Annotated in this window: 87 protein-coding genes and 1 tRNA gene (2 of these 88 running past the window's edge); 63 read left to right on the top strand and 25 right to left on the bottom strand. The window is 71.4% G+C overall.

The window, feature by feature from the left end; genetic code table 11:
* The 11 genes in view from EDD92_RS10850 to EDD92_RS10800 are tightly spaced (at most 54 nt apart) and all read left to right on the top strand, a layout consistent with a single transcriptional unit that may run on beyond the window.
* Positions 1-589, top strand: partial view of a hypothetical protein gene (locus tag EDD92_RS10850; RefSeq protein ID WP_123964097.1) — the 3' portion only. It extends 98 nt beyond the left edge of the window; the window shows 589 of its 687 coding nt (coding positions 99-687); its start codon lies beyond the left edge, outside the window; the stop codon is at positions 587-589.
* Positions 590-599: 10 nt separating this feature from the next.
* Positions 600-953 carry a hypothetical protein gene (locus EDD92_RS10845; RefSeq protein ID WP_123964096.1) on the top strand — a complete coding sequence of 118 codons (354 nt, stop codon included), beginning with the start codon at positions 600-602 and terminating at the stop codon, positions 951-953.
* Positions 946-2,085 (top strand): hypothetical protein, encoded by a 1,140-nt coding sequence (locus EDD92_RS10840; RefSeq protein WP_123964095.1) that lies wholly within the window; start codon positions 946-948, stop codon positions 2,083-2,085. Before EDD92_RS10845 ends, EDD92_RS10840 begins: the two co-directional genes overlap by 8 nt.
* 27 nt (positions 2,086-2,112) lie before the next feature.
* A complete protein-coding gene (locus tag EDD92_RS10835; RefSeq protein ID WP_123964094.1) occupies positions 2,113-2,652 on the top strand; it encodes a phage baseplate assembly protein V in 540 nt (179 codons plus the stop codon).
* A 22-nt stretch (positions 2,653-2,674) separates the two neighbouring features.
* Entirely contained in the window at positions 2,675-3,010 is a 336-nt protein-coding gene (locus tag EDD92_RS10830) for a hypothetical protein (protein ID WP_123964093.1), read from the top strand.
* The gene (locus EDD92_RS10825; protein ID WP_123964092.1) at positions 3,007-3,396 is read left to right on the top strand and encodes a GPW/gp25 family protein; all 390 of its coding nucleotides are present in this window, start codon (positions 3,007-3,009) and stop codon (positions 3,394-3,396) included. Before EDD92_RS10830 ends, EDD92_RS10825 begins: the two co-directional genes overlap by 4 nt.
* Complete coding sequence (locus EDD92_RS10820; RefSeq protein ID WP_123964091.1) at positions 3,393-6,509, top strand: putative baseplate assembly protein; 3,117 nt, start codon at positions 3,393-3,395, stop codon at positions 6,507-6,509. The genes EDD92_RS10825 and EDD92_RS10820 overlap by 4 nt, the downstream gene beginning before the upstream one ends.
* Positions 6,506-10,285 (top strand): putative baseplate assembly protein, encoded by a 3,780-nt coding sequence (locus EDD92_RS10815; protein WP_123964090.1) that lies wholly within the window; start codon positions 6,506-6,508, stop codon positions 10,283-10,285. The genes EDD92_RS10820 and EDD92_RS10815 overlap by 4 nt, the downstream gene beginning before the upstream one ends.
* Positions 10,285-12,447, top strand: a complete 2,163-nt coding sequence (locus EDD92_RS10810) for a hypothetical protein (RefSeq protein ID WP_123964089.1) — start codon at positions 10,285-10,287, stop codon at positions 12,445-12,447. Before EDD92_RS10815 ends, EDD92_RS10810 begins: the two co-directional genes overlap by 1 nt.
* A 54-nt stretch (positions 12,448-12,501) precedes the next feature.
* Positions 12,502-14,055 carry a DUF6519 domain-containing protein gene (locus EDD92_RS10805; RefSeq protein WP_123964088.1) on the top strand — a complete coding sequence of 518 codons (1,554 nt, stop codon included), beginning with the start codon at positions 12,502-12,504 and terminating at the stop codon, positions 14,053-14,055.
* Complete coding sequence (locus tag EDD92_RS10800; protein WP_123964087.1) at positions 14,055-14,948, top strand: peptidoglycan-binding protein; 894 nt, start codon at positions 14,055-14,057, stop codon at positions 14,946-14,948. Before EDD92_RS10805 ends, EDD92_RS10800 begins: the two co-directional genes overlap by 1 nt.
* 30 nt (positions 14,949-14,978) lie before the next feature.
* On the opposite strand, the gene EDD92_RS10795 is transcribed toward EDD92_RS10800, so the two are convergent.
* The 4 genes from EDD92_RS10795 to EDD92_RS51035 form a co-directional block, all read right to left on the bottom strand.
* Positions 14,979-16,349 (bottom strand): M1 family metallopeptidase, encoded by a 1,371-nt coding sequence (locus EDD92_RS10795; protein WP_123964086.1) that lies wholly within the window; start codon positions 16,347-16,349, stop codon positions 14,979-14,981.
* A 77-nt stretch (positions 16,350-16,426) separates the two neighbouring features.
* On the bottom strand, positions 16,427-20,293 hold the full coding sequence (locus EDD92_RS10790) for a Pls/PosA family non-ribosomal peptide synthetase (RefSeq protein WP_123964085.1): 3,867 nt from the start codon (positions 20,291-20,293) through the stop codon (positions 16,427-16,429).
* A 260-nt stretch (positions 20,294-20,553) separates the two neighbouring features.
* On the bottom strand, positions 20,554-22,110 hold the full coding sequence (locus tag EDD92_RS10785) for an MFS transporter (protein ID WP_260326474.1): 1,557 nt from the start codon (positions 22,108-22,110) through the stop codon (positions 20,554-20,556).
* A complete protein-coding gene (locus EDD92_RS51035) occupies positions 22,107-22,526 on the bottom strand; it encodes a DUF3291 domain-containing protein (protein WP_260326473.1) in 420 nt (139 codons plus the stop codon). The genes EDD92_RS10785 and EDD92_RS51035 overlap by 4 nt, the downstream gene beginning before the upstream one ends.
* Before the next feature lie 545 nt (positions 22,527-23,071).
* On the opposite strand from EDD92_RS51035, the gene EDD92_RS10775 reads away from it, so the two are divergent.
* The 25 genes from EDD92_RS10775 to EDD92_RS10655 all read left to right on the top strand — a co-directional run bounded on the left by EDD92_RS10775 (position 23,072) and on the right by EDD92_RS10655 (position 63,138).
* Positions 23,072-24,364, top strand: a complete 1,293-nt coding sequence (locus EDD92_RS10775; RefSeq protein ID WP_123964083.1) for an NAD(P)/FAD-dependent oxidoreductase — start codon at positions 23,072-23,074, stop codon at positions 24,362-24,364.
* A gap of 40 nt (positions 24,365-24,404) precedes the next feature.
* The gene (locus EDD92_RS10770; RefSeq protein ID WP_123964082.1) at positions 24,405-24,671 is read left to right on the top strand and encodes an acyl carrier protein; all 267 of its coding nucleotides are present in this window, start codon (positions 24,405-24,407) and stop codon (positions 24,669-24,671) included.
* Positions 24,655-25,566: a thioesterase domain-containing protein gene (locus EDD92_RS10765; RefSeq protein WP_123964081.1), complete on the top strand. Its 912-nt coding sequence runs from the start codon at positions 24,655-24,657 to the stop codon at positions 25,564-25,566. Before EDD92_RS10770 ends, EDD92_RS10765 begins: the two co-directional genes overlap by 17 nt.
* A 70-nt stretch (positions 25,567-25,636) precedes the next feature.
* Entirely contained in the window at positions 25,637-32,629 is a 6,993-nt protein-coding gene (locus EDD92_RS10760) for a type I polyketide synthase (RefSeq protein ID WP_260326472.1), read from the top strand.
* 23 nt (positions 32,630-32,652) lie between these two features.
* Positions 32,653-40,743: a beta-ketoacyl synthase N-terminal-like domain-containing protein gene (locus EDD92_RS10755; RefSeq protein WP_123964080.1), complete on the top strand. Its 8,091-nt coding sequence runs from the start codon at positions 32,653-32,655 to the stop codon at positions 40,741-40,743.
* Between the two features lie 154 nt (positions 40,744-40,897).
* The gene (locus EDD92_RS10750; RefSeq protein ID WP_123964079.1) at positions 40,898-42,508 is read left to right on the top strand and encodes a PfaD family polyunsaturated fatty acid/polyketide biosynthesis protein; all 1,611 of its coding nucleotides are present in this window, start codon (positions 40,898-40,900) and stop codon (positions 42,506-42,508) included.
* Positions 42,505-44,640 (top strand): acyl-CoA dehydrogenase family protein, encoded by a 2,136-nt coding sequence (locus EDD92_RS10745; RefSeq protein WP_123964078.1) that lies wholly within the window; start codon positions 42,505-42,507, stop codon positions 44,638-44,640. Before EDD92_RS10750 ends, EDD92_RS10745 begins: the two co-directional genes overlap by 4 nt.
* Entirely contained in the window at positions 44,637-46,394 is a 1,758-nt protein-coding gene (locus tag EDD92_RS10740; protein WP_123964077.1) for an acyl-CoA dehydrogenase family protein, read from the top strand. The genes EDD92_RS10745 and EDD92_RS10740 overlap by 4 nt, the downstream gene beginning before the upstream one ends.
* A 7-nt stretch (positions 46,395-46,401) precedes the next feature.
* Entirely contained in the window at positions 46,402-47,211 is an 810-nt protein-coding gene (locus EDD92_RS10735) for a 4'-phosphopantetheinyl transferase superfamily protein (RefSeq protein WP_123964076.1), read from the top strand.
* A 140-nt stretch (positions 47,212-47,351) separates the two neighbouring features.
* Entirely contained in the window at positions 47,352-47,981 is a 630-nt protein-coding gene (locus EDD92_RS10730; RefSeq protein WP_185123984.1) for an RNA polymerase sigma factor, read from the top strand.
* A complete protein-coding gene (locus tag EDD92_RS10725) occupies positions 47,978-49,405 on the top strand; it encodes an aldehyde dehydrogenase family protein (RefSeq protein ID WP_260326471.1) in 1,428 nt (475 codons plus the stop codon). Before EDD92_RS10730 ends, EDD92_RS10725 begins: the two co-directional genes overlap by 4 nt.
* Positions 49,406-49,431: 26 nt before the next feature.
* Positions 49,432-49,926, top strand: coding sequence for a DUF4188 domain-containing protein (locus EDD92_RS10720; RefSeq protein WP_260326470.1), 495 nt, complete (start codon positions 49,432-49,434; stop codon positions 49,924-49,926).
* Positions 49,923-51,629, top strand: coding sequence for an acetyl-CoA carboxylase carboxyltransferase subunit alpha (locus EDD92_RS10715; protein ID WP_123964074.1), 1,707 nt, complete (start codon positions 49,923-49,925; stop codon positions 51,627-51,629). Before EDD92_RS10720 ends, EDD92_RS10715 begins: the two co-directional genes overlap by 4 nt.
* The gene (locus EDD92_RS10710; RefSeq protein WP_123964073.1) at positions 51,619-52,116 is read left to right on the top strand and encodes a biotin/lipoyl-containing protein; all 498 of its coding nucleotides are present in this window, start codon (positions 51,619-51,621) and stop codon (positions 52,114-52,116) included. Before EDD92_RS10715 ends, EDD92_RS10710 begins: the two co-directional genes overlap by 11 nt.
* A gap of 18 nt (positions 52,117-52,134) precedes the next feature.
* Positions 52,135-53,496, top strand: coding sequence for an acetyl-CoA carboxylase biotin carboxylase subunit (gene accC / locus EDD92_RS10705; protein ID WP_123964072.1), 1,362 nt, complete (start codon positions 52,135-52,137; stop codon positions 53,494-53,496).
* Positions 53,497-53,512: 16 nt separating this feature from the next.
* Positions 53,513-53,734 (top strand): helix-turn-helix transcriptional regulator, encoded by a 222-nt coding sequence (locus tag EDD92_RS10700; protein ID WP_030947744.1) that lies wholly within the window; start codon positions 53,513-53,515, stop codon positions 53,732-53,734.
* A gap of 86 nt (positions 53,735-53,820) precedes the next feature.
* Positions 53,821-54,285, top strand: a complete 465-nt coding sequence (locus EDD92_RS10695) for a cobalamin B12-binding domain-containing protein (protein ID WP_260326469.1) — start codon at positions 53,821-53,823, stop codon at positions 54,283-54,285.
* Positions 54,285-55,562 (top strand): methylaspartate mutase, encoded by a 1,278-nt coding sequence (locus EDD92_RS10690; protein ID WP_123964070.1) that lies wholly within the window; start codon positions 54,285-54,287, stop codon positions 55,560-55,562. The genes EDD92_RS10695 and EDD92_RS10690 overlap by 1 nt, the downstream gene beginning before the upstream one ends.
* A 358-nt stretch (positions 55,563-55,920) precedes the next feature.
* Complete coding sequence (locus EDD92_RS10685) at positions 55,921-56,865, top strand: transporter substrate-binding domain-containing protein (RefSeq protein ID WP_123964069.1); 945 nt, start codon at positions 55,921-55,923, stop codon at positions 56,863-56,865.
* Positions 56,866-56,966: 101 nt separating this feature from the next.
* Positions 56,967-57,866 carry a DMT family transporter gene (locus EDD92_RS10680; RefSeq protein ID WP_123970347.1) on the top strand — a complete coding sequence of 300 codons (900 nt, stop codon included), beginning with the start codon at positions 56,967-56,969 and terminating at the stop codon, positions 57,864-57,866.
* The gene (locus EDD92_RS10675) at positions 57,863-58,906 is read left to right on the top strand and encodes an aspartate-semialdehyde dehydrogenase (RefSeq protein ID WP_123964068.1); all 1,044 of its coding nucleotides are present in this window, start codon (positions 57,863-57,865) and stop codon (positions 58,904-58,906) included. The genes EDD92_RS10680 and EDD92_RS10675 overlap by 4 nt, the downstream gene beginning before the upstream one ends.
* Complete coding sequence (locus EDD92_RS10670) at positions 58,903-60,006, top strand: aspartate kinase (RefSeq protein ID WP_260326468.1); 1,104 nt, start codon at positions 58,903-58,905, stop codon at positions 60,004-60,006. Before EDD92_RS10675 ends, EDD92_RS10670 begins: the two co-directional genes overlap by 4 nt.
* Positions 60,007-60,011: 5 nt before the next feature.
* Positions 60,012-60,995: a TauD/TfdA family dioxygenase gene (locus tag EDD92_RS10665; protein ID WP_221268105.1), complete on the top strand. Its 984-nt coding sequence runs from the start codon at positions 60,012-60,014 to the stop codon at positions 60,993-60,995.
* Positions 60,996-61,125: 130 nt separating this feature from the next.
* Positions 61,126-62,130 (top strand): LuxR C-terminal-related transcriptional regulator, encoded by a 1,005-nt coding sequence (locus EDD92_RS10660; protein WP_123964066.1) that lies wholly within the window; start codon positions 61,126-61,128, stop codon positions 62,128-62,130.
* A gap of 111 nt (positions 62,131-62,241) precedes the next feature.
* Positions 62,242-63,138, top strand: a complete 897-nt coding sequence (locus EDD92_RS10655) for a LysR family transcriptional regulator (protein ID WP_123964065.1) — start codon at positions 62,242-62,244, stop codon at positions 63,136-63,138.
* 85 nt (positions 63,139-63,223) lie between these two features.
* Here the strand turns inward: EDD92_RS10655 and EDD92_RS10650 are convergent, their stop codons facing one another.
* Complete coding sequence (locus EDD92_RS10650; protein ID WP_123964064.1) at positions 63,224-64,099, bottom strand: LLM class F420-dependent oxidoreductase; 876 nt, start codon at positions 64,097-64,099, stop codon at positions 63,224-63,226.
* 353 nt (positions 64,100-64,452) lie between these two features.
* Here EDD92_RS10650 and EDD92_RS10645 point away from each other — a divergent pair, with 353 nt between their 5' ends.
* The 14 genes from EDD92_RS10645 to EDD92_RS10585 all read left to right on the top strand — a co-directional run bounded on the left by EDD92_RS10645 (position 64,453) and on the right by EDD92_RS10585 (position 76,601).
* Positions 64,453-64,905, top strand: coding sequence for a nuclear transport factor 2 family protein (locus EDD92_RS10645; protein WP_123964063.1), 453 nt, complete (start codon positions 64,453-64,455; stop codon positions 64,903-64,905).
* Between the two features lie 27 nt (positions 64,906-64,932).
* Positions 64,933-65,370, top strand: coding sequence for a nuclear transport factor 2 family protein (locus tag EDD92_RS51030; protein ID WP_260326467.1), 438 nt, complete (start codon positions 64,933-64,935; stop codon positions 65,368-65,370).
* Entirely contained in the window at positions 65,367-66,401 is a 1,035-nt protein-coding gene (locus tag EDD92_RS10640; RefSeq protein WP_260326465.1) for an ankyrin repeat domain-containing protein, read from the top strand. The genes EDD92_RS51030 and EDD92_RS10640 overlap by 4 nt, the downstream gene beginning before the upstream one ends.
* 24 nt (positions 66,402-66,425) lie before the next feature.
* Complete coding sequence (locus EDD92_RS10635) at positions 66,426-66,734, top strand: muconolactone Delta-isomerase (RefSeq protein ID WP_030947702.1); 309 nt, start codon at positions 66,426-66,428, stop codon at positions 66,732-66,734.
* A gap of 33 nt (positions 66,735-66,767) precedes the next feature.
* Positions 66,768-67,475 (top strand): EthD family reductase, encoded by a 708-nt coding sequence (locus EDD92_RS10630; protein WP_123964061.1) that lies wholly within the window; start codon positions 66,768-66,770, stop codon positions 67,473-67,475.
* Complete coding sequence (locus tag EDD92_RS10625) at positions 67,462-68,697, top strand: MFS transporter (RefSeq protein ID WP_185123983.1); 1,236 nt, start codon at positions 67,462-67,464, stop codon at positions 68,695-68,697. Before EDD92_RS10630 ends, EDD92_RS10625 begins: the two co-directional genes overlap by 14 nt.
* A gap of 19 nt (positions 68,698-68,716) precedes the next feature.
* Entirely contained in the window at positions 68,717-69,115 is a 399-nt protein-coding gene (locus EDD92_RS10620; protein WP_123964059.1) for a cupin domain-containing protein, read from the top strand.
* A 12-nt stretch (positions 69,116-69,127) separates the two neighbouring features.
* The gene (locus EDD92_RS10615) at positions 69,128-69,760 is read left to right on the top strand and encodes an NADPH-dependent F420 reductase (RefSeq protein ID WP_123964058.1); all 633 of its coding nucleotides are present in this window, start codon (positions 69,128-69,130) and stop codon (positions 69,758-69,760) included.
* The gene (locus EDD92_RS10610; protein ID WP_123964057.1) at positions 69,757-70,053 is read left to right on the top strand and encodes a hypothetical protein; all 297 of its coding nucleotides are present in this window, start codon (positions 69,757-69,759) and stop codon (positions 70,051-70,053) included. The genes EDD92_RS10615 and EDD92_RS10610 overlap by 4 nt, the downstream gene beginning before the upstream one ends.
* A gap of 105 nt (positions 70,054-70,158) precedes the next feature.
* Positions 70,159-71,547 (top strand): FAD-binding oxidoreductase, encoded by a 1,389-nt coding sequence (locus tag EDD92_RS10605; RefSeq protein ID WP_123964056.1) that lies wholly within the window; start codon positions 70,159-70,161, stop codon positions 71,545-71,547.
* 5 nt (positions 71,548-71,552) lie between these two features.
* The gene (mdlC, locus tag EDD92_RS10600; protein ID WP_123964055.1) at positions 71,553-73,205 is read left to right on the top strand and encodes a benzoylformate decarboxylase; all 1,653 of its coding nucleotides are present in this window, start codon (positions 71,553-71,555) and stop codon (positions 73,203-73,205) included.
* Between the two features lie 232 nt (positions 73,206-73,437).
* A complete protein-coding gene (locus EDD92_RS10595) occupies positions 73,438-74,283 on the top strand; it encodes a type 1 glutamine amidotransferase domain-containing protein (protein ID WP_123964054.1) in 846 nt (281 codons plus the stop codon).
* A gap of 30 nt (positions 74,284-74,313) precedes the next feature.
* The gene (locus EDD92_RS10590) at positions 74,314-75,993 is read left to right on the top strand and encodes a thiamine pyrophosphate-binding protein (protein ID WP_123964053.1); all 1,680 of its coding nucleotides are present in this window, start codon (positions 74,314-74,316) and stop codon (positions 75,991-75,993) included.
* A gap of 2 nt (positions 75,994-75,995) precedes the next feature.
* Positions 75,996-76,601, top strand: a complete 606-nt coding sequence (locus EDD92_RS10585; RefSeq protein WP_123964052.1) for a DJ-1/PfpI family protein — start codon at positions 75,996-75,998, stop codon at positions 76,599-76,601.
* A 40-nt stretch (positions 76,602-76,641) separates the two neighbouring features.
* On the opposite strand, the gene EDD92_RS10580 is transcribed toward EDD92_RS10585, so the two are convergent.
* The 4 genes from EDD92_RS10580 to EDD92_RS10565 all read right to left on the bottom strand — a co-directional run bounded on the left by EDD92_RS10580 (position 76,642) and on the right by EDD92_RS10565 (position 82,428).
* On the bottom strand, positions 76,642-78,003 hold the full coding sequence (locus tag EDD92_RS10580; protein ID WP_123964051.1) for a helix-turn-helix domain-containing protein: 1,362 nt from the start codon (positions 78,001-78,003) through the stop codon (positions 76,642-76,644).
* A 467-nt stretch (positions 78,004-78,470) separates the two neighbouring features.
* On the bottom strand, positions 78,471-80,570 hold the full coding sequence (locus tag EDD92_RS10575) for an ABC transporter ATP-binding protein (protein ID WP_185124510.1): 2,100 nt from the start codon (positions 80,568-80,570) through the stop codon (positions 78,471-78,473).
* Positions 80,567-81,448 (bottom strand): ABC transporter permease, encoded by an 882-nt coding sequence (locus tag EDD92_RS10570; RefSeq protein WP_185123982.1) that lies wholly within the window; start codon positions 81,446-81,448, stop codon positions 80,567-80,569. Before EDD92_RS10570 ends, EDD92_RS10575 begins: the two co-directional genes overlap by 4 nt.
* On the bottom strand, positions 81,445-82,428 hold the full coding sequence (locus tag EDD92_RS10565; RefSeq protein WP_123964049.1) for an ABC transporter permease: 984 nt from the start codon (positions 82,426-82,428) through the stop codon (positions 81,445-81,447). Before EDD92_RS10565 ends, EDD92_RS10570 begins: the two co-directional genes overlap by 4 nt.
* Positions 82,429-82,577: 149 nt before the next feature.
* On the opposite strand from EDD92_RS10565, the gene EDD92_RS10560 reads away from it, so the two are divergent.
* Entirely contained in the window at positions 82,578-84,290 is a 1,713-nt protein-coding gene (locus EDD92_RS10560; protein WP_123964048.1) for an ABC transporter family substrate-binding protein, read from the top strand.
* Here EDD92_RS10560 and EDD92_RS10555 read toward each other — a convergent pair.
* The 4 genes from EDD92_RS10555 to EDD92_RS10540 form a co-directional block, all read right to left on the bottom strand.
* Positions 84,233-85,510 carry a transposase gene (locus EDD92_RS10555; protein WP_260326460.1) on the bottom strand — a complete coding sequence of 426 codons (1,278 nt, stop codon included), beginning with the start codon at positions 85,508-85,510 and terminating at the stop codon, positions 84,233-84,235. The two genes, EDD92_RS10560 and EDD92_RS10555, sit on opposite strands and share 58 nt — an antisense overlap.
* A 3-nt stretch (positions 85,511-85,513) precedes the next feature.
* Positions 85,514-87,661, bottom strand: a complete 2,148-nt coding sequence (locus EDD92_RS10550; protein ID WP_123964047.1) for an AGE family epimerase/isomerase — start codon at positions 87,659-87,661, stop codon at positions 85,514-85,516.
* A 4-nt stretch (positions 87,662-87,665) separates the two neighbouring features.
* Positions 87,666-89,801 carry a glycogen debranching protein GlgX gene (gene glgX / locus EDD92_RS10545; RefSeq protein WP_260326459.1) on the bottom strand — a complete coding sequence of 712 codons (2,136 nt, stop codon included), beginning with the start codon at positions 89,799-89,801 and terminating at the stop codon, positions 87,666-87,668.
* Between the two features lie 264 nt (positions 89,802-90,065).
* Positions 90,066-90,153: transfer RNA gene (locus tag EDD92_RS10540), tRNA-Leu, on the bottom strand.
* 186 nt (positions 90,154-90,339) lie between these two features.
* Between EDD92_RS10540 and EDD92_RS10535 the strand changes: the two genes are divergently transcribed.
* The 3 genes from EDD92_RS10535 (at position 90,340) to EDD92_RS10525 (ending at position 92,976) form a co-directional block, all read left to right on the top strand.
* Positions 90,340-91,665, top strand: coding sequence for a M20/M25/M40 family metallo-hydrolase (locus EDD92_RS10535; RefSeq protein ID WP_123964046.1), 1,326 nt, complete (start codon positions 90,340-90,342; stop codon positions 91,663-91,665).
* 138 nt (positions 91,666-91,803) lie between these two features.
* Entirely contained in the window at positions 91,804-92,037 is a 234-nt protein-coding gene (chpH, locus tag EDD92_RS10530; protein WP_030947654.1) for a chaplin ChpH, read from the top strand.
* A gap of 141 nt (positions 92,038-92,178) precedes the next feature.
* Entirely contained in the window at positions 92,179-92,976 is a 798-nt protein-coding gene (locus EDD92_RS10525; RefSeq protein ID WP_123964045.1) for a chaplin, read from the top strand.
* Between the two features lie 114 nt (positions 92,977-93,090).
* Here EDD92_RS10525 and EDD92_RS10520 read toward each other — a convergent pair whose 3' ends face one another.
* Positions 93,091-93,279: a DUF5703 family protein gene (locus tag EDD92_RS10520; protein WP_005485166.1), complete on the bottom strand. Its 189-nt coding sequence runs from the start codon at positions 93,277-93,279 to the stop codon at positions 93,091-93,093.
* Positions 93,280-93,326: 47 nt separating this feature from the next.
* Between EDD92_RS10520 and EDD92_RS10515 the strand changes: the two genes are divergently transcribed.
* Positions 93,327-94,037: a hypothetical protein gene (locus tag EDD92_RS10515; protein WP_030947649.1), complete on the top strand. Its 711-nt coding sequence runs from the start codon at positions 93,327-93,329 to the stop codon at positions 94,035-94,037.
* A 203-nt stretch (positions 94,038-94,240) separates the two neighbouring features.
* On the opposite strand, the gene EDD92_RS10510 is transcribed toward EDD92_RS10515, so the two are convergent.
* Complete coding sequence (locus tag EDD92_RS10510; protein WP_123964044.1) at positions 94,241-96,685, bottom strand: helix-hairpin-helix domain-containing protein; 2,445 nt, start codon at positions 96,683-96,685, stop codon at positions 94,241-94,243.
* Positions 96,682-97,668, bottom strand: a complete 987-nt coding sequence (locus EDD92_RS10505) for an aldo/keto reductase (protein ID WP_123964043.1) — start codon at positions 97,666-97,668, stop codon at positions 96,682-96,684. The genes EDD92_RS10510 and EDD92_RS10505 overlap by 4 nt, the downstream gene beginning before the upstream one ends.
* Before the next feature lie 112 nt (positions 97,669-97,780).
* On the opposite strand from EDD92_RS10505, the gene EDD92_RS10500 reads away from it, so the two are divergent.
* Positions 97,781-98,836, top strand: coding sequence for an LLM class F420-dependent oxidoreductase (locus EDD92_RS10500; RefSeq protein WP_123964042.1), 1,056 nt, complete (start codon positions 97,781-97,783; stop codon positions 98,834-98,836).
* A 265-nt stretch (positions 98,837-99,101) separates the two neighbouring features.
* Positions 99,102-99,890, top strand: a complete 789-nt coding sequence (locus tag EDD92_RS10495; protein ID WP_123964041.1) for a ferritin-like domain-containing protein — start codon at positions 99,102-99,104, stop codon at positions 99,888-99,890.
* Position 99,891: 1 nt separating this feature from the next.
* On the opposite strand, the gene corA is transcribed toward EDD92_RS10495, so the two are convergent.
* Positions 99,892-100,890, bottom strand: a complete 999-nt coding sequence (gene corA / locus EDD92_RS10490) for a magnesium/cobalt transporter CorA (protein WP_185123981.1) — start codon at positions 100,888-100,890, stop codon at positions 99,892-99,894.
* A gap of 62 nt (positions 100,891-100,952) precedes the next feature.
* Here corA and EDD92_RS10485 point away from each other — a divergent pair, with 62 nt between their 5' ends.
* From EDD92_RS10485 to mshC, 4 genes are all read left to right on the top strand, one after another.
* A complete protein-coding gene (locus EDD92_RS10485; RefSeq protein WP_123964040.1) occupies positions 100,953-101,639 on the top strand; it encodes a histidine phosphatase family protein in 687 nt (228 codons plus the stop codon).
* A gap of 110 nt (positions 101,640-101,749) precedes the next feature.
* Positions 101,750-102,340 (top strand): DUF3090 domain-containing protein, encoded by a 591-nt coding sequence (locus EDD92_RS10480; RefSeq protein ID WP_123964039.1) that lies wholly within the window; start codon positions 101,750-101,752, stop codon positions 102,338-102,340.
* A complete protein-coding gene (locus EDD92_RS10475) occupies positions 102,304-103,134 on the top strand; it encodes an SCO1664 family protein (protein ID WP_123964038.1) in 831 nt (276 codons plus the stop codon). Before EDD92_RS10480 ends, EDD92_RS10475 begins: the two co-directional genes overlap by 37 nt.
* A 201-nt stretch (positions 103,135-103,335) precedes the next feature.
* Positions 103,336-104,565, top strand: a complete 1,230-nt coding sequence (mshC, locus tag EDD92_RS10470) for a cysteine--1-D-myo-inosityl 2-amino-2-deoxy-alpha-D-glucopyranoside ligase (RefSeq protein ID WP_123964037.1) — start codon at positions 103,336-103,338, stop codon at positions 104,563-104,565.
* Positions 104,566-104,691: 126 nt separating this feature from the next.
* Here mshC and EDD92_RS51025 read toward each other — a convergent pair whose 3' ends face one another.
* Complete coding sequence (locus EDD92_RS51025) at positions 104,692-104,991, bottom strand: hypothetical protein (RefSeq protein WP_260326457.1); 300 nt, start codon at positions 104,989-104,991, stop codon at positions 104,692-104,694.
* Between EDD92_RS51025 and EDD92_RS51020 the strand changes: the two genes are divergently transcribed.
* Positions 104,980-105,369, top strand: coding sequence for a hypothetical protein (locus EDD92_RS51020; RefSeq protein WP_260326456.1), 390 nt, complete (start codon positions 104,980-104,982; stop codon positions 105,367-105,369). The genes EDD92_RS51025 and EDD92_RS51020 overlap by 12 nt on opposite strands.
* A gap of 13 nt (positions 105,370-105,382) precedes the next feature.
* Here EDD92_RS51020 and EDD92_RS10460 read toward each other — a convergent pair whose 3' ends face one another.
* A complete protein-coding gene (locus EDD92_RS10460) occupies positions 105,383-107,104 on the bottom strand; it encodes a S8 family peptidase (protein WP_123964035.1) in 1,722 nt (573 codons plus the stop codon).
* A gap of 255 nt (positions 107,105-107,359) precedes the next feature.
* Between EDD92_RS10460 and EDD92_RS10455 the strand changes: the two genes are divergently transcribed.
* Entirely contained in the window at positions 107,360-108,316 is a 957-nt protein-coding gene (locus tag EDD92_RS10455; protein ID WP_123964034.1) for a superoxide dismutase, read from the top strand.
* Between the two features lie 44 nt (positions 108,317-108,360).
* On the opposite strand, the gene EDD92_RS10450 is transcribed toward EDD92_RS10455, so the two are convergent.
* From EDD92_RS10450 to EDD92_RS10420, 6 genes are all read right to left on the bottom strand, one after another.
* Complete coding sequence (locus tag EDD92_RS10450) at positions 108,361-109,341, bottom strand: PAC2 family protein (RefSeq protein WP_030947617.1); 981 nt, start codon at positions 109,339-109,341, stop codon at positions 108,361-108,363.
* 162 nt (positions 109,342-109,503) lie between these two features.
* Positions 109,504-110,175 (bottom strand): FadR/GntR family transcriptional regulator, encoded by a 672-nt coding sequence (locus EDD92_RS10445; RefSeq protein ID WP_123964033.1) that lies wholly within the window; start codon positions 110,173-110,175, stop codon positions 109,504-109,506.
* Between the two features lie 500 nt (positions 110,176-110,675).
* Positions 110,676-112,292 carry a glycerol-3-phosphate dehydrogenase/oxidase gene (locus EDD92_RS10435; RefSeq protein WP_123964032.1) on the bottom strand — a complete coding sequence of 539 codons (1,617 nt, stop codon included), beginning with the start codon at positions 112,290-112,292 and terminating at the stop codon, positions 110,676-110,678.
* Between the two features lie 52 nt (positions 112,293-112,344).
* Positions 112,345-113,886 (bottom strand): glycerol kinase GlpK, encoded by a 1,542-nt coding sequence (glpK, locus tag EDD92_RS10430; RefSeq protein WP_123964031.1) that lies wholly within the window; start codon positions 113,884-113,886, stop codon positions 112,345-112,347.
* A gap of 80 nt (positions 113,887-113,966) precedes the next feature.
* The gene (locus EDD92_RS10425) at positions 113,967-114,767 is read right to left on the bottom strand and encodes an MIP/aquaporin family protein (RefSeq protein WP_123964030.1); all 801 of its coding nucleotides are present in this window, start codon (positions 114,765-114,767) and stop codon (positions 113,967-113,969) included.
* A gap of 387 nt (positions 114,768-115,154) precedes the next feature.
* Positions 115,155-115,343, bottom strand: the end of a protein-coding gene (locus EDD92_RS10420) for an IclR family transcriptional regulator (protein ID WP_123964029.1). The gene runs 576 nt beyond the window's last position; 189 of the gene's 765 nt are visible here — the last part of the coding sequence; its start codon lies off the right edge, out of view; it ends in the stop codon at positions 115,155-115,157.

The raw sequence follows: 115,343 nt of genomic DNA, 5'->3' as shown, positions 1-115,343 counted from the left end.
CAACCCCGACACCCTGGAGCGCAGCATCGCCCCCCAGTCCGCCGGTGACAGTGGTGACGGTGGCAGTGGTGGGAAGGGAAGTGGGGACCGGAACGAGGCGCTTCGGCTCAAGGGTCCTGCCGAGGAGACCTGGAAGTTCACCGCCGAGATCGATGCCACCGATCAGTTGGAGATCGCGGCTCCCGACGGGATTCACCCCCAACTGGCCACCCTTGAAATGCTCGTGCAGCCGACGACCGCCCAACTGCGCGCCGCCAGCCGGCTCGCGCAGAACGGGACCATCGAGATCAGCCCGATCGAGATGCCGCTGACGCTGTTCACGTGGGGGAGCAAGCGGGTCATGCCCGTGCGGCTCACCGAGCTGTCCGTCAACGAGTCCGCCTTCGACGTGAATCTGAATCCGATCCGGGCCTCGCTGAGCATCGGCATGAAGATCCTCACGGTCAGTGATCTGCCCGCCGGGCACCGCGGTGCCGATCTGTACATGGCCCACCTCGCGCAGAAGGAACGGCTCGCCGCGGCCGCGCGCGGCGGGAGTCTCGGGGCCCTCGGGCTGCCGGGTGCCGACGTACTGAGTGGAAGGGGCTGAGCCCGACCTCATGGCTGACATCGAGTCCTACGAGAGTGCCCTCGGTTCCATACCGGGTGCCCACCCCTACCCCCGGACCAGCCGGTACCACGACGCCGAGATCGGCATCCACCGCCAGGACGACGGCACCGAAGTCCGTTACGCCAAGCGCCGGTTGCTGCCCCCGCTCGACGCCCAGGAGACCCAGGAACACGTCGTCGGCGCCGGTGAGCGGCCCGATCTGCTCGCCCAGCGCTCCTTCGGCGACCCCGGTCAGTGGTGGCGGATCGCCGACGCCAACCCCGTACTCGATCCACGGGAGTTGACGGACGAGGCCGGACGGGTCATCGACATCCCTGAGCCAGGAGGACACCGGCGTGTCTGAACAGCCCGTGCTGCGGGGGCCCGTCCACATCACGCTCCTCATGGGGCCGAAGCTCGTGAAGCCCGTGCCGGCCGAGGTGACCGAGGCGCTGCTGTCCGCGCAGATCACCGCCACCGCGGGGGAGAGGAGCGGCTTCCAGCTCGCTTTCGACCTCACCAAGACCGGGATCATCAACCAGCGGCTGCTGCCCGAGGGCTTCTTCGATCCGAAGACGCGGATCATCGTCACCGTCAGCGTCCGAGGTACCACCGACGTGCTCTTCGACGGGCTCGTCGTGCGCCAGGAGGTCGGTGCGAGCAACCAGCCCGGGCACTCCACCCTCACCCTCACCGGCGAGGACCTGACCCTGCTGATGGACCTCGAGGAGCGCACCGCCCGGTATCCCAACCTGCCGCCCTCCGAGCGGGTGCTGAGCATCCTTCGCCGGTACTCCGACTACGGCATCCGGCCCGACGTCTACGCCGAGAAGATCGCCCAGCCCCCGCACCAGGACCTGCGCGTCCACTACCAGACCGGTACCGACCTCCAGTACGTCACAGACCTCGCCCGCGCCAACGGCTACACCTTCTATCTGGAGCCCGGGCCCAACCCCGGCCAGTCCTCCGCCCGTTGGGGGCCGGAAATCCGCCTCGGCATCCGTCAGCACGCCCTCAACGTCAACATGGACGCCAATACGACCGTCGATCAGCTGACGTTTGCGTATGACGGGACTGCGCGAGAAGAGCCGCAGGCCCGTTGGCAGGATCCGGGGACCCGCGTGTCCACCCTCCTTCCCCAGCCGCCGATCAGTCCGCTGCGTCCGCCCCTCGGGCGCCGGCCCACCCCGGCCCTCAAGCGCAAGACCCTCTCCGGCACCGCCAAGCAGCAGCGCGAGCAGGCCGAGGCCGAGCTGCTCGCCCGGGCCGCCGTCTCCGCCGACGTCGTCTCCGGGTCGGGGTCGCTCGACGTCAACCGGCGCGGCTACATCCTGCAGCCCCGCCAGCTGGTCGGCGTGCGCGGCTCGGGACGGGCGTACGACGGCGACTACTACGTCAAGTCCGTCACGCACAACCTGCGCCCGGGGTCCTTCCAGCAGAACTTCACCCTCTCCAGGGAGGGCCTGGAAGCCCGCGACGACCGCGTCCAGCCGTAACACCTCATCACTCAGGAGCAGTTCAGCATGGCGGCAGCAGCCAACAACCGCTACCTCGGCAAGTTCCGCGGCCGGGTCGTCGACAACAACGACCCGCTGCGGATCGGCCGTATCACCGTCGAGGTCCCGGACGTGCTCGGCGACGAGCCGTCCACCTGGGCGCTGCCCTGCCTTCCGTTCACCGGGCCGGAGTCCGGGCAGTTCGTGGTGCCGCCGCCGGGGTCCGGTGTGTGGGTGGAGTTCGAGCAGGGGGATCCCAGCTTCCCGGTGTGGACCGGGTGCTGGTACGGGACTGCCGAGGAACTGCCGCCCGACGCGCGGCGCGCGCTGCAGGCGAACTCGCCCAGCAAACCGGTCGTCGTGCAGACACCGGGCGCGCACAAGATCGTCATGAACGACATCGCAGGGGCCGAGCAGGGGATTCTGCTGCAGGCCCAGGGCGGTGCCTACATCCGCATCACCAAGGAAACCGTGGTCATCGCCAACGGCGCAGGCGCCGAGATCCTGCTGCAAGGCGATCACGTGACCATCAACCAGGGCCAGTTGACCGTTCAGTCGAAGCGCTAGCAACAACGGGGGAGAAGAGAAGTTGTCCGGGAGTCTGCTCGACGCGAGCGCCGTGATCGGCTGCCCGCACGGCGGCCGCGTCACCGCCGCCACCACACCTTCCGGCGGCGTACGCATCGGGGGCGCCGCCGTCGCCACGGGCGCGCACAGCTACGTCGTCACCGGCTGCCCGCACACCGTCGCCCGGGCGCCCTCGCCTTGCGTGTCGGTCCGCTGGACCGCCGACGGCAGCGGCGTCACCGTCGACGGCGCGCCCGTGCTGCTCGACACCTCCGCAGCCCAGTGCTTCAGCGCGGCCTTCGTGCCGCAGGGACCGCCCGTGGTCCAGGCCGCACAGCGAAAGGTCACCGTCCGATGAGCCGCGTCACACGCCAACACCCGCGCACCGACCTCGCGTTCCCCTTCCGGGCCGACCGCCGCGGCCGCACCGCGCACGCAGGCCACGCCGCGCATGTCCACGACCTGATCGAGCAGCTGCTGTTCACCAGCCCGGGGGAGCGTGTCATGCGCCCCGACTTCGGCTGCGGCCTCCTCGACCTGGTGTTCGCGCCCAACAGCCCCGAGCTGGTCAGCACCCTCGAACTCTCCGTGCAGGCCTCGCTCCAGCGCTGGCTCGGCGACCTCATCGACGTCGTGGCGCTGGACGTCGTCAGCGACGAGAACGTCGTACGGGTCTATCTGTCGTACGTCCTGCGGGCCACCGGCGCCCGGACCGACGACGTCTTCGAAGGGAGGGCGGCATGAGCACGGGCACGACCACCTCCCGCCGCGCCAAGGTAAGAGCCGCTCAGCTCAACGGAGTCGACGCGGTGGAGGTCAGTGACGACGGGCTGCTGCTCACCGTCACCTTCCTCGGCAAGGCCCCGCACGGCCTCGGCCCCGAGAACGTCCGGATCGACGGCGGTCGCCGCATCACCGGTATCACCGCCGTCGATGTGAGTGTCGAGCGCGAGGAGGATCCCGAGCTCGACGACCGGCTCTACGTCACCCTCGACCGGGCCGGCGACACCTCGCGGTACGTGTTCGCGCTCGTCGAGACCGACCCGTACGGGCGCCCGGGAACGGAGCCCTTCCGGGGCTTCGACCAGCGCTACCACCGCGCCTCCTTCTCCTTCCGGCCCGACTGCCCGACCCCCTTCGACTGCAAGGACGAGGACCCGGAGCCGGACGGCTTCCCCGCCGCGCCCGTCGTCGACTACACCGCCCGCGACTACGACACCATCCGCAAGCTGCTCCTGGACCGGCTCGCGCTCACCACCCCCGACTGGGTCGAGCGCAACCCCGCCGACCTGGGCGTCACGCTCGTCGAGCTGCTCGCCCACACCGGTGACCAGATCAGCTACCAGCAGGACGCGGTGGCCACCGAGGCCTATCTCGACACCGCGCGCCGCCGGGTCTCCGTACGGCGGCACGTCCGGCTCATCGACTACGCGATGCACGACGGCTGCACAGCGCGGGCGTACGTCACCGTGGAGACCGCCGGCGACACCACGCTCGCGCCGGGCACCTTCCGCTTCGCCTCCGTCGACGTCCGCACCCTCGACCCCCACGACCGGCCCGAACCGGGCACGGTGATCGACGAGAACGACCTCGGCGACCTGGACGAGCGCGGTTCGGTCGAGGTCTTCGAACCGGTCGTCGCCGCCGACCCGCTGGAGTTGCGCACAGCCCACAACGCGATCCGGCTGTGGACATGGGGCGGCGAGGTGTGCACCCTGCCGAAGGGCGCGACCTCCGCCACCCTGCGCGACGAGTGGGACGACCCCGAGACCTGTCGCGACCGCCGACTCGCCCTCCGCCCAGGTGACTTGCTGGTCCTGGAGGAGGTCAAGGGCCCGCGCACCGGCACCCCCGGCGACCAGGACCCGAGCCACCGGCAGGCCGTGCGCCTCACCTCCGTCACCCCGGGCATCGACCGCATCGAGGACCAGCCGGTCCTGGAGGTCACCTGGGCCGCCGAGGACGCCCTGCGCTTCCCGTTCTGCCTCACCACCCGCGGCGGCCGTGACTGCCTGCCCGTCGAGGACGTGACCCTGGCCCGCGGCAACGTCGTCCTCGTCGACCACGGCCGCACCCTCACCGGACTCCCGCAGACGGCCACCGTGCCACCCGAGCCGGCCGTCGTCGCCCCCTGCGCCCCGCCCGCCTTCGGCTGCTACGACCGCGAGGAGGGCAACGCCACTGCTCGGCTGATCAACTCCCTCACCGACAAGACGGAGAGCGCCAAGGCCCTCGTACCCGACGACGTCCGCGAGCTGTTCGAGGTGGTCGGCGAGGCGGCGACCGTACGCGCCGGGATCGGGCTGGAGCGTGCCGGGCAGCGGCACGAGCGTGTGGTTCCCGGCACGGCGTACGCCCAGGCGGCCGCCCTGCGCACCCTGCTCGCGCAGTCCGTCTACCCGGGCATCGCGCCGCGCCTCCGGCCCGTCCTCGGGCGTACGCCCGTCGTGCAGGTGGTGGCCTTCCCGGACGCGCAGGCCGTGGCCGCCGGGCAGGCCGCACGGATCGCCGCGATCCCGGCAGCCGTCCGGCAGCGGCTCGTCGAGCTGTGGCGCAGCGCCCGCGACCGCGACGGACTCGCCGAGGAGGAGATCGACGAACTCACCGTCATCTACGGGCTCAAGGTCATCGAGCGGTTCGAACTCCGTACGCATCCCGTCCGCGCTCTGCGTGAACTCCTGCACAGGAACGACGAGTTGCTCGACGGGAAGCTGCGGCGCGTGGCCGTCCTCGCGTCCCGGGCCCGTGCGGGCACCGTCCTCGACGGGCACATCGCCTGGGAGATCGCACACAGCTGGGGCCCGGCGTACGCAGCCGGACTGCACCCCGACGAGCCGGTGCTGCGCGGCTCCGCGACCGCCGCGCTCGCCCATGACCCGCGCCGCGCCCTGCCCGCCGTACGCGTCGAGGACGGCGACCTGACTTGGCTGCCCCGCCGCGACCTGCTGCACAGCGGTCCCCGCGACCGGCACTTCGTCGGCGAGCTGGAGGATGACGGCCGTCTCGCCCTGCGCTTCGGCGACGGGCGGCACGGCGCGAAGCCGAAGCCGGGCGCCCGCCTCGCCCTGCACTACCGGCTCGGCGGCGGCCTCGCCGGCAACGTCGGCGCGGAGGCCATCAACCACCTGGTCATCCAGAGCGACTGCGCACAGCCGCCGGCCGCCGTCGTCCGCAACCCGCTGCCCGCCATCGGCGGCGTCGAGCCCGAACCGGTCGAGCAGGCCCGGCAGTTGGCCCCGCTCGACCTGCGCCGCACCCGACTGCGCGCGGTCACCGCCGAGGACTACGCGGCCCTCGCCGCCCAGCTCCCCGGCGTGCAGCGCGCCGCCGCCGACATCCGCTGGACCGGCAGCGTCCAGGAGGCCCACATCGCGATCGACGCGTACGGCAGCGCCGACCCGTCGGCCGAGCTGCTCGCGCAGGTCGAACAGTCCCTGGAGGCGTACCGGCGCATCGGCCACGACCTCGTGGTCGGCCCCGCCCGCCTGGTACCGCTGGACATCGCGCTCACCGTGTGCGCCAAACCCGGCCACCAGCACGGGCAGATCCTCGCCGAGCTGTACCGCGTGCTCGGCAGCGGCCGTCTCGCTGACGGGCGGCTCGGGTTCTTCCACCCGGACGCGCTGACCTTCGGCGAACCCGTGCGGCTCAGCCGACTGGTCGCCGTCGCCGCGGCCGTACCGGGCGTCGAGAGCGTCCAGGTCACCCGGCTGCGGCGGCTGTTCGAACAGGACCGAGGAGAGAGGGAGGACGGCGTGCTGCGGCTCGGCCCGCTGGAGATCGCCACCTGCGACAACGACCCGGACCGGCCGGAGAACGGCCTGCTGGCGATATCCCTGGGAGGTGCGGCCCGATGACCGCCACCGATGAGTGCACCTGTGGCTGCGGCGGCCACGACGAGCGCCTTGCGCCCGCCCCGCTGCACAACCCGCCCGGGCGCACCGCCCTCGACTACCGCGTCGGCGAGTACGGCTCGTTCCTGGCCGCCCTGCTCGACCGGCTCGCCTCCCCGGCCTACCCGGCCCTGGAGGGGCTCACGGTCCGCACCCCGGACGACCCCGCGATCGGGCTTCTCGACGCCGCCGCCGTCCTCGGTGACCTGCTCACCTTCCACTCGGAGCGGATCGCCGACGAGGCGTATGTCCGTACGGCGAACGAGCACCGGTCGCTGGTGCTGCTGGGGCGGCTGGTCGGACACCGGCCGCGGCCCGGTGTCGCCGCCGCGACCCATCTCGCGTACACGCTTGAGCGCGATCCGCGTGCGGAGACACTGCCCGTCGTGATCCCGCGCGGGGCGCGCGCCCACAGCGTGCCCGCGTCCGCGGACGAGGAGTCGCTGACGTTCGAGACCAGCCGGGACCTCAGCGCCCGCTGGGACTTCAACGAGCTGGCGGTGCGGAGGCGCCGGCCGTCGTTGCTGACGCCCGACGATCTTGAGCGGCGCTCCGAGCTCTTTGTCGAGGGCACTGCGAACGCTCTGCAGACCGGTGATCAGTTGCTTTTCGTCTTCGGTGAGCAGGCCGGTGGGGAGCGGAAGTTGCTGCCGGTCGCCGGCGTGCGGGTTGACCGGGACGAGGACGTCACGGCGCTCACTTTGCCGAAGTCCGCGCCGCCCACGCTCAAGGAGCTGGTCGACGAGGTGCGGCGGTGGACCGCCGAGCCCTCCGCTCCCGGGGAGCCCGGTGATGAGCCGCCGACTCCCGAAGTGCCGAATCCTCGGCCTGTCAGCCGCCTCATCGAGGACTTCGAGGATCAGGTCCTCGCGCCGTTGCGGGCGGCTTTGGACGGGGTCAAAACCCCGGAGAGCCTCGCTGCGGTTCTCGCGGAGCCCGTCGCACGGCTCGGTGAGGCGCAGGTGTTGGCCGAGCCGTGGGAGGAGGTTTCGGCATGGTTCGAGCAGTTGCAGGCCGTGTTGGCCGAACTTGCTGAGCGGGCGCTGGAGTTGGCTCCTGCGCAGAGCGCCGAAGGGGGTGCCGAGAAGGGTTTTCGGGCGTCTGCGGCGCCGTTGGGGCTGGTCGCGCCCACGCGGCGGAAGCCGCACGTTCAACACAGCCCCGAGCCCCTGAAAGAAACTTCGCGCGCCGCCGCCTTTCATACCCTGGCGGCTGTCCTGCCCGCTCTGCGGGCGCAGGCCACCGCCTCGCCCACCGGACCCGGCGCCCAGCTCCCCGGCACGGACACCGCCCGCCTCCTCCGCGCCCTCAATCCCGGACTCGGCAGCCTCTACCCGGCCTGGCGTAGAGCTGCTGCCCCTGGATCTGCCCAGCTTCTGCGGGCGTTGCTGGCGATGCGCGTCACCGCAGCCCCCTTCGGTTCCACCGCCCCACTCAAGCCCGTTCAGGACGACCAGGGGCGGGTCATCCGGAGTGCCGACTGGCCGCTCACGGGGGCGGTGCTGACCGGGATGCGGATCGTCTACGACACCGCGGGCAAGGCACCGGTCCGGGCGGAGTTCCAGTATGTCGAGGGGAACAGCTCCGATCAGCGGGCCGTGACGCTGCCGCTCGCTCAGCAGGTCAACTTCGGGCTCGGTCCCGGGCACGTCGACCTCTCCAGCGGCTCCGGCCAGGAGCCCGCCGTCAGCATCCACCTCCGCGACGGTCTCCCCGAGCGCACCTTGACGGTGTCCCGGCCGGGTGAGGACGGCCTGGTCCACGTCGGTGTCAGAAACGGGACGGCGCAGGACGTTCCCCTGCGGCCCGGCATCCCCGTCCAGTTCACCCACGGTGAGTACGAGGTGAGCCTGCGGTACACGGTGGGCAGCACCGAGCCGAACGTCGAGGTCGTCATCGCCAGCAAGCCGGCGCCCGTCAACCGCCGTGTGCTGCAGCTCGACAGCGTGCACACGAGCATCACCGTCGGCAGCTGGGTTGCCATCCGGCGTCCGGCCAAGGGTGCTCAGGACGGCATTCCCGGGGACGCCAAGCTCGCCTTCGTCACCACCCAGGTCGTGGCGGCGCGTACGGCCGCGTACTCCAACTACGGCATCACCGGCCGCGGCACCGAACTCACCCTCGCCGACCCGTGGCTGGACGAGTTCGACGTGCTGCTGTCGCACATCCGCGACACCACTGCGTACGCCGGGGGCGAGCCGCTGCGCCTGGCGGACGAGCCGCTCGGCGAGGACGTGCACGGCAACGAGATCGAGCTCGCCGAGCTCTACGACGGACTGCGTCCCGGGCGTCTGCTCGTCGTCACCGGTGAGCGCAGAGACATTCCCGGGACGACCGGGGTGACCGCCACCGAGGTCGTCACGATCGCCGCCGCCGATCCGGCCGTGGACCCGCAGCTGCCCGGCGACCGCGTCCACACCCGTCTGACCCTGACCACCCACCTCGCCCACCGCTACCGCCGTGAGACGGTCCGCATCCTGGGCAACGTGGTCGAGGCCACCCATGGTGAGAGCCGGGAGGAGGCCATCGGCAGCGGTGACTCGGACCGGGTCAACCAGACGTTCGCGCTCTGGCAGTCCCCGCTGACCTGGCTCGCCGACGACAATCCCCTCGGCGCCACTCCGGTGCTGGAGATCCGGGTGGACGGGGTGCTCTGGCACGAGGTGGACAGCCTCGCCGGACGCGGCCCGCGCGACCGCGTCTACATCACGGGCACCGCCTCCGACGGCCGTACGACGGTCACCTTCGGCGACGGCGTGCACGGTGCCCGCCTGCCCAGCGGCCACGAGAACGTCCACGCCCGCTACCGCTTCGGCACCGGCAAGGCGGCGAACGTCCCGGCGGACCGGATCACCCAGCCCCTCACCCGCCCGCTCGGCGTCACCGCGGTCACCAACCCCCGCCCGGCCACGGGCGGAGCGGACGCCGACGGCCCGGGCCTGACCCGCCGTACGATCCCCCTCGCCGTCTCCGCCCTCGACCGGCTCGTCTCCCCGGCCGACTACGAGGACTTCGCCCGCTCCCGGGCCGGCATCGGCCGGGCCGCCGCGCGCGAACTCTTCGACGGGCGGCGGCGCGTGCTGCACGTGACCGTCGCGGGTACGGACGACGTGCCGCTCGACGGCGACTCGGACACCCTGCGCGCCCTGCGCGGAGCGCTCACCGAGTACGGCGACGGCAACCTCACCGTTCGCGTGGACTTGCGCGAACTGGTGCTCCTGCTCGTCGCGGCCAAGGTGAAGGTGGCCCCGGACTACGCGTGGGAGTACGTCGAGCCCCGGCTGCGGGCGGCACTGTTGCGTCGACTCGGTTACGAGGGCCGGGAGTTGGGGCAGCCCGCCCGGCTCTCCGACCTCCTTGCCACGGCCCACACCGTGCCCGGCGTCGACTATGTGGATGTCGACGTCTTCACCGGCGTCCCCGCCTCCATCACCCCCAAGGAACTCGCCGCGCTGCTCAAGGACCCCGGTGCACCCCGTTCGAGCGTGCCCGCGCACCCGGCGTCGTACGACGAGAAGATCCACACCGTCCGTGACACGCATGGCGAGACCCTGTCGTCCGTCTGCCACCACTACGGCATCCCGCTCGCCGAACTCCTGCGGCTCAACCCCGACATCACCGACACACAGCGCCTGGGCAAGGGCCGGTCGGTGTACGTCTTCCGCGGCATCCGCCCGGCCCAGCTGGCCCTGTTGTCCCCGCGGGCCGCGGACACCCTCATCCTCACGGAGGTCAAGTGATGGCTGCGAACTCGACGGATGTCCAGTTCGACACGGTCGCCCCGGCGACGTCCCGGGAACCCGACGGTCTCGCTGCCCTGCTGCCCCGCTGGCACCTCCTGCGCGACGCCGAGGAGGGCGAGCCGCTGCGCGCCCTCCTCGCGGTGATCGCCGAGCAGCTCGACCGGGTCCGCGACGGCGTGGAACAGGGCTACGAGGACCTGTTCGTGGAGACGGCGGCGCCCTGGGTGCTGCCCTACCTCGGCGATCTCGTCGGTTACCGCACCCTGCCGGGCTACGAGCGCGTGCTCACCACCGGTCTGCACGAGGGCGGGCGTGCCGCGCTCGCGGAGGCGATCGCGCCGCGCGCGGACGTGGCGGCCACGGTCGCCAACCGGCGCCGCAAGGGCACACTGCACCTGCTGGAGGAGATCTCCGAGCAGGTCGCCGGCTATCCCGCCCGCGCCGTCGAGCTGTCGCGGCTCGTCGCCCACCATCAGTCGGTGAAGCTGTACCGGGACACCGGCCGCGGGCGCCTCCTTGACCTCCGGGACGGCTCGGCCCTCGCACTCCAGGGCGGTCCCTTCGACACCGCGGCCCGCACGGTCGACGTCCGCCGCGCCAACTCCGCGCGCAGGCAAGGTGGTTGGACTCCGGCCGGAGTCGCCCTCTTCGTCTGGCGGCTCAAGGCGTACCCGCTGACGTCCTCCCCGGCGTACTGCATCGACCGCGCCCGCAGCCTGTACACCTTCTCGATCCTGGGCAACGACAGCCCCCTGGTCACCAAACCGGTCCCGGAGCCGTCTCCCACGCACATCGCCACGGTCGACAACGTCCCGGCGTTCATCACCCGCCGTCTGCTCCACGACCGCCTGCTGGACTACTACGGCCCCGGCAAGAGCTTCGTCATCCGGCGCGATGGCGAGGACAAGCCCGTACCGCCGTCCGACATCGTGGTCGCGGACCTGTCCGACTGGCGTTACCGGCCGAAGCGCGGGCAGATCGCCGTCGACCCGGAGCTCGGGCGGATCGCGTTCGGGTCGCGGTCGGCGCCCCGGCAGGGCGTGTGGGTGGACTACCACTACGCGTACGGCGCCGACATGGGCGGCGGCGAGTACGAGCGGCCCGACCGCGTGGACCGGCCGGATGCGACCTTCTACCGGGTCGGCCCGGGGCAGCCGTACCGCCAGATCATGGACGCCTACCGGGCCTGGCAGCACGACCGCCGGGCCGACGACACCGGCCCCGACGGCATCATCGAGATCACGCACAGCGGCGCCTACCAGGAGCAGCTGGACTTCGACCTCGACCCGGGCGACCGGCTGGAGCTGCGGGCGGCCGAGGGCACCCGGCCGGTGATCCGGCTGCTCGACTGGTACAGCAACCGGCCCGACGCCCTCAACATCCGGGCCGTGGAGGACGATTGCGCTCCGCATGAGCGGCCTCGGATCGTCCTCGACGGGCTGCTGGTCGCCGGGCGCGGCATCAACGTCACCGGCCCGATGGGAGCCGTCGTCGTACGGCACAGCACCCTCGTACCCGGCTGGTCCCTTGAGCCCGAGTGCGAGCCGCACTCGCCCGAGGAGCCCAGCATCGTCCTGGACCGCACCACCGCCTGCCTGCAGATCGAGCACAGCATCCTCGGCACCATCGAGGTCATCGGCGACGAGGTCGGCGAGGACCCCCTCGACATCCACCTCCGCGACAGCATCCTGGACGCCACCGGACACGACCGCGAGGCCCTGTCCGCCCCGGACTGCCGCCACGCCCACGCCGTGCTCCACGTGCACCGCACGACCGTCATCGGCGAGGTCCACACCCATGCCGTCGAGATCGCCGAGAACTCGGTCTTCACCGGCAAGCTCCACGTGGCCCGTCGCGGCGTCGGCTGCCTGCGCCACTCGTACGTCCCGGTCGGCTCACGCACACCACGACGGCACCGCTGCCAGCCCGATCTCACTGCGGGCGTACGGCCGTTGTTCGCCTCGGTCCGCTACGGGACGCCGTGGTACGGGCAGTTGGCCGACCGATGCCCCGAGGAGATCCGGCGCGGTGCGGACGACGGTGCCGAGATGGGCGCCTTCCACGATCTGTACCGGCCGCAACGTGAGGACGGTCTGCGCGCACGGCTCGCGGAGTACACGCCCGCGGGCGCGGACGCCGGGATCTTCTTCGTGACCTGAGCAGTGCCGCCGTACGACCCACCCGCAGAATCCTGAACCAGGGGGACCCCCTTCATGCACGCTGATCTCTCCCGTCTCACCTTCCGGCCGGAGCGGCACTACTCCGCGGTCGTCGCCCAGCAGGGCCGCGTCCAGCTCGACGCCGACGCCAACGAGCAGACCGCGATCCAGCTCCACCAGGCCCGCACCCTCGCCGCCGACCTGATCGGCCGCTACGGCGGGCCGCGCGACGCGGCGGGCCGGGACATCGCGGGCTTCCGCATCGATTACGTGGGCGGCAAGCTCGACATCGACACCCTCCACATCCAGGGCGGCCACTACTACGTCGACGGCATCCTGGTCGACGCGACCCGCCCGGCGCCCGGTGAGCCCGTACCCGACGAGGAGGGGGACGAGGACACGCCGGCCCTGCCGCCGTACTGGACGTACTGGGACCAGCCCGACGCCTTCCGCGACCCGGAGCGCGACCGGCTGCCCTCGCCCGCGCAGGAGCCGTTCGTGGTCTACCTGAACGTGTGGGAGCGGTCGGTGAACGCGGCCGAGGACCCTGCACTGCGCGAGGTCGCCCTGGGTGCCGCGATGCCGGACACCGCGGCCCGGGTGAAGGTGGTCTGGCAGGTACTGCCGCTCTCCCTCGCCGAGCTGGCGATCGAGAACACCGACCTGTCCAAGGACGTCGTCCGCGCGGCCTTCGACAAGTGGGCGCAGAAGCAGTCCCTGTCCTCGGGCCGCCTGGCCGCCCGCAGCGAGCGGCCCGACCACGCCGACGAGGACCCGTGCCTGGTCAGGCCCGATGCCCGCTACCGCGGAACGGAGAACCAGCTCTACCGCGTCGAGGTGCACACGGGCGGCGAGGCGAAGGACGCCACCTTCAAGTGGTCCCGGGAGAACGGTTCCGTCGTCTTCCCGGTCGACGAACTCGACGGCACGTGGGTGCAGTTGGCGTCCCTCGGTTACGACGACAAGCTGGACCTGGACGTCGGCGACTTCGTCGAGTTCACCGACACGGCGTATTCGTCGCGCCTGGAGGCCCTGCCTCTGCTGCGGGTCGAGGAACTGGACCTGCCCGGCCGCCGGGTCCGGCTGTCCGCCGAGCCCGAGCAGGGTGTGGGACGGCGGCCCGAGCTGAACCCGTTCCTGCGCCGCTGGGACCACCAGGAGGGGGCCCGCCGCAAGGGGCGTTCCACCTCCCTGAAGGGCGGCGCGGTGCCGGTGACCGAGGGCGAGTGGCTGCCCCTGGAGGACGGCGTCGAGGTGTACTTCGCCAAGGGCGGCGGCTACCGCACCGGCGACCACTGGCTGATTCCCGCGCGCACCGCCACCGGCAGCGTCGAATGGCCGACCGACCCGGCGCGCCGCCCGCTGTTGCAGCGACCCGCCGGCATCACCCGCCACCTCGCCCCGCTCGCCCTGGTCAAGGGCGAGGAGGGCGCCGTCGACCTGCGCCTCGGCTTCCGCCCGCTGGCCAGCAGCATGCCCGCCGCGGACGAGGCGGCGCTCGCCGCGGAGGCACAGGCACGCCGTGAGGAACTGGCGGCCGAGGACCCCTCGCACGGAAGGTCGCAGACCACCGCGGAAGCGGAGGCAGCCGTGGACGGAGACGAGTGATGGCCACACCCATGAGCGCGTCCAAGCTGGTGGAGATCCTGCGCGCCGAAGGCGTTACGGTGATCGAGGTGCGCAACTGGCGCCACCACAACCGCAACACGAAGGGTCCCTGGGGTCCGGTCAACGGCGTGATGATCCACCACACCGTCACCTCGGGCACCGACCACTCCGTGAACATCTGCTACGACGGATACCCCGCCCTGCCCGGTCCCCTCTGTCACGGCGTCATCGACAAGCAGGGCCACGTCCACCTCGTCGGCAACGGCCGCGCCAACCACGCAGGCCTCGGCGACCACGACGTGCTGCGCGCCGTCGTCAACGAGTCGAGACTGCCGCACGACAACGAGGCCGACACCGACGGCAACCGGCACTTCTACGGCTTCGAGTGCATCAACCTCGGCGACGGCAGGGACCCTTGGCCCGAGGCCCAGAAGGAGGCCATCGAGAAGGTGTCCGCCGCGATCTGCCGCCACCACGGCTGGAGTGCCGCGTCGGTCATCGGCCACAAGGAGTGGCAGCCGGGCAAGGTGGACCCGCGCGGCTTCACCATGGACGGCATGCGCAGGCGGATCGCCGAGCGACTGGCCGGCCGGGGCGGCGGGGGCGGCACTGAGCCCGACCCGAAGCCCACCCCGTCCAAGCCGTCGTACGCACCCTTCCCGGGCGCCGGCTTCTTCCACGACGGACAGAAGTCCCCGGTGATCACGGCCATGGGCAGGCGCCTGGTCGCCGAGGGCTGCGGTCACTACGAGGAGGGGCCGAGCCCCGAGTGGACCGACGCCGACCGCGAGTCCTACCGGGCCTGGCAGCGCAAGCTCGGCTTCAAGGGCAGGGACGCGGACGGCATTCCGGGCAAGGTCAGCTGGGACAAGCTGAAGGTGCCCGCGACCTGAGAGCCCGTGTGAACTCTCCGGCCCGCCCGCCTACGCCGACTCGGCGTTGGTGGGCGGGTGTGCCGGACGCGCCGGGATCTGCGTGGGCAGGGGCGGCAGCGCCGAGCCGTACACCCAGGCGGCGAACAGGTCGTCCAGCGGTTCGTCCGCGAACCGGCCGGCATGGGCCGTGAACGTCGTGGTCGTCACCGCCCCGCCCCGGTGCAGCCCCGCCCAGCCGCGCAGCATCCGGAAGAAGGCGTCGTCGCCCATCGCGCACCGCACCGCGTGCACGGTCAGGCCGCCGCGCTCGTAGAGCCGGTCGTCGAACATCGACTTGCGGCCGGGGTCGGCCAGCCGGAGATCCTGCGGCTGTGAGGACAGCAACCGGTGTGCGGCGGCGGCGAGTTGCTGAGCGCTGCGCCCGCCCGAGCGTTCCGACCACAGCCACTCGGCGTACTTGGCGAGGCCCTCGTTCAGCCATATGTGCCGCCAGTCGGCGATGGACACGCTGTTGCCGAACCACTGGTGCGCCAGCTCGTGAGCGACCAGCCGCTCCGAACCCCGCGCCCCGTCCACGTGGTTGGCGCCGAACAGGGACAACCCCTGTGCCTCGACGGGGACATCGAGTTCCTCGTCGGTCACCACGACCGCGTACTCGTCGAACGGGTACGGCCCGAACAGCTCCTGGAACAGGTCCATCATCTGGGGCTGGCGGGCGAAGTCCCGGGAGAACTCCGGGAGCAGATGCGCCGGGATGTGCCCGTGCTGCGGCACTCCGCCCGGACCCGGGTCGCCGAGCAGCACCGTCTGGTACTTGCCGATCGCCAGCCCCACCAGATAGCTCGACGTGGGCGCCGGCTGCTCGTACACCCAGGTCGTCGTGGACGCCTTGGTCGTGCGGGTCAGCAGCCGGCCGCCCGCCACCACCGCGTACGCGGACGGTGTGGTGATCGAGATCTGGTACGCGGCCTTGTCGGCGGGCCGGTCGTTGCACGGGTACCAGGACGGCGCCCCGATCGGCTGGCTCGCCACCAGCGCGCCGTCCTCCAGCTCCTCCCAGCCGAGCCCGCCCCAGGGGCTGGGGACCGGCTTGGGGTTGCCCGACCAGTGGACCTCGACGGTGAACGCGGCTCCGGCCCGGACCGGCTTGGCCGGGCGGATGCGCAGGCGGCCGCCGCGGTGTGTGTAGTGCGGCTGGCGGCCGTCGACCCGGACCCGGCCGATCTTGAACTCGGAGAGGTTGAGGGTGAATTCGGTCAGCGGAGAGCGACCCGCGATGGCGTTGATCCGGGCCGCGCCCGCAAGGCGGTTCGGGCCCGGGCGGTAGTCCAGCGTGAGCTCGTACCGGTGCACCCGGTAACGGGGGTCACCGTGTTCCGGGAAGTACGGGTCCGAACCCGCCGTCTGCTGAACTGCCACTGCCGTTTCTGCTCCCTGCGCGTTCGTGCCACTCCGATCCGCCGGTGCACCGCTCACCGACTCGGAGTGGCCCGCGCTCAGGGACGCCATGCCTCGATCGGGTTGCCCAGCCAACGGGTGTCGTCCGGGACGGACTCCGCGGCCATGACGAGCGACGCGGGACCCAGCGTGGTGCGGGCCCCGATCGTGCTGCCGGGCAGCACGATCCCGCCAGGGCCCAGCGTGGCGCCCTCACGGAGTACAACAGTATCCGTCCGCAAGATCCGGTCGTGGAAGAGGTGCGTCTGCAGGACGCACCCGCGGTTCACGGTGGCCGCGTCCTCCAGGGTCACCAGGTCGGTCTCGGGCAGCCAGTAGCTCTCCACCCACACGCCCTTGCCGATCTTGGCGCCCAGACCGCGCAGCCACGCGGTCATCAGCGGCGTCCCGGGCACCGAACCGGCCAGCCAGGGCACGGCCACGACCTCGACGAACGTGTCCGCGAGCTCGTTGCGCCACACGAAGCCGCTCCACAGCGGGTGCTCCCCGGTGCGGTGCCGCCCGACGAGCAGCCACTTGGCGACGAACGACACCACAGCGGCCGCGGCACCCGTGGTGAGCAGCACCAGACCGGACAGCAGGGGAGCCCAGGGCCCGAGCAGGCACAGCGCCGCCACCGTCAGCACGGCCAGCGCCGCCGAGCAGAACACCGGCACGATCCGGAACAGCTCGACCAGCCCGCGTGCCCACAGCAGCCGAGCCGGCGGGTCGTACGTCAGGCTCTGGTCGCCCGTCTCGGCGCTGCGCGGCAGCTTCACCGGCGGCAGCCCCAGGTAGGAGCTGCCCTTTTTCGCCTTCTTCGGGGTGGCGGACAGTACGCCGACCAGCCCGCCGTCCGGCACGCTCCGTCCCGGCGCGGTCATCCCGGAGTTCCCGAGGAACGCCCGCCGCCCGATCTCCGCGCGCCCGATCCGCATCCAGCCGCCACCGAGCTCGTACGGCGCGGTCAGCGTGTCGTCGGCCAGGAACGCGCCCTCACCGACCGTCGTCAGGCTCGGCAGTGCGAGCACCGTCGACACCTCGGCGCCGCGTCCGATGCGCATCCCGAGCAGCCGCAGCCACACCGGCGTGACCAGCCCGGCGTACAGCGGGAACAGCGTCTCCCGGGAGCGGTCCATCAGCTGCGTGACCGTCCAGGCCTGCCAGCCGATGCGGCTGTGCGTGGGATGCGTGCCCTCGCGCAGGCCCAGGCTCAGCAGCCGTACGGCGACGAGGATCAGCAGGGCGTACGCCAGCCCGAAGGCCAGCGTGGCGGGGACGAGGGCGAGCGCGGCACCGCGCAGGGGCGCGTCCGCGTCGATGAAGGCGTACGCCACGAGGAACGCGGCCCCGCCCGCCAGCAGCGGCAGCGCGGAGAGCACGAGGCCGGTCAGGCCGTACATCACGCGCCAGTACGTTCCGCGCTGCGGGCGCTCCTTGGGCCAGTTGCGCTTGGCCTTGCCGAGCTTGACCGCGGGCGCGCCCGCCCAGCGCTGGCCGGTGGGGATCTGGCCGGTGACGGCCGAACCGGGGGCCACCTCGGCCCGCTTGCCGACGCGGGCGCCCGGGAAGAGCATGCTGCGGGTGCCGACGGTGGCGTGCGCACCCACCTTGACCTGGCCGATCTCCAGACGGTCGCCGTCCAGCCACCAGCCGGACAGGTCGACCTCGGACTCCACGGCCGCGCCCCGGCCCAGCTTGAGCAGGCCGGTGACCGGCGGCAGCGAGTGCAGGTCGACGTCCTGGCCGATCTTGGCGCCCAGCGCCCGTGCGTACCGCTCCAGCCAGGAGCCGGTCAGCGAGGTCGCCCCGCTGAACTCGGCCAGCCGCTCGGCGGTCCACAGGCGCAGATGGACGCTGCCGCCGCGCGGGTGGCGGCCGGGTTCGACACCCCGGAGCAGCAGTCGCGCGCCGCCCGCGGCGATCGCGAGCCTGCCGGGCGGGCTGAACAGAAGCAGGGCACCGGCCGCGATCAGCCACCAGGGGGCGGTCGGCAGCCAGGAGTAGGCGGGCAGCAGCTTCCCGGCGGCGGCCAGCGCGACCGTCCAGCGGAGGCCGAGCAGGGTGAACAGCGGCACGAGCAGCAGCAGCTGGATCACCTTGGCGCGGGTCGGCACCGGGGCGATCGTGCGCCGGCCGCCGTCGTCCTGCGCCGACTTCTCCAGGTGGCGGGCCAGCTTGCGCAGGGTGGGCTGCTGGTAGATGTCGAGGACGGCGGCGCTCGGGTAGCGGGTGCGCAGCTTCGTCGTCAGCTGGGCGGCGGCCAGGCTGCTGCCGCCGATCGCGAAGAAGTCGTCGCGGGCACTGGTGACCGGGATGCCGAGGACTTCCGTCCACTGCTCGGCCAGCCACGCCTCGGTGCCGTAGAGCTGCTCGGCCGGACCGCCCGTCTCCAGGCGCTCCAGGGGCCAGGGCAGCGCGTTGCGGTCGACCTTGCCGCTGGTGCGGGTCGGCAGGTCCGCGACCGGCGCGAGCAGCGGGACGAGCGCGGCGGGCAGCTCGGCGCGCAGCTTCTCGACGGCGGCCGCGTGGTCCCAGCCGTCCTGGGTGACGACATAGCCGACGAGGAGCTGGTTGCCGCCGCGCGCGGTACGCACCGCGGCTGCCGCACCCGCGACACCGGGCAGCGCCTGCAGTGCCGCGTCCACCTCGCCGAGCTCGATGCGGCGCCCGCCGAGCTTGATCTGTTCGTCGGCCCGCCCGAGGAAGACCAGCCCCTCCGGCTCGGCCTTCACCAGGTCACCGCTGCGGTAGGCCCGCTCCCAGCCCAGGGACTCCAGCGGTGCGTACTTCTCCGCGTCCTTCTCGGCGTCGAGATACCGCGCGAGTCCGACGCCGCCGATCACCAGCTGACCGCTGCCGCCCATCGGCACGGGCTCCCCGGCCTCGTCGACGACGGCCAGCTCCCAGCCGTCGAGCGGCAGCCCGATACGGATCGGCTCCTCGCCGGACATGAGCGAGGCACAGGCGACGACGGTCGCCTCGGTCGGCCCGTAGGTGTTCCAGACCTCGCGCCCCTCCGTCACCAGCCGCTGCACCAGCTCGGGAGGACAGGCCTCCCCGCCGAAGATCAACAGACGGACGTCGTTGAGGGTCTCGGGCTCCCACAGCGCGGCGAGCGTCGGCACCGTGGACACCACGGTGATCTCCTGCTCGACCAGCCAGGGGCCCAGGTCGGCGCCGCTGCGGACCTGCGAGCGCGGCACCGGCACCAGACAGGCGCCGTAGCGCCACGCCAGCCACATCTCCTCGCAGGACGCGTCGAACGCGACCGACAGGCCCGCCATGACCCTGTCAGCGGGACCGATGGGGTCGTCGGTGAGGAACAGCGCGGCCTCGGCGTCCACGAACGCGGCGGCACTGCGGTGACTGACCGCGACGCCCTTGGGCTTCCCGGTGGAACCGGACGTGAAGATGATCCACGCGTCGTGCTCGACACCGGGCCGGGCGGCGGGGACGTCGCTGCGCCCGGTGACGGTGAGTGCATGCTCCGCGCCGATGACGGCGCGGACATCCGCCTCGCCGAAGACCAGCTCGGCCCGCTCGTCCGGGTCCTCGGCGTCCACGGGAACGTATGCGGCACCGGCGGCCAGGACGGCCAGGATGGCGACGTAGAGGTCGTTGGTGCCGGAGGGAACCCGGACGCCCACGCGGTCGCCGAGGCCGACGCCGGCGGCGGCGAGCCCGCGCCGCAGCTGCTCCACCTCGGCGGCCAGCGCACGGTAGGTGAGCCGCGTCGTGCCGTCGTCCAGGGCGAGCTCGTCCGGGTACGACCGCACAGATGCGTCGAAGATGTCGACGAGCGTGCGCGGAGAGGCCGCCTGACCTCCCGAAAAACGCGCCGTGTCGCCGAACTGCTGGTGGATCTCAGCGCTGAGCTCATCGTCGAGCAGGCCGAGAGCGTCGCTCTCGTGTATGGCTGCCATCGGTCCTCGCGTCTCGATCCCGGAAGCCTCCGGGGCGCTGGCGGGCCCGCAGGTCTGCCTGGGGTTGTCCTCCTCCAGCTTCCGTAACAAGCCGGAAATTTTAGTACGACGCTAGGTTCGGGGCAGCCGATCGGCCACTCGGGAGGGCTGTTCGGGGTCGTCGGGAACCGCATCTGCCGCTGTGACCTGGCGTTTTCACTCCGAGGAGAGATGGCCCACACAGCGCGTGAGGAGAGCTCCAGCGGCGTGGGAAAGGGCACTTACCCCTGCTGCGGGGAGCGCCGGGCGAGGAACGTCCAGGCCAGGACGGCCGCGGCGAACGACACCCCTGCCACCACCCACAACGCGCTGTGCACGCCCGCTGTGAACGCGTCCCCCACCGCGCCTGTGATCTGGGGTGACGAGCGGCCGGCTGCCTTGCCTCCGCTGCGGGCGACCGAGACCACCTGGTCGATCGCCGGGCCGGGCAAGTGGTGTTCGGCGAGGCGGGCCGGGAGGGTGCCGAGGAAGCGGACGGCGAGAACCGCGCCGAGTATCGCCGTCGCCAGCACCGAGCCGACCTGGCGGAAAGCCGTCACGGCCGAAGAGGCCGCGCCCATTTGGGGGCCCTCGACCACCTCGAAGGCGGCGGCCGTGGACGGGGCGACCACCAGACCGCTGCCCAGGCCCGCGAGGACCAGGCCGAGTGCGGTCACCGCGTAGGAGCCGTCCGGCTGTTGACGCAGCAGCACCAGGGCGGCCGCGGTCGTCACGAGCGAGCCCGCCGCCAGCAGCCGGCCCGCGCGGACCCGTCCCGCCAGGCGCTGCGCCGTGGCCGTCGCCGCGACGAACGCCAGCATCGCGGGCAGCAGCCGTATGCCCGTGTCCAAGGGGCCGAAGGCGCGGACCCGTTGGAGGAAGAGCACCTCAAGGAAGACCACGCCGACGAACACGAACAGGGCGGCCGCCGCGACGCACAACGCCGCCGTGTAGCGGGCGTTGGCCATCATGCGGACGTCCAGCATCGGCACCGCCCTGCGGCGCTCGGTGAGGACCAGCGCGGTGAGGGAGACCGCGGCCACCGCGAGCACGGTGACCACCACCGGGTCGTCGTAGCCGGAACGGCCGCCCACTGCTATGCCGTAGACCAGCGTGGACAGTCCGAGCACCGCCCAGAACTGGCCGGGCAGGTCGAGGGGCCGGTCCGGTACCCGGGACTCGGCGACCGCGCGCAGAGTCACCGCGGTGGTGATCACCGCGAGCGGTGTGTTCACCAGGTAGACCGCCCGCCAGTTCCACGTCTGCAGCAGGGTGCCGCCCAGCAACGGGCCGACGGCCAGACCGACGCCCGAGACCGACACCCACACGGCTATGTAACGCAGCATGCGCGGCAGGTCGACGAAGAAGGTGGTCGTGATCAGGGCGAGGGAGGTGGGCAGGACCAGGGCGCCGCCCAGTCCGCTGATGCCGCGCCCTATCAGGACCTGCGGATAGCTCTGCGCCGACGCCACCACCAGTGAGCCCGCCGCGATCAGGACCGTGCCGGTGAGGAACACCCGGCGCCGCCCGAACCGCTCGCCCAGCGCCCCGCCCGACAGGACGCAGGCCGCAACCACGAGCGTGTACGTGCTGGACACCCAGCTCAGGTCGGCGGGCGCCACCTGCATGTCGACCTGGAGCGCCCGCAGTGTGGAGATGGCAGCGGTCACCTCGATGAACGACATGAACAGGCCGAGACAGGCGGCCAGCAGGACCAGGCGGCCGTGCGGGACAACCGGCGTGGCCGGTGCGCCTGCTGTCAGTGACGTGCCCGTGTTCAGCGGTGCGCCGGCGCTCATGTCGCCTGTGCCTCCCGCTCGGCCTGCTCTGCCAGCCGTCGCTGCGCCTCGTCCCAGGTGATCGGCAGCTGATCGCGCTCGGTGTTCCAGAACACGAACACCGAGCCCTTCATCCCGGGACGCAGCCCGCGCACGCTCCGCGCGTGCGGATCGGTCCCGGAGAAGGCGTTCAGCGCCTCCTGGTCGCGCCACGCCGACAGCGTCCAGAACGTCCTCTTCAGCGGCTCCGCCTTCAGCGAGGCACCCAACAGCCCCGGCGAGCTGCGGACCTGCTGGAATATCACCAGGGACAGCAGGAAGAACCTGGGCACGCCCAGCAGCGAGCGCAGCTCCAGCCGGGAGGCCATGACCAGCGGCGGCCCGGCGGGCTCGGTGCCGTCCTTGGCGGTGCCGGGCATCCAGGGAATCGTCGGCATGAAAGGTCTCCTCGGCTGAGCGGTCGGGAAGGCCGTGCAGGAGCAGGCGGTCAGTTCAGTCGGTCATTCATAAGAGTCCGTGAGCGCCGAATCCCGTACACCCCCGCAGGGGTGAATGCCGCCGCACTACGTGCAGTTGCGCGCACGGGCCCCTGACCGGGCCAGACGAAGTCCGCTCCGGTTCGCCGCGCCCTGAAGGGGCGCGGGGCTGTATCGATGTGCGGCTCCGCCGCGGGGCGCGACCAGCCACGACGGCGCCGCACCCGACCGACGGCACATCGCGGCACCCCCAGCGGAGCGAATTGCGCACACGGAGCCCCGTACGCCCGGATCCGGACAGTCCGCACCGCCCGCCATCGGAGCCTTCGATAGCGCAAATCCAGGCGCCGATGGGCCGATTGACCCCGTTTTCCGGCCCGGCCTACGGTGCTTGTGCGCCGTCCGCCGAGCAACTCAAGGACCGCGACCCCTTTCAGAGGTATCAGCCCTCTGCGCCTCACCGTGACCGTTCCCGAGAACTGTTCGAGCCGAGGTGCAGCCCTGCCATGACCACCCGTGTCGCAGTCGTCGGAGCCGGGATCTCCGGACTCTCCGCCGCCCACCACCTGCCGGACGACGTCGAAGTCACCGTGTACGAGAGCCAGGACCGCCCCGGCGGCCACGCCCACACCGTGGAGGTCGACGAGGGCGGCCGCACCATCGGCGTCGACACGGCCTTCGTGGTCTTCAACGCGCGGACGTACCCCGAACTCACCGCCTTCTTCGAGAAGCTCGGCGCACCGGCCCTCGACCACACCGGCGGCTTCGACTTCTTCGACCTCGACCGCGGACTCGACTACGGCACCGCCGAGTTCGAGCTCTCCGAGGACGAGATCGCCGCCCGCTACCCGGCCGACTTCCTTCCCCTGTGGCGCGACGCCGAACGCTTCCACCGCGAGGCCCCGAAGGACTTCCTGCGCAAACGCACCGACCTCTCCCTCGGCGACTACCTGGACCGCGGCGGCTACAGCGACGCCTTCAAGTACGGCTACGTCGTCCTGCTCGCCACCGCGGTCTGGTCGGTGCCCGCCGAGCTGATCTGGGAGATGCCCGCGACCACGGTGATCGCCTTCTTCATGTCCCACGACCCCGGCGGCCTCGGCGGCCGCTCGGTGGCCTGGAAGACCGTGTCGGGCGGCAGCATCGAGTACGTCCGCCGCGTCGTCGCCGGCGTCAACGGCAAGGTCCGCACGGGCGCGGAAGTGACCCGCGTACGAGAGGACGGGGACGGTGTCCTCGTCGGCACCGCCGCCGGCGAAGAGCGCTACGACTACGCCGTCCTTGCCGCGCACGCCGACCAGACCCTCGCCGTACTGGAGCAACCAACCCCGCTCCAGGCGCAGATCCTCGGCAAGGTCCGCTACAGCGCCACCCGGGCCATCCTGCACACCGACCCGTCGAGCATGCCGCCGAACCGGGACCGCTGGCAGAGCTGGAACTACGGCCTGAAGACCGTGGACGGCCGCCCCCGCACCTGGGTCGCCTACTACATGAACTCCCTGCAGGGCTTCACCGCCGAGCACGACTACTTCGTCACCCTCGACTCGCCCATCGTCCCGCGCGACGAACTCGTCGTCCGTGAACTGCCGTTCACCCACCCGGTCATCGACCTGGAGGTGCGCGCCATGCAGCGCACGATCTACGACGTCAACGCCCCCGGCGGCCGTATCAAGCTGGCCGGCTCCTACTTCCACGCGCCGCGCATCGGGGTCGACCTCATCGGCTCCCACGAGGCCGGATTCGTCTCCGGGCGCAAGGCGGCCGAAGCCGTCGCCCGCGAGACACAGACCCGTCACTGAACCGCGAACCGCACAGCACGAACGGACAAGGGGAATCCCAATGCAGCGTGTCACCGCCGAAGAAGCACAGGCCTGGCTGGTCGAGAAGCTGGCGATCCGGCTCGGGGTCGGCCAGGAGCAGATCGATGTCGAGCGCTACTTCGACGAGTTCGACCTCGACTCGACGGAGGCGCTGATCCTCGCGGGCGAGCTGGAGAAGTGGCTCGGCTTCGAACTCGAAGCCACGGCGCTCTGGTACCACCCGACGATCGCCGCCCTGTCCGAGCACATCGCCGAGGAGAGCGACCGTCATGTCGCCGCGGCCTGACACGGCCACCCCGCGTCGACCGGGCGTTGCCCGCCCCCTGTTGACGACGCTCGCACCGGTGGATCCGGCCGCGCGACCGGTCGTCGCCGTCCATCCGGGTGCGCTGCCCGCCACCGCCTGGCAGCCGGTCGCGGCACGGCTGCCCGAGGACCACGCACTGCATCTGTGCGACCTGGGGAACGTCCCGGAGTACTTCGCGGCGGCCCTCGTCCCGACGCTGTCCGTCATCGGCGTCCAGGAACTCGCCCACCGCTGCCTGGGGGAACTGACCGCCGCCGGACTCACCGACCGGCCGTTCACCCTCGCCGGCTGGTCGTTCGGGGGAGTGGTGGCCTACGAGATCGCCGCCCGGCTCGACGCCCAGGGGCTGGGCGACCGCGTCGAGGACCTCGTCGTCCTCGACTCGATCGCACCCGTACCCGCCTTCCAGCGGCCGGACGAACTGCTCCGGCCGGACATGCTGCTCACCTGGTTCGCGATGTACCTGGGCGCCAAGCGCGGCCGCCGCCTCACCCTGGAACCGACGGCCCTGGACGGTCTCGGCGAGGAGGAGGGCCTGGCCGTCCTGCTCACCGCGGCGGTCGAACAGGGAGTGCTGCAGGAAGGCACCGAACCGGCGGGACTGCGCAAGCTGTACACCGCGTTCCACACCGGGCTCGTCCGCAACAACCGGTGCACCGCCGGATATCTGCCCGCCCCGCTCGACCGCACCGTCACCGTCGTCAAACCGGAGCGCTCGCTCCTGCCCGACAGCCCCGACCTCGGCTGGAGCGGCCTCAGCGGCCGTCCGCTGCGGCAACTGGCCGTCCCCGGCGACCACTACACGATGCTCCACGAACCGGAGACCGCGGACGCCCTCGCCGCCCTCCTGGCCACCGGTTCGCGAACCGGCTGACCCCTCAGACCCCTTGACGTACCCGCCGCACACGACCCGCGCGACGCGCAAGCCCGAGAGGACCACCATCGTGCACTACTCACGTCTGGCCGAGACGCCGATCGCGATCGTCGGGTTGGCGGGCCTCTTCCCCAAGTCGCGCGACCTGCGCGAGTTCTGGCACAACATCGTGGATGCCGAGGACTGCATCGAGGACGTCCCCGAGAGCCACTGGAACACCGCGGACTACTACGACCCGGACCCCGCCGCCGAGGACAAGACCTACGTCCGCCGTGGCGGGTTCCTGCCCGAAATCGCCTTCAACCCCATGGAGTTCGGGCTGCCGCCCAACACCCTGGAGGTCACCGACATCCTCCAGCTGCTCTCCCTCACGGTGGCGCGCGACGTGCTGCGCGACGCCGGCGCGGACAACGGCAGCTGGTACGACGCCTCCCGCACCGGGGTCGTCCTCGGCATCACCGGCGCCAACTCCCTCACCCAGCCGCTCTCCGCACGCCTGCAGACCCCTGTGCTCAAGGAGGTCGTACGCAGTGTCGGCCTGAGCGAGCAGGACGCGGAGGAGATCGCGCAGCGCTTCAAGAAGGCGTACATCCCCTGGGAGGAGAACTCCTTCCCCGGCATGCTCGGCAACGTCGTCGCCGGCCGCATCGCCAACCGCTTCGACCTCGGCGGCACCAACTGCACCGTCGACGCCGCCTGCGCCAGCTCCCTCGCGGCCGTCAAACTCGCGGTGAGCGAACTCATCGAGGGCCGCGCCGACATGATGATCACCGGCGGCTGCGACGCCGAGAACACGATCCTCATGTACATGTGCTTCAGCAAGACTCCTGCGTTCTCGAAGACCCAGCAGATCCGCCCCTTCGACGAGTCCGCCGACGGCACGCTGATCGGCGAGGGCATCGGCATGCTCGCCCTCAAGCGCCTCGCCGACGCCGAACGCGACGGCGACCGCATCTACGCCGTCCTGCGCGGCATCGGCACCTCCAGCGACGGCCGCTTCAAGAGCATCTACGCCCCGCGCGCCGAGGGCCAGCAACTCGCCCTGCGCCGCGCATACGACGACGCCGGCGTCCCCGTGGACTCCATCGAACTGTTCGAGGCGCACGGCACGGGCACGGCCGTCGGCGACCACACCGAACTGTCCGCCCTCTCCTCCGTCGTCGCGGCCGGCAACGACGACCACGGCTACGCCGCCATCGGCAGCGTAAAGTCGCAGATCGGGCACACCAAGGCGGCCGCGGGCGCCGCGAGCCTCATCAAACTCTCCCTCGCCCTCCACCAGAAGGTGCTCCCGCCGACCATCAACGTCGAGACACCGAGCGAGGCGGTCGACCCCACGAGCACACCGTTCTACGTCAACACCGAGGCGCGCCCCTGGGTGCTGGACCCGGAACGCGGCAAACGTCGTGCCGCCGTCTCGTCCTTCGGCTTCGGCGGCACCAACTTCCACATGGTGCTGGAGGAGCACGAGGGACCTTCGGAGGCCAAATCCCTCGGTCCGACGGTCCGTTGGGGCCTGTGGCACGCGGCAGGACCCGAGGCGCTCGCCCTGCGCATCGAGAACGGTGCCGCGCCGGACGAGTCCGGTGCGATCCCCGCGTCCGACGCCCGCATCGGGATCGTCGCCCGCAGCGACGACGAATTCACCGAACTGTGCGGTACGGCAGCGGAGTTGCTGCGCGCCCGCCCCGACGCGGACTCCTGGCAGCACCCCAAGGGCATCACCTACCGGCGCCAGGCCCTGCCCACGCCGGTCAAGACGGCGGCCGTGTTCGCCGGGCAGGGCAGCCAGTACGTCGGCATGGGGCGACGGGCGGCCGTCGCGCTGCCGCCCGTACGGGCCGCGTTCGACCGCGCCAACCGGCTGACCGAGGGCCCGGACACCCTCGCCCGCACGGTCTTTCCGCCGCCCGCCTTCACCGACACCGTCCGCAGCGAGCAGGAAACGGCCCTGCGCCGCACCGACTTCGCCCAGCCCGCCATCGGCGCGCTCGCCTCCGGCCAGTACGCCTGGCTGCACGGACTCGGCTTCCGCGCCGACGGCGTCATCGGCCACAGCTTCGGCGAACTCACCGCGCTCTGGGCGGCCGGGGCACTGGATGACGACCGGTTCGCGCAGCTGGCACGCGCCCGGGGCCGCGCCATGGCCCCGCCCGAGCAGGCCGCCGCCGACTTCGACCCCGGCGCCATGGCGGCGATCCGGGCCTCCCTCTCCGACGTCCAGGGACTGGTCGCCACCTACCGCAATGTGGCCATCTGCAACATCAACGCCCCCGGCCAGATCGTCGTCGGCGGCCCCACGGGCGAGATCGACCGCCTGGTCGCCGATGTCTCGGGCCGCCGTATCCCGGCCAAGCGGCTGCCGGTCTCCGCCGCGTTCCACACGGGCTTCGTCGCCCATGCCGCGGACGCGTTCCGGCAGGCCGTGGAGTCGACGGGGCTGGGCGTCCCGACGGTCCCGGTGTACGCCAACACCCCGGGATCCGCGTACGGCAGCGACGCGGCCGCCAACCGCCGCACCCTCGTGGACCAGCTGCTCCAGCCGGTCGACTTCGTCTCCGGCATCGAGAAGATGTACGCCGACGGGTTCCGCGTCTTCGTCGAGTTCGGCCCCAAGCGGGTGCTGACGGATCTCATCGACCGCATCCTCGAAGGCCGCACCGACGTCGTGACCCTCGCGGCGGACGGCGGGCCCAGCAAGGACAGCGAGGTCTCGCTGAAGCGCGCGGCGATCGAACTCGCAGTCCTCGGGCTGCCCCTGACCGGCTTCGACGACCACGTCGAGCCGCGGGCCGAGCCGCCGGCGCGCAAGGGGATGAACATCCCGCTGCGCGGCATCAACTACGTGACGCAGGAACGGCGTTCGGCGTATCGGGATGCGATTGCGCAGCCGTTGGCCCTGGCGGCGGGTACGGGTGGCTCCGACGGGGTCGAGGACCTCGTACGCGACGGGCTGGCCCTTCAGGCGGAGATCCTCACCGCCCACGCGGACACGGTGCACGCGTCGGTCCGTTCTCTGGAGGAGTCCGTACGGGCCGGAGGGCACCCCGACACGGATGCCGCGCTGCGGCTCATACGGGAGCAGAGCGCGACGATCGGAGCGGCGCACGAGCGGTCCACCCGGCTGCTGCTGGACGCGTTGCGAGGACAGACGGAGACCGAACCCGGGCCGGCTCCCGAGCCCGAGCCCGAACCTGCTCTCGAGCCTGAGCCTGCTTTCGTGGCCCCGGACGAACCGGAGCCCGTGACTGTCGCCGAGCCGGAGCCGGAGCCGGAGCCGGAGCCCGAGCCGGAGCCGGAGCCCGTCTCCGTCGTCGATTCAGCCGTCGCCGCTGGGGTGATGGAGGCGCTGATGGGTGCGGTGGCGGAGAAGACGGGTTATCCGGTGGAGATGTTGGAGCCGGGGATGGATGTCGAGGCTGATTTGGGCATCGATTCGATCAAGCGGGTGCAGATTCTGGGGGCGTTGCAGGAGTCGTATCCGGTGTCGGAGGACGTCGATCCGGAGGTGCTCGCGGAGTTGCGGACGCTGGACGACATCGCCGGCTTCCTCGCCTCCACCGTCTCTGTCGAGTCTGCCCCGCAGCCCGCCCCTGCCCAGCCCGAGCCCCAGCCCGAGCCTGTGTCCGTGCCGGCCGCCGACTCGGCTGTCGCCGCTGGGGTGATGGAGGCGCTGATGGGTGCGGTGGCGGAGAAGACGGGTTATCCGGTGGAGATGTTGGAGCCGGGGATGGATGTCGAGGCTGATTTGGGCATCGATTCGATCAAGCGGGTGCAGATTCTGGGGGCGTTGCAGGAGTCGTATCCGGTGTCGGAGGACGTCGATCCGGAGGTGCTCGCGGAGTTGCGGACGCTGGACGACATCGCCGGCTTCCTCGCCTCCACCGTCTCTGTCGAGTCTGCCCCGCAGCCCGCCCCTGCCCAGCCCGAGCCCCAGCCCGAGCCTGTGTCCGTGCCGGCCGCCGACTCGGCTGTCGCCGCTGGGGTGATGGAGGCGCTGATGGGTGCGGTGGCGGAGAAGACGGGTTATCCGGTGGAGATGTTGGAGCCGGGGATGGATGTCGAGGCTGATTTGGGCATCGATTCGATCAAGCGGGTGCAGATTCTGGGGGCGTTGCAGGAGTCGTATCCGGTGTCGGAGGACGTCGATCCGGAGGTGCTCGCGGAGTTGCGGACGCTGGACGACATCGCCGGCTTCCTCGCCTCCACCGTCTCTGTCGAGTCTGCTCCGCAGCCCGCCCCTGCCCAGCCCGAGCCCGAGCCCCAGCCCGAGCCTGTGTCCGTGCCGGCCGCCGACTCGGCTGTCGCCGCTGGGGTGATGGAGGCGCTGATGGGTGCGGTGGCGGAGAAGACGGGTTATCCGGTGGAGATGTTGGAGCCGGGGATGGATGTCGAGGCTGATTTGGGCATCGATTCGATCAAGCGGGTGCAGATTCTGGGGGCGTTGCAGGAGTCGTATCCGGTGTCGGAGGACGTCGATCCGGAGGTGCTCGCGGAGTTGCGGACGCTGGACGACATCGCCGGCTTCCTCGCCTCCACCGTGTCCACCGTCTCCACGGGGCCCGCTCCTCAGACAGCCGCCCCCGCGCCCGCCGCCGCCCCCCTCGCCGTCACCTATCCACCCGCCCCCGGCATCGGCCGTACCTACGCCGACGTCACCGAGATCGCGCCGCCCCACGTCCTCGTCGGCGCGTACGCCGAACCGCGGACGGCGGTTCTTGTCGACGACGGGTCGACGCTCTCCCGGCCGCTCGCCGGAGCGCTGCGCGGGGACGGCTGGCGGGTGGAGATCGTCGCGCTGCCCGGTGTCGACAGCGTCGTGCCGGAGGCGGATGCCGTGCGGCGGCTGGTGGGTTGGGACGAGGCTGAGCTCTCCGGGACGCTCGTGCGCGGGCGGGTCGATCTCGTCGTGCAGATGGCTGCCGCGGCGGGACAGGGGTGGGGCGAGGGTGTGCAGCGGCTCGAGCACTGCCTGCTCGTCGCCAAGCACAGCCTGGCCGCGCTGAAGCCGGTCGCCGCGCAGGGCACCCGCGCCGCCTTCGTGGCCGTCACCCGGCTCGACGGGGCGAACGGCTACCGCGGTGGCGGTGACGCCTCTCCGCTGCTCGGCGGGGTCGGCGGCCTGGTGAAGACCCTCGCCGTCGAGGCGCCCGAACTCTTCGCCCGTACGGTGGACTTCGCGCCGGAGCTGGCCCCCACCACCGTCGGTGCCCGCTTCCTCGGCGAGATCCACGACCTGTCGCCCGAGCACGCCGACGTGGCGCACGACCAGGCCGGGCGGCGCACGATCGCGCCCGCGGCCGAGCCCCACGAGGCACACGCGGCCGCCGTCCCGGAGGTCTCCTCCGACGACCTGTTCGTCGTCACCGGCGGCGCCCGCGGCATCACCGCCGACTGCCTGCACGCCCTGGTCTCCGCCCGGCCCGCCGGACTGCTGCTGCTCGGCCGCAGCCGGCCCGCGCCGGAGCCCGACTGGGCCGCAGGGCACGAAGGCCCGGCACTGCGCGGGCTCATCGCACGGCGGGCCGCGCAGAGCGGGCAGAAGCCCAACCCCCGTGCGATCGAGGGGGAGTTCCGTGAGATCACTGCATCCAGGGAGATCGCCGCGAACCTCGCCCGGCTCACCGCCACCGGCGCCCGGGTCGAGTACCTCACTGTCGACATCACCGACGCCGGCGAGGTGCGCCGCGCGCTGACGCCGTACGCCGGACGGGTCACTGGTGTCGTGCACGGCGCCGGTGTCCTCGCCGACCGGCTCATCGCGCAGAAGTCGGCCGACGAGATACGCCGGGTGCTGGGCACGAAGCTGATCGGGCTGGGCAATGTCCTGGACGCCCTGCGCGGGATCGCCGAGCTGCGGCACCTGGTCTTCTTCTCCTCCGTCGCCGGGTTCTTCGGCAACCGCGGCCAGTCCGACTACGCCATGGCCAACGAGGCGCTGAACCGCATCGCCGTACGGCTGAAGCGGGAACTGCCCTCCGCGCGCGTCACCGCGATGAACTGGGGCGCCTGGGACGGCGGCATGGTCTCCGACGACCTGCGTGCCATGTTCGCCTCGCGCGGGATCGCCCTGGTGCCGCTCGCGACCGGTGCGGGCATGTTCGCCGAGCAGTTCACGGCCGGACACGGGCACGACACCGTGATCGTCACCGGACCGCTCACCCCGCTGTCCGCGCCGCCCGCAGAGCAGGGCTCCGCGCTCAGCCCCCTGGTCGTCGACCGGACCCTGGCCGACCTCGCCGACCAGCCGCTGCTGACCGACCACACCATCGGCGACCGGCGGGTCCTGCCCGCCACCGCGGCACTCGGCGTGCTGGCGAACGCCGTCGAGACGGCGACCGGCGAAACCGTCGTCGGGGCAAGCGGATTCAAGGTGTTCAAGGGCGTCGCCTGGGACGAGCCCGAGGGGCAGCAGCCGCAGCGACTGCGGCTGTCCATCGAACCCGCGGACAACGGCATCGACGTACTTGCCTCCTCGGTGGACGGCAGCGGTCGCAGCCGGCCCGCGTACGGCGTCCGGCTGAGCACGGGTGACGCCGGGCAGCGGCCCGCCGACCGCGGCGACCTGGCGGGCCTCGCCCGCAGCGCGGCCGGGCAGGACGCGGCGCGGCTGTACCGCGACGGCACGCTCTTCCACGGGCCCTTGCTGCGCGGCCTGCGCGCGGTGCTGGTCGGCGACGAGCAGCGGCTTCTCGTACGGGCCCGGCTCACCGACGACCGGCCCGCGCTCGGCGGCTACCACACCCGGCTGCACAGCCCGGTCCTGGCCGACCTGCTGCTGCAGGCCGTGCTGGTGTGGGTGCGCGAGCAGCGCGGGCGGGCCTGCCTGCCGATGGAGATCGGACGCCTGAGCCTGCACGCGCCGCTGCCGTCCGACGGGGACTTCCTCATCGCCGTCGAGGACGTACGGCCCGGCCGGACCGGCGTCACCTGCAAGGTGACCGCGCTCGATCCGCAGGGCCGGGTGCTCGCCGTCCTGGAGGACGTGGTCGCCGTCGAGGACGCGGAGCTGGACGCACGGTTCAGGCAGCCGGGCCGGGCGGCCGCCGCGGTCACGGTCTGACGAGGCTCGGAGGCTGATCCGTCATGGGCAAGTACGCGATCGTCGGACTGTCCTGCCTCTTCCCGGGGGCGGCCACGCCCGAGGCCTACTGGAGCAACCTGATGGGCGCGGTCGACTCGCGCACCGAGGGCGGTGAGCGGATCTTCGGGCACGACCCGCTGGCCGGCGAGGCCGATCCTGAGGACACGCGGGACCGGCACCGCATCTACTGCACGCGCGGCGGATTCCTCGAGGCCACGGCGGACCTCGACCCCTCCGGGTACCTGCTGCCCGCCGACTACCTGGCCGGCCTGGACCGCTCGTTCCACTGGGCGCTCCGGGTGGCCGGGGACGCCCTGGCCGACGCGGGTGTATCCCCCGCTGCCGCGGACGGCCGGGCGGCCGGCCGGAGGACCGGAGTGGTGTTCGGGAACTACCCGTTCCCCACCCCGGCCTCCGGCCGAACAGCGGGGAAGCTGTGGGACGCCGCGGTCTTCGAGGGCCTCGCGGCGGCCGGCTTCCCCGCGGCCGGGTTGTCGTCCGGTGCGGCGGACGGCAGCCCGGCCCGTGACCGGGGCACCGGCGAGGCTCCGGGGACGTTCGCCGCCAGGGCCGAGGTCCACAACCTCGGGTCGTTCGTTGCCGGCCCTGCGAGCGACCGGGGTGGCGCTCCGGCGCAGGGGCCGCTCGACACCCGGCCCGAAGCTCACGACCTCGGGCCGTCCGACCGCAGGGAGGCCGGCCTCGGCTCCCGGCCCCCCGAGGCCCACAACCTCGGGTCGTTTGCCGCCAGGGCCGAGGCCCACAACCTCTGGCCCGGTGGGCTCCCCGCCCATGTGGTCGCCGCCGCCCTCGGGCTCGACGGCCCCCGGCACACCCTCGACGCGGCCTGCTCCTCCGCCCTGTACGCCATCAAGCTCGCCTGCGCCCAACTCGCCACCGGGCGGGCCGACCTGATGCTGGCCGGCGGGGTCTGCGCCCCCGACCCGACCGTCATCCACCTGTCCTTCTCCGACCTGCACGCCTACCCGCAGGACGGCTTCAGTCAGCCCTTCGACGCCCGTTCCAAGGGCATCATCACCGGGCAGGGCGCGGCCATGGTCGCCCTCAAGCGGCTCGCCGACGCCCGCCGCGACGGGGACCGGGTGTACGCGGTCGTCGACGCCGTCGCCCTCGGCAACGACGGCCCCGGCAAGCACCTGCTCGCCCCCAACGTCAACGGCCAGCTCGCCGCGTACGAACTCGCCCACCGGGACGCCGGTATCGAACCGCAGGACATCCAGTACGTCGAGTGCCACGCCACTGGCACCCCGCTGGGCGACCGCGTCGAACTCGACGGTGTGGAACGGCACTTCGGGCGCGGCCCGCTGCTCGGCTCGGTCAAGGGCAACATCGGGCACCTGCTGACCGCGGCCGGCATGAGCAGCCTGGTCAAGGTCGTTCTCGCGCTCGGACACGGCGTCATCCCACCCACCCGCGGCGTGGAGCAGCCGCTGCCGGGCACGGTCGCGGACCGTGTCGTACGCGAACCCACGCCCTGGCCCGCCACCGAGGGCGTACGCCGGGCCGCCGTCTCGGCCTTCGGCTTCGGCGGCACCAACGCGCACGTAGTCCTGTCCGGCCCCGAGACGGACGCGGAGGACGACGGCACCGAGCAGCGGACACCGCAGTCACTCGCCGTCATCGGCATGGGCGCGCACTTCGGGTCCTTCACCACACTCGACGAGTTCGAACGGGCGGGATACGAAGGCACGGGTGCCGTACGGGAGTTGCCGTCCCACCGCTGGCGGGGGTTCGAGACGCTCGGCGACGGCGGGGCGCCGCAGGCCGCGTACATCGACGGGTTCGAGGTGGACGCCACCTCGTACCGCATCCCGCCCAAGGACCTCGACCACTTCAACCAGCAGCACCTGCTGATGATGCGGGTCGCGGAGGAGGCCCTGAAGGACGCCGGGTACGAGCGCCCCGCCCCCGGGGGCAGGGACGGGGCCAAGGGGCGGCGGGTCGCCGTCGTCCTCGGTATGGAGATGGAGCCCAGCGCCGAGGGGCACGGCGCCCGTTACGCGCTCGGCCGCAAGCTCGCCGCCTGGTGCGCCGCGGCCGGCCTGGAGCCGACGGACGAGCAGCTGGCCGCGCTGACCCGGGCCGCCCGGGACGGCATCCACGACTCCATCGAGGCCAACGAGGTCCTCAGCTATATCGGCAACATCATGGCCGCGCGGATCTCCTCCCTGTGGAACCTCACCGGCCCTTCCTTCACCATCTCCTCCGACAGCGCCGTCGGTGTCGACGCCCTCGACACGGCACGGCTGCTGCTGCTCGACCCGAGCATCGAGGCGGTCCTGGTCGGCGCGGTCGACCTGGCCGCCGGTCCGGAGTCCACGCAGGCGCGGCAGCTGCTGGCGTCCCAGGTCGTGCTCGGGGACGGAGCCGGTGCCGTCGTCGTGACCCGGCCCGGCTCCGTTCCGCCGGAGCGCACGGTGTACGCCACCGTCGACGCCCTGGCCGTCCACCACTCGCCGACCCTCGACCCCCGGCCGACGCCGGAGCTCGTGGCCGCCGCGGCCGAGGAGGCCCTCGCCGCCGCCGGAGTGACACCGGCCGACGTCGAACTCGTCGAGGCCGGGGCCGCGCAGGACGGCACGCTGGAAGGGCTCGTCCGCGTCTGGTCGGCCGAGCGGGCCGGCGGGGCGCTGCGGACCGCGGTCAGTGCGGTCAACTCGGCCGTGGGGGACACCGGTTGTGCCTCCGTGCTCGCCTCCGTCATCCGTGCCGCGCTGTGTCTGCACTACGGCTACCAGCCCGTCGCACCCGAAGGCGTCGACGGCGCCCGGCTCGCCGGGTCCGCGTTCTTCCTCGCCGGCGACTCGCGGCCCTGGCTCCGCGAACGCCGCGAGGGCCGTCGTACGGCCAGTGTCAGCGTCATCGGCAGTGCGGGCAGCCACGCCCATGTCGTGCTCGGCGGCGCGCAGACGCGCGGCGAGGTGGCGGCGACCGACTGGGTGCGCTCCGGCGGCAGCCTCGTCGTGCCGGTCGGCGCCGACGACATCGACACCCTGATGCGGCGGCTGGGCGAACTGCGCGACGCCGTCGACAGCGGCGGCGACTGGGCCGCGCAGCTCGCCGAGGACCGGCCCGCCGCGCTCAAGGCCGTACTGGTCGCCGACGATCCGGCAGGGCTCGTACGGCAGTTGGACCAGGCGGCCAAGGACCTGCCGGGGGTCCACCGGGCGGGCGGCGAGTGGACCTCGCCGTCCGGGAGCTGCTTCGCCGCGCGTCCGGCGGGCGGGCCCGACACCAAGACGGCGCTGGTCTACCCGGGCGCCTTCAACTCGTACCTCGGCCTCGGGCGTTCGCTCTTCCGTGCCTTCCCGGGACTCCTGCCCCGTTTCGAGACGCAGGCCGAACTGCCCGCGGAGATGCTGCGCTCGGCGGCGCTGTACCCGCGTGCGCTCAAGCCGCTCGACCGGCGTGAACTGATGGGCCGCGAGGCCGAGTTGATCGAGGACATTCCGCTGATGCTGGCCGTCGGCACGAGCTATGCCCTGCTCTCCACCGACCTGGTGCGCGAGGTGCTCGGGGTGCCGGTGCACGGGGCGTTCGGCTACAGCCTCGGCGAGAGCAGCATGCTGTTCGCGACCGGCGGCTGGATCAAGGAGGCCCGCGCCACGACGAAGATCGACGCCTCGCCGCTCTTCGTGGACCGGCTGCGCGGCCCGAAGAAGACGGTGAGGGAGCTGTGGGACATCGGGGAGGACGTCCCCGACCAGCAGGTGTGGGCGACGCATGTACTGCTGGCGCCCGCGGACTCCGTCCGCGCCGCGGTGCAGCGCCACGACCGCGTCTTCATCACCCACGTCAACACGCCCACAGAGGTCGTGGTCGCGGGCGACCCGGCCCAATGCCGCGACCTGATCGACGCTCTGGGCTGCCAGAGCGCACGCTCGCCTGCCAACCACGTCATGCACTGCCCGGTGGTGGACGGCGTGCTGTCGGAACTCGCCGACCTGAACCGCTACCCGACCGGCGACGTGGGCGACCTCGTCCTCTACAGCAGCCGCCACTACGCCCCCGTCGGCGCCCTCGACCAGGACGTGGTGGCCCACAACATCGCCGTCACCCTCCGCGAGACGGTCGACTTCCCCCGCCTGATCCGACGGGCCTACGAGGACGGCTTCCGCTGCTTCATCGAGGTCGGCCCCTCCAGCACCTGCACCCGCTGGATCCACGAGACGCTCGGCGACGACCCGCACCTCTCGGTCCCCGTCGACCGCCGGGGAGCCCGCGGCGCAACGGACATAGCCCGCCTGGTCGCCCGCCTCGCAGCGCACGGCGTCCCGGTCGACCTGACCCCGTTCCGCCCCCGCACGGCAGCCCGCCGACGCCCGCCGGGCCTGCGCACCTTCACGGTGGGCGGCACACCGGTGGCGCCGCTGGTGAGGGAGGCGGCTGCGCCGGTGGTGAGTGCGGTACGACGGGTGACCGCGCCGACCCGTCGGCTCGTCACCCCGACGACGCCTGCCGCTGCAGTCATGGGTGGCGGAGCCAGGCGGGAAGATCATGGTGCGGCCCCGCTGCAGTCACCCGCCCCGGCCCCGGTGGCGACGAACGTGCGGGGCGATGAGGCTGATCCGCCCGCGACGCCGGTCCCGGCGGAACGAGCTCTTCCGCCGGAGCCCGTGCCGATGACGACCGCGTCGGGTACGGCAGCCGAGCCGCAGGAACGTGCCGTGCCGAACCCGGTCGAGGACGCGCCCCTGCCGGTACCGGCGTCCGCAGCCGCGCCCCCGACCTCAGCGACCGTCCCGCCCGCACCGGCGCCCGTCGTAGCCCCCGCGCCGACCGAAGCGGTGGCAGGGGCGGTGCGACGGGCCGCAGTGCCGCCGGCTCAGCCAGCCGTGCCGGTACCGGCGTCCGCAGCCGCACCCCCGACCTCAGCGACCGTCCCGCCCCCACCGGCGCCCACCGAAGCCCCCGCGCCGGCCGTGACCGCCGCGGCCGCCGAAGCGGTGGCGGGGGCGGTGCGACGGGCCGCGGTGCCGCCGGTGCAGCCACCCGTGCCGGGGGCGTCCGCACCGGGCGGCGGAGCCGAGCCGCGCGAGCGGGCCGTGCCGTCGGTGCCGGTCGGACATGGCTCCGAGCGGAGCCAGGCGGCTGCGCCCGCACCGGCGCCCACCGAAGCCCCCGCGCCGGCCGTGACCGCCGTCGCCCCGGCGCCCGTCGTAGCCGCCGCGCCTGCCGTGACCGGCGTCGCCCCGCCCGGCGCCTCACCCTCCGTCCCGGTGACCGCCGGGGCCCCCGACCAAGCCCCGGAACTGCCTGCCACGGCATTCCACGCCACGGAATGGGACACCGCGATGCCGACCCGCCCCGACGGTCCGCCCGTACCCGCGCTCTCGCTGGAGCGGGAACCGATCACGATGCTCCCCGCCGACGCGGTTTCGGCGCCGTCCCTCGGTGCCGTCCCGCCGCAGGCCGAGCGCGCCGACGTGCCGCCCCGCCCGGCCATCTTCGGCGCCCCCCTGCCCGTACCGGAGAAGCCGCAGCAGCCGGACCGGCCCAAGGACGACCACGCGGCCACCCTGACCCTGGTCCGCAGCCTGCGTGCCGAGATCCTGGAGGCCCACCAGGAAGTCCTGGACGCCCAGCGGGAGTTGCGGGAGGAACTCACCGCCGTACTGTCCGCCTCGGCCTCCGACCGGCCGGCGCCGGCAGCAGCGACTCCGCGCCCGCCGAAACCCGAGGGCGTCGTCTGGGACGAACACGACCTCCTCGAGTTCGCCGTGGGGAAGGTCGGCAACGTCTTCGGCCCCCGCTTCACCCGGATCGACGGTTACGACCGTCGCGTACGGCTTCCCGCCCCGCCCTACCTCTTCGCCACCCGTGTCACCCAGCTCGACGCGGAACCGGGCGAGTTCAAGCCCTCCTTCATCCGCACCGAGTACGACGTCCCGGAGGACGCCTGGTACGCCGTCGACGGCCAGGTCCCGCCCGCCGTCACCATCGAGGCCGGCCAGTGCGACCTGCTGCTCATCAGCTATCTCGGCGCGGACTTCACCAACCGCGGCCAGCGGGTCTACCGCCTCCTCGACAGCAGCCTCAGCTTCCTGGGAGACCTGCCGCGCACCGGGCAGACCCTGCGCTACGACATCTGGATCGACCAGTTCGTCCGCCAGGGCGACACCCTGCTCTTCTTCTTCCACTACGACTGCTACGCCGACGGCGAGCTCATCCTCAAACTCAACAACGCCTGCGCGGGCTTCTTCACGGATGAGGAGCTGGAGAGTTCGCCGGGCCTGGTGCAGGGGCGGGTGGCCCCCGGCCCCAAGCAGGCGGCGGACCCCGGGCGCACCGCGTTCAAGCCGCTCGCCACCACCCACCGCACCTCCCTCACCTCCGCCGACCTCGACGCGCTCGCCGAAGGCCGTATCGCAGACGTCTTCGGTCCCGGCCACCGGCAGCCCCCCGGCTGCAACACCTCGCTGCGGCTGCCCACCCGGCCGCTGCTGATGGCGGACGAGGTCACGGTCCTCGACCGCAAGGGCGGCAGCCACGGGCTCGGGCGGATCGAGGCCGTCAAGGAACTCGCCCCCGACGCCTGGTACTTCACCAGCCACTTCCCCGACGACCCCGTGCTCGCCGGATCACTCGTCGCCGAAGGAGCCGTACAGCTCCTCGAGACCTACGCCCTCTCCCTCGGCCTGCACCTCACCCTCCCCGACGCCCGCTTCCAGCCCGTGCCGGACCTGCGGACCGAGGTGAAGGTGCGCGGGCAGATCACCCCGCGCAACGCCCGTATCGAATACCGCATCGATATCACCGAGCTGAATCTGCTGCCGCGACCGTCACTCGTCGCCGACGTGGTCGTGTTGCGCGACGGCACCCCGTCGATCAGCGTCACCGGCCTCGGCATCCGCCTGCGCGAGAAACCGGGCACGCCCTACCGCCCGGAGACCGCAGGCACCGTTCCGCACTTCCTCGGCCGGCTCTCCCCGGCCACCGGCGAACCCGCGCTGCTCAACGAGTTCCACATGGCGCACGCGGCAAAAGGCGACCTCGCCATCGCGATGGGGCCCGAGTTCGAGATCTACGCCGACAGCCGGGCACCGTACATCCCCAACGGCGACTTCCTCTTCGTCGACCGGGTGATGAAGCTTGAGGGCAGGCGCGGGACGCTCAAGCGCGGGGCCGTGATGGTCACCGAGTACGACGTTCCCGAGGACGCCTGGTACTACGCCGACAACGGCCACCTGTACATGCCCAACTGCGTCTACATGGAGTCCAGCCTCCAGGCGGCCATCCTCCTCGGCTACTACCTGGGCGCCACCCTGCCCTTCCCCGAGGAGCAGTTCAGCATCCGCAACCTGGACGGCCACGCCACCCTCGTCAAGGACATCGACCTGCGCGGGAAGACCGTCCAGCACCGCTCGACGCTGCTGTCCAGCGACCGGATGCCGGGCTCGATCCTGCAGAACTTCTCCTACGAACTCTCCTGCGACGGCGAGGTCTTCTACACCGGCGAGTCCCTCTTCGGCTACTTCAACGAGAAGGCACTCGCCCATCAGGTCGGCCTCGACAAGGGACAGCACGTGCTTCCCTGGCTGGACACGCAGCCGGCCAGGCCCCCCGGCACCCGGCGCATCGACCTGCGCGACTTCCGGGCCGCCGAATCCGCCCGCCGCGGCCCGCGGCCGGCCGGCGGGCACCTCGACCTCGTCGAATGGGTCGACATCCTGCCCGGCGGCGGTGAACACGGCCAGGGATACGTGCGCGGACACCGCTCCATCCGGCCCGACGAGTGGTACTTCTCCTGCCACTTCCACCGCGACCCGGTGATGCCCGGCTCCCTCGGCGTGGAGGCACTGCTGCAGGGCATGCAGGTGTACGCCGTAGAGACCGGCCTGACCGACGGACTGCGCAACCCGCGCTTCGCACTCAGCACCGGCACCGACACCACCTGGAGCTACCGGGGCCAGATCCTGCGCACCGACCCCGACATGGAGTTCGACGTCCACCTCAAGGAGATCCGCCGCGAACCCGGCCGGATCGTTCTGCTCGGCGACGCCCACGTCTGGAAGTCGACCCTGCGGATCTATCGCCTGGGCGACATCGCCATCGAGATCCACCACGACTAGGCGGCCACGCCGAAGTCCCGTGCGGTTCGCCGGCGCCCTGAAGGGGCGCGGGGCTGCATCGATATGCGGCTCCGCCGCGCGGGCGCGACCAGCCACAACGGGCCCGCAGTCGATCGACAGCCAAATGCAGCCAAGGCCACAAGGAGACGCACTGATGAGCACGATGCAGCCGCGGCCGCGGTGGAGTGGGCCCGTGGCACCCGCGGTCGGCGATACCGGGATCCAGGAGGCGCTGATGCGCCTCGACGAGCCCGTCTACATCCTGCGCGGCCCCTACGGCCTCGGCGCCGCCGTGGGCGGTGGCGTGCGGCCCGGCGGCGAGCACGAGGTCGTCGCCGCCGTGCCGCCGCTCGGGCCCGAACGTCTCGGCAGCGCCGCCTTCCTGGAGGCGTACGGGGTGCGCGAGGCGTACATGAGCGGCGCCATGGCGAACGGCATCGCCTCCGCCGACCTGGTGATCGCCATGGCACGGGCCGGCTATCTCGGCTCGTACGGGGCGGCCGGGCTGCTGCCCGAGGCCGTCGAGAAGGCACTCGTCCGCTTCGCGACCGAGATCCCGGGGCTGCCGTACGCCTGCAATCTGATCCACAGCCCCAGCGAGGAGCGTCTGGAGCGCACCGCCGTCGACCTGTATCTCAAGCACCGGGTGCCGTGCGTGGAGGCGTCCGCGTTCCTCGCGCTCACCCCGCACATCGTGCGCTACCGGCTGGCCGGGCTGCGGGCCGGCGGGCCGCACGGGGTCGTCGCCGACAACAAGGTCATCGCCAAGATCTCCCGTACGGAACTCGCGGAGCTGTTCATGCGGCCCGCGCCCGAGCCGATGGTGCGGGCGCTGCTCGACGAGGGCGCGATCAGCGCCGAGCAGGCGCGGCTCGCCGAACGGGTGCCGCTCGCCGACGACATCACCGTGGAGGCCGACTCCGGCGGACACACCGACCGGCGCCCGCTGCCCGCGCAGCTGCCGGTCATCATCCGTCAACGGGACGGTTTGATGCGGGAGTTGGGCTATCCGGTACGGATCCGGGTCGGGGCGGCGGGCGGAATCGGCACGCCCGAGGCGGCCTGGGCGGCCTTCGCGATGGGCGCCGACTATGTGGTGACCGGCTCCGTCAACCAGTCCTGCGTCGAGGCCGGCACCTCCGTGCAGGTCAAGGAGATGCTGGCGCAGGCCGACCTCGCGGACTTCGAGATGGCGCCCGCGGCGGACATGTTCGAGATGGGCGTGGAGCTGCAGGTCCTCAAGCGCGGCACGCTCTTCCCGATGCGCGCCCGGCTCCTCTACGAGCTCTACCGCGACCACGACGGCGTCGACGCGATCCCGGCCGCGGCCCGCGCCCGTATCGAGAAGCAGCTCTTCCGGCGCCCGTTGGAGGACGTCTGGGCGGAGACCGTCTCCTACTTCGAGCGCCGAGACCCCGACCAGCTCGCCCGCGCCGCCGCCAGCCCCAAACGGCGGGCCGCGCTGATCTTCCGCTGGTACCTGGGCATGGCCTCGCGCTGGGCCAAGACGGGGGAGGCGGACCGCGCGGTCGACTACCAGATCTGGTGCGGGCCGGCGATGGGCAGCTTCAACTCCTGGGTGCGGGGCACGTACCTGGCCGCCCCGCAGAACCGCCGCGTCGCCGATGTCGCCCGCCACATCATGACCGGCGCCGCCTTCCACCAGCGGCTGTCCATGCTGCGGGCAGCAGGCCTCGCGCTCTCACCCGCGATCGCCGACTACCCGGTGCCGCGGCCCGACCCGGCGCTGGAGGTACGGCCATGACGGCCGCGTTCGCCGCCGCGGCGCGGCTCGACGATCTGCTCGGCGACCCCTGGCGGACGGACAACGTCTACGGCTTCGAGGCCGGCGTCGCGCGGGATGCCAGGGGCGACTTCCCGCACGCCTTCGCGGCCCGCCTCGACTCCGTCGACTTCCCGCTCGCCTACCTGCCCCCGTCGCTGGGCGGCGCACTGCGCGGCCTGGACGACACGCTGCTGCTGGTGCGGGTGGCCGCCCGGCGGGATGCCGCGATCATGCCGGCCACCCTGCTGTCCTGCTCCGCAGTGCTCACGGTCCTGGCGGCGGGCACGCCCGAGCAGGCGAAGACCGTCGCCGACTGGGTGCAGGAGGGGCGGACGATCGCCTTCGCACTCTCCGAGGAGCACTCGGGCAGCGACGTCCTGGCGGGCGAGTGCCGCCTCGACCCGGCGCAGGATGGCGGGTTCCGACTGACCGGCCGCAAATGGCTCGTCGGCCGGGGTGCCACCGCCGACGCCGCGGTCGTGGTGGCCCGCACGGCAGCGCGCGGCCCGGCCGCGTTCACGGCGGTACTGCTGGGACCGCGTGAGCTGTCCCGCGTACGGCGGCAGCCCGCACAGCCCGTCACCGGAATGCGGGGCATCGACTTCGCCGACCTGGCCTTCGACGGCACTCCTGTACCGCAGGAGGCGGTGATCGGGGGCCCGGGCGGCGGCCTCGCGGGCGCGATGCGGGCCCAGCAGGTGGTACGGCTGCTCAGCACGGCGGCCTGCCTGGCGACGGCGGACACGGCGCTGCGCACGGCACTGCGGTTCACGCAGAGCAGGCGGATCGGCGGCGTCCGGGTCGCGGACACCGCCCACGGCTCCCGCGAACTGGCCGTCGCCGCAGCAGAGTTGTTCGCGGCGGACCTCCTGTCCCTGACCGCCGCCCGCTACGCCCACCTCTCCCCGGCGACGTTCGGCCTGTGCTCGTCGGTCGTCAAGCGCGCAGCCACCCGCCTGACGGCCTCCACGGTGTCCCGCTCGCGCTCCTTGCTCGGCGCCCGCGGCGTCCTGGCCCACGGCCCCGGCGCGGTCGTCGACAAGGCCCAGCGCGACAACGCCATCGTGGAGTCGTTCGACACCAGCCCGTTCGGCGTACTACGCGCGGTGGCCCTGCAACTCCCGGCCTACGCACCGACGTTCGCCCACTGGACGAGGCCCGCCGCTCAGACGGTCGGCGCGCCCGAGCTCCCCGCCGCCGGATCCGCGGGTTCGGCACGGCCGGGGTCCCGCTCGGGGGCGGACGTGGTCGTGCCGGGCGCGGCTGGTTCCCCGGCTCTGTTCGCGGCGGGGCGGAGCGGTGGGGCCGTTGGCGGGGGTGGGCTTCCCGCGGCCGGATCCGGTTCTGCGGCCGGGGCGGAGAGCTCGCTGCGGCCGGGGGCCGATGCGGTCGTGCCGGCCGCGGACGGTCTCGGTTCCCCCGTTCAGTTCGGGGTGTCGGCGAGGCCGGGGGGCGGGCTTCCCGTCGCGGCCGAGTCCGGTACCCCGATCCGCTGGGAGGTGCCGGCCGGCGGTGAACTGGCGCACGCGGCCGTCCCCGTGGCCCCGGCCGGCCTCGACGCCCTATTCGCCTTCGGTGAGCCGCTTCCCGGGCTCGAACCTGGGGCGCTCGACCTCTCCGTACGGCCCAAGGATCTTGTGCTCCTCGGGTTTGCGGCACACGCAGAAGAACTCGCGCGGGACCTCACGGCACGCGGTGAAGAACGGGCCGCCGGTCTCGTACGTGACGTACGTACCGGACTTGCCCACACCTTTGCCACCGCCGCCGAGGCCCAGCGTGACCGGTCCCGTGGGCTCGGGGCCTCGGCCGAGCTGCTCGATCTTGCCGACCGTTGTTGTCTGCTGTACGCGGCCGCCGCGGCAGCCCTCGCCTGGCATGCGCAGCCCGACCGCGGTCTGTACGGCGAGGGGCCCGCCGGCGCGGGGTGGCTCACCGCCGTTCTGGCCGTGCTGCTTGCGATGGCCGAGGGGCGTGATCCCCGGCAGGCGGCTTCAGAGCTGCCGCCGGCAGCCCGCGCGGTCACCTCGCTCGACGCCGCGCGGCTCCTGTTCACCGCGTTCCCGGTCCAGCTGTCCGACGGACCGGCACCCGAGGAGGACGAGACGACATGACCGACCTCACCGCACTGATGGCGGACCTGGAGCGCTGTCTCGGCGACCCGTGGGACGCCGGCGGCCCCATGCCGTACCCGCGCATCCTCGACCTCGACGAACGCCAGGCGTACCCGCACGAGTTCGTGGACACCCTGGCCGAATGGGGCCTGTACGACTGGATCGTCCCCGCCGCCCACGGCGGCAAGGCCGTCCACGTCGAGGACGGCTTCAACCTCTACCGCCTCGTCGGCCGACGCGACCCCACCTCCGCCACCGCGATGGTGCTGACCAGCCTCAGCTATATGCCGGTCTGGATCGCCGGCAGCCCGGGCCAACGTCAGCACTTCGCCGACGCCATCCGCGACGGCAAGAAGCTGGCCTGGGGGCTGTCCGAGCGACGGCACGGCAGTGACGTACTGGCGAACGAGACCACCGCCCGGCGCACCGACGGTGGTTGGCTGCTGAGCGGCGAGAAGTGGACCATCGGCAACGCCACCGTCGCCGCCACGGTCATGGTCTTCGCCCGTACGTCGGAGAAGGGCGGGCCCGGCGGATACTCGGTCTTCGCCGTCGAGAAGGCCGGCATCCCGGCGCAGCAGCTGGAGCACCTGCGCGACGAGCCGCTCCACGGACTGCGCGGCCTGGACATGAGCGGCGTGCGGCTCACCGACTGCTTCGTGCCCGACTCGGCGCTCGTCGGACGGGTCGGGCAGGGGCTCGAAGTTGCCCTCAAGAGCAGTCAGTTGGCTCGCATCGCGATCTCCAGCATCGCCATGAGCTGCGTGGACACCGCCCTGCGCACCACCCTCGACTTCGCCTCCCGCCGCGTCATCTTCGGCGGAACGGTGCTCGAAGTTCCGTACTCCAAACGGCAGTTGACCGAATGTTTCGCCGAGCTGCTGATCGCCGACGCGCTGACCACCGGCGCCGTACGGTCGCTCCAGCTCGCCCCCGCCCAGGCCAGCATCTGGTCCTCCGTCGTCAAGTACTTCGTACCGACCCTGCTGGAGGAGACCCTCTCCCGGCTGACCACCGTGCTCGGCGCCCGTTACTACTTGCGCGACCACCCCCGCCACGGCATCTTCCAGAAGGTCCTGCGGGACTTCGCGATCTCCAACTTCGCCGACGGCAACACCGTGGTGAACCTCAAGAACATCGCGCTGCAGCTGCAGAACCTGCTCGCGAACGCCGTCGCTCAGGAACCCGCCCCGGTGGCCGAGGCGGTCACCACGACCACCCGGCTCTTCGATCCCGCCCATCCCATGGATCCCTACGAGCCCGCCGCGCAGCAGCTCTTCAGCCGCGCCGGCGACGACTCCGTACTCGCCCTCCGCTCGGCCGTCGCCGAACTCCGCCGGGCAGCGGAGGCAGCCGAGGGCCGTGAGGCGGCATGGCTGGCCGGCTGCGCCGACTCGGCGGGGCTGATCGCCGACGAAGTGCACCGCCTCGCCGAAGAGCACGCCAAACTCCTCGCCGAGCAGGGGCGCCAGGCCGGGCAGTCCGCCGAGCTGTACGACCTGGCCAAGCAGTACGCGGCCGTGTCGGCGGCTGCCGCCTGCGTCCACCTCTATCTGCACGGACGCGACAGCTTCGCGCCCGCCCTGCGCTCACCGGCGGTCCTCCTGCTCTGCCTGGAGCGGCTGCTGCGGCGCTTCCACCCCACACGCAGGGTGACCGGACCTGACGACGTCGACGCCGTCGCCGAGGTCATGGCGGGCGCCCACCGCGAGGGGCTGCTGTTCTCCTTCCGTCCGTTCCAGGTGAGTTGGTGACCAGGAGATGCGTACGACCGCGGAGGCCCCCGACACGTCGCCGGAACGCGAGCCCGTCGGCGACCCGCTGGCCGAAGGCGCCGACGTATGGCTCCTCGCCGAGGAGGACGTGGAACGGTTCGCCGAGGCCACCGGCGGCCTCGAACTGCTCACCGAGGAGGAGCGGGCCCGGCACGACCGGCTGCTCTTCCCCGCCGCCCGCACCCGCTTCCTCGGCGCCCGGCTGCTGTCGCGGCAGGTGCTGTCTCAGTACGCCGAGGTGGCGCCGGCGGAGTGGCGGTTCGACAAGGGCCGCTTCGGGCGGCCGTCCGTCCAGGGAGCCGACTGGGGGCTCGACTTCAACATTACCCACACCAACGGGCTGATCGCCGCGATCGTGGTGCGCGGTCGTACCGCGGGTGTCGACGCCGAGAACACCCCGGCCCGTCCCGAGGCCCTCCAGTTCGCGCCGAAGGTCTTCACCCCGCTGGAGCAGGAGGTGCTGCGCCGGGACCGGGAGGACCAGCAGGGGCACGCCTTCGCGGACTCCTGGGTGGCCAAGGAGGCGTACACCAAGGCCACCGGCATGGGCATGGCCCGCGGCTTCGACGCCTTCTCCGTACACCGGCTCAGGGGCGGCGGACTGGCCGTCGTCGACGACGAGATCCCGCAGGACGAACGGCCTTTGTGGCAGATCCAGGTGCTGCAGGTGTGGGACCGGTTCGCGCTCGGCATCGCCATCCGGGGCAGCGAGGACGAGCCCGGGCCGATACCCGTACGGCTGCGTTCGGCCATGGCCGAGCTGCTGCCGGAATCCCCCGCGGGCGGCCCCCGATGAGCAACTGCCCTGTCCACGCTGTCCACTCCTGGTCTGACCGCTACCTGACGCCGTCATCGCTTTCCGGCCGCAACGCGCGCTGTGTTGCATGGAAGCCGGAGCCCGCTGCCGTGCGGGCGGTCGCAGACGGAGGACGAGCGATGCCGGCGAAGGGGAACGCGGAGCTGCTCGCGGGCTGTGCCCGTGGGGAGGCGGAGGCCTGGGACGAGACCGTGGGCCGGTACGGCCGGCTGGTCTGGTCGGTGGCCCGCAGCCACCGGGTGAGCCGGGTCGACGCCGAGGACGTGCGCCAGCTGACCTGGTTCCGGCTGATGCAGAACGCCGACCGCATCCGTGACCCCGACCGGCTCGGCGACTGGCTCGCCACGGTCGCCCGCCGCGAGGCCATCAAGGCGGCCACCCGCGACCGGCGTCTGGTCATGGTCGGCGACAGCGCCTCGCTGGAGCATCTGCTCGACCACCACGAGAGCCCCGAGCAGATCACCCTGCGCGCCGACCGCGGCCAGGAGGTGCTGCGCGCCCTGGACAGCCTCTCCGACCAGTGCCGAGAGCTTCTGCTGCGGGCCTTGCAGGACCCGCCGGCCTCCTACCAGGAGATCGCCGCCGCGCTGTCCATGCCGGTGAGCTCCGTCGGCCCGATCCGCACCCGCTGTCTGCGCCGGCTGCGGCGCGCCCTCGACCGGGACGGCACGCCGGTCGCCCTCGACGACGACTGCGCCCGCTGCCCCGTACGCACCCACGACGGAACCGAAACCGAGGTGCCCAGGTGACCGCCCTCACCGCGTCCGAGACCAAGTCCGAGACCCGGCTGGTCAGCCGGGAGATCACCACCGGCGAACCGCTCGGCGCCGTCGAGCTGTCCACCCCCGACCGCGTCACCTCCGCCGCCCGCCGCGCAGGCGCCGCGGCCCCCGCCTGGGCGGCCACCCCTGCCGAGGAGCGCGCCGCGATCGTCGAACGCGCCGCCGACCTCCTGGTGGAGCGCGCCGAGCAGGCACAGGAGCTGCTCGTGCGGGAGGGCGGCGCGATCCCCGGCAAGGCGTTCTTCGAAGTCCGGCAGGCGGCACAGGAGTTGAGGCATGGCGCGCGGCTCGCCCGGCATCCCGGGCTCCCGCACCCACCCGCCGACGACCCCGAGCGCACGGCCGAGGTGACCCGCGTCCCGCTGGGCGTGGTCGGCGTGATCGTGCCCTGGAACTTCCCGCTGCTGCTCGCGGCCCGCTCCCTGGGCCCCGCGCTCGCCCTCGGCAACACCGTGCTCCTCAAGCCCGACCCGCACACCCCGCTCAGCGGCGGCCGCCTCTTCGTCGAGGCGTTCGCCGACGCGGGGCTGCCGCCGAACGTGCTGGAGATCGTGCACGGCGACGCGGAGGCCGGTTCGGCGCTGGTGCAGGCGCCCGACGTGGCCATGGTGTCGTTCACCGGGTCGACCGAGGTGGGCCGCGAGATCGGCGCGCTGTGCGGGCGGCTGCTCAAGCGGGTCGTGCTCGAACTCGGCGGCCAGAACGCCTTCGTGGTGCTCGACGACGTCGACGTGGAGCAGGCCGCGGCCGCCGGGGCCTGGGGTTCCTTCCTGCACCAGGGGCAGATCTGCATGTCCGCCCGCCGTCACCTGGTGCACCGGTCGATCGTCGAGGAGTACACGGAGGCGCTCGCCCGGCATGCGGCCGCCCTGCGCATCGGCGACCCGTACCGCTCGGACGCCCAGATCGGCCCCGTCATCGACCGGCGCCAGCTCACGACCGTCGCCAACGCCGTCGAGCAGGCCGTCGCCCAGGGCGCCCGGCTGGTCACCGGAGGGCGCCCGCAGCCGCCGTACTACCCGCCGACCGTCCTCGCCGACGTCAGCGAGCAGATGGACGTCTTCCACACGGAGGTCTTCGGACCGGTCGCCACGGTCACCGCCTTCGCGGACGACGAGGCGGCCGTCCGCCTCGCCAACACCAGTGACCACGGGCTGACCGCCGCCGTCTACACCGGCGATACCGGTCGCGGCTCGATGATCGGCCGTCAACTCCGCTGCGGGGTCACGCACATCGGCGACCAGACCGTCGTCCAGGACGCCGCCCTGCCCTTCGGCGGCATCGGCGCCTCCGGCAACGGCTCCGGCTTCGGCGGGCGCGCAAGTCTCGAGGCGTTCACCCGCTGGCGCACCCTCACCACCAGCACGCCCCCGCGCACGTACCCCTTCTGACAGCCCCCACCCGTCGAGGAGATTCCGTGGCAGCCAAGGTCGAGCTAGTGCCCCAGGTGGCGGACCCGCCCGAGGGAACCGTCGTGTTCCTCATCGGCATGCGGATCAACAGCTTCTGGAAGGTGCACCGCTGGCTGCCGTCCTTCGTGGCGATGGTCCCCATGCTGGTCGAGCTCCACAAGCAGAAGGAGTACGGCTTTCTGGGCGCCCGCACCTGGACCGGCCGCACGGTGGTGGTGATCCAGTACTGGCGCTCCATGGACGAGCTGATGGCGTACGCGCACGACACGGACGCCGCCCACCGGCCCGCCTGGGGCCGCTTCAACCGCACCGTCGCCGACAACGGCGCGGTCGGCATCTACCACGAGGCGTATGTCGTCGACCCGGCGCGCATGCACACCGTCTACCGCAACATGCCGCCGTTCGGCATCGCCGCGGCCACCGGGAGCCGGCCCCAGCGGGCCGTGCCGGTGCCACGGGAGCGCGGCAGCGGCAGTCGACAAGAGCGGAGCACAACGTGACGACCACACCAGGGCCCATCCGGGCCGGACAGGACGTCCAGTGGCGCCGGTGCGCGTCCTGCGGCGCGTACATCTACGGCAAACGACTCGACCGCAACCGCAAGGTGTGCCCCGAGTGCCAGTTCCACTTCCGTATCCCGCCCGACGTGAGGATCGCCCAGCTCGCCGACGCCGGCAGCTTCGAGGCGTTCCCCGACCGCTACGCGCCGCGCGACCTGCTCGGCTTTCGCGACAGCAAGCCGTACCCCGACCGGCTGCGGGACGCCCAGGCCCGGACCGGGCGGCAGGACGCCGTGCTCGCCGGGCGGATGAGTGTGCGCGGCCGTCAACTGGTCGTCGCCGTCCTCGACTTCACCTTCATGGGCGGCAGCATGGGCACGGTCGTCGGTGAGACCGTCGCCGCCGCGGCCCGCACCGCCCTCGCCGAGCGGCTGCCGCTGCTCCTGATCGCCGCCTCCGGCGGGGCGCGGATGCAGGAGGGCGCGCTGTCGCTGATGCAGATGGCCAAGACCTCCCAGTGGATCGCCGCCCTGCGCGAGGCCCGCGTCCCGGTGATCAACCTCAACACCGATCCGACCTTCGGCGGCGTCAGCGCCTCCTTCGCGATGCTCGGCGACGTCGTCCTCGCCGAACCCGGCAGCCTCCTCGGCTTCGCCGGGCCCCAGGTCATCCGCAACACCATCCGCCAGGAGCTGCCGGCCGGCTTCCAGAGCGCCGAGTTCCTCCTCGAACACGGGATGATCGACGCCGTCGTACCGCGGGAGAGCCAGCGGGAGCAGTTGGCGCGACTGCTGGCCCTGCTGGGGCCGTCCGTTCCCGAACTCCCCGAAGGATCCGGGGACTCGGTGCTCACGCACCCGGTGGCCGGCACCCGCACCACCCGCGAGACCGTCGCCCTCGCCCGCGACATCCAGCGGCCCACCACCCTGGAGTACATCGGATACGTCTTCGACGACTTCGTCGGCCTGCACGGCGACCGCGCCTTCGGTGACGACGCGGCGCTGGTAGGCGGACTCGCCCGGTTCGGCGGGCAGAGCGTCGTCGTCCTCGGGCACCAAAAGGGCCATGACACGGCCGAGTTGGTGCGCAGCAACTTCGGCATGCCGAACCCCGAGGGCTACCGCAAGGCGCTGCGGCTGATGCGGTTCGCGGACCGGTTCGGGCTGCCGGTGATCGCGTTCATCGACACGCCCGGCGCCTACCCGGGCATCGGTGCCGAGGAACGCGGCCAGAGCGTGGCCATCGCCGAGTGCATCCTCGAACTGTCCCGGCTGCGCGTTCCGGTCGTCTCCGTCGTCACCGGCGAGGGCGGCAGCGGCGGCGCGCTCGCCCTCGGCGTCGCCAACTCCGTGCTGATCCTGGAGAACGCCTACTACTCGGTCATCAGCCCCGAAGGCTGCTCCACGATCCTCTTCGGTACGGCCGAACATGCGGGCCGCGCGGCCGACGCCCTGCGCCTGACCGCCTCCGAGCTGCTCCGCCTCGGCGTCGTCGACGGCATCGTGCCCGAGCCGCCCGACGGAGCCCACACCGCCCCGCACACCACCGCGCTGACGGTCAAGAGCGCCCTCGCGCGGACCCTCGCCCCGCTGCTCGACCTCTCCGGTGAGCAGCTCGTCGACGCCCGACGAAGGCGGTACGACCGCTTCGGGGACCCTCAACTGCAGCCCGTAGTGGACTGGGAGACGCACGATGAGCACTGAGGCGACCACCGCCCGAGCCGAGGAAAGCGCCGACATGACGGTGGAGGAACTACGGGCCCACACCCTGCGCCTCGCCGGTGAACTCCCCGGCACACTGCGGCGGATCACGCTGCGGGCCGGCGCTTTGAGCGTGGACGTGGAGTGGGAGAACACACCTGCTCCGACCGCTCCGGCCGCCCCGGCCGCGCAGGCGGCCCCCGCGGCGGTGGCCGCGGCCCCGGAGCCGGAGACCGCCCCCGCCGACCTGGTACGGGTCACGGCGCCCCTCGTCGGCACCTACTACCAGGCCTCCTCCCCGGGAGCCGAGCCCCTCGTCAAGGTCGGCGACACAGTGGAGGCCGGGCAGCAGCTGGCCATCATCGAGGCGATGAAGCTGCTCAACTCCATCACCGCCGAGGTCAAGGGCACCGTGCACGCCATCCATGTACAGGACGGGGACGTCGTCGAGTACGCACAGCCGCTCATCGACCTCGTCCCGGCCGGCTGAGACAAGGCGGACGACGACATGTTCGACAAGGTGCTCATCGCCAACCGCGGCGAGATCGCGCTCAGGATCATCCGGACCTGCCGCGACCTCGGGGTCCGCACGGTCGCCGTGTACTCGACCCCGGACGCCGACGCGCAGTTCGTGAAGGCCGCCGACGAGGCCGTGCACATCGGTCCCGGCGCCCCCACCCGCAGCTACCTCAACATCCCCAACATCATCGGCGCCGCCGTGAAGACGGGTGCCGAAGCCATCCATCCCGGCTACGGATTCCTCTCCGAGGACCCCTACTTCGCCGAGATCTGCGCCGACGACGGCATCACCTTCATCGGCCCGCCGCCGGACGTGATGGAGAACGTCGGCGACAAGGCCACGGCCCGCAAGCTCATGACGGCGGCGGGTCTCCCGCTGCTGCCCGGCACCACCGAGCCCGTCGACTCGGTGGAGGCCGCCGAGGAGATCGCTCGGGACATCGGCTACCCGGTGATCATCAAGGCCGCGGCGGGCGGTGGCGGGCGCGGCATCACGGTCGTGCGCCGGCCGCGGGACCTGCGCGACGCCTACACCCAGACAAGGGCCGGCGCCCTGGCGGTGTTCAAGAACAGCGCCGTCTACATCGAGCGGTACCTCACCGACACCCGGCACATCGAGATCCAGGTGCTGTGCGACGACTTCGACGGCGCCGTCCACCTCGGCGAACGCGACTGCTCCGTACAGCGCCGCCACCAGAAACTGGTCGAGGAGTCGCCCGGCCCCGGCATCCCGCCCGAACTGCGGGCCAGGCTCGGCGCGGCGGCCGTCACCGGGGCGCGCGCGGTCGGCTACCGGGGTGCCGGCACCGTGGAGTTCCTGCTGGAGGCCGACCCGGAGGCGCAGAACGCCTTCTGGTTCATGGAGATGAACGCCCGGATCCAGGTCGAGCACCCGGTCACCGAACTCGTCACCGGAGTCGACCTGGTCAGCGAACAGCTGCGCGTGGCCTCCGGCTCCCCGCTGACCGTCAAGCAGGAGGACATCGAGGTCCGCGGCCACGCCATCGAGTGCCGCATCAACGCCGAGGACCCCGACCGCGGCTTCGTCCCCACGCCCGGCCTGCTGGAGAACTACCGCACCCCGGGCGGTCCCTGGGTGCGCGTCGACACCGACTATGTGCCGGGCTCCCGGGTCAGCCCCTACTACGACTCGATGATCGGCAAGCTGATCGTCTGGGGACCGGACCGCGCCACCTGCCTGGACCGCGCCCTGCGCGCCCTGTCGGAGTTCGAGGTGTCGGGCCCCGGCGTGCACACCACGATTCCCATGCACCAGGAGATACTCGGCCACCCGGAGTTCCGCCGCGGGGGAGTCGCCACGGATTTCCTGGAGCGGCACTTCGCTCTGTAGACGCTCGGAGGCCGACATGTTCGGCGACATCTGCGACATCGAAGTGGCGATACTGCGGCAATTGGAATGCGGCAGATCCGACGAGTCCATTTCCCGCAGCCTCGGCGTCTCCACCCGCACACTGCGCCGCTATCTGGCCGGAATGTGCGCGAAACTCGGGGTGGTGACCCGCTTCCAGCTGGGCGCGGCCGCCGCCCGGCTCGGTCTGCTCGGCGCCGTGGACACCCCGGACACCTGACGTATGGAAATTCCTGATCTCCGGTTCCGGGGAATCCGTTCGGCGGCTTCTGTACATTCGCCCGGGCGAATCCAAGAGTGATGGGTATGTCTCTCCGTATTGTCGTTTCCAGCGTTTCTTCCGACGCGCACATGTGGAATCTGGTCTATCTGCAGCTGCTGCTGGAGGAGTCCGGGCACGAGGTGACCAATCTCGGAGTGTGCCCGCCGGACGGGACCGTCATGGACGCCTGCCGCGGCGCCGACCGCCCCGACCTCCTGGTGCTGAGCACCGTCAACGGCCACGGCCACCTCGACGGCCTGCGCCTGATCCGCGCCCTGCGCCACGATCCCGAACTGGCCGCCCTGCCGGTCGTCATCGGAGGCAAGCTCGGCGTGCGGGGCGCGGACGCCGAGGAGAGCCGGCGGCTGCTCGACGCGGGCTTCGACGCCGTCTTCAACGAGTCGGAGCAGCCGGCCGGCCACACCCTGGCCGCCTTCGGCGACTATCTCGCCGGGCTGGCCCAGGCGGCAGCCGTACGCGAACGCCTCGTCGCCGGGGTGCCGCGCTGATGCCCCGGTTCGCCGACTTCGTCCGGACGGCGGCCGCGGCCGGGCGGCTGGTCGTGCAGCCGCGTATGGGCTTCGGTGAACTCGCCAGGATGCGAGCCGGGTTGAGCGCGGTGCGGGGCTGCAGGGCCACCTCGGTCGGCACCATCACACTCGACAGCTACACCCGGGTCGGCGACCACGCCTCCGCCCGCCGCGCCCTGCGCGAGGGAGCCGAGCTCAACGGCTTCCCGCTGCTGGCCCACGGCGCGGGGACCGTGCGCGACCTCCTGCGCGAGGTCTCGGGTCCCGACTTCCCGGTGCAGGTACGGCACGGTTCGCCCCTGCCGCTCGACCTGTTCCGCACGATGGTCGCCGCGGGCGTCGACGCCACCGAGGGCGGACCGGTGTCGTACTGCCTGCCCTACGGGCGTGTCCCCCTCCCCGAGGCGACCGACAACTGGGCCCGCTGCAGCGAACTCGCCGCCGGCGCCCCCGACCCCATGCACCTGGAGACCTTCGGCGGCTGCATGCTCGGCCAGCTCTGCCCGCCCTCCCTGCTGGTAGCGCTCAGTGTCCTGGAAGCCATGTTCTTCCACGAGCACGGGCTGCGCTCGATCTCCCTCAGCTACGCCCAACAGGTGCACCTGGGCCAGGACCTGGAGGCCCTGGCCGCACTTCGCCGGCTCGCCGCCGACCATCTCCCCGGCGTCGACTGGCACGTCACCCTCTACACCTACATGGGCGTCTTCCCGCGCACCCCCATCGGCTCCTACCGCCTCGTCGAGGACAGCGTCCGCCTCGCCGTGCACAGCGGCACCGAGCGGCTGATCGTCAAGACGCCCGCCGAGGCCCGCCGTATCCCCGCGATCGAGGAGAACGCCGAGGCGCTGGAGTTCGCCGACGCCGTCGCCCGACAGGCGGCCGCCGACTGCGCGGTCACCAAGTGCCCACCGCCCACGGACACAGGCCTCCTGACCGAGGCCCGCACCCTGATCCACGCCACCCTCGAACTCGGCCGCACCGTCGGCTCCGCCCTGGTCACCGCCTTCGCCCGCGGCGTCCTCGACGTGCCGTTCTGCCTGCACCGCGACAACGCGGGCGCCGCCCGAGCCGTCATCGACGAGCAGGGCATGCTCAGCTGGTCGAAGGCGGGCGGCATGCCGGTCACGATCCGCGACACGGACACCGCATGCACATCCCCACTCACGGCCGACCGCCTGACCACCATGCTCGCCTACAACGAACGCCGTTACGACCGCGAGGACCTGGTCGGCTCGCTGCTACGGAGCGCGGCATGAGGCCCCGCACCGTGGTCGCCGCCCCTCTGACCGCGCTCGGCGGCTGGTCCGGTCCCTGTGTGCGCTTGGCCGGTGCGGTGTGCATGGTCGTGTCGGCGACTGGCCGGTCGTCGGCGGGGTCGGTCTGCAGGGAGCGCTGTTACGACCGCGAGGACCTTGGTCGGTTCGCTGTTGGGGAGCATCGCAGGTGGCCCCGCACTGTGGTCGCCGCCCCCCTGGCCGGGCTCGGCGCCCGTGCCTCTGTTGGCTGGTCCGGTCTCGCCGGTGCGGTGTGCACGGTCGTGCCGGCGACCGGCCGGTCGTCGGCTGGGTCGGTCTGCAGGGAGCGGTGTTACGGCCGCGTGCTGCGGAGTGCGGCATGACCGCCCGTACGGCCCTCGCCGGCACTCTGGCCGCCGTCCGCGCGCACGGTGCCGTGCGTGCGCTCGTCTCCCAGGGGCAGCCGGGGCTCTCGTTGTGCGCCGCCGACGGCCGATGGACCGGTCTGGACGCGGACATCGCTCGCGCGGTCGCCGCCGCCGTACTGGACGACCCTGAAGCCGTCGACTGGTGCCCTGCCGGATCCGCCACCCGGCTCAGCCAACTCGCCGACGGCGCGGCCGATCTGACGGTCTGCAACGTCAGCTGGACCATGGGCCGCGAGGCCGCGCACGGGCTCCTCTTCGCCGGGGTCACCTGCTACGACGGCGAGGGCTTCCTGGTCCCCGCGGACTCCGGCATCGACGACCCCGCCCACCTCGCCGGCAGGCGCCTCGCCGTGCACGCCGGGTCCACCTCCCCGGCCAACCTGACCGCCTGGTACCGGCCGCGGGGCCTCGCCGTCGAGCCCGTCACCTTCGACAGCCCCGCCGCCGCGCTGCACGCCTACGCCTCCGGCGAGTGCGCCGCGTACGTCCTCGACAAGGTGGCCCTCGCGGGCGCGAGGCGTACGCTGCCCGACCCCGAGGCGCACCGGATCCTGCCCGCCGAGATCTCCCGCGAGCCCATGGCCGCCGTGGTGCGGGACGACGACCCCGGATGGTTCCGGATCTGCCGCTGGGTGCTGCAACTGCTGTTCGCCGCCGAGTACGAGAGCCATCGCACGGGCGCCGCGGGCCGCGAGGCCGTCGCCCGCCAGGCCGGACGTCACGGCCCCGCCGCCGGCCTCGACGAACAGTGGGCGGCCCGTGTCCTCGGCGCCGTGGGCAGCTACGCCGACCTGTACGAACGCAACCTGGGCCGCGCCTCGGGCCTCGACGTGCCGCGCGGCCCCAACGAGCTGTGGACCAGAGGTGGTCTGCACTACGCCGTGCCCCTGCACTGACCCGCCAGCGGAGAGACGAGGTACCGAACGTGAGCAGCACCCCCACCCCGCGGCCGACCGGTTCGCAGCAGACCAGAGGAGCCGTCGAACTCACCGCGGCCATGGTCCTGTCGGGCACCCTCGGCGTCTTCGTCGTCGAGTCCGGCCAGCCCAGCTTCAACGTGGTCTTCTTCCGCTGCGTCTTCGGCGCCGTCGCCCTCGCCGCGTACTGCCTGGCCCGCGGCCTGTTCAGGAACCACAACTTCACCCGCCGCACCTTCGCCCTCGCGGTCCTCGGCGGCGTGTGCATCGTCTTCAACTGGGTGCTGCTGTTCAGCAGTTACACCAAGACGTCCATCTCGGTGGCCACGGTCGTCTACCACACCCAGCCGTTCTACGTCGTGATCCTCGGGCTCGTCCTGTTCAAGGAGAAGCTCAACCGCCACCAGGCCGGCTGGATCGTGCTCGCCTTCCTCGGCGTGCTCCTGGTCGCCGACCTCACCTCGGCCGACGGCAAGAAGGGCGACGCCTACTTCCTGGGCGTCGGCCAGGCACTGCTCGCCGCGCTGCTGTACGCCTTCGCCACCGTCATCGCCAAGCACCTGAAGTCCGTACGCCCCGAACTCACCGCCCTCACCCAGGTGCTGGTCGGCATCCCGCTGCTCCTGCCGTTCACAGCGCTCGGCAAGACCGCCGGTCTGGGTGCCGACTGGGCCTGGCTGGTCGGACTCGGCGTGATCCACACCTGCCTGATGTACATCCTGCTGTACGCCTCGTACCAGAAGCTGCCCACCGCGAAGATCGCGGTCCTGTCCTTCGTCTACCCGGCGGTGGCCATCCTCGCCGACTTCACCGTGTACGGGCACCACATCACGCTCCTGCAGGCCCTGGGCGTCCCGCTGATCGTCCTGGCGGGCCTCGGCGTGAACCTCGGCTGGCGGCTGCTGCCGTCCGCAGGCCGCCGTACGCACCAGGACAAGGCGGCGGCACCCGCGCTCACCCGGATCGGAGAACCCCGATGACCCTCGTCAGCGACAGCAAGGCGCCGAGCATCGCCCTCGTCGGCGCGACCGGAGCGGTCGGCCACACCCTCATCGAGCTGATCGAGACACGGGGCCTGCGCTACAAGGGCGTACGGCTCGCCGCGTCCGCGCGTTCGGCGGGACGGCAGCTGGAGGTCGACGGCCGTACCTGCACGGTGGAGGACCTGGACGGCTTCGACTTCTCCGACGTCGACATCGTGTTCTTCTCCGCCGGTACGTCCGTCAGCCAGAAGTGGGCCCGGCCGGCCGCCGCGCAGGGCGCGCTGGTCATCGACAACACCAACGCCTTCCGCATGGACCCGGACACCCCGCTGGTCGTCCCGCAGGTCAACGCGGACGTGCTCACCGGCCGCCCGGCGAGCGGCATCATCGCCAACCCCAACTGCTCGACCATCCCACTGGTGCGGCTGCTGCAGACGGTGGAGCAGCGGTGGGGGATACGGCAGGTGGTCGTCAGCACCTACCAGGCGGCCTCCGGCCAGGGGCAGCACGGCATCGAGGAACTCCAGGAGGGCAGCGAACTCGCCCTGCACGACCCCGACGCCGAACTGCCCGCGGAACGCTTCACCGCCCCGCTCGCCTTCAACGTCGTGCCGTTCATCGACCGGCTCCTGGACAGCGGGTTCACCATGGAGGAGCAGAAGATGCTCCAGGAGTCCCGCAAGATCCTCGGCCTGCCGCACCTCGACGTCACCACCACCTGCGTCCGCGTCCCGGTCGTCAACTCGCACTCCGAGGCGGTGTGGGTGGAGGCCGCGGCCCCCGTCGACCGCACCGAGCTGATCGGCCGGCTCGCCGCCCTGCCCGAGGTCACCGTCCACGACCAGGACACCCCGGGCCGCTTCCCGACCCCGCTGACCGCGGGCAACCCGGACCACGTCCACGTCGGCCGGGTCCGGGTCGCCCCGCACAACCCGCGCGGCTTCTGGCTCTGGCTGGTCGCCGACAACCTGCGGATCGGGGCCGCCCTGAACGCCGTACAGATCGCCGAGACCGTTCTCGACCGGGGGTTGCTGTGACCGACGCTGCCATTCTGAAGTTCGGCGGCTCCACCTTCCGTACCCATGCCGCCTACGACAGGCTCGCGGCCGGCCTCGAAGCCAGGCTGGAGCGCGAGGGCCGCCGGCTGGCCGTCGTGGTCAGCGCCATGCAGGGGGAGACCGAGCAACTTCGGGGCCGGCTGCACGAGGTCAACGCCCACCCCGAGGACGCCACCCCGGCCGGCATGCTCGCCACCGCCGACCTGATCAGCGCCCACCTGCTCGCCACCGCCCTGCACCGCAGGGGCCGCACCGCAACCGTCCTCGCCGGCCACCAGATCGGCCTGATCACCAACTCGTCCTTCCTGTGGGCCCGGGTGATCGAGACCGACCCGGGGCCGCTCGACCGGACGCTCTCCGAGTACGAGGTCGTCGTCGTCCCCGGCGGACAGGCGATCGACGCGCAGGGGCGGCCCACCTGGCTCGGCAAGAACAGCTCCGACCTGTCGGCGATCGCCGTCGCCCGCGCCCTCGGCGGCACCGCCTGCGAGATCCACTCCGACGTCGACGGCATCTACACCTCGGACCCGCACCTGGTCCGCGGCGCACGGCTGCTGCCGAAGGTCTCCTTCAACATGGCCGCCCTGATGTCCCTGTACGGGGCGAAGGTGCTGCACCGCCGGGCCGTGCAGCTCGCCCTGCGGCACGGCATCGAGATCGTCTGCCGCTACAACCGGGCACCGTTCTCGCCCGGCACGACCATCAGCCGCGAGGGCGACCAGATGGCGGCGATCGTCTTCAACCAGCGCTCCGTGGTGCTCGGTTACGACTCCGACGACTGCGCCGACCTGGCCCACGGCGTCTTCCACGCGGCCGGCATCGACACCGTACGGCTGACCGAGAAACCGTGGGTCGCCGTCGTCGGCGGCTTCGTCGACCTGGAGGCCGTGCAGCGCCGCCAGAACCTCAAACCCGGCACCTACGTCGGCGTCCCCGTGGCCGAGATCCGCGGCTCCAAGGTCACCACGCACATCGCGGAGAGCGGCGAGGACGCCCTGCACCTCGCCCAGCGCCTGCACGACCGCATCGACCTGCCCGTCATGGAACCCGCACCGCAGCCCCACCTCGCCGGAGTGTGACCGCCTTGACCTTCGCCGACCTCGAACTGCCCGACCGGGTGCGCGACACCATCGGTGCGGAGCTGTGTCTGCTGCCCGACCCGACCGCGGACGTCGACCGGGCGCTGACCCGTTACCACCGCATCTTCGCCGCCCTGCCCACCGAACTCCTGCAGCAGATCATGGACTTCGGCCGGCACAACGACTCCCCGGGCGTGATGCTCGTACGCAACCTGCCACTGGACGCGGAACTGCCGCCCACCCCGGTCGACGGCGAACCGTCCGCCGCCAAGAACAGCTTCGTCGCCGAAGGCGTGCTGCTCGGCCTGACCGGACTGCTGGGCGAGCCGATCGGCGTGCTCACCGAGAAGGCCGGCCGGCTCGTCCACGACGTCGTCCCGGTCCGGGAGGGAGCGCGGGCCCAGACCAACCAGGGCTCCGCGGTCTTCCTCAACTTCCACAGCGACATCACCTACGACACCACCGGCCGCTACGACGTCGCCAACCCGGACTTCCTCGTCCTCAACTGCCTGCGCGGCGCGGCGGGCAACGACGCCTTCACGTACTACGCCGACGCCCGCGACCTGTGCCGGCACCTGCCGGACCCGCTGGTCGAGACCCTGCGCAGTCCGCTCTACCGACTCAACGCACCCGGCAGCTACACCACCAGCGTGGGGGAGGAGGTGCTGTCCGAACCGGTGCCCATCCTCAGCGGCGCCGCCCGCTTCCCGGAGATCACCGTCTCCGCCAACGGCACCCGCCCGCTCACCCGCGGAGCCGGCACCGCCCTCGACGCGTTGCAGGACGCCTGCCGGTCCGTCGCCCACACCGTACGGCTGGAACCGGGCCAGGCCCTGCTGATCAACAACCGCAAGGGCGTCCACGCGCGCTCCACCTTCCGGGCACGCCATGACGGCCGCGACCGCTGGCTCCAACGCACCTATATCCGCCGCAACCTGTGGAACGTCCGTTACCGGGCCACCCCGGAGGACCGGCGTGTTCATTACTGAATGCGGTGCCGTACCTAACGCTCTCAAGTCGGCGGTCGCCGCACGGGAGTTCGGGTCGGCGGCGGAGTCCTAGGCTGAAGCGGCAAGGAGTGGCGATCGGCGATTTCGTGGCGTGCGCGGGGGTGATGAATTGACGGACGAGATTCCCCTTCTCGGCGACCTCGCGGTGAAGGCCTACGAAACGGTGCTGCAGAAGGGCCGCTTCGACGACCAGGAGCTCGCCACCGCCCTCGGTGCGGACATCACCACGGTCGAGGAGATACGCAAGTCCCTCCAGGACCTGCATCTGCTCAGCCCGAGCGCACCCGGGCGTGCCGTCGTCCCCCTCGACCCCGAGGTCGCCGAGGCCGAGCTGGTCACGCCGCTGGAGGTGGAGATCGGCCGACGCCGACGCGAAATCGGCCGTATCCACGAGGAGTTGCGCTCCCTCGCCGCCGACTACCGGGCCCGGCCCAACGGCTCACCGGCCGACGTCCCCATCACCGTCCTCGACGACGTCGAGGAGGTGCGCCGCGAGATCGACCGGGCCCGCTACGGTTGCACTCAGGAGCGCATGAGCCTGCAGTCCGGCGGCGGCCGCCCGCCCGGACTCCTCGAAGCCGACCGGGAACACACCCTGGAACTGCTGCGCAGGGGCGTCCGCGTGCGCACCCTCTACCAGCACACCGCCCGCACCAGCCTCGCCACCCGCACCTACGTCCAGGAGATCAGCCGACGCGGCGCCGAGGTGCGCACCGTCGACGAACTCTCCGAGCGGCTCATCATCTACGACCGCAGAATCGCCTTCATCCCCAAGGAGCGCACCGGCCGGCAGCCGCCCGGCGCCGCCGTCATCACCGAACCGACGGTCGTGGGCTATCTGGCCCGCACCTTCGAGTCGGTGTGGCAGGTCGGCCGCCCCTTCGAGGTGGAGCAGCAGACCGCCGAATACCCGCAAGTCGCGGAAGAAGTACGGCAGTCCATCATCCGCCTCATGGCCCTCGGGCTGAAGGACGAGGTCATTGCGCGCAGGCTCGGCATGGCGACCCGGACCTGCCGCCGCCACATCTCCGCCGTCATGGAGGAAATGGGGGCGGTCAGCCGATTCCAGGCAGGCCTGATAATCGGGCGGGAAAACGGGGATGTTGGCCGCTAGCTGACGCCGCATGTCCCGAATGGGACATCGCCGGGACATCGCGCTCACCGTCACTCCTTGGTTTCCTGGAGTAGGAAATCCATCCGTTGTCGACCCTTGGAGAAGAGACCCATGGACATCAGGCAGCTGGCGGCGTTCCACAAGGTGGCCACGCTGCTCAGTTTCTCGAAGGCGGCGACGGAACTGAAGTACGCGCAGTCCAGTGTCACCAGCCAGATAAAGGGACTCGAGATGTCCCTGGGCGTCGACCTCTTCGACCGCCTCGGCGGCCGCATCCAGCTCACCGAGGCGGGGCAGCGGCTGCTGCCCTACGCCGAGCAGATGCTGGCCCTGGCCGGCGAGGCCCGTGGCGCCACGGTCGGCTCCGGGGACCCCTCCGGCGTACTGACCATCGGCTCGATGGAGAGCATCACGTCCTACAGGATGCCCCCGCTGCTGGAGTTCTTCCACCACCGCTACCCCGCCCTGCACATCGTCCTGCGACCGAGCCTGTGCGCGGAGACCTGCCATGCGCTGCGGCAGGGGATGTTCGACATGGGCTTCCTGATGGAGGCCGAGACGCAGCATCCGGGGGTCCAGACCGAGGTACTCGGCTCCGAACCCCTGACGGTGGTTGCCGCGCCCGACCATCCGCTCACCCAGGTCCCGAAGGTGACGACGGAGGAGCTGCGCCGTACGCAGGTCATCTCCGCGGAGGCCGGCTGCGCCTATCGGGAGCTGTTCGAGGCGGAGTTGAACGACGGGACGGGGGAAGCACTGCCGTTCCTGGAATTCGGCACGATCGAATCCATCAAGCGAGGGGTCGCGGCTGGACTGGGCATCAGCCTGCTGCCGACGGCCTGTGTTCAGGACACGCTGGATTCCGGGGTGCTGGTGAAGCTGGACTGGGATATCCCCTTCGAGGTCTTCACACAGCTGGCCTGGCGGCGCGGCAAGAACCTGACGCGTGAGATGCGGGTCTTCACGGATCAATCAATCCGGTTCCTGGCAGAGGAATACGGCCGCTGAAGCCGCCCTGCTTTTAGGGGCGCGGGGCTGTATCGATATGCGGCTCCGCCGCGTGGGCGCGACAAGCCCCCGCCGGCCCGCAGACTCACTCACAAGCGACAGGCCCCAATTCCCTCAACGCACTGCGCAACATATGCACGTGATCGTCAACGGTCGCCAACCCCAACCCCATCGTGCTCAAACAAAGATGCGTCGCCCCAAGGTCACGCCAACCGGCAACAAACTCCGCCCACTTGCCCTCCGGCACCTCCGCAAGCTTGAGGCGAGCCTCGAACCCGATCCCGGCAGGATCACGTCCGGCCGCGGCGGCGTAGGACCGCACCCGCCGCACCATCGCCCGCGCCGTCTCGTCCGGAGGACGCTGCGGCAGCCAGCCTTCGCCGATTTCGCCCGCCCGCCGCAGCACGGCCTCCGCGTTTCCGCCGAACCACACAGGGATACGGCCGCGCACCGGCCGGGGCAGGATCCCGGCGTCCTCGACCCGGTGCCACCGCCCCTCGTAGGTGACCGTGGGCTCGGCCCACAGCGACCGCAGCAGCTCCACCTGCTCGGCGCTGCGGGCGCCGCGGTCGGTGAAGGTCGCGCCCAGGGCGTCGTACTCGACCCGGTTCCAGCCGATGCCGACACCCAGCCGCAGCCGGCCGCCGCTGAGCACGTCGACCTCGGCGGCCTGCTTGGCGACCAGGGCGGTCTGCCGCTGCGGCAGCACCAGGACCCCGGTGACGAGCTCCAGGGTGCGGGTGATCCCGGCCAGGTAGCCGAACAGGACGAAGACCTCGTGGAAGAGGTCTTCGCTGGTGTAGCCGTACCAGCCGGGGCGGCTGGCGGTGCCTGCGCCGAGTACGTGGTCGAAGGCGACCACGTGCCGGAAGCCCAGCTCCTCCACGGCCTCGGCCCAGGCGCGCACCGCGCCCGGGTCCGCGCCGATCTCCGTCTGCGGGAACACAGCTCCGATACGCATGACTAGCCGACCAGACCCCAGCCGTCGTCCTCTCCTGACCTGGTCCGCCGTGCCCTGGCGCTGTTCACCATCGGTGCCTCCTCGTGGGTCGATCCGTTCGTCCCACCGTCCCCACCCGGCCGGGCGCCCGGGCGGCGCCGCGCCGCAGGTTCCGGCACTCTGTCACACGACGGATGACACTGCGTCAAGTGAGCGGTCAGTTCGAAGGAACTGACGTAGTACCCAGGTCGAGCTCGCAGAGTGTGCCGGGCGGCCGCGGCGCCGGGACCTCGTCTCCGGCCCCGTCACTAGCGTCGGCCGGGACCGATCGTCACGCCCGCCCTCAACCCGGGCGCGCCCCCACGGAGTTGCCGATGACTTCCGCCGAAGACCGGATCGACGTGATCGAGACCTGCACCAGGATGCTGTGGCACGTCGACCTGCGCCAGTGGGAGGCACTGCCCGCCCTGCTCGCGGAGAAGGTGACCCTGGACTACACGAGCCTCTTCGGCGGGGAGCCGACGAGCAGCACCCCCGAGCGGATCATCGCCGACTGGCGGGCCGGCCTCGGCCATCTCCAGGCCACCCAGCACATGATCGGCAACCAGATCGCCGAGGTGTACGGGGACGAGGCGGTCCTCACCGCCCACTTCCAGGCCACCCACCTGCTGCCCAATGCCCAGGGCGGCCCGACCTGGACGCTCGGCGGCCGCTACCGCTTCGGCCTGACCCGCAGTGGGTCCGGCTGGCGCATCAGCGACGTGGTGATGACCGCGGTGTGGGCGGACGGCAACCAGCAGATCATGACCCCTCCGGACAGCCAGTAGGCCGCGAAACGGCCACAAGGAGACGACATGAGCGACCTCACCGAGCAGACCCGGGACGTTGCCAAGCGGTGGTTCGCCGCCCTGACGAGCGGCGACTTCGGCACCGCGCTCGGGCTCCTCGCCGACGACGTCGAATGGATCAACTACCGCCCCGTGCCCGGCTACAACGACGACATGAAGTGGATCGGCACCCTGCACGGCAGCGCCGAAGTGGCGGACAGCGTCGGGGTGTTCGCCGGTCAGTGCGACGTGATCTCCGAGGAACTGCTCGACCTCGTCGTCGAGGGCGAGAAGGCCGCCGGGGTCATCCACGAGATCTCCCGGGTCAAGGAGACCGGCATCGACTTCGAGATCATCTTCACCCACTGGCTGACCGTCCGCGACGGCCGGATCGTCCGCTGGGAGTCCCACACCGACCCCTCGCAGATCATCCGGGCCATCCGGGGCGGGGCGGTGACCTCATGAGCGCCGCTCTCATCGCGGCCGTGCGCGGCCGCGCCACCGAAGAGGTCCAGCGGCTGCTCGACGCGGGCGCCGACCCGGGCACGCGCGAGCACTCCTCCGGGCTCACCGTCCTGATGATCGCCGCGGGCCAGGCCGACCCGGCGACGACCGAGACGCTGATCGCCTCCGGCGCCGACGTCCACACCGCCGACACCAGGGCCGGCGCCACCGCCCTGCACAAGGCCTGCCAGGGCGGCAGCCTGGACGTCACCCGGCAGCTCGTCGAAGCCGGCGCCTTCGTGGACGCCGTGGCCCCCACCACCGGGCACACCCCGCTGATGGACGCCCTCTGGTACAAGTACCCGGACCTCGTGGAGTACCTCCTCGACCAGGGCGCGGGCCTCAAGCTCCACACCCACTACGGCTTCTCGCTCGAAGAGCACTTCGCCTACGAGCTGAACGTCAACACCTTCGGCAAGGACAAGCTGCTGCGCGCCGAGCAGCTCCTGAAGGAGCGCCGGGAGGCCGACGCGGGCGCCGTCGAGGCCCAGCCCCTGATGGCCGCCACCGCCGCCGGAGACACCGAGGCGGTACGCCGACTCCTCGCCGACGGCGCCGAGGTGGACGCCCGCGCCCCCATGCTCAACGGGTTCAACGACGCCCACACCCCGCTGCTCGTCGCCTCCCGCGACGGCCACGGCGAGATCGTCCGGCTGCTGCTGGGGGCGGGCGCCGACATCAACGCGGTCGAGCCCTGCTTCGGCGCCGTACCGCTGCACAAGGCCGTCTACAACGGCCACGCCGACATCACCGCCGACCTGGTCGCCCACCCGGGCATCGACCTCGACTTCCAGGGCGCCACCAACGGCTACACCCCGCTGCACGACGCCCTGTGGCACGGCTACGCCGACTGCGTGACCGTCCTGCTCGACGCCGGCGCCCGCACCGACCTGGTCGGCCACGACGGCAAGACCCCGCTCGACCTGGCCGTCGAGGTCTTCGGCGACGACGACCCGATCACCGGGCGGATCGCGGCACTCGCGGCGGCCTGACCCCGACTCCCTTAAGGATCACCCATGTTGTTCTACGTCCAGATGCGCTGGAACCACGAGGGACGGATCTCCCTGGACGAGCTCTGGGAGATCGAGCGCGAAGAGGCCGAACACGCCCAGGAGACCCTCGACTCCGGCTTCGCCGTCGGCCTGTGGAAGGTCGCCGCGCAGAAGCGGGTGATCGGCATCATCGAGTCCCCGAGCGCCGAGGAACTGGACCGGACCGCGCTCGGCCGGCTGCCGATGCGCGAGTACCTCGAGTTCGAGGAGGTCTGGCCGCTGCGGGACTACCTCGGCTTCGCCGAGGACGTGAAGAAGGCCTACAAGGTCTGACCGACCGTCCGACCGACTCCCCTGGAGACCGTCATGATCCACCAGCTGATCTTCGCCCACCCCAAACCCGGAATGTCCGAGCAGGAGTTCCAGGACTACTGGGTCGACGTGCACGCGGTGCAGTACGCGAGCAAGATCCCCCAGATCAGGAAGTACCTGATCGACACCCGCATTCCCTTCGGCCCGGAACCTGACGACCCGCTGTGGAGCGGCATCGCGGAGATCTGGCTGGAGAACGACGAGGACCAGCTCGCCTCCCTGCAGACCCCGGAGTTCCTGGAGGGTGCCCGGCTCGACGAGCCCAGGTGGGCCGCCTTCTGGCGCACCGTCGTCCTGGACACCGACGCACACGTCCTGCGGGCCGGCGACCACCCGGCGCCCGAGGACGGCGTGAAGATCGTCGCCCTGGTCAAGCGCACCGAGGGCACCACCGTGGAGCAGTTCCGCGAGCGGAGCCTCGGCGAGCACGCCGAGCTGATGCTCCAGGTGCCGGGCCTGCGCCGCTACCTCCAGTGCTTCACCCGGGACGGCGCCTACGCCATCGGCGAGGCCCTCCTCGACGCCGCCTACCTGCTCTCCTTCGACAGTCTCGAAGACCTGGAGAAGGCCGCGGCCTCCGAGGAGTACGCCAGGGCCAAGGACGACCTCGTCACCTTCGTACAGCCCCGCTATCTGCACCACATGGCGGTCAAGGAGCACTGGATCATCGGCTCGGAGGACAGCGCACGTGAACACGGCTGAGCACACGGACAAAAACCAGGGGCGCACTCAGCTCGCCCTCGCGACCCTCGCCCTGGGCGCGTTCGTCATCGGCACGGCGGAACTCGTCATCGTCGGCATCCTGAACCTCATCGCCAAGGACACCGGCGTCTCGGTCGGCACGGCCGGCCTGCTGGTCACTGCCTACGCCCTCGGCATCTGCATCGGCGGCCCCCTGCTCACGGCCGTGACCATCCGGCTCGGCCGCCATCTGCTGCTGTGGTCGGCGCTGTCCGTGTTCCTCGTCGGGAACCTGCTCGCCGCGGTCACGACCAGCTTCGGCGCGCTGATCGTGGCGCGCGTCATCACCGGCGCCATCCACGGACTGTTCATCGGCGTCGCCTCGGCGCTCGCCGCGCACCTGGTCCCGGCCGGGCAGCAGGGCCGGGCCGTGGCCATGGTGTTCGGCGGGATCGCCGTCTCCACCGTCATCGGCGTACCGCTCGGCACCCTGGTCGGCAACGCGATCGGCTGGCAGGCCACCTTCGTCGGCATCGTCGCCCTCGGCGCGCTGGCCCTGGTCGCCACGCTCGCCTTCGTCCCGAGGGTCGGCCTGACCGGGCCCACCGGGCTCGGCTCACAGGCCCGACACGCCTTCGCACCAAGGGTGCTGGCCCAGCTGGGAGTCGGACTGCTGCTGCTCGGCGGCCAGTTCGCCGCCTTCACCTACCTCGCCTCCTACCTGGAGGACGTCACCGGCATCTCCGGCGGCGCGGTCAGCGCCTTCCTGCTGATCTACGGCATCGCCAGTGCCGTCGGCGTGTTCGGCGGCGGCCGGTTCGCCGACCGCGGGGCGGCCACCACGCTGGTGGTGGCCAATATCGCCCTCGCGCTCATCCTCACCGCCCTGCACTACGTCGGCGACAACCCGGCGCTGACCGCCGTCGCGCTCGCCGTGTGGGGGCTCGTCGGCTTCGGCCTGGTGCCCTCCTTCCAGCTCCGGGTGATCACCCTGGCCGGACCCGGCGGCGACCTGGCGGCCACCCTCGGCGCCTCCGCCGTCAACGCGGGCATCGCCGGGGGAGCGGCCGCCGGCGGCTGGGCCGTGGAGGCCCACGGCGTCGACTCGGTGTTCGTACTCGCCCTGATCGTCATGGTCGTGGCGCTGCCCGCGACCTGGGCCGCGACGCGTCTGCGTCCGGCTGCCGACGCGCCCGTCCAGGCGGTGTCCCCGGTCGCCGACCCCGTCGCCGATCCCACCTGAGGACCCCGAGGACCCACCCATGCAGATCATCGCGAAGAACAGCCTGCCCACCGTGCAGATCAACGGAGAGGTGGCCGCCCACATCCTCAACGCGAGCGACCATCCCGGTCTCAGCGTCTCGGCGTTCATCGTCGACGTCGCGACCGACGCAGGGCCCCCGCGCCACACCCACCCCTACGAGGAGATCTTCGTGATCGTCGAGGGCACGGTACGGCTGGAGGCCGGCGGCGAGAGCGTCGACGCGACCCCGGACGACATCTGCGTCGTACCGGCCGGAATGCCGCACAAGTTCGCCAACCTCGGCCCCGGCCGGGCCCGCATGGTCAACATCCATGCCGCGAAGGACGTCGTCACCGAATTCGTCCCCGACGAGGCCGACACCAACGAGTCGTACGCGTACAACCGCCCGGGCGCGTGAGAGGACCCGCACATGAGGATCGGCATCCTGGGCAGCGGCGAGATCGGCGGCACCCTCGCCCGTCTGCTCACCGCCGCCGGACACGAGATCGCCGTCGCCAACCGGCGCGGGCCCGGCTCCCTCGCCGGGCTGGTCGCGGAAATCGGCGGGCGGGCGCGGGCGGCCACCGTGGAGGAGGCGATCGCCTTCGGCGACCCGCTCGTCGTGGTGGCCATTCCGTTCGGCGCCTACGAGACCCTGCCGGCCGACGCGCTCGCCGGGAAGGTCGTCGTCGACACCACCAACTACACGCCCGGCAGGGACGGCGCTTTCCCCGACCTGGAGTCGGACCGCACCACCTCCTCCGAGCTGATCGCCGCCCACCTTCCGGGCGCCCGCGTGGTCAAGGCGGTCAACACCCTCAACTACAAGTACCTGCTCGACCTCGCCCGGCCGGGCGCACCCCGCGAGGAGCGGACCGCGCTGTTCGTCGCGGGCGACGACCCCGAGGCCAACCGGCTCGTCACCGAACTCCTCGACGAACTCGGCTTCGCACCCCTGCCGACGGGCTCCCTCGCCGGGGGAGGACGCCGGCAGCAGCCCGGCACCCCCGTCTTCAACCGCCCCCTCGACGCACGTCTCGCCCAAGAGAGGTGGAGCACATGACCACTGTGGAGACCATCCGGTTCAAGCTGCGCGCGGAAGTCGACGACGCCGAGTTCCAGCAGCTCAACCGCACGATGGAGAAGGAGTACCTGGAGGCCCGCCCCGGCTTTCTCGCCCGCTCGACCGCCCGCGGCGCCGACGGCGAGTACCTGGTGACCGTCCACTGGGCGTCCCCCGAGGACGCCGAGGCCACCATCGCGGCCTTCTTCGCCGCCTCCGAGACACAGGACTTCCTCGCCGCCGTCGACCTGGAGACCGTACAGCCCGGCCGCTACGAGCTGATCGAGAGCTGATCCGCCTTCACCTCGGGCTTTCCTCCCCGGCCGGGCCGGCTCCAGGACTGTGAGGGATCCGGAGCCGGCCCGGCCCACCTGTCGACAAGAAGAGAAGTGGGAGCCATGGCACCCTCAACGACCACTCCCGCGTCGGCGGCCGCCGTACGCGCACTGCGCACCACCCTCACGGGGAACGTGCTCGCGCCGGGCGACCCGTCCTACGAGCCGGCGCGGCGTCTGTGGAACGGCGCGGTCGACGCACGGCCCGCGGTCATCGTCCGGCCCGCCGACGAGACCGACGTGACCTGGGCGGTCCGCATCGCCCGCACACACCGGCTGCCGCTGACCGTCCGCGGCGGCGGCCACGACTGGGCGGGCCGGGCGACCACGGACGACGGCCTGATGATCGACCTGTCCGCGATGCGCCGGGTCACCGTCGACCGGGCCGCCCGCACCGCCGTGGCGCAGGGCGGTGCGCGGGCCGGCGACCTCGTCGAGGCGACGCGGGCCCTCGGGCTCGCCCCCGTCACCGGCACCGTCAAGGCGGTCGGCTTCGCGGGCCTCACCCTCGGCGGCGGCTACGGGCTGCTCGCCGGCCGGTGCGGACTCGCCCTGGACAACCTGGTCGCCGCGCGGGTCGTGCTCGCCGACGGCCGCCCCATCGTCGCCAGTGCCGAGCAGAACCCCGACCTGTTCTGGGCGCTGCGCGGCGGAGGCGGCAACTTCGGCGTCGTCACCGAACTGCGCGTGCGCCTGCACCCCATCAGCACCGTCCTCGCCGGGATGATCCTCTACCCGCTCGCGCAGGCCGCCTCCGTCCTGCGCGGCTACCGCGAGATCATCGCCTCGGCCGCCGACGAACTGACCGTCATGACCGGCTTCTTCGGCGGACCCGACGGACAGCCCCTGATCTACGTCCTGCCGGTGTGGTGCGGCGACATCGCCCGGGGCCGCCCGGTCATCGACCGCTTCGCCGCCCTCGGCACCCCCCTGGCCGGACAGGTCTGCCCCCAGGAGTACGCGGGCGTCCTCGGGATGTTCGACCAGGTCGTCGTCGACGGCCGGCACAACGAGATGGGCACCCAGTGGCTGCCCGAACTCACAGACACGACCGCAGAGTTGATCGTCGAAGCGGCGGCCACCGCGACCTCGCCGTACTCCGGCCTGTACATCCACCACTTCCACGGTGCCGCCGCCCGCGTACCGGCCGCAGACACCGCCTTCGCACTGCGCCGGGACCATCTGCTGGTCGAGGTCGCCGCGGCCTGGGAGGGCGCCGAAGGTGCGGCGCCGCACCGGCGCTGGGCGCGCGAGGTGTCCACCGCGTTCGCCGAGCACGCGCTGCCCGGCGGCTACCCCAATCTGCTCGGCCCCAAGGAGAGCCGGCGCGCCACGGCCGCGTTCGGCCCGGGCGCCGCACGGCTGCTGAAGACCAAGGAACGCTACGACCCGGACCACGTCTTCAGCGCGGTGGCGGCGCTCGCACCGACTGACACGAACTCAGGAGCCTGATCACCATGACCGAAGTGGCGAGCACCGCCCGCACCGTGCGGGACGCGACCCTGGACGTCCTGCGCGCCTTAGGTCTGACCACCGTCTTCAGCAACCCCAGCCACACCGAGATGAAGCTGTTCGAGTACTGGCCCGAGGACGAGTTCCGCTTCGTCATGGGCCTGCAGGAGGCCGCCGTCGTCGGTATGGCGGACGGCTACGCCCAGGGCACTGGTGAACCCGCCCTCGTCCTCATCAACGGCGGACCGGGCCTCGGCAACGCCATGGGCAGCGTCTACACGGCGGCCGCGGCGAACACGCCGATGGTCATCCTCGGCGGACAGCAGGCCCGCAAGATGCTCCTCGGGGACCCCTTCCTCGTCGCCAAGGACGCCACCCAGCTGCCCAAGCCGTACATCAAGTGGGCCGGCGAGCCCGGGCGTCCGCAGGACGTGCCCGCGCTGATCGCCCAGGCCTACCAGATCGCCAAACAGGCCCCGCAGGGCCCGGTGTTCGTGGCCGTCCCCGAGGACGACTGGGTCCGCCCGGCCGATCCGGAGCCGGTGCGGATCGCCGAGGTGGAGAGCGCCGTCGTACCGGATCCGGCGGTCCTCGCCCGCATCGCCGAAGCGCTCAACGGCGCCGAACGGCCCGGTCTGGTGGCCGGCGGCCCGGTCGACGCGCAGGGCGCGCGCGGCGACCTGATCGCCTTGGCCGAGAAGCTGAACGCGCGCGTGTGGGGCGCCCCCGTGTGGAACCGCGGCGCGTTCCCGGAGAACCACCCCCTGTTCGCCGGGGTCCTGCCGCCCATCCCCGAGCTGGTCAACCAGCGGCTCGCCGAGCAGCACGACGTGGTCGTCGTCCTCGGCGGCCCGGCGTTCACGCTGTTCACGGCGTGGGACCTGTTCTCGACGGCACCCGCGGACCTGGACAGGACGCCTCGGCCTCAACTCACGCCTGACGTGCGGTTCCTGCACGTCACGGACAACCCGCAGGCGGCCGCGGCCACCCTCGCGAACACCAGCTTCGTGGCCCCGCCCGGCGCTGTCGTGAAGGGGCTGGTGCCGCTGGTGGAGCAGCGCGAGCGCGTCGAACTCGCCCCGGTGCGCGAGCCGGTGGCGATCCCCGAGCCCTCGACGCCGCTGACCCAGGCGTACCTCTTCCACGTCCTCTCCCAGGAACTCCCCGACGACGCCCAGCTGTTCGAGGAACTGCCCATCGCCCGCGCCGACTTCCACGAGCAGATACCGCTCGGCGCGGACAACGGCTACTTCGCCACGGCCAGCGGCGCCCTCGGCTTCCCCTTCGCCGGAGCCGTCGGCTACGCCCTCGCGCACCCCGAGAAGCGTGCCGTGGTCGTGGTCGGCGAGGGCTCGGCCCAGTACACCCTGCACGCCCTGTGGACGGCGGCCCAGCACCGGCTGCCGGTCACCTTCGTCATCCCCGACAACTCCGGCTATCTGTCCCTCAAGTACTACCTCCAGGACCAGAAGTCCTGGCAGAAGGGCTGGGACCTCAGCGGCGTCGACATGGCCCAGCTGGCCCGCGGCTTCGGCGTGCGCGGCGAACGCATCGAGACTCCGGAGAACCTCCGCGAGTCCCTGCGCAGCGCCCTGACGGCCGACGGCCCGGTCCTCCTCGACGTCGTGGTCGCCGACCCGGGACTGTTCCGCCTCTGACCCGCACACCGACATCCGACGCCCTCCGCCCAGCGCGGGGGGCGTCCTTCGTTGCGCAGTGGACAACAGCCCCGGCCAGGGCCCGATTTGCCGTAGTGCGGTCTGCCACTTGGGGATGTGCGGCACCCGGAGCCCTCCCTCCTGGTACCGGCCAAACTCCGAAAACTAGACATGAGTTCGGCAGTTCAAGCGTCCGAACCGAACGCCGACCCAGCCGACCGAGAGGAACCTCATGAGCAGGCGCATCCTCGTCGTCCTGTCCGAGTACGGCTACTGGGGCGAGGAACTCATCGGCCCCCTGGAGACCTTCGACAAGGCGGGCTACCACCTCACCTTCGCCACCCCGACCGGCAAGCGGCCCGTGGCGCTGCCCCCGAGCATGGACCCCGACTACGTCGACCCGCCGCTCGGCCGCTCCGTCACGACCCCGGAGATGGCGGCGAAGGTCAAGGCCGTCGAGGCCTCCGACCGCCTCGACAACCCCCTCGACCTGTCCTCCTGGCTGCCCGACCGGCCCTACCGTTCCAAGCCGTACTTCCTGCGCGACTGGGAGGCGTACAACAGCCGCGTGGAGAAGGTCCGCGAGCAGATCGCCGACCGCTACGACGCCCTCCTCATCGTGGGCGGCAGCGGCCCGATCGTCGACCTCGCCAACAACTGGCGCGTCCACGACCTGATCCTCGCCTTCCACCACCTGGACCGCCCGATCGCCGCCGAGTGCTACGGCGTGGCCTGCCTGGCCTTCGCCCGCGACCAGGAGGACCGGGAGAGCATCATCCGCGGCAAGCACGTCACCGGGCACTGCATCGAGTACGACTACCTCGACGGCACCGGGTTCGTCGGCACCGACTTCAACATGGGCCCGCCGCCGTACCCGCTGGAGTACATCCTGCGGGACGCGACCGCACCCGGCGGCGCCTACCACGGCAACTTCGGCAAGACGACCTCGGTGATCGTCGACTACCCGTTCATCACCGGGCGTTCGACGCCCGACTCCTATCTCACCGGCCAGAAGACGGTCGAGGTGCTCGACCAGGGCCTGCGCCAGTGGGGCTTCCGGGCCGCCGCCCAGTCGTAGCCACCGATCCCGACGAGAGGCGGTACCACCATGGACAGCAGGCCGGCCCGGGCGGCGTTCCTCGAACAGCTCGCCGTCGACGGGGTGCCGTACATGTTCGGCAATCCCGGCACGGTGGAGCAGGGCTTCCTGGACGAGCTGCGCCACTTCCCCGGCATCGAGTACGTGCTGACCCTGCAGGAGGCGGTGGCCGTCGGCATGGCGGACGGCTACGCCCGCGCCACCCGCCGCCCGGCCGTGGTCCAGCTGCACTCCGGGGTGGGCCTCGGCAACGGCATCGGCATGCTCTACCAGGCGAAGCGCGGCCACGCCCCGCTCGTCGTCCTGGTCGGCGAGGCCGGCCTGCGCTACGACGCCATGGAGGCGCAGATGGCCGCCGACCTGGTGGCCATGGCCGAGCCGGTGACCAAGTGGGCGACGCGGGTCGTCGACCCCGACTCCACGCTGAGGGTGCTGCGCCGCGCGTTCAAGGTGGCCGGCACCCCGCCGTACGGGCCGGTCCTCGTCGTGCTGCCCGCCGACGTGATGGACCGGCCCACCCGCGAGGAGGCGGTGCCGGTGTCCTACCCCGACACCGCCTCCGCACCAGACCCGCAGTCGCTGGCACGGGCGGCGGAGCTGCTCGCCGGGGCGCGCAAACCGATCGTGATCGCGGGCGACGGGATCCACTTCTCGGGCGCACAGGAGGAGTTGGGGCGACTGGCCTCGGTGTGGGGCGCGGAGGTGTGGGGCGCCGACTGGGCCGAGGTGAACCTGTCCGTCGAACACCCCGCCTACGCAGGCCAGTTGGGCCACATGTTCGGCGAGAGCAGCCGTCGTGTCACGGGTACGGCGGACGCCGTCCTGCTGTGCGGCACCTATGCGCTGCCCGAGGTCTTCCCGGCCCTGGAGGGCGTCTTCGGCGAGGGCGCGCCGGTGGTCCACATCGACCTGGACACCGACGCCATCGCCAAGAACTTCCCCGTCGACCTCGGCCTAGTCGCCGACCCGAAGCGGTCTCTCGCGCTGCTCGCCGAAGCGATCGAGGCCCGGATGAGCCGCGACGAGCGTACGGCCGCGCAGGACCGGCTGCGACGAGGTGCCGCCGAGCGGGCCGAGGCCCGGGCGGCCGCCGCCCGCGGCTCCCGTGAACGGGCCGACACGGCGGAACTCCCGCACATCGCCTTCGCCGAGGAGCTGGCGGCCCGGCTCCCGGACGACATCGTCCTGTTCGACGAGTCCCTCACCGCCTCACCGGACCTCTTCGGGCCCCTTCCGGCGGCCGAGCCCGGCCGCTGGCACCAGACCCGCGGCGGTTCCCTCGGCGTCGGCATCCCCGGCGCTCTGGGCGCCCAACTCGCCCGCCCCGACGCCACGGTGGTGGGCTTCACCGGCGACGGCGGCAGCATGTACACCTTCCAGGCCCTGTGGACGGCGGCCCGGCACGACATCGGCGCCAAGTTCGTCGTCTGCAACAACAGCAGCTACCGGCTGCTGGAGCTCAACATCGACCAGTACTGGAGGGAGCAGGGGATCCCGGTCCACGCACACCCGGGGATCTTCGACCTCTCCCGGCCGGCCATCGACTTCGTCGCCCTGTCGAGGTCCCTGGGCGTGCCCGCCCTGCGCGTGGAGAAACCGGGCCAGGTCGCGGCGGCCGTCGACGAGGCGCTGTCGCACCGCGGCCCGTTCCTGATCGACCTGGTCACCGAACGGGGGAGGGGACGGTAACGGTGCGACTGACGGGTCACAAGATCGCCGTACTGATGGAGAGCGACTTCTACGAACCCGAGATCCTCTACTACGCGCGCCGTTTCCCCGAAGAGGGCGCCGAGGTCCACTTCCTGTCCCGGCTGTGGGGCGAGAAGGAGATGACCTTCCAGGGACACGAGCACCGGATGCCGTTCACGGTCACCGAATCCTTCGAGGACGTCGACGAGTTCGCGCTGAAGGAGTTCAGCGCCGTCATCGTCCCCTCCGGGATGGTCGCCGACCGGCTGCGCTACACCGAGGACCCGGACCGACTCCCGCCCGCCGCACGGTTCCTGCGCCGCGCGTTCGCCGACCCCGCCATCCTCAAGGGCGTCATCTGCCACGGCATGTGGCTCGCGGCCCCGGTGCCCGGACTGGTCCGCGGCCGGCGCGCCGTGGTGCACAACAACCTGCTGGGCGACCTGCGCAACATGGGCGGCAGCTACGTCGACCAGGACGTCGTCGTCGACGACGACCTCGTCACGGCCCGCACCGGCGAGCACTGCCATCTCTTCGCACGCACCATCATCGACCTGCTCGCCGCACACGGGACAAGAAGCGCCGGCACCGGCTTGTGGGCGCGGTGAGCTGATGAACACTCACGGGGGAACGCGCCGGGCAGGTCGGTCAGCTCTGGTGCTGCTGCTGGCCGGTCAGGGCCTGCGCGGGATCGTAGGTCGTGGGCATCCCGGAGGCCTGCAGCGCCTGGTCGTAGGCGTCCAGGGCCTCCTTCGCGCGGCCCTGGCGCTTCCACACGTCACCGAGGTGGCGCCATTCCTGCGCGGTCTCGTACGACGCCGCGAAATGCCTCAGCTGGCGGGTCGCCGCGTGCAGGCCCTGCAGGCCCTCCTCCGTCTCCCCGCGCAGCAGATGGATCTCGGCGATCCTGACGCGTGCCCCGACCGCCTCGACGCGCGGACCCGAGCTGAGCAGTCCGAGGGCGCGCCGGGCGTGGGAGACCGCCTCGTCCCACCGGCCGAGCTGGGTGTTCGCGTCGATCAGGCAGATCTCGCACCTGGCCTGCTCCACGGCGGTGCCGAGCTCCGCGAGCGTCTGGCCCGCGGCCTCGAGGAGTTCCAGCGCCCGGGCCGGGTCGGGCACGTCGGACTGCAGCTCCAGCCAGGCGACCGTCATCTTGAGCATCGCCACATGCCGCAGGTTGTCGTCGTCGGCCATCATCGCCAGGGCCCGCTCGGTGAGCGCGAGCGCCTCGGGGAGCTGCCGCCTGGAGAGGGCGACCAGCCCGGCGTTCCAGTACACCGCGCCGCGGCCGGCGCGTCCGCCGTGGTCCTCCGCCACCGGAACGAGCTTCTGGGCGAGAAGGTGGGCGCGGGTGATGTCGCCGCGCATGAGGTACGACCCGATGAGCGTCGCACCGACCTGGATGTGGTCCACGGTGACGTCCAGGCCGAGCGCATCCAGCCTGGCCATGGCCCGCTCGCCGATCTCGATGCCGAGGGTGATGTCGCCCATGTTGCGGTAGCAGCGGCTGAGGGCGACCTGGACGCGGCACCACTCGTCGGAGCCGGCCGCGAGAGACGGGTCCTTGCCGAGCTCCTCCAGTACGGGGATGGCGGCCTCGATCCGGTCGAGCTTCTCCAGCGAGGTCGCCTGACCGATGCGGGCGCGCAGCCGCATGTGCGGGTCCAGCAGGGCGGGTTTGGCGAGGAGTTCACCGAAGGCCTGCAGGGCCTCGCCGTTGTCGCCGTTCCGCAGCGCCATTTCGGCGAAAGAGAGCTTCAGCCTGGTGTCCTCCAGGGCATGGTCGTCGCGACCGGTGCGCAGATGGTCCGGCGAGCACCCCAGTTTCCCGGCGAGCGCGGAGAGCACCGCATCCGAGGGAGCCCTTTTCCCTGATTCGATGAGCGAGATGTAGCTCGCCGAGATATCCGAGGAGGCCAGATCCTGCTGCTTCAGTCCGAGTTTGACGCGGAGGGTCCGGATGCGCCTGCCCAACTCGACCGGAGACACGCTTTCCGTTTGATCCATTTGGCTTCCCAGGGGTGAGCGCATGACTTCAGGTGTCATAGATCACAATACCAGCATGACTGGGCCACGCCAATGGGCTTGACCGGGCTGTGGCCGGGAGCGGCCGAAAACACCCTGCTCCGCTTGTGGTTGCCGTGTACGCGAACAGGACACGGAAATTCCGATTCCAATAATTCCAATACCGTCTCCATTTTACTGAAATGCACTTGACTAACGATGTAATGTTCGATTGACTCGTATCGTAAATAAAAACCTCTAGGGGGAATGGAGAAAAGGAGTGATTCACAAACTCGCCGCAATACTTGTGGCTGTGCTCTTCGTCGCCGGACTGGTCGGCGGCGGGACCTTCCTCGCAGAAGGAGGGGCGTCCGTGCAGACGGTCGAGCCCGCGAGGGAAAACGGACCGGCGGGCGGCGGCTGCTGCTGATCCGGCCGGCGCACCTCGGCCGGCTGCCGTAAAGGGAGTCCTAACCGGAAACGCCCCGAGGGTCCGTGAGCGGAAAATGACAGGCGACTGAACGGCCACCCCCCACAGCCGTCTTCAGGGTCGCCGGGATTTCCCGTTCACACCTGCGCTGTTCCTCCCGTCGAAGTGAAGCGAACACGGGGCAGCGTGTCCGGAACCGGCATCCCGTCACGTACGTGCCGACCGTCGACGGATCGCCCCGTAGGACAACGGCCGTACGTGTTCGCTGCAGCGCGGGATCAGGCACCGACACCGCGTCCAGCAGCGCCCTGGTGTACGGGTGGGCAGGCCACTCGAACACCTCCTTGACCTCGCCGGTCTCGACGACGCGACCGGCATGCATGACCGCGACCCGGTCGGCCATCTGTCGCACCACGGCCAGGTCGTGCGAGACGAACAGACAGGACGGGCCGGGATCCTCCCTCAGCCTGCGCAGCAGATCGAGGATCCCGGCCCCCACGGACACGTCGAGCGCCGACAGCGGCTCGTCCAGCAGCAGAAGTTGCGGCCGGGCGGCCAGGGCCCGGGCGATGGCGATCCGTTGCCGCTGACCGCCGGAGAACCGGTGCGGGCAGACGGACATGTCCTGCGGGCCGAGCCCGACGAGCCGCAACACCTCCGCCACCCGAGCAGCGACCCGGTCGGCCGGCATCCGCTGCACCCACAACGGCTCGGCGACGATGTCACCCACCGGCATCCGCGGATCCAGGCTCGACATCGGGTCCTGGGGCACGATCTGCACCGCGCTCCGCAACCGCCGCGCCGCGTCCCGCGACAACGACGAGGTGTCCTGCCCGAGGATCTCTATCGTCCCGCTCTGCGGGACCGCCAGGGACATCACTTCGAGCAGCGTGGTGGACTTCCCGGCCCCGGACTCTCCCACGAGCCCCACCGTCTCCCCCCGGCGCACCTCCAGATCGACCGACTCCACCGCGTGAACGACGCGTTCGGCCACCGTCCGTCGCCCCCGCCGCAGACTCCACGGGCTCCATGGCCCGAAGCCGCCGGGCGCGGGAAAGGACCTGGCCAGCCCGGTGATCCTGAGGACCGGCTCCGACTCGGGCCCTCCCGCGGGCGGCCTGCGGTACATGGACGGCGGAAACAGCTCGACGGAGCTGCGCTGCACGGCCTCGTCGCCCCGATGGCAGGCAGCCACATGCCCGTCGTCTCCCCTGAGTTCGGGCAGCTGCTCCCGGCACTTCTGCTCGGCGAGCGGACACCGCGGGGCGAAGGCGCAGCCCGGCCCGCTGCCACCGGCGGCCGGCGGTTCGCCCGGCACAGGGGTGGGCGGAGTCTCCCCGTCGATCCGGGGCACGGCCCCGATCAGCCCCTTGGTGTACGGCATCCGCGGCCGCGCAAAGAGCGCGTCGACGCCCGTGCTCTCGACGATCCGCCCGCCGTACATCACCGCGACCCGGTCCGCCGTCCCCGCCACCACCCCCAGGTCGTGGCTGACCAGCAGCAGCGCCGCGCCCGTGGCCCGCCGTGCCGTCGCCAGCGCCTCGAGCACCTGGGCCCGTACGGTGACGTCCAGGGCGCTGGTGGGCTCGTCGGCCACGATCACCTCGGGGCGGCCCGCCATCGCCATGGCGATCATGGCCCGCTGCCGCATCCCGCCCGACAGCTGGTGCGGGTAGGAACGGGCGGCCCGGTCCGGCTCCGGCACCCCGACCGCGTCCAGGAGCTCGGTCGCGGCCCGCAGCGCCGACTCCCGCCCCGGGCGCGGGCGTTGATGGATACGCAGCACCTCACCGATCTGGTCTCCCACCCTGTGCACCGGAGTGAACGCGCTCAGCGCGTCCTGGAAGACCATGGCGATGTGCCGCCCCCGCACCCGGGCGAGCTCGCGCACGGGCAGCCCGACCAGCTCCCGCCCGAGCAGCCGCACCGAACCGCTCACCTCCACCCCGGGCGGGCACAGGCCGAGCAGCGCCAGCGCGGTGAGGCTCTTCCCCGCCCCCGACTCGCCCACCAGGCCGAGGACTTCCCCCCGGCACAACCGGAGATCGACACCGTGCACCAGCGGCACCCCGGCCGACCGACGGCCCCCCGCCCGCCCGACCCGCAGCCCCCGCACGTCCAGCACCACATCGCCCGTCACACCCGGCTCCCCGCTTCCCCGCCGACCACCACCGCCCCCGGCTCCGGATCCAGCGCAGCCCGCAACGCATCCCCGATGAGATGGAACGCCAGCACGAGCAGGACCAGCAGCCCCGCCGGGAAGTAGAACATCCATGGATACGTGGTCGGCACGTCCGCCGCATCGGCGATCAGCGTGCCGAGGGACACGTCGGGCGGCTGCACCCCGAAGCCGAAGTACGACAGTCCGGTCTCGCTGATGACGGCCCCGGCGACCGCCACCGTCGCGTCCGTCACGAGGAAGGACGCCATGTGGGGGAGGATGTGCCGCCGGATGACCACGACCGGGCCGACCCCCATGTGCCGGGCCACCACCACGAACTGACGCTCCTTCAGAGAGCGGGTCATGGCCCGCACCGCCCGCGCCGTGACCATCCAGCCGAACGCGGCGATCAGTCCGACGTACGCGAGCCAGCCGAGAGCGCGCAGCCGCGGCGCCACCACCACCAGGACCAGGAACGCCGGCACCACCAGCATCAGATCCACGAGAAGCATCAGCGCCCGGTCCGCCCAGCCCCCGAAGTACCCCGCGCACACCCCCACCACCGCGGCGAGCCCCGTCGAGAAGCCCGCCGCCAGTGCCCCGATGAGCAGCGACTTCTGCAGCCCCCTGGCGCACTGCGCGTAGACGTCCTGGCCGATCCGGTTGGTGCCGAGCCAGTGCCGCCCGTCCGGCGGCCGGTGCAGCGCCGAGTAGTCGATGTCGGCGTAACCCCACCCGGACAGATGCGGTCCCGCGAAGGCGAACAGGAACAGAGCGAGCAGCAGCGCGCCGCCCGCCACCGCGCCCGGTGCGCGGACCAGCCGCCGCCGTACCGACGCCCCCCGCGCGGATCTCACGCGTACCGCACCCGCGGATCGAGTGCGCCGTGCAGCAGATCGGCGACCAGGCCGGCCAGCAGGACGAGCGCGGCGCTGAACACCTCGACCGCCATGGCCGCGTTCACATCGCCCCTCTGCACGGACTCGATGAACCAACTGCCCATGCCGTGCCAGCCGTAGATCTTCTCCGTGAACACGGCGCCGGTGAACAGCGTCAGAAAGCCGAAGGAGAAGAACGCCGTCAGCGGAATCAGCGAGGTCCGCAGGCCGTGCCGGAGCAGCGCGCGCCCGGGGGTGAGCCCCTTGGCCTGGGCGGTGCGCAGATGGTCCGAGGCGAGGACGTCCAGCGTGGCCCCGCGCTGGTAGCGGCTGTACGCGGCGACCGCCCCCAGCGCGACCGAGACCGTCGGCAGGGCCAAGTGCACCGCCGCGTCCCGGAGTTGGGCCGCTGCGCCGCCCTCCAGACCTGGCGTCCGCTCGCCGGTGTACCGGATCACCGTGCGGCCCGCCGCGTCATTGACCGTGAGCGCACCCGCCTGCAGCAGCAGCCCCAGCACGAACGGTGGCACCGACAGCACCGCGAAGGAGAACAGAGTCAGCGCCCGGTCGGGCAGCCGGCCCCGCCGCACCGCCGCCCACACCCCGGCCAGCACCCCCAGCACCGTGCCCACGACCGTCCCGACGATCAGCAACCGCGCGGTGACCCCCACCCGCCGGCCGAACTCGGCGTCCACCGGCCTGCCGTCGAGCGCGCGGCCGAGATCCCCGTGCAGCGCCCGCCACGCCCAGTGGCCGAACCGCTCGGTGACCGGAGTGCCGCTGTCGAGCCCGATTTCGGCGAGCCGCGCATCGACCACAGCGGCCGGCGGCCGGGGCGTCCGGTCCTCGAAGTAGGCCCGCGGATCAAGCGCCGCGGAGGAAATCAAATAGCAGAGGAACGTTGAAGCGAGAAGCAATATCAGGCAGTTCGTCAGACGTTTTGCCAACAATGCGAGCATCGGGTGTCGGACTCCTCGGCAACCCGTCGGCTTCATGTGCTTGACATGGGCCAATGTTAAGCTCGCCGACGCCCCTTGAAGACGTGTTTGCGCTTTCTTACGGCAGACTGCTCGCCGAAGGGAACTTCACACGGGGAGAGGGCAACGCAATGACGGGGTTCCGCATACGCGGCAGACGGTTGTGGCCCGCGCTGGTCTGGATCGCCCTCTGTGCTCTGCTGGGCGGCTGCACCGGGGCCCAGGGCCGCGCCGCCCCCGGCAACAGCAGCTCCAGCGCGGCGGTTCCGGCCTACGGCCGCACCGACGTCAACCCCCGCCCGCGCAGCGAACTGAAGCAGGGCGGCACCCTGACACTGCCGATCTACCAGTGGCTGACGCAGTTCAACTACTACCAGGCGGACGGCACTCTGGACGACGTCTTCACGGTCGTCAGCATGCTGGAACCGCGCCTGTTCGCCCGCGACGCCGAAGGCGCCCCCCAGCGCGTGCCCGACTACCTGCGCTCCGCCTCCGTCACCTCCACCACCCCCCAGACGGTCACCTACCGCCTCAACCCCGAAGCGAGGTGGTCCGACGGAAAGCCGCTCGGCTGGCGGGACTTCGCGGCCCAGTGGCGTGCGCTGGGCAGAGGCGACGCGCGGTTCCGGATCGCCGATCCGAGTGGCTACGAGGACATCGCCTCGGTACGTCGGGGGGCGGACGCGCACGAGGTCAAGGTCACCTTCAAGCGGCCGTTCGCCGACTGGCAGCGGCTGTTCACGCCGCTGTATCCGGCCGCCGGCTTCGGCAACCCCGCGGACTTCAACACCGGTTGGCAGGGGAAGGCGCCGATCACCGCCGGTGCCTTCAGGATCGGTTCGCTGGACGACACCGGCCAGACCCTGACCCTCGTACCCGACCCCGCATGGTGGGGGACCCGCCCCCGTCTCGACCGGGTCGTCTTCCGCACCCTCGACCCCACGACCGCCGTCCAGGCCTTCCTCAACGGTGAGATCGACGCCGTCAACGCCGCCTCCGCCGACCTCTACGACCGGCTCAAGAACGCCGACGACACCGACATCCGCACCGGCTCCGCCTGGGACGACGTCCAGGTCGCCCTGAACGGCGCCGCGGGCCCGCTCGCGGACGTCCAGGTGCGCCGGGCCGTGCTGCGGGCCATCGACCGCCACGCCCTCGCGGAGGTGGCGCGCACCGGCCTGCCGGTCGGCGTGCCGCTGCTCGGCAACCACTTCTTCATGACCAACCAGCCCGGATACGCCGACAATTCCGCTTCGCTCGGCACCTACGACCTGAAGGCCGCCGAGCGAATTCTGGACCAGCGGGGATGGCACCGCACCGGCGGCAGCGGCGCCCGAAGCAGGAACGGGCAGGAGTTGCGCCTGCGTTTCGTACTCAGCCAGTCCACCAACCGACTTGGTCTCGACCTCTCCCAGCTGATCCAGCAGATGCTCCAGCGCGCGGGAATTGCGGTGGAGATCCAGAAAGTCCCGGCCGACGACTACCTGCCGAAGTACCTCAACCGCGGGAATTTCGACCTGGCGATCTTCCGATTCAGAGGATTGACCTATCCCAGCACCCTGTACCCCGTCTACCGGCGGCCGAGCGGCGGCCAGTTCTACGAGAACTACGGCAGGATTTCCAGCCCCGAGATCGACTCCGTGCTCGGCCGGGCCGTGCACACCCTGGACGCAGGACGCCGCGACCAGCTCTACAACCAGGCCGACCGCCTGATCTGGCAGCTGGGCCACGACGTCCTGCTCTACCAGCGCCCGCAGGTGCTCGCGGTCAGGAAGGGCCTCGCCAACTACGGTGTGCCGGGCCTCGGCGACATCGACTTCACCGCGGTCGGCTGGCAGCGGTAGGGGCGGCTCAGCGTGTCGTAGCCCATCGCCACCGAGGCCAGCGTGACGTGATGGTGCCAGCCGCGGAAGGAGCGGCCCTCGAAGTCGGCGAGACCGAAGTCCTGCTGGAGCCGGCCGAGGCTCTCGCCCGACAGTGCCCGCAGCTGGGCCAGCGGCAGCACGTCCGACAGCCTGCGCCCGGGCAGGTTGGTCAGCCAGTACGTGCGCGGGGTGGGCCGGCCGTACGGCCAGTCGGTGACCAGATGCCTCGGCCGCTGCGGCGGATGCGCCCCCGCGGACCGGGCGCCCGCACCCCCGCCGTGGGGCGCCTCGGTCAGCAACAGGGCCGGTGCGGACAGGACCTGGGACTGCCGCATCCGGGCCGTCGTCCGGTCCTGCCAGGCGATCGGCATCCGCTTGCGGTGCTGGACGGCGTGCACGGCGAGCTCCGTCAACGTCCCGCTGCCGTACGGGGATCCGGCGCACGGCCTGGGCAGGGTGACCGCGGTGCTGGGCGAGGCCTCGACCAGATATGCAAGCCCCCGCGCCTCGAGCCCGCGCAGCAGGGGCGCCACATCGGCCTCACCCCTCCAGTCCACCAGCACCGGCAGCGGCTCCAGACACCACTCCTCCAGCATCTCGTCGACGGCCTCCAGGACGTACCGCCAGCGCGGCCGGGAGCGCTCCTCCGGCGGCAGATGCGCCTGGGTGCGCAGCCGCTCGTCGCGATCCCAGCGGGCCGGCAGCATCAGCCGCCAGCTGACCGGCACCCCGCCGTGCCGGCCCACCAGCGAAGTGGCCAGCGCCAGCTGGCAGTTGACCGTGCGCTCCAGCGAGGGCGCGTACTGCCGGGCCACGCCCACGGAGCGGTCGCCGTTCTTCGTGAACACGACCTCGTCGACGCACCAGGCCTCCGAGCTGAAGGCCCGGCTCAGCTGCCCGGCGAGCCGCCGGCGCACCGGACCGCAGGGCCACGGGCTCTGGTTGACGAACTGCTGGATCTGCTGCACGGCCCGGCGGCCCAGCACCTGCTCGGAGATGCGGGCCGGGGTCTTGCGGCCGGGCACGCCGAGCAGTCCACGGACGTAGACCTCTCCCCAGCGCCGCTGGTCGGAGCGGCTGAGGGTGCCGAAGAGGTCTTGGCAGTAGGCGGACAGGTCCACCGGCTCTACGGGCACCTCGTAGGGCGGGCCGAAGTCCGGCTCCGCGGCAAGGATTCCGGGGGGCAGGGTGGTGGTCACGGTTCAGTCCTCCTCGCCCTCTAGCAGGAAGGCGTCGGTGGCCATCAGGGCTTCGCGGACCTCGGGCAGAACGGCGCCGACGACGACGAAGTCGACGTCGAGCCCTGCCTTGGTGCGCTGCACGAGAAGTTCGTTGACCGCGGGCCGGCACATCTCGCTGACCTCGGACAGATGGAACTCCACCCGCTGGGGACCTGCGGCCATCACCTCGCCGAGGACCCGGCGGAACTTGTCCAGTTCGCCGCCGTCGACCGCGCCGCCGCAGCGGACGTGCGCGGTGCCGCCGTCGAACTCGCTGCGCATCCTCAGGCGCATCTGCACGGGCTCCAGCTCCACCCGCACCCGCACCGGCCCGTCGCTCTCGGGGAGCTTCACGGTCAGCTGTTTGGCGTCGAAGTGATGGTGCTCGCGCCCGTCGACCCAGACCCGGGTCAGCTCCACCGACCCCGGCGGCAACAGGTCGGGCGCCACCCGCAGTTCGCGCTCGGGCAGGTCGCCGGGGCGGGGCCGGAAGTACAGGGTGAGCGGCTCGTGGCTGATCAGCAGACCGGTGTAGGCGGCCGCCAGGTAGCACAGCTCCAGCGAGTGGTAGCCGGCCATGGCGTGCGAGCCCTTGAGCCGCTCGGTGCCCACCAGATACGGGATCCCGTCGGCCAGCACATTGAAGTACACGCCGCCGTCCTGATGGTCCAGGAAGAAGGCGTTGTAGAAGGAGGCGGCCTCCCGCGCCAGCCTGAGCGACTCGGGATCGTCGGCCGTCCCCGCCAGGATCAGATAGGCGAGGATCGCCTGCTCCTGCTGCCACCAGGCCTTGCGGTCGTGCCACACCATCCGGTGGATGCCGCTGTCCGCATCCGCCCGCCGCTCGACCACGTCGTACCAGCCGCCGCGCTGCTGGTCGCTGCCGACCGGCGGCATGATCTCGCCGATCCGCCGGGCGGTCTCGGCGTACTCCTGCTTGTCGTGCAGGGCCCGGATCCGGGTCAGGTTCCAGGCGATCTTCAGGTTGTGCCCGACCACCGCCCGGTCCTGCTGCCAGCCCCAGGTGCGGTCCGGGCTCCAGTCCTCGTGGAAGCGCTCCTGCACGAACGGGCTGTCCGGCTCGTCCGGGAAGCGGGCCACGATGGTGTCCGCGGTCTCCTCCAGGAGCTCGGCGAAGTCCTCGCGGCCGGTGGCCAGATAGGCGTTGATCAGATACGCCGGGGCGTGGTCGCCGACCGAGTTCCAGTTCTTGCGGGAGCGGTTGCGGCCCAGCGCGTCGTCGCAGGGGCTCAGGTTGATCGGGTCGATGTGCGAGAAGAAGCCCCCGCGCTCCTCATCACGGAAGTACCGCTGGAACAGGGCGACCGTCCGGTCGATGTCCTGAAGGATCCGCGGATCGCCGGTCACCCGGTACGTCTGGGTCGGCCCGGCCAGCGCATAGATCTGCTCGTACATCGGGATGGCGTCGAAGTCGTCGCCGAACTCCGAGGCGTACACCTTGCGCCGCCCGGTCGGCGTGATGTCCATGCCGTGGTACCAGTAGACGATCCCGTCCTGCTTGTCGTCGACGCGCATGTACTGCCGTAAGTACTCGGTCCCGCTCTCGGCCGCGTCCAGGAACCGGTCCTCGCCGGTCAGCAGATAGGCGGTCGAAAGGCCGTACACCAGCCGGGAGATGGTGTCGGTCTCCTGGCGCACGTTCTCCCCCGCGTGCTCGGGCAGGTGCGCCCCGTCGAGCGTGAGATGGGTGCGGTAGTTGCGCCAGTCGAACTTGCCGTCGGGGAACTGGCCGCGCAGATAGAAGTCGGCGATCGCCGCGGCCTGCTGCACCCACCAGTTGGGATGCTCGAAGACGTAGTGGCCGCGGCTCTCCTCGGGGAAGGTGATCTCCTTCGCCTCGAAGCGCGCGCCGCCCTCCCACTCGTAGAAGATCCCGTACGCGAACAGGAAGCGCCCGGTGCCCAGCATGTCCCGGGTGCGCGAGGTGGTGTCCTGGTAGGGGTCGCCCAGGTTGCGGACGATGCGGGAGACGACGTTGCGGGCCAGGTGCACGGTGAACTCGCGGCCGTCGGAGGTGCGCAGCCCGAAACGGTGCTGGGTGGGGCTGTGGTACGTCACATATCCCGCGAGGGTGTCGGAGAAGATACGGCGGTCGGTGGTGGCACTCATCTCGTCACGTGCCCTTCTCGTCGGGTAGCGCCACAAGGAGGACGACACTGCGGCCGTGGGCGTGGAAGACGGACTCGTCGACCGGTTCCTCAGCGCCGGCGGGCAGCAGGTCGTGCGGCCCGGAGCAGGCCGTGTCCAGGACTCGGAACCAGCGGTGGCCCTCGACGGGCGGCAGCTCGAAGTCCAGGCCCAGGTGGTACATGTTCAGGATCAGATGCAGATCGGGGTCGCCGTCGAAGCCGCCGAGCGTGGCCGCGAGCACCCGGGCGTCCGCATGGTCCCAGCCGGGACACAGCAGCTTGGTGCCGTGCCAGGTGACGTCGGCCTGCCCCCGCTCATTGCGGCGCTCGGTGAAGAAGCGGGCCTCACGGAAGGTCCTGAAACGCTTCCGCAGCCCGATGACCCGTTCGGTGAAGGAACGTATCTCCGTTTCCTTCTCCGCCTGGTCCCAGTCCAGCCAGGAGGTCTCGTTGTCCTGGCAGTACGCGTTGTTGTTGCCCTGCTGGCTGTTGCGGAACTCGTCCCCGGCGAGCAGCATCGGCACGCCCCGGCTGAGCATCAGGATCGACAGGAAGTTCTTGATCTGCCGCACCCTGAGCCGCTCCACCTCCTCGGAGTCCGTCGGGCCCTCCACCCCGCAGTTCCAGCTGAAGTTCTCGTGCGCACCGTCGGCGTTCGACTCGCCGTTGGCGTGGTTGTGCTTGTGCTGGTACGAGACCAGGTCGTTGAGGGTGAACCCGTCGTGGCAGGTCACGAAGTTGATGCTGTTGGTGGGCAGCACCTGCTGCGGGAAGAACAGGTCCGCCGAACCGCCGAGCCGGGAGGCGATCTCCCCGACCAGGCCGGCATCCCCGCGTACGAAACGGCGTACGTCGTCCCGGAACGGCCCGTTCCACTGCGCCCAGCGCTTCCCCGGGAACCGGCCGACCTGGTAAAGCCCGCCGCCGTCCCACGGCTCCGCGATGATCTTCGTCTCGGCGAGCACCTGCGACAGCTCGATCGCCCAGAGGGCCGGCGGTACGGCCATCTCGTAGCCCATGGGCCCGCGGGACATCTCCGAGGCCAGGTCGAAGCGGAAGCCGTCGACATGGTGCTCGGTCACCCAGTACTCCAGGCACTCCAGGATGAACTTGGTGACCATGGGGTGGTTGGCGTTGACCGCGTTGCCGCAGCCCGTGAAGTCCATGTAGCGGCTGCGGTCCTGCGGCCACAGGTGGTAGTACGCCTCGTTGGCGAGGCCCCGGAAGCTGATCGTCGGCCCGTACTCGTTGCCCTCGCTGGTGTGGTTGAAGACCACGTCGAGGATGACCTCGATGCCCGCCCGGTGCAGCGCCTTGACCATGTCCCGGAACTCGGTGATGTGCCCGGCCAGATGGGGCTCGGCGCAGTAGCCGGTGTGCGGGGCGAAGAAGCCGTACGGGTCGTAGCCCCAGTAGTTGCGCAGCAGTGTGCCGTCCGGTCCGGTGCGCAGGATCTGCGTCTCGTCGAAGTCGAAGACGGGCAGCAGTTCCACGGCGGTGATGCCGAGCCGCTTCAGCTCCGGGATCTTGTCCACGACCGCGGAGAAGGTGCCGGGGTGGGCGGAGCGCGAGGTGGGCGACGCGGTCAGGCCGCGGACGTGCATCTCGTAGATGACCGTGTCCGTCATCGGCGTCCGCAGCGGACGGTCGCCCTCCCAGTCGTAGTCGTCGAGGTCGACGACCAGGCTGCGCATGCAGTGCTCCACGTTGTCCCCGCCGCCGATGGCGTGCGTACGGTCCCAGCAGCTGTTGATGTTGGCCCGTGCATACGGGTCGAGGAGCACCTTGCGGTGGTTGAAGCGGGCCCCGGAGTGGTGGGTGTTGCGGGGACCGTCGATCCGGTACGCGTACACCTGCCCCGGGCCGACCCCGGCCACATGGCAGTGCCAGAAGTGGAAACTGCGGTGCCGCTCCGGGTGCAGGCGCACGACGCGGGACGGCAGGGGCGCGTCGCAGCGGTCGAACAGCAACAGGTCGACGCGCGTCGCGTGCTCGGAGAAGAGCGAGAAGTTCACGCCGTCGGCGTCGACGGTGGCGCCCAGTGGCTGTGGGCGCCCCGGCGTGACTCTCGGGACGGCCTCCGGCCGACGCTCCATCGTCAGGCTTCCCTGGGTCTTCACAGAGCTTCACCTCTTGTCACCTGGGAGTCACTGGCTCCGAACCAGTCAACAAGCCCTGTAAGGTCGAGTCAAGTAAATTGTAAATCCGGAGGGCGCCACGGGGCCCGGCGCGCGCCGGAGCGCACGGGGGGAGCTGGGGCTTCGCCGGTCCTCGGGGAATCTTGCGGAATGCGCGCGGGAAGGGCGGCGGACGACGGGTTGTGGCCAGATCGGCCGTGAACGTACGGCGAAGCCCCCGGCCGCTGAGCGGCCGGGGGCTTCGGCTGGTGTCCGAGGGGGGACTTGAACCCCCACGCCCGATAAAGGGCACTAGCACCTCAAGCTAGCGCGTCTGCCATTCCGCCACCCGGACAAGGTGTCTGTCGTGCGGGGTTTCCCTCGCGGCGACGAAGGAAACATTACCAGGCTTTCGAGAGGGCCCCGGTCACCCCCCGTCCGGCGTGAACGGCGTGTGACGGGCGGGGTCCGGTCTTGGGAGCGGCCGGGCGGAGAGGGAGGATGAGGGGAACCACCAGCAGTGACAGCGGGAGGAAGCAGCGTGAGCGAGACGGACACGGCCAGGGGCGTCACCGGCGAGGACGAGGTCGTGGACCTCTGCCGCGAGCTGATCCAGATCGACACCAGCAACTACGGCGACCACTCGGGTCCGGGTGAGCGGGAGGCGGCCGAGTACGTCGCAGAGAAGCTCGCCGAGGTGGGTCTCGAATCGAAGATCTTCGAGTCGCACCCGGGCAGGGCCTCCACGGTCGCCCGGATCGAGGGCGAGGACCCGTCACGGCCCGCCCTCCTCATCCACGGCCACCTCGACGTCGTACCGGCCAACGCCGACGACTGGACCCACCACCCCTTCTCCGGCGAGGTCACCGACGGCTGCGTGTGGGGCCGCGGGGCCGTCGACATGAAGGACATGGACGCGATGACCCTGGCGGTCGTGCGCGACCGGCTGCGCAGCGGGCGCCGGCCCCCGCGCGACATCGTCCTCGCCTTCCTCGCCGACGAGGAGGCGGGCGGCAAGTTCGGCGCCCGGCACCTGGTCGAGAAGCACCCCGGTCTCTTCGAGGGCGTCACCGAGGCGATCAGCGAGGTCGGCGGCTTCTCGTTCACGGTCAACGAGCAGCGGCGGCTCTATCTGATCCAGACCGCCGAGAAGGGCATGCACTGGATGAAGCTGACCGTGGCCGGCACCGCCGGTCACGGTTCGATGATCCACCGGGACAACGCCATCACCGAGCTGTCGGAGGCCGTCGCGCGGCTCGGGCGGCACAAGTTCCCGGTGCGGGTGACGAAGACCACCCGGGCCTTCCTCGACGAACTCGGCGACGCGCTCGGCACCGAGCTGGACCCGGAGGACATGGAGGGGACCCTGGCCAGGCTCGGCGGCATCGCCAAGCTCATCGGCGCGACCCTGAGCAACACCGCCAACCCCACACAGCTGGGCGCCGGTTACAAGGTCAACGTCATCCCCGGCGAGGCCACGGCGCATGTCGACGGGCGCTTCCTGCCCGGGTTCGAGGAGGAGTTCCTCGCCGACCTGGACAAGATCCTCGGGCCCAAGGTGAAGCGCGAGGACGTACATGCCGACAAGGCCGTCGAGACCACCTTCGACGGGGCGCTGGTGGACGCCATGCAGTCCGCGCTGGTGGCCGAGGACCCGGCGGCCAAGGCGATCCCGTACATGCTCTCCGGCGGCACGGACGCCAAGTCCTTCGACGAACTGGGCATCCGCGGCTTCGGCTTCGCCCCGCTCAAGCTCCCCCCGGAGCTGGACTTCGCGGGCATGTTCCACGGTGTCGACGAGCGGGTGCCGGTCGACGGCCTGAAGTTCGGCGTGCGCGTACTGGACCGCTTCATCGACGCCTCGTGACCTTCGTAATCGTCCGCACGTACGGAGCGGGACCGAGAAGGGTGAATGCGACCATCAGCTCGTAGCTCCATTACTTCCTCCTCGTTACAGGTAATGCGATCAGCAACACGAGATCGCTTTTGCCAACAAGGAGGAATAATGCTCAAGAAGGTCGTCGCTGCTGCGGCTGCCACTGGTGGTCTGGTTCTCGCGGGTGCGGGCCTGGCCGTCGCCGACGCCGGTGCTCAGGGTGCTGCGGTGCACTCCCCGGGTATCGCTTCCGGCAACGTCGTTCAGGTGCCCGTGCACGTCCCCGTGAACGTCTGCGGCAACACGATCTCCGTGATCGGGCTGCTGAACCCCGCCTTCGGCAACACCTGCATCAACAAGTGACGTCGACCCGCTGAGGGTCGTCACGCCCGTCGGCTCCGGAGTGCGCGCCATGCGCTCCGGAGCCGACCGGCCTTTTCGCGAATTTCCACGCGAGATGTCGCGAGATTTCAGGTCAGGAATGAAGGCAGGGAGAATTCAGTAATGCGACAGGTCACCCGCAAGGGCCTGATGACGGTGATGGCGGCGACCGGTGTGCTCGCCGCGGCGGGCGGTTACGCCCACGCCGACTCGGGAGCGAACGGCTCCACCTCGGACTCGCCCGGCGTACTGTCCGGCAACACGGTGCAGGCGCCGGTACATGTGCCGGTGAACGTCTGCGGCAACACGGTCAACGTCGTCGGACTCCTCAACCCGGCGAGCGGCAACGAGTGCACCAACGAGGGCGGCGGCAGCGGTTCCTCCGGCGGGCACGGCGGTTCCGGCGGCGGATCCCAGGCCAACGGACACGCCAGTGACTCACCCGGCATCGGCTCGGGCAACACCGTCCAGGCGCCGGTCGACGTGCCGGTCAATGTCTGCGGCAACAGCGTCAACATCGTCGGCATCGGCAACGCCGCCGAGGACAACGAGTGCACCAACGGCGGTTCGGGTGGCGGGCACACGACGCCTCCGGGAGGCGGCCACCAGACGCCGCCGCCCGGTCACCCCGGTCACCCCGGTCACCCCGGTCACCCTGGCCACCCGGGTAACCCTGGCCACCCGGGTAACCCCGGACATCCGGGCAGCCCGGACCAGCCCGGTCACCCCGGCAACCCGAGCACGCCGGGCGGCTCCTCGCACACCAACCACCCGGGCACCCAGACGGTGACCCAGCCGCAGGGCAGCGCACAGCTCGCGCACACCGGCAGCGACCTGCCGATCGGCGTCGTGCTTCCGGTGGGCGCCGGGGCACTGCTGGCGGGCGCGGTCATGTACCGCAAGGCGCGCGCTTCGGTCTGAACCGGCGCATCTCCACGCCAAGCACCGCAAACTTCCCCTACGGTGCACAGAACGGAGCGGGCCCCGTGCTGGCGGGGCCCGCTCCGTTTCCGTCGTCTCCGTCGTCGCCTCAGCTCACCACGTGGCCCGCACCTGGCGGATGATCCGCCGGCGCAACCGCACCCTGCGGCTGCCGTCGCGCAGCAGACTCAGACGGTCCAACTCCCAGTGTCCGTACTCGGCATGGTCCGTCAGCAGGCGTGTGGCGTCCTTGCGGGAAACCCCGCGCGGTACGTACACGTCGACAAATTCGTATTCCGGCATCGCATCTATTGTGCGGGCTGGGGCCCGGTACGGATAGCGTCTGCACTATGTCTGATGCTGCGCAGCCCACCGCTGCCGAGGTACGAGCCGCCGCCGAGGCGGTCAAGACCGCGCTCGACCGCCACCTGGCCGCGGTCGAACGCAGGTCCGGGGAGGATGACCAGGCCGTCTACGAGGCGTTCAACGAGCTGGCCGCGGCCGCCGAGACGTACGACGAGCTGCTCTACGACCGCTACGACGAGGTCACGCCCTTCGAGATCCCCGGTGCGGAGGACACGCTGCCGCCGTACACGGGCCCCGAGGAGCCGAACGCGCTGAGTGTGCTGATCCGCCGCGACTACGCCGTGGCGGAGCCGCATCGGCTGCTGGCGCAGGCGCAGCGGGTGGAGGCGGCGGACGACGACGGACGGGGGGCGGAGACCTCCGCGACCGTGCACGGGGCGCTGAGCGTCCTGTTCGGCGAGTTCGAACCGGACGAGATCGCCTCGCGGCACAAGGAGTTCGGCCTCGAGGAGGGCGACTCCACGCTCTGGGTGACGGCCGCGGACGAACCGGCCGAGCCGGGCGACTGGCTGGAGGCGCCGTTCGAGCAGATCGATCCGCAGCGGGTGGTCTGCCGCTTCGACGTCAGCGCGGTCTTCGACGACGAGATCGACGACGGCCGCCTGGCCGGCGTGGACGACGACGACCTCGAGGACGACCTCGACACCGATCTGGACGGCGACGAGGACCTGGAGCCACTGGACGCGGACCGCTAGCGCGGGCCGCCGACGCGGGGTCGGACCGGGCTGTTGCTGCGGCGGCGTTCACGGATGATCTCCGTGAACGCCGCCGCTGTTCGTGCGCGTGGTGGGTGCTTGGCTGCGGGCCGTCTGTGGCTGGTCGCGCCCACGCGGCGGTAGCCGCACATTCAACGCAGCCCCGCGCCCCTTGGGTGGCTGTCGGGACCCCGGACCCCCGGTCAGCCGGCGGCCGGTACCTGTGTGCTGAGCAGTAGCGGCAGGCGGGTCGTGCGCGGCTTGGCCGGGACCTCGGCGACGGCCCGGGGGAGTGCCTGGTCCACGCCGTGGACCACGGACAGGTGGCGGTCCGCCCTGCCGAACGCCGTGTAGACCCACGGCCGGCTGAGGGACTGCGCCGCGTCCCCGGGCAGCACCACGACCACTGCGGGCCACCGGGTGCCGACCGCCTGGTGCGCGGTCAGCGCCCACCCGTGCCGCACAGACTGCTCCACCCGCTCCTTCGGTACGACGACGGGGGTGCCCGCGCATGACAGGTGCAGTCCGTCGGCGTCGGCCGTCACGACCTTGCCCGGTGCCGTACGGCCGGGTGCGGGAGAGTAGGCGATCCGGTCACCGGGGTCGAAACCGCCGAAGCGGCCGGGGCCGGGGTTGAGGCGCTCCTTGAGCGCCGCGTTGAGCGCGCGGGTGCCGGCCGCGCCGCCGTGGCCCGGCGTGATCACCACGGTCTGCTCGGGCGGCACGCCGATCGCCCGGGGCACCGAGTCGGCGACGAGCTGCACGGTCCGGTGGACCGCCTCGCCCGCGTCCCGCACCGGGACGATCACGACCTCCTTGCCGGGGGCCTCGACCTGGTTGAGCTCACCGATGCCGACGCCGGAGACCAGCTCGCCCAGGGGGCCGAGGTCCGGCCGCCGCGAGGCGATCCGGGGGCAGACCCGTGCCGCCAGCAGATCGGCGAACACCCGCCCGGGCCCGGCCGACCCCAGCACCCCCGGATCCCCGGCCAGCACCAGCCGGGCACCGTCGGGCAGCGACTCGACGAGCAGGGCCCCCGTCTCGACGTCCAGTTGGGGCGCGTCGAGCACGATGAGAAGATCCAGATCCAGCGCCCCGTCCGCGTCACGCCCGGGCCCCTCGTCACCGGAGAGAAGCCCGGCGACGGTGACGACGCCGGACGCAGCGAGCCCACCTGCGGTCCCGTCCACCGCGGACCCGGATCCCCCCTGCGTGCGGCTGTCGGGCAGGGCGCCGCTTGCTGCGATGTGGTCCGGCGTGGTGCTCCCCGCCGTGCCGCCGCCCGGCGCGGGCCCGTCCCCTGTGGTGTCGTCCGGGGTGCGGCTGTCGGGCGCGCCGCTGCTCGCCCCGGTGGGGGCCGGCGTGGTGTCGCCCCCCGGAATGCGGTCCGCAGCGGTGCCGCTCACCTCGTTGCCGCCCGGCAGGGACCCGCTCACTCCACGACCTTCCGGCACAGCCCCGCCCGGGCCCCCGGCGCCCGCCCACAACGCTGCGAAGCGGTCGCGGCCGGCGGGGCTGTGTGTGGCGGCCCAGGCGCGCAGGCCGAGGGCGGCTGCTGTCTGCAGCAGTGCCGCCGGTTCGGCCAGGGACGCCTCGCCGCCGGTGTGCAGGACCAGGCCGTGGCCCGCGACCGCGCGGATGAGCTCGGCGGTGGAGTCCGGCGCGGAGGCGGCCTTGCTTTCCCAGACCTCGGCCGAACCGTCCTCCTTCGGCACCGAGTTGATCAGGCGGGCCAGTCCGTCGGCGAGGCTCTCCTCCGCGAGCGCATAGCGCTCCAGGCCGACCAGGATCCGTACCGGACGCTCCTCGGCCTCCTCGCCCTCCTCGGCCGTCTGCGGTGCCGGAGCGGTCGGGTCGAGGGCGTCCTGGAAGACCAGGGCCTCGCCCTCCGCCACAGCGCTCTGCACGGCTGCGTCTGCGTCGGGCACGCCCCGCTGGGACAGCGCCGCGGTGAGCGCAGGCATCTCCAGCGCCGTGTGCCCCGCGAGCGCCGCCTGCTCCAGCAGCCACCCCGTCAGCGCCCGGCCCCGCCGCTCGTCGTCCGGACCGCACTCGGCGCCGAGCAGTGCCCGCGCGAAGCCGTCGGCCTGCTCGGGCCGCACACCGCCGACGCGCAACAGCAGCCAGGGATCCGCCCGCAGAACTTCGTCCGCGCCCTCGCCGAGGACCGCGGCGACCTGCGGTGCGAGCGCGTCCGGTGCGCCGCCGTCGCTCAGCACGCCCCGTACCGCGTCGACGGCTTCCGGCGCGGGAGCGGCGGCCGCGGCCGCGGGCGTCGGCTGCGGACGCCGTACCGGCTCGGGGGCGGGGCGGCGCGGAGCGGACTCGCTGAACACGGTGGCCACGGGCCTCTCGCCGCTCTCCACGGCACGGACCGCGGCCAGCAGATCGGCGGCCTTCCCGCTGAGCTTCGCTCCGGCCTCGACGGGCCCCGCCTTCTCCGCCTTGCGCCGCTCGATCCGCTCCCGCTCCAGCCGCTGAGCCGCCAGCTCGGCCTCGGCTTCGGACAGTTGAGCGACCGAGTCGCCGTCACCGTCTGTTCCGGCCGACGGGGCCGGGACGTCGGGTTCGCCGTTCTGCCCCGCGGCGCCCGGCGTCCCCGGCTCGGCGTTCTCTGCGTCCTCGGTGGGCTCGGGCTCCGTGCTCACAGCGTGCTCCAGTCGTGATCGGGATAGCGGTGCACGGGCGCCGACACGTCGTCGAGCGCCCGGCAGATCTCGTCAGGAAGACTAAGGGCCTCCACTGACAATGCCGCCGTGAGCTGCTGGGAGTTGCGCGCACCGACGATGGGTGCGGCCACGCCGGGCCGGTCGCGGATCCATGCGAGGGCGACCTGGAGGGGAGTCACCGCGAGCCCGTCCGCCGCGGTCTGCACGGCGTCCACGATGCGGCTCGCGGTGTCGTCGAGGTACGGCGCGACGAAGGGCGCCAGGTGGTCGGAGGCGCCGCGCGAGTCGGAGGGCACGGTCTCGCCCCGGTACTTGCCCGTCAGGACCCCGCGGCCCAGCGGGGAGGACGGCAGCAGGCCGATACCCAGGTCCAGCGCGGCCGGCAGCACCTCGCGTTCCACTCCGCGCTGCAGCAGCGAGTACTCCATCTGCGTACTCGCCAGCCGGGTCCGCATCCCGGGAGCCGCCAGCTGCCACGTCGCCGCCTTGGCGAGCTGCCAGCCGCAGAAGTTGGAGACGCCGGCATAGCGCGCACGGCCGCTGCTGACCGCCAGGTCGAGGGCCTGGAGGGTCTCCTCGAGCGGGGTGTACGGGTCGAAGGCGTGGATGTGCCAGACGTCGACGTAGTCCGTGCCGAGCCGGGCCAGCGAGTCGTCCAGCGCGGAGAGCAGGTGCCCGCGCGAGCCGTCGACCCGGCGTTCCGGGTCCGGCACACTGCCCGCCTTGGTCGAGATCACCAGGTCCCGGCGCGGAACCAGGCCTTCTATGAGGCGTCCGAGCAGGTATTCGGCCTCTCCGTCGCCGTACACGTCCGCCGTGTCGACAAGGCTTCCGCCCGCCTCCCAGAACGTCTTCAAGAGGTCCGCGGCGTCGTGCTCGTCGGTGTCCCTGCCCCAGGTGAGCGTGCCGAGTCCGATACGGGACACACGAAGGCCGGTCCGGCCGAGATACCTCTGCTCCATGAACGCCGAGATTACTGGCCTGAACCTTCGGCGTGGGGGCCTGTGGACAACCAGTTTCCACGCGCTAGGGTCTGCCGAACAGGGACGTTACTGATCGGTAAGGGGCAGGCGCATGCAGCTCGGGATCAACCTCGGCTACTGGGGTGCCGGAATGGACGCGGACAACCTGGAGGTCGCCAAGGAGGCCGACCGGCTCGGGTACGCCGTGTGCTGGGCCGCCGAGGCCTACGGTTCGGACGCGGCCACCGTACTCAGCTGGGTCGCCGCCCAGACCGAGCGGATCGACGTCGGGTCGGCCATCTTCCAGATCCCGGCCCGCCAGCCGGCGATGACCGCGATGACCGCCGCCACCCTCGACTCGCTCTCCGGCGGCCGCTTCCGCCTCGGCCTCGGCGTCTCCGGCCCGCAGGTCTCCGAGGGCTGGTACGGCGTCAAGTTCGACAAGCCGCTGGCGCGCACGCGTGAGTACGTCGAGATCGTGCGCAAGGCGATGACGCGCGAGCGGCTCTCGTTCGAGGGCGAGCACTGGACGCTGCCGCTGCCCGGCGGCCCGGGCAAGCCGCTCAAGCTGACCGTGCACCCCGAGCGCGAGCACATCCCGCTGTACATCGCCGCGATCGGCCCGAAGAACCTCGAGCAGACCGGTGAGATCGCCGACGGCGCCCTGCTGATCTTCCCCTCGGCCGAGCACCTCGAGGAGACCACGATCAAACACCTGCGCGCCGGACGGGAGAAGGCCGGCAAGACCCTCGACGGCTTCGACGTCTGCCCGACGCTCCCGCTCTCCGTGGGCGAGGACAAGGACGTGGCCACCCTCGCCGACGCGTTCCGTCCCTACACCGCGCTGTACGTCGGCGGCATGGGCAGCGCCAAGCAGAACTTCTACAACCAGCTCGCCCAGCGCATGGGGTTCGAGGCGGCGGCCGCAGAGGTCCAGGAGAAGTACCTGTCCGGCGACAAGCAGGGCGCCGCGGCCGCGATCCCGCACGACCTGATCGACAAGACGGCGCTGCTCGGTTCCGTGGACCGCATCGCGGACCGGATGAAGGAGTACGCGGCGGCAGGAGTCACCACCCTGAGCCTCAACCCGGCCGGCTTCACGCTGGAGGAGCGCATCGCCTCGCTCCGCGCCGGCACCGAAGCCCTGGAGCGCGCCGGACTGGCGTAACGCACGGTCCGGGGCGGCAGGGGAGAGGTTTCTGCGGCCGTGGTGGGGGCTCGGGGGTCTTCCCCGCCACGGCCGTCACGGGGAACAACGCGCCCGGGCGCGCTCGGTTACGCCTCCGAACCGACCCCTTCGGTCCTCCTTTTGGCGGAGTCGTCCGACACAGCTGTTGCAGCACCTCTGGCGCCGCATTTGACTCGTTCTTTGCGGAACTCTCCGGAATCCGGCGGGGACCGGCAGGACAGAGACCGGCAGAGAGGTGCCCACGATGCTTTCGGCCAGGAGTCTTTTCCAGGAGATCCTCGAGGACGACGAGTCGTTCGCCCTGTTCTGCTCCATCGCGGCCAGCGGGGAGTCCCAGGGTGGCTGGGAGAACGGGCGGATCGCCGCGCTCGTCCCGAACAGCGAACGCGCCCTCGCCTCCAAGATCACCCGGCACGGCGCCGACGAGGACAAGCACGGGCGGATCTTCAACGCCCTGATGAAGAAGCGCGGTCTCGAACCCGTCCCCGTACCGCCCGAGACCGACTACACGATGCTCCTGGAGAAGAACGGCATCGGTCTCCCCCACGAGAAGCTCAAGAGCGACGAGCCGCTCACCGTGCAGGACATCGTCGCCTACCTGTCCCACAGCCGGGTCACCGAGCAGCGCGCCTCCGAGCAGATGGAACTCCTGCGCCGGCACTTCGCCGACCACCCCGACATCGGCCGCGCGGTACGGATGATCTCCGACGACGAGGACAACCATCTGGCCTACTGCCACGAGGAGTTGCTGCGCTTCGCGTACGCCGGACACGGCCGCGCCATCCAGCGCACGCTGCGGGAGTGCGCGCTCGCGGAGATCCGCATCTACCGGGACGTCAGCCTCGCCGTCATGGACCACATGGGGCGCATCCTCGGCTGGCCGAGAGCCAAGTCGGCGCTGCTCGCCGCCGGCATCCACGCCGTCTACGCGTACGAGCGGTGCGCGGGCTGGCGGCGCATGGTGAGCCTGCGGATGCCCGAGCGCCGTGACGCACTGGGCGGACCCGCCACGACGGCACCCGGGTTCGCGTGAGCTACAGCCATCCCCGGTGCTTGAAGAGGCGGTACAGCAGCACCTCCAGGGCGGCCATCGCCAGGATCACCGCCGGGTACGACCACCCCCAGCGCAGCTCCGGCATGTGCCTGAAGTTCATCCCGTAGACCCCCGCGATCATCGTGGGGACCGCCGCCATGGCCGCCCACGCGGAGATCTTCCGCATGTCGTCGTTCTGCCGCACGCTCATCTGCGCGAGATGCGCCGACAGCACGTCCGAGACCAGCCGGTCCAGGCCCTCCACCGACTCGTTCACGCGCGTGAGGTGGTCGCTCACGTCCCGGAAGAAGGGCTGCGCCTTCTCGTGCACGAAGGGCACCCGGGCGCTGAAGACGCCGCCACCCGCCAGCCGGGCCAGCGGCTGCGACAGCGGGCCCGTGGCCCTGCGGAACTCCAGGATCTGCCGTTTGAAGGCGTAGATGCGGGACGCCGTGTGCCGCGAGCCGCCGCCGGTCGGCGAGAACACCTCCGCCTCCAGCTCCTCCAGGTCGGTGCCCAGCTCGCGGACCACCTCCACGTAGTGGTCGACCACCGCGTCGGCGATCGAGTACAGCACCGCGGTGGGCCCGTGCCGGAGCATTTCGGGCTCCTCCTCCAGCCGGTGCCGCACGGCCGCGAGGGGAGCCTCCTCACCGTGCCGCACGGTCACCACGAACGAGTCGCCGACGAAGACCATGACCTCCCCGGAGGTGACGATGTCGCTCTTCGCCTCGTACCCGACCGGCTTGAGGACCATGAACAGCGAGTCGTCGTACACCTCCAGCTTGGGCCGCTGATGCGCGTTCAGGGCGTCCTCGACGGCCAGCGGATGCAGTCCGAACTCCTCCGAGACGCGGTCGAACTCCTTCTCCGTCGGCTCGTACAGGCCGATCCAGACGAAGGCGTCACCGCCGCGACGGCACTGCGCCAGGGCGTGCGAGAAGTCCGCGGGCCCCTCCGTGCGACGCCCGTCCCGGTAGATGGCGCAGTCGACGATCACGGAGCGTATTCTCCCGCCCCGGGCCCGCCGATGCACCCCGGCGTATGCCTACCCTTGGCCGCATGCCCACGCTGATCCTGGTCCGGCACGGACGTTCCACCGCCAACACCGAGGGGGTGCTCGCCGGCTGGACGCCCGGTGTCGCTCTCGACGAGCGCGGCGCCGCACAGGCCGCCGCACTGCCCGCGCGGCTCGCCGGGCTGCCGATCTCCGAGGTCGTCAGCAGCCCGCTGCAGCGCTGCCAGGAGACGATCCGGCCGCTCCTTGACGCCCGCCCCGAGCTGACCGCGCACACCGACGAGCGGATCGGGGAGGCCCACTACGGCGACTGGTCCGGCCGCAAGCTCGCCGAGCTGGGGGACGAGCCGCTGATGGAGGTCGTGCAGGCGCACCCGTCGGCCGCCGCGTTCCCCGGCGGTGAATCGATGCGTGCGATGCAGACCCGCGCCGCCGAAGCCGTACGAGAATGGAACGCGCGCGTGGAGCGCGACCACGGCGCCGACGCCGTCTACGTCATGTGCTCGCACGGCGACATCATCAAGTCGCTCGTCGCGGATGCACTCGGACTTCATCTCGACCTGTTCCAGAGGATTTCCGTTGAACCGTGTTCCATCACCGCGATCCGTTACACACGGCTGAGGCCGTTTCTCGTACGGCTCGGTGACACCGGCGATTTCGCCTCGCTGGCGCCGCGCGAGGAACCCCCGGCCGACGACGCCACGGTCGGGGGCGGTGCGGGCGCACCGTGATCGTCGGGCGCAGTAGGGTGAAGCGGTCGCAGTAGCGCCGCACCCGTCCGCACCAGCAGGCCGTGCGGTCATCCGGTCCGATGTCGATCCACGATTCCAGGAGACAGGACGTGTCCCGTCAGGTGTTCCTCTACGACCCCCCGGACCGCTTCGTGGCCGGTACGGTCGGTATGCCCGGACGCCGTACGTTCTTCCTCCAGGCCACCGCGGGCCCCCGCGTGACCAGCGTGGCCCTGGAGAAGACCCAGGTCGCCGCCCTGGCCGAGCGCATGGACGAACTGCTCGACGAGGTCGTACGGCGCAGTGGCGGCAGCGCCGCCGTCCCGGCCGTGGCCTCCACCGAGATCTCCGACACCGATCCGCTGGACACCCCCGTCGAGGAGGAGTTCCGGGTCGGCACCATGGCCCTTGCCTGGGACGGCGAGGAACAGCGCATGATCGTCGAGGCGCAGGCCCTCGTGGAGCTCGACGCCGACTCCGAGGAGGACCTCGCCGAGGCGGAGGAGCGCCTGCTCCAGGACGAGGAGAACGGGCCCCCGATGCTGCGGGTCCGGCTGACCGGCGCGCAGGCGCGAGCCTTCGCCAAGCGCGCCCTCGACGTCGTCAACGCCGGGCGGCCGCCGTGCCCGCTGTGCAGCCTCCCGCTCGACCCGGAAGGACACGTATGTCCGCGCCAGAACGGATACCGCCGCGGAGCGTGACGACCGACGAGCCGCTCGCCGACCTGCTCACGCACGGCGAGCTCACCGTGCGCGGCCGTATCCGCGAGGCGTCCAACGCGGCGCTGTACTGCACGATCTCCCACGAGGGCCGGGAAGCGTCCTGCATCTACAAGCCCGTCGCCGGTGAGCGGCCCCTGTGGGACTTCCCCGACGGCAATCTCGCCCGGCGCGAGGTGGCAGCCTACGAGGTCTCCGAGGCGACCGGCTGGGGGCTCGTCCCGCCCACCGTGCTGCGGGAGGGGCCGTACGGCGAGGGCATGGTCCAGCTGTGGATCGAGGTGAGCCCCGAGGCCGAGCTGCTCGCCCTGGTCGACGGTGAGGAGCCGGAGGCAGGCTGGAAGGCGATCGGCTTCGCCGAGGTCGGCGACGGGAAGACGGCGCTGCTGGTGCACGCCGACGACGAGCGGCTGCGCCGGCTCGCCGTGCTCGACGCCGTGATCAACAACGCGGACCGCAAGGGCGGCCATCTGCTGCCCACGGCCGACGGCCGGTTGTACGCGATCGACCACGGGGTGACCTTCAACACCGAGAACAAGCTCAGGACGCTGCTGTGGGGGTGGGCGGGAGAGCCGCTGGACCCGGGGGCGGTCGAGGTCCTCAAGGCCCTCCAGGAGTCCCTGAGCGCCGAAGCAGCGCTGGCCACGCGGCTGTCCGGGCTGATCACCACCGCCGAACTCGACGCCACGCGCGCGCGTGTCGCCGCACTCCTGGAGACGGGGACGCATCCGGAGCCGAGCGGCGAGTGGCCGGCGATTCCCTGGCCGCCGGTGTAGCCAGGCACCGGTCGGCACCGCGCCCTTAAGGGGCGCGGGGCTGTATCGATATGCGGCTCCGCCGCGTGGGCGCGATCAACCCCCACCGGCCCGCGGTGTATTCCCGTACCCCAGCGGAGCGATATCGCGCAAGAGCGCCTTACCGGCCATCCGGCCCGGTCCGGTTCGTATACGGAACTTCCGTCCGGTTAGGCTCATGACATGCATGCCTGGCCCGCTTCCGAGGTCCCCGCCCTGCCTGGTCAGGGCCGCGACCTGAGGATCCACGACACCGCGACCGGCGGTCTGGTCTCCCTCGACCCCGGTCCCGTCGCCCGTATCTACGTCTGCGGCATCACGCCGTACGACGCGACCCACATGGGTCACGCGGCGACCTACAACGCGTTCGACCTCGTTCAGCGCGTGTGGCTCGACACCAAGCGGCAGGTTCAGTACGTCCAGAACGTCACCGACGTGGACGATCCGCTGCTGGAGCGGGCGCACCGTGACGGCATCGACTGGGTGGCCCTCGCCGAGAAGGAGACGGCCCTCTTCCGCGAGGACATGACCGCACTGCGGATGCTGCCGCCGCAGCACTACATAGGCGCCGTCGAGGCGATACCCGGCATCGTGCCGCTCGTCGAGCGGCTGCGGGACGCGGGCGCCGCCTACGAACTCGACGGCGACATCTACTTCTCCGTCGAGTCCGACCCCAACTTCGGCAAGGTGTCCGGCCTGGACGCCGCCGCCATGCGGCTGCTGTCCGCCGAGCGCGGCGGCGACCCGGACCGGCCGGGCAAGAAGAACCCGCTCGACCCGATGCTGTGGATGGCCGCCCGCGAGGGCGAACCCAGCTGGGACGGCGGTTCGCTCGGCCGGGGCCGCCCCGGCTGGCACATCGAGTGCGTCGCCATCGCCCTGGACCACCTCGGCATGACCTTCGACGTCCAGGGCGGCGGCTCCGACCTCGCCTTCCCGCACCACGAGATGGGCGCCTCGCACGCCCAGGTGCTGACCGGCGAGTTCCCCATGGCCAAGGCGTACGTCCACGCCGGCATGGTCGCCCTCGACGGCGAGAAGATGTCCAAGTCCAAGGGCAACCTGGTCTTCGTGTCCAAGCTGCGCCGCGACGGGGTGGACCCGGCCGCGATCCGGCTGACGCTGCTCGCCCACCACTACCGGGCCGACTGGGAGTGGACCGACCAGGTGCTGCAGGACGCCGTGGCCCGGCTCGGGCGGTGGCGCGCCGCCGTCTCCCGGCCCGACGGGCCGCCCGCGGAGGCCCTGGTCGAGGAGATCCGCGAGGCTCTCGCGAACGACCTGGACGCCCCGGCCGCGCTCACCGCGGTCGACCGCTGGGCCGCACAGCAGGACACCGAGGGCGGTACGGACATCGGCGCACCCGGTGTCGTGTCGCGGGCAGTGGACGCTCTGCTGGGCGTGGCCCTGTAGCCGAAGCCGGCAAGGCACAGGAAAGGGGCGCTTCCTCCGTGGAGGAAGCGCCCCTCGTGTCACTTCGCGCGGGTCGGACCGTGTGGATCAGACCTGTGGATCAGACCTGTGGATCAGACCTGTGGATCAGATCCTGCGGATCTGGATGCTGCGCAGGACCTGCGGTGAGCCGGAGTCCCAGATGCCGACGACCTGGTGGCCGAACGCGAAGGCCTCCTGGACCTGGTCGTGGGTCTGGGCGTTCGGGTTGGCGAAGATCCTCAGCTGGCCGTTGATGCGCAGCGCGATGAGGCTGGGCTGCCCGGGCAGCGGCTGGACGACGTCGATGTAGCCGTCCGCGACGCCGGCCTGCAGCACCTGAGCCTGCACCTGCTGCTGGGCGTGCTGCGCGGCGGCCTGGGCGATCTGGTGGAGGTGCTGCTGCACCTGCTGCTCGGCCTGTTGCTGCGGGCTCATCTGCTGCTGACCCATGTGCTGCTGCTGGCCGAGCTGCTGAAGCAGCTGCTGGAAGGGCTGCTGCTGGCCGAGCTGCTGGAGCTGCTCCAGCGAGCCGCCCATACCCATGGGCTGCTGCTGCCCGAACGGCTGCTGCTGGCCGTAGCCCTGTTGCTGCCCGAACGGCTGCTGCTGGCCGTGGCCCTGTTGCTGCCCGAACGGCTGCTGCTGGCCGTGGCCCTGTTGCTGCCCGAACGGCTGCTGCTGGTGCTGCTGGTAGGGCGACGTGCTCGGGAACTGCTGGCCTTGCTGTTGTCCCAGTTGGCTCATCTGCGGGGTGGTGCTCATGCGGGTGTCACCTTCCCTTGATGGTTGGGATGCGTCAGCCCGTGACGACCAGGCCGACGATCTCGTCGTCCGAGAACCACACTCGGACGTCGGGCCGTCCCCCCGCGAAGGCGGAGTGCACCGCCTGGCGGATTTCCGGGGACGGGTGGTTGAGGTTCCGCCAGGCACCGGCGACGAACAGCCTCAGCCTGGGCGGGAGTTCACGGGGGTACGGCAGCAGCTCGTCCCAGTACCGTTCGGCCTGGCCCGAGCCGACCGCCTCCGGCAGCAGATGGGTGACCGCCGCCTTGATGTCGGGCCGGTTGCCGATCCGCTGCGAGGCGGGTCGGCCCGGCGCGTCCTGCTGCGGGGAGCCCGTGGCCCGCAGCACCTTGCGGGCCCGCTCCGGGGACATCGGCTGCTGGGCGGCCGCCTTGAGCATGCCCTGCAGCGCGGCCAGGGCGCCGACCACCACCGGGGAGGCGGAGGAGGTCCCGGAGAACGTGTCCGTGTACCAGGCGATCTCCTCGGGCCCGCCCTGCAGATCGCCGGGCTTGTCCCAGAAGCCGCCGGTGGTCGTGACCTCGCGTCCCCAGCCCTGGGCGTCCAGCCGGGCGCCGTAATTGGAGAACGCGAGCCTGGAGCGGTCCGGGCCGTGGTCGCGGCCGTGAGTGCCGGGCGGCGGTGCGCCCGCCCCGACGAGGACGGCTCCGGAGGACTGGTTGGAGGGGTTGAACGGGTTGCGCCACCACTCGGGGAATTCGTCCGGGCGGCGCTCGTATACCGCGTCGTCCAGCGACTCCCCGCCGTTGCCGGCCGCCTCGACGACGAGGACGCCCTTGGCGGTGGCGTACCGGATCGCCGCGTAGTCGTCCGGCCACCACTCGACGGCGACATAGCCGCGCTGGTCGTCGCGCTCGGCGTACTCGAACCGCGGTCCGGGGCGGTGCAGTTCGATCAGTACGACGTCGCCGGGGCCGAGCCGGTCGGCCGCCGCGTGGATCGCGGCCGCCGTGCCGATACCCTGGAAGGACGCGGCCGCGGTCACCGCCTCGGGCACGATGCCGTTGACGCCGTATTCGTTGCGGTCGCCGCCGATCACGCCGATCACGGCCGTGCCGTGGTTGCGCCAGGCGAGATCGGTCAGCGGGGTGCCGACCACGACGCCGGCCAGCTTGGCGGCCAGGTCCTCATGGCCCAACTGCCAGGCGCCCTCGACGTCGATGACCGTCACCCCCTGACCCGACCCACCGGGGCGCTGCCAGGCCCAGTGGGCGTCTATCCCCTCCGGCGCGGGGCGCAGATAGCCCTGCCGGCTGCTGAAGTCGGGGGTGACGGGCGCCCCTTCCTTCAGCCGGCCGCTCTCCTCCGCCAAGGACGCCGGTACGGCACCAGGCTTGATGTACGCCGTCTCGACGCCCGGCAGCGCGGCGATCCGCGAGCGCAGTTCCTCGGCGCGGCTCTCCCCGCCGCGCACCCGGTAGAACATCGCGAGATCGGGCACGTTGCCGTCGCTCGGCGAGGCGGACTGCTGCAGCCGCTCCTCGCTGCCGAACAGCGGCTCCAGGGCCAGCTGTTCATCGCTGAGGAACATGTTGAGAGCCGATACGTCGGCTCCCGCCGCCGAGCGGACGCCCTCGGCCTGGGCGCGCAGCCGGGCCTCGGGACGGGCGACGACGATCAGTTCCCGCTCGGCTCCTCGATAGGTGAATCCCGCTCCGTCGGGCCCCGGCCCGGACGTTCCCGGCCCTTGCGCCGGCTGTACCTGGTCGCTCATCGGTACCGCTCCCTTCGGTCCGTGCGGGTGCGCCATCGCTGCCCAACCAAGCACGCCCTCGGCGGTCCGTCCACCCCGTCTTCACCAACTCGGTTTGAAAACAAGTTGAATTGGGTAGCGTGTGCAATCCGTCCTGAAATAGAGGTCACGTAGCAAACCGGCCAAAGGCTGCGGAGACGACTGTCATGTGATGGGGTGACAGCGTCTGTTGACCGGTCGGCCGACTCGCTCGGCCCCTTGACGGAAGGACGCACAGTGGTATCCGCAGCACGTTCCTTCGCACGTCGAAGACTCCTCACCACCGCGGCCGCCCTCACGGGAGCAGCCTTTCTCGGCGGCACCGCCCACGCGGCGGAAACACGCAAGGGCGCGTGGCCCGCCCAGTTCCCGCTCCCGAACGGCTTCCAGCCCGAGGGCATCACGATCGGCGCCGCCCCGTTCGCCTACTTCGGCTCCCTGGCCAACGGGGACATCTACCGTGCCGCCCTCGCCACCGGCAGCGGCGCTGTGATCAGCAAGGGCCTGGGTGCCGAACACCCCACCGTCGGCCTGAAGATCGGCCGCCACGGCAGGCTGTTCCTCAGCGGCGGCGCCAGCGGCGAACTGCGCACGGTCGATGCCCGCTCGGGCGAGATCGAGAAGGTGTATGCCGTCGGCGGCACCTTCGTGAATGACGTGGTCCTCACACCGGACGCCGCCTGGTTCACGGAGACGTACAAAGCCGTGCTCTACAAACTGGTTCTCGGTCGGCACGGCGCACCGGTCGCCGTCGAGAACCTGCCGCTGAGCGGCGACTGGGTGCAGGGGGACGGCTTCACCGCCAACGGCATCGAGCGCACTCCCGACGGCAGCGCCCTGCTGGTGGTCAACGTCGTCGCGGGCGGCGGCGGCCTGATGCGGGTCGACCCGCGCAGCGGCACCGCCCGCGCCGTCGACCTGGGGACCGCAAAACTCCCCAACGGCGACGGCCTGTTGCTGCTGGGCAGGACCCTTTACGCCGTCCAGCAGGCGCAGAACGCGATCGACGTGTTCCGGCTGAACGCGGCCGGCACCAAGGGCACCGCGATCGCCCGCATCACCGACCCGCGCTTCCGCATCCCGACCACGGCCGCGGTCTGGGGCGACCGCATCTACCTGCCCAACGCGCGCTTCGACGTCGAGCAGCCCACGCCGGACACCGACTACGACGCGGTGGCCGTGCACCGGGTATAGACGCAAGGAGGGCGGTGCGCTCCCTGCGCACCGCCCTCACCCGGTCATTCCTCCGACGACTCCTCGTCGTCCGGACCCGGCTTCGGTGGCTTCGGCGGCTTCGTACGACCGCTCGGGTTGTCCCGCAGATACGACGTGCTGTCGCTGCCGTCCGCGGTCGCGTGTCCGCCGCTCGACGGACCTCCGCCGTCCCGGCGCCGCAGATAGCGCTCGAACTCGCGGGCGATCGCCTCACCCGAAGCCTCCGGCAGCTCCGCGGTGTCGCGGGCCTCCTCCAGCGTCTGCACGTACTCCGCGACCTCGCTGTCCTCGGCGGCCAGCTGGTCCACGCCGACCTGCCAGGCGCGCGCGTCCTCGGGCAGTTCGCCCAGCGGGATGCGCACGTCGATCAGGTCCTCCAGGCGGTTGAGCAGGGCCAGCGTCGCCTTGGGGTTGGGTGGCTGCGACACATAGTGCGGCACGGCCGCCCACAGCGACACCGCCGGCACGCCCGCGTGCGTACAGGCCTCCTGCAGCACACCGACGATGCCCGTCGGGCCCTCGTACTTGGTCTCCTCCAGGTCCATGCGCTGCGCCAGGTCCGAGTCGGACGTGGTGCCGCTGATCGGGACCGGGCGGGTGTGCGGGGTGTCGCCCAGCAGGGCTCCCAGCACCACCACCAGCTCCACACCCAGTTCGTGCGCGAAGCCCAGCAACTCGTTGCAGAACGAGCGCCACCGCATCGACGGTTCGATACCGCGGACGAGTACGAGATCGCGCGGCTTCTCGCCGCCGACCCGGACCACCGACAACCTTGTCGTCGGCCACGTGATCTTGCGCACGCCGCCGTCCATCCACACCGTGGGGCGGTTCACCTGGAAGTCGTAGTAGTCCTCGGCGTCCAGCGCCGCGAACACCTCGCCCTTCCACTCCCTGTCCAGATGCGCGACCGCGGTGGAGGCGGCGTCGCCGGCATCGTTCCAGCCCTCGAACGCGGCCACCATGACCGGGTCGATCAGCTCGGGAACCCCCTCGAGCTCGATCACCCAGGCCTCCTTCCGACGTGCCCTCGCTTGACCACCCAACCTTACGGCGTGCGGCGGGGGCGCCCGCAGCCCCCTTGCACGGGGGAGTGAACGGATCACTGCCCCGTCCGGGGCCCTCGAACACCCATGATCGCCGTCGCGGGCCCCCGCGCGTGAAGCCGGTCAGAGCGTCGAGCGAAGCCACTGCTCCACGCTCGCGATGTGCACCGTCGCCCAGGAGCGCGCGGCCTCCGCGTCCCGGTCGCGCAGGGCGGCCAGGATCGCGCGGTGCTCGTGCAGGGTGCGGCTGACCGCGTCCTCCTGGGTGAGGCCGCGCCAGATGCGGGCCCGGGTGGTCGGCCCCGACAGGCCGTCCAGCAGCGAGCAGAGCACCGAGTTGCCGGAGCTCTGCACGATGCCCCGGTGGAAGTCGAGGTCGCAGGCGACCAGTTCCTCCACGGAGGGGGCGTTCCCGAGCTTCTCCAACTGGGCCGACAGCGCGTCCAGTTGCTGCTCGCTGATCCTGGAGGCGGCCATCGCCGTCGCGGCCGGCTCCAGGATGCGGCGCACCGCCAGGAACTCCAGCACCGTGTCGTCGCGGTGGAAGTCGACGACGAAGCTCAGTGCCTCCAGCAGCAGCTGCGGATCGAGGCTGGTCACATACGTGCCGTCGCCCTGCCGTACGTCCAGGATCCGGATCAGCGACAGGGCACGCACGGCCTCCCGCAGGGAGTTGCGGGACAGTCCCAGCTCGGCGGCCAGTTCGCTCTCCTTGGGCAGCCGGTCGCCGGGGCGCAGCGCGCCGGAGACGATCATCCCCTTGATCTTCTCGATCGCCTCGTCGGTGACTGCCATGGGCGGCCTCCCTGTTGTTCAAACCTGTCGTTCAGACATCCGATGTCTCAGTCATTATGAGGGTTCAGTGGGCTGAACGGAGTGCCGAATGCTCAGCTCAGGGCGAGAATCTCCAGGTCGGCGAGGACGGCGCCCTCGTCGAGGGTCCCCCGCCCACGGTCCCGCATCGTCTCCCGCCCGTCCACGACCGGTGTCCGTACGCCCGCCGAATGCGCCGCATACGCCCTCGCCCCTCGATCGTCGCCATGCGTACGGACTGTTCGGCGCCGCTCGCCTTGGTGGCGTTCTCGGTGTCATGAAGGTGCAGCATTGCCCCTTGCGGCTCCGCCGCGTGGGCACGACCAGCCCCCACACACCCGCAGACGACACACGACGCACCACAGGCAAAAGGGGCGGCTCCGTCGGCGCGGAGTCGCCCCTCTCGCGGATCCGGCCCCCTAGGGGAGAGGGGCCGTTCCCCGATCGTGCCGGCCCTGGTCAGGGAAGGGGCCGGCGCGAGGTCACTTCTTGTCGAGCAGGTCCTGGACCTTGGCGCGGACGTCGTCCGTGGCCAGGCCGCGGATCGTCAGCGTCGTACGACGGCGCAGCACGTCGTCCGCCGTCTCGGCCCACTCGTTGTCCCGGGCGTAGACGACCTGCGCCCAGATCTCCGGAGCGTCGGGGTGGACACGCTCGCCCAGCTCCGGGTTCTCGTTGGCGAGGCGGGCGATGTCGAAGGACAGCGAACCGTAGTGCGTGGCCAGGTGCTTGGCGGTGTCGGCCGCCATCCGCGGACCGGGCGCCGGGTTGTCGACCAGCAGCCGGTGGGCGACCGCACGCGGGTTGGCGACACCCGGCAGCGGCAGCTTCTTCGGCAGCGAGGAGATGGGCTCGAAGTCGTCACCCAGCGGAGCGCCCGGCAGCGCCTCCAGCTTCTGCATCACCGTACGGCCGATGTGCCGGAAGGTCGTCCACTTGCCGCCCGCGACGGACAGCATCCCGCCACGGCCCTCCGTGACCACGGTCTCGCGCTTGGCCTTCGCGGTGTCGCCGGGGCCGCCCGGCAGCACCCGCAGACCCGCGAAGGAGTACGTGATCAGGTCACGGCTGAGCTGCTGGTCCCGGACCGAGAACGCGGCCTCGTCCAGGATCTGGGATATGTCCTTCTCGGTGACCGCGACATCCGCAGGGTCGCCCTCGAACTCCTCGTCGGTCGTGCCGAGAAGCAGCATGTCCTCCCAGGGGAGGGCGAAGGTGATGCGGTACTTGTCGATGGGGGTGGCGAGCGCGGCCTTCCACGGGGAGGTGCGCTTCAGGACCAGATGCGCGCCCTTCGACAGCCGGATCGACGGAGCGGCATTCGGGTCCTCCATACGACGCAGGTGGTCGACCCAGGGGCCGGTCGCGTTGAGTACCAGACGGGCGTTGACGCCGAACTCGTCACCCGTCGTACGGTCCTTCAGGTCCGCACCCGTCACCCGGCCCTTGGTGAACCGGAGTCCGGTCACCTCGGCGTGGTTCAGGACGACCGCGCCCGCCTCGACGGCCGCGCGGACCGTCATCAGCGCCATGCGCGCGTCGTTCATCTGGTCGTCGCCGTAGACGGCGACGGCCTTGAGGTTCTCGGTGCGCAGCTCGGGCACGTCCTGCGCCGCCTTCGCGGGGGACAGGAGGTGGCCGACGCCGTCACCGAACGCGGAGAGCGCGGAGTAGGCGAAGACGCCCGCCCCGAGCTTCGCAGCGCCGTGCGGCCCGCCCTTGTACACGGGGAGGTAGAACGTGAGCGGGTTCGCCAGGTGAGGTGCCACCTGGCGGGACACCGCACGGCGCTCGAAGTGGTTCTCCGCCACCAGCTTCACCGCGCCGGTCTGCAGATAGCGCAGACCGCCGTGGAGGAGCTTGGAGGAGGCGGAAGAGGTGGCGCCGGCGAAGTCGCCGGCGTCGACCAGAGCCACCCTGAGGCCGGACTGCGCGGCGTGCCAGGCGGTGGAGATGCCCAGGATGCCGCCGCCGATCACGAGGAGGTCGTACGACGCCTTGGCGAGCTGCTCCCGGGTCTCGGCGCGGCTCGGGTTGGAGCCGGAGGCCGGGCGCGTACCGAGGGCAGGCACGGACTGCAGGGTGGACTGACTGGTCATTTCGGGTTCTTACTCCTCATCAGAGCTTGCGAGGGCCTGTGCAGAGGCCTCGTCAGCTCTCTTCGTCCTCGAGCCAGCCCATCGTCCGCTCGACGGCCTTGAGCCAGCTCTTGTACTCACGGTCGCGGGTGTCCGCGTCCATGCGGGGGGTCCACTCGGCGGCCCGGCGCCAGTTGGCACGCAGGTCGTCGGTGCTGGTCCAGAAGCCGACGGCGAGACCGGCGGCGTAGGCGGCACCGAGGCAGGTCGTCTCGGCGACCATCGGGCGCACCACGGGTGCGTCCAGGAAGTCCGAGAGGGTCTGCATCAGCAGGTTGTTGGAGGTCATACCGCCGTCGACCTTGAGGGCCGCCAGCTCGACGCCGGAGTCCTTGGTCATGGCGTCCGTGATCTCACGGGTCTGCCAGGCGGTGGCCTCCAGGACGGCGCGCGCGAGGTGCGCCTTGGTGACGTAGCGGGTCAGGCCGGCGATCACACCGCGGGCGTCGGAGCGCCAGTACGGGGCGAACAGACCGGAGAAGGCCGGCACGAAGTAGGCGCCGCCGTTGTCCTCGACCGAGAGCGCGAGGGTCTCGATCTCGGCGGCGGTGGAGATCAGGCCCATCTGGTCGCGCATCCACTGCACCAGCGAACCGGTGACGGCGATGGAGCCCTCGAGGGCGTAGACCGGCTTGTCGTCGCCGATGCGGTAGCCGACGGTGGTCAGCAGGCCGCTGTACGAGTTGATGATCTTCTCGCCGGTGTTCAGCAGCATGAAGGTGCCGGTGCCGTACGTCGACTTGGCCTCGCCCTCCGCGAAGCAGGTCTGGCCGAACAGGGCCGCCTGCTGGTCGCCGAGCGCGGAGGCGACCGGGATGCCGCCGAGCAGGTCGCCCAGCTTGCCGCCCTTGATCTCGCCGTAGACCTCGGCGGAGGAGCGGATCTCCGGCAGCATCGCCAGCGGGACGCCGATGGACTCGGCGATCTTCTCGTCCCACTCCAGCGTGTGCAGGTTCATCAGCATGGTGCGGGAGGCGTTGGTGACGTCGGTGTAGTGCTTGCCGCCGTCGACACCACCGGTCAGGTTCCAGATGACCCAGGTGTCCATGGTGCCGAAGAGGATGTCGCCCGCCTCGGCGCGCTCACGCAGCCCCTCGACGTTGTCGAGCAGCCAGCGGGCCTTGGGGCCGGCGAAGTACGAGGCGAGGGGGAGGCCCGTCTCGCGGCGGAAGCGGTCCTGGCCGACGTTGCGCCCGAGCTCCTTGCACAGGGCGTCGGTGCGGGTGTCCTGCCAGACGATGGCGTTGTGGACGGGCTCACCGGTGTTCTTGTCCCAGAGCAGCGTGGTCTCGCGCTGGTTGGTGATGCCGATGGCCTTGATGTCGTCGCGGGTGATGCCGGCCTTCTGGATGGCTCCTGCGACGACTTCCTGGACGTTGGTCCAGATCTCGTTGGCGTTGTGCTCGACCCAGCCCGGCTTCGGGAAGATCTGCTCGTGCTCCTTCTGGTCGACGGAGACGATACGTCCGTCGCGGTCGAAGACGATGCAGCGGCTGGAGGTGGTGCCCTGGTCGATCGCGGCGATGAACGGGCCGGCGGTGTGGGCGTCGGTCACTGTGTGCTCCTGAAGTTCCTTGGAAGGGAGGGCTGTCTGTACGGCGCGGTGCTGTTTAAGTGCGGTGGAACCTGGTGCTCTTAAGCAAAAGCGACGTTGTAGATGCCTGCAGCGAGCGCGGCGCCGATCAGGGGACCGACGACCGGGACCCAGGCGTAGCCCCAGTCCGAACCGCCCTTGTTGGGCAGCGGCAGGAGGGCGTGCACGACACGCGGACCGAGGTCACGGGCCGGGTTGATCGCGTAACCGGTCGGACCGCCGAGGGACAGACCGATGGAGACGACGACGAGCGAGGTGATCAGGGCACCCAGGACGCCCAGGCCCTTGCCGCTGTCGTTGAGGCCCTGCGTGAGAACGGCGAGCACCAGCACGATGGTGCCGATGACCTCCGTGGCGACGTTCTGCCAGGCGACCCGGACCTCGGGGCCGGTGGAGAAGATGCCCAGGACCGGGCCTGCGCCCTTCTCCTGCGCCTCGACGGCCTTGGCAGCCGTGGCCTGCGCGCCCGGACCACCGACGATCTCCTTGTCGGTGAGGTGCGCGTGGAACTGGCCGTAGTAGGCGACCCAGACCAGGGCCGCACCGATCATGGCGCCGAGCAGCTGCCCGCCCCAGTAGACCGGGACGTCGCTCCAGTCGATGCCGTCCTTCTTGAGCGCGAGCGCGAGCGTCACGGCAGGGTTCAGGTGGGCACCGGAGAGCGGTGCCGAGGTGTAGACCGCCGTGAGTACCGCGAAGCCCCACCCGAAGGTGATGGCCAGCCAGCCGGCGTTACGGGCCTTGGAGGCCTTCAGCGTCACGGCGGCGCAGACGCCGCCGCCGAGCAGGATGAGTATGGCGGTACCGATGGTCTCGCCGATGAAGATGTCGGAGCTGGACACCCGCGACTCCTTTGTCCTTCGTCCAGGGGACCGAACCCCGGGTCCCTCCGGGAGTTCGAGCTGCCCTCGGGGGTGAGAGCGAATACCGGCCCTTGGCGTTGTCACACTCTAGCGCGTATTGCCGGTAGGTGTTCGACAATGCCGACCGATGGACGGGAGTCTTGCTCCGGCGTCAGGTGTGCGTCAAGGCCTGTGTTGGCGAAAATGCGATCGTTATCGATCGGCTGTGAACAGTCGATCTTGCAGGTCAGATGCGTACGACTGCGTACGGCCGGGTAACAAGCACCGCGCGTACCGACCGGGCGGTTCGCCCGGTCGTCCCCGGGCACGACAGAGGCCGGGACGCCACCCGGCATCCCGGCCTTCTCCTGCGTCCCGCTACGCCTCTCAGAACCGCCCGGCGCCCAGGTCCCGCGACACCGCACGGGCGCAGTCCCGCACCGCGGCGATCAGCTCCGGGCGCAGCTCACCGTCCCGGCACAGCCGCTCCACGGCGCCCGTGATGCCCACCGCGCCCACCGGCATCCGCCGCCGGTCGTGGATCGGCGCGGCGACGGACGCGACGCCCTCCCAGGT

The sequence above is a fragment of the Streptomyces sp. TLI_185 genome, assembly GCF_003814765.1.
Lineage (GTDB): Bacteria > Actinomycetota > Actinomycetes > Streptomycetales > Streptomycetaceae > Streptomyces.
Note: the sequence above shows the minus strand (reverse complement) of the source record. Positions and strands in the feature narration are given on the sequence as shown.

Coding starts and splice junctions, on each gene's coding strand:
- EDD92_RS10845 (WP_123964096.1), top strand. CDS start 600: ATGGCTGACATCGAGTCCTACGAGAGTGCCCTCGGTTCCATACCGGGT.
- EDD92_RS10835 (WP_123964094.1), top strand. CDS start 2,113: ATGGCGGCAGCAGCCAACAACCGCTACCTCGGCAAGTTCCGCGGCCGG.
- EDD92_RS10825 (WP_123964092.1), top strand. CDS start 3,007: ATGAGCCGCGTCACACGCCAACACCCGCGCACCGACCTCGCGTTCCCC.
- EDD92_RS10820 (WP_123964091.1), top strand. CDS start 3,393: ATGAGCACGGGCACGACCACCTCCCGCCGCGCCAAGGTAAGAGCCGCT.
- EDD92_RS10815 (WP_123964090.1), top strand. CDS start 6,506: ATGACCGCCACCGATGAGTGCACCTGTGGCTGCGGCGGCCACGACGAG.
- EDD92_RS10810 (WP_123964089.1), top strand. CDS start 10,285: ATGGCTGCGAACTCGACGGATGTCCAGTTCGACACGGTCGCCCCGGCG.
- EDD92_RS10805 (WP_123964088.1), top strand. CDS start 12,502: ATGCACGCTGATCTCTCCCGTCTCACCTTCCGGCCGGAGCGGCACTAC.
- EDD92_RS10800 (WP_123964087.1), top strand. CDS start 14,055: ATGGCCACACCCATGAGCGCGTCCAAGCTGGTGGAGATCCTGCGCGCC.
- EDD92_RS10790 (WP_123964085.1), bottom strand. CDS start 20,293: ATGGCAGCCATACACGAGAGCGACGCTCTCGGCCTGCTCGACGATGAG.
- EDD92_RS10785 (WP_260326474.1), bottom strand. CDS start 22,110: ATGAGCGCCGGCGCACCGCTGAACACGGGCACGTCACTGACAGCAGGC.
- EDD92_RS51035 (WP_260326473.1), bottom strand. CDS start 22,526: ATGCCGACGATTCCCTGGATGCCCGGCACCGCCAAGGACGGCACCGAG.
- EDD92_RS10775 (WP_123964083.1), top strand. CDS start 23,072: ATGACCACCCGTGTCGCAGTCGTCGGAGCCGGGATCTCCGGACTCTCC.
- EDD92_RS10770 (WP_123964082.1), top strand. CDS start 24,405: ATGCAGCGTGTCACCGCCGAAGAAGCACAGGCCTGGCTGGTCGAGAAG.
- EDD92_RS10765 (WP_123964081.1), top strand. CDS start 24,655: ATGTCGCCGCGGCCTGACACGGCCACCCCGCGTCGACCGGGCGTTGCC.
- EDD92_RS10755 (WP_123964080.1), top strand. CDS start 32,653: ATGGGCAAGTACGCGATCGTCGGACTGTCCTGCCTCTTCCCGGGGGCG.
- EDD92_RS10750 (WP_123964079.1), top strand. CDS start 40,898: ATGAGCACGATGCAGCCGCGGCCGCGGTGGAGTGGGCCCGTGGCACCC.
- EDD92_RS10745 (WP_123964078.1), top strand. CDS start 42,505: ATGACGGCCGCGTTCGCCGCCGCGGCGCGGCTCGACGATCTGCTCGGC.
- EDD92_RS10740 (WP_123964077.1), top strand. CDS start 44,637: ATGACCGACCTCACCGCACTGATGGCGGACCTGGAGCGCTGTCTCGGC.
- EDD92_RS10735 (WP_123964076.1), top strand. CDS start 46,402: ATGCGTACGACCGCGGAGGCCCCCGACACGTCGCCGGAACGCGAGCCC.
- EDD92_RS10730 (WP_185123984.1), top strand. CDS start 47,352: ATGCCGGCGAAGGGGAACGCGGAGCTGCTCGCGGGCTGTGCCCGTGGG.
- EDD92_RS10710 (WP_123964073.1), top strand. CDS start 51,619: ATGAGCACTGAGGCGACCACCGCCCGAGCCGAGGAAAGCGCCGACATG.
- accC (WP_123964072.1), top strand. CDS start 52,135: ATGTTCGACAAGGTGCTCATCGCCAACCGCGGCGAGATCGCGCTCAGG.
- EDD92_RS10700 (WP_030947744.1), top strand. CDS start 53,513: ATGTTCGGCGACATCTGCGACATCGAAGTGGCGATACTGCGGCAATTG.
- EDD92_RS10695 (WP_260326469.1), top strand. CDS start 53,821: ATGTCTCTCCGTATTGTCGTTTCCAGCGTTTCTTCCGACGCGCACATG.
- EDD92_RS10690 (WP_123964070.1), top strand. CDS start 54,285: ATGCCCCGGTTCGCCGACTTCGTCCGGACGGCGGCCGCGGCCGGGCGG.
- EDD92_RS10685 (WP_123964069.1), top strand. CDS start 55,921: ATGACCGCCCGTACGGCCCTCGCCGGCACTCTGGCCGCCGTCCGCGCG.
- EDD92_RS10680 (WP_123970347.1), top strand. CDS start 56,967: ATGGTCCTGTCGGGCACCCTCGGCGTCTTCGTCGTCGAGTCCGGCCAG.
- EDD92_RS10675 (WP_123964068.1), top strand. CDS start 57,863: ATGACCCTCGTCAGCGACAGCAAGGCGCCGAGCATCGCCCTCGTCGGC.
- EDD92_RS10655 (WP_123964065.1), top strand. CDS start 62,242: ATGGACATCAGGCAGCTGGCGGCGTTCCACAAGGTGGCCACGCTGCTC.
- EDD92_RS10650 (WP_123964064.1), bottom strand. CDS start 64,099: ATGCGTATCGGAGCTGTGTTCCCGCAGACGGAGATCGGCGCGGACCCG.
- EDD92_RS10645 (WP_123964063.1), top strand. CDS start 64,453: ATGACTTCCGCCGAAGACCGGATCGACGTGATCGAGACCTGCACCAGG.
- EDD92_RS51030 (WP_260326467.1), top strand. CDS start 64,933: ATGAGCGACCTCACCGAGCAGACCCGGGACGTTGCCAAGCGGTGGTTC.
- EDD92_RS10640 (WP_260326465.1), top strand. CDS start 65,367: ATGAGCGCCGCTCTCATCGCGGCCGTGCGCGGCCGCGCCACCGAAGAG.
- EDD92_RS10635 (WP_030947702.1), top strand. CDS start 66,426: ATGTTGTTCTACGTCCAGATGCGCTGGAACCACGAGGGACGGATCTCC.
- EDD92_RS10630 (WP_123964061.1), top strand. CDS start 66,768: ATGATCCACCAGCTGATCTTCGCCCACCCCAAACCCGGAATGTCCGAG.
- EDD92_RS10620 (WP_123964059.1), top strand. CDS start 68,717: ATGCAGATCATCGCGAAGAACAGCCTGCCCACCGTGCAGATCAACGGA.
- EDD92_RS10615 (WP_123964058.1), top strand. CDS start 69,128: ATGAGGATCGGCATCCTGGGCAGCGGCGAGATCGGCGGCACCCTCGCC.
- EDD92_RS10610 (WP_123964057.1), top strand. CDS start 69,757: ATGACCACTGTGGAGACCATCCGGTTCAAGCTGCGCGCGGAAGTCGAC.
- EDD92_RS10605 (WP_123964056.1), top strand. CDS start 70,159: ATGGCACCCTCAACGACCACTCCCGCGTCGGCGGCCGCCGTACGCGCA.
- mdlC (WP_123964055.1), top strand. CDS start 71,553: ATGACCGAAGTGGCGAGCACCGCCCGCACCGTGCGGGACGCGACCCTG.
- EDD92_RS10595 (WP_123964054.1), top strand. CDS start 73,438: ATGAGCAGGCGCATCCTCGTCGTCCTGTCCGAGTACGGCTACTGGGGC.
- EDD92_RS10590 (WP_123964053.1), top strand. CDS start 74,314: ATGGACAGCAGGCCGGCCCGGGCGGCGTTCCTCGAACAGCTCGCCGTC.
- EDD92_RS10580 (WP_123964051.1), bottom strand. CDS start 78,003: ATGGATCAAACGGAAAGCGTGTCTCCGGTCGAGTTGGGCAGGCGCATC.
- EDD92_RS10565 (WP_123964049.1), bottom strand. CDS start 82,428: ATGCTCGCATTGTTGGCAAAACGTCTGACGAACTGCCTGATATTGCTT.
- EDD92_RS10560 (WP_123964048.1), top strand. CDS start 82,578: ATGACGGGGTTCCGCATACGCGGCAGACGGTTGTGGCCCGCGCTGGTC.
- EDD92_RS10550 (WP_123964047.1), bottom strand. CDS start 87,661: ATGAGTGCCACCACCGACCGCCGTATCTTCTCCGACACCCTCGCGGGA.
- chpH (WP_030947654.1), top strand. CDS start 91,804: ATGCTCAAGAAGGTCGTCGCTGCTGCGGCTGCCACTGGTGGTCTGGTT.
- EDD92_RS10525 (WP_123964045.1), top strand. CDS start 92,179: ATGCGACAGGTCACCCGCAAGGGCCTGATGACGGTGATGGCGGCGACC.
- EDD92_RS10520 (WP_005485166.1), bottom strand. CDS start 93,279: ATGCCGGAATACGAATTTGTCGACGTGTACGTACCGCGCGGGGTTTCC.
- EDD92_RS10515 (WP_030947649.1), top strand. CDS start 93,327: ATGTCTGATGCTGCGCAGCCCACCGCTGCCGAGGTACGAGCCGCCGCC.
- EDD92_RS10505 (WP_123964043.1), bottom strand. CDS start 97,668: ATGGAGCAGAGGTATCTCGGCCGGACCGGCCTTCGTGTGTCCCGTATC.
- EDD92_RS10500 (WP_123964042.1), top strand. CDS start 97,781: ATGCAGCTCGGGATCAACCTCGGCTACTGGGGTGCCGGAATGGACGCG.
- EDD92_RS10495 (WP_123964041.1), top strand. CDS start 99,102: ATGCTTTCGGCCAGGAGTCTTTTCCAGGAGATCCTCGAGGACGACGAG.
- EDD92_RS10485 (WP_123964040.1), top strand. CDS start 100,953: ATGCCCACGCTGATCCTGGTCCGGCACGGACGTTCCACCGCCAACACC.
- EDD92_RS10475 (WP_123964038.1), top strand. CDS start 102,304: ATGTCCGCGCCAGAACGGATACCGCCGCGGAGCGTGACGACCGACGAG.
- mshC (WP_123964037.1), top strand. CDS start 103,336: ATGCATGCCTGGCCCGCTTCCGAGGTCCCCGCCCTGCCTGGTCAGGGC.
- EDD92_RS10460 (WP_123964035.1), bottom strand. CDS start 107,104: ATGAGCGACCAGGTACAGCCGGCGCAAGGGCCGGGAACGTCCGGGCCG.
- EDD92_RS10445 (WP_123964033.1), bottom strand. CDS start 110,175: ATGGCAGTCACCGACGAGGCGATCGAGAAGATCAAGGGGATGATCGTC.
- EDD92_RS10435 (WP_123964032.1), bottom strand. CDS start 112,292: ATGACCAGTCAGTCCACCCTGCAGTCCGTGCCTGCCCTCGGTACGCGC.